The following is a 115343-nucleotide window of genomic DNA, read 5'->3' as shown; positions in this document are numbered from 1 at the left end:
GGCGCGATTCCTCCAGCACCGGCTCGGCGGCTACGGCGCGCTCGCCGGCCACCCGATCGGGAATCTGCTGCTCAGCGGCCTCAACGAGGTCACCGACGACGTCGTCGAGGCCCTCGACGACATGATCGACCTGTTCGACGTCGACGGCCGAGTCCTGCCGATGACCGAGGTGCCGCTGGTCATCGAGGCGGACGTGACCGGGCTGGAATCGGACCCGCGGGTGAGCCGGGTGATCCGCGGACAGGTCGCCGTCGCGACCACGCCGGGCAAGCCGCGCCGGGTCCGCCTCATCCCGGAGGACCCCGACCCGTGCCCGGCCGCCACCGAGGCGATCCTGGCCGCCGACGTCGTCACCCTCGGACCCGGCTCCTGGTTCTCCAGCGTGATTCCGCACGTGCTGGTCCCCGGGCAGCTCGACGCGCTCCGCGAGACCGCGGCGCGCAAGATGCTGTTCGTGAATCTGGCCGCAGAACCGGGGGAGACCACCGGTTTCTCGGTGGAGCGGCACCTGCACGTGCTGCACGCGCACGCGCCGACCCTGCGCGTCGACGACGTCGTCGTCGACGCCGCCTCGGTGCCGGCCGGCCTCGAACGCGAGCATCTGGAACGCGCCGCCGGCCGGTTCGGCGCGCAGCTGCGCGTGGCCGACCTCGCCGTGCCGGGAACGGCCGTTCACGACCCGCTGCGGACGGCGTCGACCGTGGTCGGACTCCTCGGCGGCCGTGACCGCCGGTAAGCTGACACCAGCAAATTTCTGGGGGAAATCCAGGGGACAGGAGGCTTCTCACCGTGGCTATGACAGGGGCGGTCAAGGACGAGTTGAGTCGGTTGGCGGTGACACAGATCAGCTGCCGCAAAGCGGAGGTGTCGGCGCTGCTTCGATTCGCCGGCGGCCTGCAGATCGTCTCGGGCCGCGTCGTTGTGGAAGCCGAAGTCGATCTCGGCAACGTCGCCCGACGGCTCAAGTACGAGATCCACGGGCTCTTCGGCTACCAGGCCGAGGTGCACGTGCTGCGCTCGGGTCCCGGCTCGGGATCGGGCCAGGTGCGCAAGAGCGCGCGGTACATCGTGCGCGTCACCAAGGACGGTGCGGCCCTGGCGCGCCAGACCGGACTGCTCGACCTGCGGGGGCGCCCGGTGCGCGGGCTGCCCACCCAGGTGGTCGGCGGCAGCATCGGCGACGCCGAGGCCGCCTGGCGCGGGGCCTTCCTGGCGCACGGTTCGCTGACCGAACCGGGCCGCTCGTCGTCCCTGGAGGTCAGCTGCCCGGGGCCGGAGGCGGCCCTCGCCCTCGTCGGTGCCGCCCGGCGGCTCGGGATCGCCGCGAAGGCGCGCGACGTGCGCGGCAGCGACCGCGTCGTCATCCGCGACGGGGAGGCGATCGGCGCGCTGCTGACCCGGATGGGTGCGCACGACACCCGCCTGGTGTGGGAGGAGCGCCGGATGCGCCGCGAGGTGCGGGCGACCGCCAACCGGCTCGCGAACTTCGACGACGCCAACCTGCGGCGGTCCGCGCGCGCCGCGGTCGCCGCCGCCGCCCGCGTCGAACGCGCCCTGGAGATCCTCGGCGACGACGTGCCCGACCACCTGATCGCCGCCGGGCGCCTGCGCGTGGAGCATCGGCAGGCCTCGCTGGAGGAGCTCGGCCAGCTGGCCGATCCGCCGATGACCAAGGACGCGGTGGCCGGGCGGATCCGGCGGCTCCTGTCGATGGCCGACAAGCGGGCCCGCGCCGACGGGATGCCCGACACCGAGTCGGCGGTCACGACGGACCTGCTCGACGACGTCTGACACAGGTCACATGCGACCTTCCGGTGACCTCGCGGACCCGGGCCATTAGGCTGGTGGGAGCGGGCCGGTAGCGAACCGCCGGCTCATCACTCACCGCTTAAGGAGCAACTTGTGACTGTTCGGGTAGGCGTCAACGGCTTCGGCCGCATCGGCCGCAACTTCTTCCGCGCCGTCGAGGCGCAGAAGGCGCTCGGAACCACCGACATCGAGATCGTCGCCGTCAACGACCTGACGGACAACGCCACGCTGGCTCACCTGCTGAAGTTCGACAGCATCCTGGGCCGTCTGCCCCAGGACGTTCGCCTGGAGGGCGACGACACCATCGTCGTCGGCGACATCAAGATCAAGGCGCTCGAGGTCAAGGAAGGCCCGGCGGCGCTCCCGTGGGGCGACCTGGGCGTCGACGTCGTCGTCGAGTCCACCGGCATCTTCACCGCTCGCGCCAAGGCCCAGGGCCACCTGGACGCCGGCGCCAAGAAGGTCATCATCTCCGCTCCGGCGTCGGATGAGGACATCACCATCGTGATGGGCGTCAACGACGACAAGTACGACGGCAGCCAGAACATCATCTCGAACGCCTCGTGCACCACCAACTGCCTCGGCCCGATGGCCAAGGTGCTGAACGACGAGTTCGGCATCGAAAAGGGTCTGATGACCACCATCCACGCCTACACCCAGGACCAGAACCTGCAGGACGGCCCGCACAAGGACCTGCGTCGCGCCCGCGCCGCCGCCGTCAACATCGTTCCGACCGGCACCGGTGCGGCCAAGGCCATCGGCCTGGTCCTGCCCGAGCTGCTCGGCAAGCTCGACGGTTACGCCCTGCGTGTGCCGATCCCCACCGGCTCGGTCACCGACCTCACCTCGGAGCTCAAGAAGTCGGCCAGCGCCGCGGACATCAACGCCGCGTTCCAGGCCGCCGCCGAGGGCCCGCTCAAGGGCATCATGAAGTACTACGACGCGCCGATCGTCTCCAGCGACATCGTCACCGATCCGCACTCGTCGCTGATCGACGCCGGCCTGACCAAGGTCATCGGCAACCAGGCCAAGACCATCTCCTGGTACGACAACGAGTGGGGCTACTCGAACCGCCTCGTCGACCTCATCGGCCTCGTCGGGAAGTCGCTGTAGGAACCATGTCAGTTCGCACTCTGGAAGACCTTCTGGCCGAAGGAGTCTCGGGCCGCGGTGTGCTGGTCCGGTCCGATCTCAACGTCCCGCTCGACGGCGGCGAGATCACCGACCCGGGTCGGATCGTCGCTTCGGCGCCGACCATCGCGAAGCTGGTGGACGCCGGTGCCAAGGTCATCGTCACCGCCCATCTGGGTCGTCCCAAGGGCGAGCCGGATCCGGCGCTGTCGTTGGCGCCGGTCGCCGCGCGGCTGTCGGAGGAGCTGGGCCGCAACGTCCAGCTCGCCGGCGACGTCGTCGGGTCCGACGCCCTGGCCCGCGCCGAGGGATTGACCGACGGTGATGTCCTCCTGCTGGAGAACATCCGCTTCGATCCGCGTGAGACCAGCAAGGACGACGCCGAGCGGGCCCAGCTCGCCGCGGCGATCGTCGAGCTGGTCGGCGACGACGGCGCCTTCGTCTCCGACGGCTTCGGCGTCGTCCACCGCAAGCAGGCGTCGGTCTACGACGTCGCCAAGCTGCTCCCGTCGTACGCGGGCGACCTGGTCGCGACCGAGGTGGAGGTGCTGCGCAAGCTCAGCAGCTCCGACGCCGAGCGTCCGTACGCCGTCGTGCTGGGCGGTTCGAAGGTCTCCGACAAGCTCGGTGTCATCGAAGCCCTCGCACCCAAGGTCGACACGCTGGTGATCGGCGGCGGCATGGCGTTCACGTTCATCAAGGCGCAGGGAAGCCCGGTCGGCGATTCGCTGATGCAGGAAGACATGATCGACACCTGCAAGGGTCTGCTCGACAAGTACGGCGACGTGATCCACCTGCCGCACGACATCGTCGTCGCCGACAAGTTCGCGGCCGACGCCGAGACGTCCATCGCCACCACCGCCGACGGCTTCGAGTCGGGCATGGGCCTGGACATCGGTCCGGGCACGGTGGAGCGGTTCGCCACCGTCCTGCGCGGTGCCAAGACGATCTTCTGGAACGGCCCGTCGGGCGTGTTCGAGTTCGAGAAGTTCGCCGAGGGCACCCGCGGCGTGGCCGAGGCGATCGTCGAAGCCACCCGGGGCGGCGCGTACAGCGTCGTCGGCGGCGGCGACTCGGCGGCCGCGGTCCGCGCGCTGGGCATCCCGGACGAGGCGTTCTCGCACATCTCGACCGGCGGCGGCGCCTCGCTGGAGTACCTGGAGGGCAAGCAGCTCCCGGGTCTGACCGTCCTGGAGGTCGTCGAATGAGCCGCAAGCCGCTCATCGCGGGCAACTGGAAGATGAATCTGAACCACTACGAGGCCATCGCGCTGGTTCAGAAGATCGCCTTCGCCCTGCCGGAGAAGTACTTCGACAAGGTCGACGTGACGGTGATTCCGCCGTTCACCGACATCCGCAGCGTGCAGACCATCGTCGACGGCGACAAGCTGCTGCTCACCTACGGTGCGCAGGACCTGTCGCAGCACGACTCGGGCGCATACACGGGCGAGATCAGCGGAGCCTTCCTGGCGAAGCTGGGCTGCACCTACGTCGTCGTCGGGCACTCGGAGCGTCGCACCCTGCACGGGGAGAGCAACGAGACCGTCCTGGCGAAGACGAAGGCGGCACTGCGTCACGAGCTGACGCCGATCGTCTGCATCGGCGAAGGCCTCGAGGTCCGTGAGGCCGGCGAGCACGTGGCCTACAACGTCGAGCAGATCAAGGCGTCCCTGGCGGGCCTGTCGACGGCGGAGATCGCGAAGACCGTCGTCGCCTACGAGCCGGTCTGGGCCATCGGCACCGGCCGCGTCGCCAGTGCCGCCGACGCCCAGGAGGTCTGCGCAGCGGTGCGCGCCGCGGTCGCGGAGCTGTCCGATCAGGCCACCGCCGACGCCGTGCGCGTCCTGTACGGCGGCTCGGTCAACGCCAAGAACGTCGGCGAGATCGTCTCGCAGAACGACGTCGACGGCGCCCTGGTGGGCGGTGCCTCGTTGAAGGCGGACGAGTTCGCTCAGCTGTCGGCCATCGCGGCCGGCGGGCCGCTGCTGTAGGGCCGAACACCCATCGAGTAGACTGTGGCAGGTTGCGTCCGAGAAGGTCGCGACCTGCCACAGCCATCTTCTGCTACGACGAACGGGACCATCGACTCGTGACTATCGCGCTCAACATCGGCTTGATCATCACCAGCGTGCTGCTGATCGTTCTGGTTCTGCTGCATCGCGCCAAGGGTGGTGGCCTGTCCTCGCTGTTCGGCGGCGGCGTCCAGTCCAGCCTCTCCGGCTCGTCGGTCGTCGAGAAGAACCTCGACCGACTGACCGTCTTCGTCGGCATCGTCTGGGTCATCCTCATCGTCGGCGTCGGCCTGGACATCAAGTTCTCCTGATCCCGGGTTCTCCTGAGCCTCGACTTCTGCTGAGCCCCGCGCGTCGGCGGACCCGGACTTCGGGTCCCGTGGATCGACGAGCATCGGTACGTTGGGAGCATGGGTAACCCGCCGCTGACGTCAGAGGCGCTGGCACGCGCCATCGCCACCCCCATGGTCGACCGCATCAGCGTCGACGACACCGGCCGCGCGCTCACCGAGCCGCTGCGCGACGACATCCGATTCCTCGGCGGACTGCTCGGCGACGCCGTCCGCGATCACGCCGGGCAGGACGTCTTCGAGCTCGTCGAGAACTCCCGGCGCGACGCCTTCGGCATCCGTTACAGCGACGTCGGGCGCGACGACCTCGCCGCCCGCTACGTCGACCGACAGACCGGCGAGCTGATGCCGGTGATCCGCGCGTTCACCAACTTCGCATTGCTGGCCAATCTCGCCGAAGACCTGCACCGGGAACGACGACGCCGCATTCATCTGCGCGCCGGCGACCCGCCGCAGGCCTCGTCGCTGACGGCGACCTTCGGCGCGCTGTCGGCCGCTCGGCTCCCGGCGGCGACCGTCGCCGACATGCTGCGCGACGCACAGGTGGTCCCGGTGATCACCGCCCACCCCACCGAGACCCGCCGCCGCAGCGTCTTCGACGCGCAGAATCGGATCACCGAACTGATGCGGACGCGCAGCCGCACCGAGCTGACGCCGGTGGAGGACGCCGCCCTGACCGTCGACATCGCGCGGCAGATCCAGCTGCTGTGGCAGACGGCGCTCATCCGGCTGCGCAAACTCACCATCTCCGACGAGATCAACACCGGCCTGCGCTACTACGACGCCTCCTTCTTCCAGGTGGTGCCCGCGTTGAACAACGATGTGCGACGCGCGCTGACGGCGGCCTACCCGGACGCCGAGTTCGACGAGCTGTCGATGATCTCGATGGGATCGTGGATCGGCGGCGACCGCGACGGCAACCCGTTCGTCACCGGCGAGGTGGTCGCCGAGGCGACCGCGAGCGCGGCGACCGCCGTCGTCGGACATCACCTCGCCGAGTTGGCGGCACTGCATCGCGAACTCAGCCTGTCGGCGCGGCTCATCGGCCCGGTGCCGCCCGAACTGACGGCGCTGGCGGGCGCGCAGGACCTCGATCACACCGGGTTCGACGAGGCGCGCACCGACGAGCCGTTCCGGGCGGCGCTCGACACCGTCCGCTCGCGGGTCGCCGCCCGCGCGGCGGCGACCCTGGGGGAGGACGTGCTGGAGCCGGCCGACCGGCTCCTCGCCGCGGCCGCCGTGCCGTACGCCGACGCCGCCGAGTTCCTCGCCGACCTCGACGTGATCGACGCGAGCCTGCGGGCCGTCGACGACGCCGCGATCGCCGACGACCGGCTGGCCGCGCTGCGAGAAGCGGTGCGCACCTTCGGCTTCCATCTGTCCGGACTCGACCTGCGGCAGAACTCCGAGACCCACGAGCAGGTGGTCGGCGAACTGCTGGCCTGGGCCGGGGTCTGCCCCGACTACCTCGCCCTCGACGAGAACGCCCGCGTCGACCTGCTCGTCGGCGAGCTCACCTCCCGTCGACCGCTCACCTCGCCGGAGGCGCAGCTCAGCGAACTGGCGACCAAGGAGCTCGGCGTCATGCACGCGGCGGCCGCGGCCGTCGAACGCTTCGGTCCCGCGGCGATTCCGAACTACGTGATCAGCATGTGCACGTCGGTCTCCGACATGCTCGAAGCCCTGATCCTGCTCAAGGAGTGCGGCCTCTACGTCATCGACGGCGACGGCCCCCGCTGCCCGGTCCGCGTGGTGCCGCTGTTCGAGACGATCGACGATCTCCGCGGTGGTGCGTCCACGCTGACCGCGACCCTGGCGCTGCCCTTCTACCGGGAGCTGGTCGGTGCCCAGGGCCGATTGCACGAGGTGATGCTCGGCTACTCCGACTCCAACAAGGACGGCGGCTATCTCACCGCCAACTGGGCGCTGTACCGGGCCGAACTCGATCTGGTGGCGGCGGCCCGGGCCGCGGGCGTCCGCCTGCGACTGTTCCACGGTCGCGGCGGCACCGTCGGCCGCGGCGGCGGCCCCAGCTACGACGCGATCCTGGCGCAGCCGCCGGGTGCGGTGCAGGGATCGCTGCGGCTCACCGAGCAGGGGGAGATCATCGCCGCCAAGTACGCGAACCCCGTCAGCGCGCGCCGCAACCTGGAATCGCTGCTCGCGGCGACCATCGAGTCGTCGCTGCTCGACACCGAGGGGCTCGGCGCCGATTCGGAGCGGGCCTACGCGGACTTCGACGAGATCGCCGACCTGGCGCGGGGCGCCTACAGCGAGCTGGTCCACCAGACGCCAGGTTTCGTCGAGTACTTCACCGCGTCGACCCCGCTGTCGGAGATCGGCGCCCTCAACATCGGCAGCCGGCCCACCTCGCGCAAGCAGACCACCGCGATCGCCGACCTGCGGGCGATCCCGTGGGTGCTGTCGTGGACGCAGTGCCGGGTGATGCTGCCCGGCTGGTACGGCGTCGGCAGCGCCTTCGAGCAGTGGATCGGCGACGACGCCGACCGGCTCGCGACCCTGTCGGACTATCACCGCCGCTGGCCCTTCTTCCGGTCGGTGATGTCGAACATGGCGCAGGTCCTCGCCAAATCCGACATGGGGCTGGCGCACCGCTACGCGCAGCTGGTGCCCGACGCCGAGCTGCGCGATCGGGTGTTCTCGATGATCGTCGCCGAGCACGAGCGGACCATCGCGATGCACGCGGCGGTCACCGGCAGCGCCGACCTGCTGGCCGACAACGATGCGCTGAAGCGGTCGGTGCACAACCGCTTCCCATACCTGGAGCCGCTCAACCTGCTGCAGGTGGAACTGCTGCGCCGCTACCGCTCCGGCGACGCCTCGCCGTTGATCAGCCGGGGCATCCAGTTGACGATGAACGGGCTGGCGACCGCACTGCGCAACAGCGGGTAGCGGGCCGAGCCGTCACAGCACGGCCTTGAGGAACTCCTTGGTCCGTTCGTTGCGCGGGTCGCCGAAGATCTGTTCCGGCGGGCCCTCCTCCGCGACGCGGCCGGCGTCGAACATCATCACGCGGTCGGAGACCTCGCGGGCGAACCGCATCTCGTGGGTGACGATCAGCATGGTGATGTCGGCGCTGCTCGCGATCTCGCGGAGCACCGCGAGCACGCCGTCGACGAGCTCCGGATCCAGTGCCGAGGTGACCTCGTCGAGCAGCATCACTCGGGGACTCATCGCGAGGGCGCGAGCGATCGCGACACGCTGCTGCTGACCGCCGGACAACTGGGACGGGTGCGCGGTCTCGCGGTCGGCCAGACCCACCATGTCGAGCAGTTCCCGTGCGCGCTGCACGGCCTCGTCGCGGCTCTGGCCGAGCACGTGGATCGGCGCCTCGGTGACATTGGTCAGCACGTCCATGTTCGGGAACAGGTTGAACTGCTGGAAGACCATCCCGATGCTCTTACGGGCCTGCCGCAGGTGCTTCTCGTTCGCGCGGATCAGCCGATCGCCGCGTCGTCGGTGACTCAACGGCTCACCGTCCACCCAGATCACGCCGTCGGACACCGTCTCCAAGGTCATCAGCAGGCGCAGGATGGTCGTCTTGCCCGAGCCGCTCGGCCCGATCAGTGTCACCTTCTCGCCCCGGTCGACGGTGAAGTCGAGCTCGTCGAGGACCACCTGGTCGCCGAACCTCTTCACCACGTGATCGAAGCGGATCATCTCGGCGGTGCTGCGGTCGGGACTTCCAGTAGGCTCGTGGCTTTCAGCAGGCTCGGGACTTTCAGTAGACAAGGCGTTTCTCCAGTAGGCGGATGAGAACCGAGGTCGGGTAGCTGGCGACGAGGAAGAACGCTCCCGCCAGGGTGAAGGCCTCCAGGTAGGCGAAGTGGGCGGCGCCGTACGTCTGGGCGGCCGTCACCAGCTCGACGACGGTGATCGTGAACAGGTACGGCGTGTCCTTGAACATCGAGACCGCATTGTTGCCGAGCGCGGGCAGCGAGTTGCGCATCACCTGGGGCAGGATCACCGCCCGCCAGATCCGCAGCGGCGGCAGCGAGAGTGCGCGAGCGCCCTCCCACTGTCCCTGCGGGACCTCCTCGATGCCGGCGCGGTACACCTCGGCCATGTAGCTGGAGTAGTGCACGCCGAGGACGGTGACACCGATGGTCAGGGCGGTGAACTGGGGCGCCAGCGCGTACACGAACAGCAGTTGCACGACGATCGGGGTCAGTCGTACGAACTCGGCCGCCGCCTGCACCGGCATCGCCAGCCAGCGCGGCGCCGACCGTCGGATGATCGCGATCAGCAGACCCAGCACCGCGGCGATGAGGAAGCCGATGAACGTGGCCAGCAGGGTGATCTGGAATCCGTCCCACAGGACCGGCAGCGAATCCTGGGCGCGCTGCCAACTCCAATCGATCATCGGAGCGCACCTCCCGCCTCGTTCGGCGTGGCCGGGCGGAAGCTCAAGACCTCGCGCAGGGACGGACCTCGGCCCAGTCGGTGCTTGGCGCGGGCTTCGGCCACATTGATCAGCAGGGTCACCAGATAGGCCAGGACGAGGTAGATCACCAGGCCGATCCCGAACGAGAACAGCGTGTCGCCCGTGGTCTTCTGCAGGTCGACGATGCCCGCCGTGAGGTCCTGCAGGGTGATGAACGAGGCGAACGCGGTGCCCTTGAGCAGGTGGATGAGCAGATTTCCCAGCGACGGGATCATCATCGCCCAGGCCTGCGGGAACACCACGCGGCTCATCCGCTGCCACGGACTGAAGTCGAGGGCGACCGCGGCCTCCACCTGGGCGGCGGGTACCGCGTTCAGCGCCCCTCGCACCACTTCGGCTCCGTAGGCGCCGTAGTTGAGACCGAGGGCGAGGATGCCGCACAGGATCGGGTCGAGCTGGTAGCCGAACAGCGGCAGCACGTAGAACAGCCAGAACAGTTGGACCACCAGCGAGGTGCCGCGGAAGAACTCGATGAGCACCCGCGCGACGAACCGGGCCGGGAGCCATCGGACGCGGACGACGGTGCCGAGCAGCACCGCGAGCGCGAAGGCCAGCAGCCCGCCGCCCGCGGTGAGCTCCAGGGTGACGACGATGCCCCGCCCGAGTGCCGGGAGGGCGTCGACGAAGGCGTTGAAGTTGTGATTCACCTGGCGCGCGGGCCCGTCACTCGGCGTTGCAGAGCTGCTCGGTGGTCAGCGACGGATCGGGGATGTTCTCCTCGGTGAAACCGTACGGACCCAGGATCCTCAGGTACTCGGCCTTGTTGGAGAGGATCTTCTTGACCTCAGCGTTGTACGCGTCGCGCAGGGCGGTGTCCTGCTTGCGGAACACCGTCGCCCCCGCAGGATTCTGCGGTTTGCCGTTGATGACGGCGATGAACGGCTTGGTGACCTCCACGTTCAGTCCGGGCGTGTGGTCCTTGGCGTAGTTCAGCGAGACGGCGGTCAGCGCGAAGACGTCGACGCGCCCGGAGTTGACCGCGTCGATGCCCGACTGCTGGTCCTTGACCAGCACCGGGTTCGGGATGTCGAGCTCGCGGGCGTAGTCGGCCTCGATGGCGCCGGTCATCGCGGCCATCTTGGCGCCGGTGCGCTTGATGGAATCCATGTCGGTCAGCTGCATCGGGTTGCCCGGCTTGACCATCAGCGCGGTCGTGTAATTGATCTCCGGCACGCTGAAGGCGGCCTGTTTGCAGCGTTCGGGCGTGATCGACATGCCTGCGCTGACCAGGTCGTACCGCTTGGCGTTCAGACCCGGGATCAGTCCGCCCCAATCGGTCTTGACACCCTCCAGGTTCGGCACCCCGAGGCGTTTGAAGACCTCCCGGTGCAGGGAGATGGTGCCGCCCGTGACATTGCCGTGATCGTCGAACGAGTAGGGCGCCTCATTCGCGTAGGCGACGGTGACCGTGCCCTTGTCGCGCAACCCCTCGATCGTCGTACTGTCCGCCGAATCAGTCTTGGTGCAGGCGGTCAGCGCGGTCGCGGCCAGTAGGACGGTTGCGGCGGCGGCGACGGCCGCGCGGCCCCGTCGCCGGCGGCGCCGGAGGGGTGTTGCCTGGTGAAAATCGTTCTGTATCAGCATCGTTCCGTATCCATCTCGCCCAAGTTCAATCGTTCAAGTTCTTGACTTTGCAGGGTGGATCGACCGTAACAACGATGGTCGCCGGATCCGTTGGGTTGACGAAGATGGCGCCGAACCCGCTCCTCGGGGCGCCCGCATAGTGGTTCTCGCCTGCGCGTCCGCACTCGTTGCGAGATATCCCATCTGGAATTCGTACATATGAGCGATTCGAATCGTCTCGGTCGGTGACGGCTTCGAGTGCCGATCGTCGGCTCGCGCCGGGACGGCGCCGACGTGGTGACATGATCACCGGTGTGACTGCTGACAAGAACGCGGCCGACCTGCCGCTGTCCGGTGTCCGTGTCGTCGCGGTGGAACAGGCGGTCGCCGCACCGCTGGCCACCCGTCACCTGGCCGACCTCGGTGCCGAGGTGATCAAGGTCGAACGGGTGGGGGAGGGCGACTTCGCCCGGGCCTACGACGACGCCGTCAACGGACTGGGCTCGCACTTCGTCTGGCTCAATCGCGGCAAGAAGTCCGTCGCCGTCGATCTGAAGTCCCCGGAGGGGATCGAGCTGGTGCGCGCCCTGATCGCCGACGCCGACGTCTTCGTCCAGAACCTGGCACCGGGCGCCGCGGAACGTCTCGGACTGTCGGCGCAGGCGCTGCGCGAGCGGGATCCGCGGCTCGTCGTGGTCGACTTGAGCGGCTACGGCACCGCCGGGCCGGGTGCCGAGCGCAAGGCGTACGACATGCTGGTGCAGGCCGAGACAGGCCTGATCTCGCTCACCGGAACGCCCGAGCACGCTGCGAAGACCGGTGTGCCGACCGCCGACATCGCCGCGGGAATGTACGTCGTCACCGCCGTGCTCAGTGCGCTGTTTCGGCGCGAACGCACCGGGGCCGGGGCGTCGATCGACGTGTCGATGTTCGACGCGACGGCCGAGTGGCTCGGGCACCCGATGTACGTCGCCATGTACGCGGGCCGGCAGCTGCCGCGGATGGGTTTGAGCCATGCGGCGATCGTCCCGTACGACGGCTATCGCACCGCCGACGGGCAGATCCTCCTCGGGGTCCAGAACGATCGCGGCTGGGATCTGCTATGCCGCGAGGTGTTCGACGACGCCGACCTGGCCGCAGACCCGCGCTTCGCCACCAATGTGCTGCGAGTGCAGCACCGCGCCGAATGCGACGCCGAGGTCGCGGCTCGTACGGCCGCGGCGACCACCGCCGAACTGGCCGACCGCCTCGCTCGGGTCGGTGTCGCCGCCGCCCAAGTCAACGACATGTTCGGGCTCATCGCGCACCCGCAGCTGACCGAGCGCGACCGCTGGCGCGAGGTCGGCACGCCCGCAGGCCCCATCCGCGCACTGCTCCCGCCGATGACATACGACGACGTCGAACTGGTGATGGGCGAGGTCCCCGCCCTCGGCGCCCACACCGCCGACGTCCTGCGCCGCGTGGGCGTCGACGCCGCCCGCTTCGACGACCTCCGCCGCCGCGGCGTCGTCGAGTAGAGCAGGCCGCGCTCCTCCCAGGGTTGTCGAGCCGTATCGACACGAAGTTGCGGGATCTCGATGCGCGTCCTGCGCTTCGCTTCGGTCGCTTACTCGATCAGCCTGGGGGCGTGGAGTGGGTGAGCGGCGGAGCAGGCTTCTCTTAGGGTTGTCGAGTAGGTGAGGAGTGTTGGCGACGAGCCGTATCGAGACGATGTTGCGGTGGATCTCGATGCGCGTCCTGCGCTTCGCTTCGGTCGCTTACTCGATCAGCCTGGGGGCGGCAGTTGCCCAGGGTTGTCGAGCAGGTGAGCGGCGGAGCAGGCTTCTCTTAGGGTTGTCGAGTAGGTGAGGAGCGCTAGCGACGAGCCGTATCGAGACGATGTTGCGGTGAATCTCGATGCGCGTCCTGCGCTTCGCTTCGGTCGCTTACTCGATCAGCCTGGGGCGTGGAGTGGGTGAGCGGCGGAACAGGCTTCTCTTAGGGTTGTCGAGTAGGTGAGGAGCGCTAGCGACGAGCCGTATCGAGACGACGTCGACCGGATTCGATCAGCCTGGGGGACGACCTCTCCACGGTCGTCGATACAGTCGGAAGATGAGCATCGACGACCGGCCCGCACCCCACTGGTTCACCGAAGCGCTGGCGCAGCCGGGGGCGGAGGGGAGGGTCGAGGTCGACGGCGCGACCATCGTGTACCGGGCCTGGGGTGAACCCGACACGCCGGGCATCGTGCTGATCCACGGTGGCATGGCGCATCTGCACTGGTGGGACCACATCGCTCCGTTCCTGGCGACCGATCGGCGGGTCGTCGCGCTCGACCTGGGCGGGCACGGCGACAGCGACCGTCGCGACGATTACCGCTTCGAGCAGTTCATCGACGAAGTCCTCGCGGTCGCGCGGGCGGGCCGCATCGCCGGACCGCCGGTTCTCGTCGGACACAGCATGGGCGGCATCGTCGCCTACGCCGCCGCGGTCAGATGCCCGGAGGATCTCGACGGCATCGTCGTCTTCGACTCGCCGATCCGCGACCTCACCCCGGAGGAACGCGAACTGCGCGCGAGCCAGACCACCCACACCCCGCGCGTCTACCCGAGCCTCGACGACGCGCTCGCACGCTACCGGCTGGTGCCCGCGCAGGACCACGCCGAGCCCTACATCGTCGAGCACATCGCGCGACTGTCGTTGACCGAAGTCGACGGCGGCTGGGGCTGGAAGTTCGACCACCTGCGGATGGGCCGCTCGGACTCGCGCAGCCTGGACGGCACCACCGCGGGCACCCGCGTCGCCTTCTTCCGCAGCGAGAACGGCATCGTCGACGACGAGCTGATGGCGCGCATGCGACCGATGTTCGGCCCCGACGCGTGGATCGTCGAGCTGCCCGAAGCCGGCCACCATCCGATGTTCGACCAACCCCTCGCCATGATCACCGGCATCCGCACGGTGCTCGCCGCCTGGCGACGCTGATCGGCCCGCGCGGTCAGCTCGGCAGCTGCGAAGCTGCCGCCCGATCCAGGAACCACACGGTGTTCTCCGTGCCGTGAGCTCCGGCGCACGGCCAGTCGTGGCGCGACGCGCCGGCGGCCGCCGCGGCGACGGCTTCGGCCTTCTCCGCGCCGGAGACCAGGAACCACACCTCGCGGGAGGCGTTGATCGCGGGGAAGGTCAGGCTGATGCGACGCGGCGGCGGCTTCGGCGAGTCGGTCACGGCGACGACGCTGCGCGTGTCCTCCGCGGTCGCATCGGTGTGCGGGAACAGCGAGTTGATGTGGCCCTCACCGCCCATGCCGAGCAGGTGGATGTCGAAGACCGTGTCGGGCCCGACCACCGTCGCATACGCTGCTGCGGCGGCGTCGATGTCGTCGCCGAACTCGCCGTCGGACGCCGGGATCATGTGGATGCGCGCCGGGTCGACGTCGATGTGATCGAGGAGGGCCTCCTGCGCCTGCAGCGCGTTGCGCTCCGGGTCGGCGGCGGGGACGAAACGTTCGTCGCCCCAGTACAAGTCGAGGCGCGAGAAGTCGATCGACGCGCTGTCGGCGGCCAACACGCGCAGCAGAGCGATGCCGTTGCTGCCGCCGGTCAGTGCGACGGAGGCGACGCCCCGGGCCTCCTGGGCGGCCGCGACGGTCGCGATGAATCGGGCCGCCGCGGTCGACACCAGGTCGGCCGACGACTCGAAGATCAGATGCTCGTACGGAAAACTCACTGACTACTCCTCGTGGGTGACGCCCGACAGCCCCTGCAGGGCCACCTCGTACACCTCGTCGGCGTCGAGTCGGCGCAATTCTTCGGCGAGACATTCGGCGGTGCTGCGGCGCGCCCACGCCGAGCGACCATCGGGATGCCCGGTGCTGCGCAGCAGGCCGCCCTCGGGGCCGACGCTCATCGACAGCTCACCGTGCTCCCGGATCAGGGTGACGGACATGTCGCCGACCCCGCGGGTGACGGGCACCCCGAGCTCGCCGGCGATCCAGCCGGCGAACAGGTCCAGGCCGGCCAGATCCCGCGGGCCGGTGACGCGGGCCGCGGTGATCGCGGTGTGCGGCGGACGGTCGAGCGCCGAGACCAGCATCCCGCGCCACTGGGTGATCGCCGACCACGCCAGATCGGTGTCGCCGGGCGCATATCCGACGCGGCGCGCACTGAGCAGGGCGCCGGGGTCGTCGCTGCGTCGACTGTCGGTGATCCGGCGCGAGGCGAGCTTCCCCAGCTTGTCGTCGACGGGGCGGGCCGGCGCGCGTCCCGGCCACCAGGTGACCACCGGGGTGTCGGGCAGCAGGAACGGGGTCACGACCGCATGCGGGTGATCGGCGAGCGTCCCGTTCAGATGAAGGACCACCACCTCGGAGGCGCCGGCGTCGCCGCCGACCCGGATCTGCGCATCCAGCCGCGTCTGCGCGGTCCGATCCTGGCGCACCACCATGATGACGCGGCACGGATGTTCGCGGCTGGCCTTGTTCGACGCCTCCACCGCGTCCTCGGCGCCTGCCTCCACGTCGAGGTCGATGATGAGGGTCAGCACGCGGCCGAGCGTCACGGCGCCGCCGGTGCGACGCATCTGCACCAGTTTCTTGCTCACCTCGAGGGTCGAGGTGTCGGGCAGATCGACGATCACGGTCGCCTCCAGGTTCGTCCGGTGCGGGCCAGCATCTCATCGGCGGACGCCGGCCCCCAGGTGCCCGACTCGTACTCGTCGGGGGCGCCGGCGGCGGCCCACTCGTCGAGCACCGGGTCGAGGATCTGCCAGCTCAGTTCCACCTCTTCGTCGACGGGGAACAACGACGGCTCACCCAGCAGGACGTCGAGCAGCAGGCGTTCGTAGGCCTCCGGCGACGACACGGTGAAGGCGCCGCCGTACGAGAAGTCCATGTTGACGTCGCGGACCTCCATGCTGGTGCCGGGCACCTTGGAGCCGAACCGCAGGGTGACGCCCTCGTCGGGCTGCACCCGGATCACCAGCGCGTTCTGCCCCAGCTCGGCGGTCATGGTGTCGTCGAAGGGCAGGTGCGGTGCACGCTTGAAGACGAGCGCGATCTCGGTGACGCGCCGCCCCAGCCGCTTGCCCGACCGCAGGTAGAAGGGCACGCCGGCCCAGCGTCGGGTGTCGACCTCCAGCGCGATGGCCGCGAAGGTCTCGGTGGTCGAGTCGGGGGAGAAACCGTCCTCCTCCTTGAGTCCGACCACCGGCTCGGACCCCTGCCAGCCCGGACCGTACTGGCCCCGCGCGGAGTTCTCCGCGATCGGCAGGATGTTCCGGGTGGACGAGAGGACCTTGATCTTCTCGGTCTGCAGATGCCGCGGCGAGAACGAGACCGGCTCCTCCATCGCCACGAGCGCCAGCAGCTGCAGCAGGTGATTCTGGATCACATCGCGCGCCGCCCCGATGCCGTCGTAGTAGCCGGCGCGACCGCCGAGACCGATGTCCTCGGCCATCGTGATCTGCACGTGGTCGACGTAGTGGGCGCTCCACAGCGGGTCGAACAGCTGGTTCGCGAACCGCAGGGCCAGAATGTTCTGGACCGTCTCCTTGCCGAGGTAGTGGTCGATGCGGAACACCGACTCCTCGGGGAAGACGCTGCCGACGAGCGCGTTGAGCTCGCGGGCACTGTCGAGGTCGTGTCCGAAGGGCTTCTCGATGACCACTCGGCGCCAGCGGTCACCGCCCTGATCGGCCATGCCGGTGCGTCGCAGCTGGCTCAGCACGACGGGGAAGGCCTTCGGCGGGATCGACAGGTAGTAGGCGTGGTTGCCGTCGGTGCCGCGCTCGCGGTCCAGGTCGGCGAGCGTCTGCTGCAGCGTCGCGAACGCCTCGTCGTCCTCGAAGGTGCCTGCGACGAACCGGATCCCTTCGGCCAGCCGGTCCCACACCTCCTGCCGGAAACCGGTGCGCGATCCGGCCTCGACGGCTTCGCGCACCACCGCGGCGAAGTCCTCGTGCTCCCAGTCGCGGCGTGCGAAACCGATGAGCGCGAAGCTCGGCGGCAGCAGGCCGCGATTGGCCAGGTCGTAGATCGCCGGCATCAGCTTGCGACGGGCGAGGTCGCCGGTGACGCCGAAGATCACCAGCACGGACGGGCCGGCGATCCTCGGCAGGCGGGCGTCGTGAGGGTCACGCAGCGGATTGACCCACGACGACCCGCTGTTCACCGTACGTCCCACCGGGTCAGCCGCGTGCCGCGTCGAGCTGCGTCTGGGTGGCCGCCAGCAGGTCGTCCCACGCCTCGTCGAACTTGCTGACGCCCTCGGACTCGAGCACCTCGAAGACGTCGGGCAGGTCGACGCCGACCGCGGTCAGCGCGTCGAAGACCTCGCGCGAGGCCTGCTCCTGACCGATGATCGAGTCGGTGTTCACCCAGCCGTGGTCGGCGAAGGCGGCGAGCGTCTTCACCGGGACGGTGTTGACGGTGTTCGGCGCCACCAGTTCGCTGACGTACAGGGTGTCGGGGTAGTCGGCGTTCTTGGTGCCGGTCGACGCCCACAGCGCACGCTGCGGAAGCGCACCGTGCGCCTGCAGATCGGGGAACCGGACCTGCGTCTCGAAGACCTCGCGGTAGGCGGCGTACGCCAGACGCGCGTTCGCCAGCCCGGCCTTGCCGCGCAGTTCGAGCGCCTCGGGCGTGCCGATGGCCTCGAGCCGCTTGTCGACCTCCGAGTCGACGCGCGAGACGAAGAACGACGCGACCGACTCGATCTTGGCGGCGTCGTGGCCGTTCTGGAGTGCGGCGTCCAGACCGTCCAGGTAGGCGTCCATCACTTCGCGGTACCGCTCCACCGAGAAGATCAGCGTCACGTTGACGCTGATGCCCTCGGCGATGACGCGGGCGATCGCGGGGATCCCGGCCTTGGTGGCGGGGATCTTGATGAACAGGTTCGGGCGGTCGACGATCTTCCACAGCTCGATCGCCTGCGCGACCGTCTCGTCGGTCTTGTGCGCCAGCCGCGGATCGACCTCGATCGACACCCGGCCGTCGTGACCGTCGGTGGCGGCGAAGACCGGCGCCAGCACATCGCACGCCGCGCGGACGTCGTCGGTGGTCAGCGCGGTGAGCGCGGCGTCGACGTCGGCGCCGCGGGCCGCCAGCTCGGTGATCTGCGCGGCGTAGGCGTCGGACTTGGAGATGGCGTTCTGGAAGATCGACGGGTTGGTCGTGACTCCGACGATCGAATGGGTGTCGATCTCCTCCTGCAGTGCGCCCGAGTCGATCAGGTCACGCGAGAGATCGTCGAGCCAGATCGAGACGCCCGCTTCCGACAGTGCGGCGAGGTTCTTGTTCTGCGACATGGGGAACTCCTCTGCTCCGAATGAATGTGTTCAGCATGTGCGGGTCAGCGACCCAGGGTGCGGCGAGCGGCCGCGGCGACGGCGTCGGCGGTGATGCCGAACTCCGCGTAGAGCTTCTGGTACGGGGCCGAGGCGCCGTAGTGCTCGAGGGAGACGATCTCGCCGCCGGCGACGATCGCGTGCCACGGCATCGCGATGCCCGCCTCGACGGCGACACGCGGGACCCCGGTCGGCAGAACCGACTCGCGGTACTCGGCGTCCTGCTCGGCGAACCACTCCAGCGACGGCATCGAGACGACGCGTGCGCGGATGCCGTCGGCGGCCAGCGCCTCGGCGGCGTCGACGGCCAGCGAGACCTCCGACCCGGTGCCGATGAGGACCACGTCGACCTCGCCGTCGCCGGAGAGCACGTAGCCGCCGCGGGAGACGCCCTCGAAGCTGGTGCCGGCCAGCACCGGAACGTTCTGGCGGGTGAGCGCCAGCCCGACCGGGCGGTTGCGGCGGGTCAGCAGGTGACGCCAGGCGTGTGCGGTCTCATTGGCGTCGGCGGGCCGGACCACGTCGAGGTGCGGGATGGCGCGCAGCGCCGCCAGGTGCTCCACCGGCTGGTGGGTGGGGCCGTCTTCGCCGAGGCCGATCGAGTCGTGCGTCCACACGTAGATGGGGTCGATCTCCATCAGCGCCGCCAGCCGAACGGCCGGGCGCATGTAGTCGGCGAACTGCAGGAACGTGCCGCCGTACGCGCGGGTCGGGCCGTGCAGCACGATGCCCGACAGGATCGAGCCCATCGCGTGCTCGCGGATGCCGAAGTGCAGGGTGCGGCCGTACGGGTCGGCGGTCCAGGTGTCGGTGCTGATCGACGCGGGGCCGAACGAGGTGGCGCCGTCCATCGTGGTGTTGTTGGAGCCCGCGAGGTCGGCCGAACCGCCCCACAGCTCCGGCAGCACCGGTGCCAGCGCGGACAGCACCTTGCCCGACGCCGCGCGGGTCGCGACGTCCTTGTCGCCGACCTCCCACGACGGGAGCGCGTCGGTCCAGCCCTCGGGCAGCTCGTGGGCGGTGAGTCGGTCCAGGAGCGCCTTGCGCTCGGGGTTCCCGGCGGCCCAGGCGTCGAAGCTCTGCTGCCACTCGGCGCGGTCGGCGGCGGCGCGGTCGGCGAGGGTGCGGGTGTGCTTGATGACGAGGTCGTCGACGTCGAACTGCTTGGCCGGGTCGAAGCCGAGGAGCTCCTTGGTGGCGGCCACTTCGTCGGCGCCCAGCGCCGAACCGTGCGAGGCGCCGGTGTTCATCTTGGTCGGTGCGGGCCAGGCGATGATGGTGCGCAGGCAGATGATCGACGGCTTGTCGGTGACGGCCTTGGCCTTCTCGATGGCCTCTTCGATCGCGACGATGTCCTCGCCGCCTTCGACGATCTGCACGTGCCAGCCGTAGGCCTCGTACCGCTTGGCGGTGTCCTCGGTGAGCGCGATCTGCGTGTCGTCCTCGATCGAGATGTGGTTCTGGTCGTAGAAGACGATCAGGTTGCCGAGCTGCTGGGTGCCCGCCAGGGAGCTGGCCTCGGAGGTGACGCCCTCTTCGATGTCACCGTCGGAGGCGATCACGTAGACGTGGTGGTCGAACGGGCTCTGGCCGGCCGCGGCCTCGGGGTCGAACAGGCCGCGTTCGCGGCGAGCGGCCATCGCCATGCCGACCGCCGACGCCAGTCCCTGTCCGAGGGGGCCGGTGGTGATCTCGACGCCCTTGGTGTGGCGGAACTCCGGGTGGCCGGGGGTAAGCGAACCCCAGGTGCGGAGTGCTTCGAGGTCGCCGAGCTCGAGGCCAAACCCGCCCAGGTAAAGCTGGATGTACTGGGTGAGGCTCGAGTGACCGCACGAGAGGACGAACCGGTCGCGGCCGAGCCAGCTGGGGTCGGTCGGATCGTGGCGCATCACCCGCTGATAGAGGGTGTAGGCGAGGGGAGCCAGGCTCATCGCCGTGCCAGGATGACCGCTCCCGCAGTGTTGGACCGCGTCGGCGGCCAGAATGCGGGCCGTGTCCACGGCCTTGGTGTCCAGATCGGTCCAGTCGCCGGGGTAGACCTGCTGGGTCAGCTCGCGGATCTCGTCGGTAATCGCCACGGTGGTGGAGTCTCCTGTGCCTTGTTCTCGGTGCTCGTGCAGATTGCGGTTCCAGCCTAGCCGCCGAACAGGTATACGTGCGCGTCCGCCTGTGGATCCAGTGAAGTGTGATCTGGACACCGTCGATTCTGTTATATGCGACCTTCGGGTCTACCATCGTGTGTAGTAGCGGAGTCGGTGCGCCGTAGCGATTCGGACGCCCGCTGAGGTCGCAGGTCAGTGCGATCGGCAGGCCGTGCCATCGGCACCGGCACGTAATGTGAGGAGCATCTGTGAGTATTGGGGAAAGCGCGGACACCGACGCCTCCTCGACCTCGATGGCTACCGAGGGCTCGACGGGATCCGGCAGCGTGGGAACGCGGCTGTGGAACACCGTTCTGGCGTACATCGCGCTGACCAAGCCCCGAGTGATCGAGCTGCTGCTGATCTCGACGATCCCGGTCATGCTGCAGGCCCATCGCGGCACCGTCGACATCGCCCTGATCCTGATCACCGTCGTCGGCGGCTGGCTCGGCGCGGCGAGCGCCAACAGCTTGAACATGGTGGCCGACGCCGACATCGATCAGAAGATGAAGCGAACGCAGCGTCGTCCGCTGGCGCGCCACGCGGTCCCGGTTCGCAATGCGCTGATCTTCGGCATCGTGCTCGCCATCGCGTCGTTCGCCGTCCTCTACTTCGGTACCGGCAACAAGTGGTTGCCGCCGGTCCTGGTGTGGATCACCATCGGCTTCTACGCCGGCGTGTACACCCTGATCCTCAAGCGCCGGACCTGGCAGAACGTGATCTGGGGCGGCGCCGCGGGCTGCACCCCGGCCCTCGTCGGCTGGGCCGCCGTCACCGGTTCGCTGAGCTGGCAGCCCTTCGTGATGTTCATGGTCGTCTTCTTCTGGACGCCGCCGCACACGTGGGCGCTGGCCATGCGCTATCGCGAGGACTACCGCGCCGCAGGCGTCCCGATGTTCCCGGTCATCGCCTCCGACGAGCGCGTCACCACCCACATGCTCGTGTACACGTGGCTGACCGTGCTGACCTCGTTCCTGCTGATCCCGGTGACCAGCTGGATCTATCTGGTGATCGCGGTGGGCGCCGGCGCCTGGTTCATCTACCGGGTCACCAAGCTGTACCTGGAGACCCGTCGCGGCGTCGAGCTGAAGCCGCTGAAGATCTTCCTGACCTCCAACGAGTATCTGGCACTGGTGTTCTGCGGCCTCGCCGTCGACGCCGTCATCAACATGCCGACCATCGCCAGCTACTTCTGATCCGGCCCTGCGCGATGGCTTAGCTCTAAGCCGACTCCATTGCTCAACTCTCCGCGATCGACAGCATCGTCGAACCGGTCGTCGCCCGCGACTCGAGTGCGCGGTGCGCGTCGGCAGCCGCGGCGAGCGGGAACGACTGCCCGACGTTGACGGTGAGCGTGCCGTCGCCGATCGCGGTGAAGAACTCGTCGGCGCGCCACGCGTACTCGGCCGGGTCGGCGACGAAGTGCGCCAGCGTCGGTCGGGTCACCGACAGCGAGCCCGCGGGATTGAGGCGCTGCAGGTCGAACGGCGGTACCGGACCGCTCGCCGCGCCGAACAAGACGATGGTTCCGCGGACCGCGGTCGCGGCGAGGGACTGCTCGAAGGTGCTCGCGCCCACCCCGTCGTAGACGACCGAGACGCCGCGCCCGTCGGTCAGATCACGCACCGCCTGCGCCACGTGGTCGCCGTAGCGGAGCACCTCGGCCGCACCCGCCGCCCGCGACAGTTCCTCCTTCTCGTCGGTGGAGACCGTCGTGATGACCCGGATGCCGCGGGCGGTCGCCCACTGCGTGAGGATCTGACCGACGCCGCCGGCGCCGGCGTGGACCAGCACGGTGTCGCCGGGGCGCGGATGAGCACTCCCGTCGAGCAGGTAGTGCGCGGTGAGCCCGCGCAGCAGCGACGACCCGGCGATCGCGGAGTCGACGCCGGCCGGGACCGCCACCACCAGCTCTGCGCGCAGCGACACCTGCTCGGCGTAACTGGAGTGACCACCGCACCAGGCGACGCGGTCGCCGACCGTCAGGTGCGTGACGCCCTCGCCGACGGCGATCACCTCGCCGCAGCCCTCGATGCCCGGAACGTAGCGCGGGGTGGACGGATACATCCCCGCGCGCAGATAGGTGTCGATGAAGTTGACGCCCGCCGCGTGGACGGCGATGAGGACTTCGCCTTCTGCCGCTTGCGGATTCGGGAGTTCGACGAGTTCGAGGACGTCTGGGCCGCCGTGTTCGGTCACTTCGATCGCGCGCATGAGTCCATTCTGGCACGCCGGTATACTCGTCAGTCATGAGCGAACAGACCGCCGTTTCCACGGCTCCCGAGTCCGCTGTCGGCGCACCCAGCGAGGTCGTGTCCTCGATCCGCAAGTTCGTGGCTGCCGAGGGCGGATCCGCCAAGGCCGTCATCCAGCCCATCGGGGCGGCCGGTGTCCGCATCACCCTCGTCGGCGCCGAGGGCGGGATCCTGGGTGATCGAGTGGTCGACAGCGTCGCGATCGCGAACGCCGTCGTCGATGCCGTCGACGGCCTCGAATCCGCCGAGTGGGACCGGGAGCTGACCTCGGTCGCGAACGTCCGGCCGTCGCACTGGCGCAAGATGGCCGGTTGGGTGGCGCACCAGCGGCGGTTCCCGAAGGCCCGCAACCGCAAGATCGTCGACTGACCGGCAAAATCTCTGCACAGACGAATCACCCCCTGATCGCGGACGCGATCAGGGGGGTGATTCGTTCGTTTCAGCGGCGGGTGGCCAGCACCAGCGTGGTGGCGCCGATCATCAGCAGGGCGCTGCCGAACATGTGCAGGATCACCAGGACCTCGGGGAGACCCGCCGCGTACTGGACGTACCCGATGACGCCCTGAACGACGATCACCGCACCGAACCACCCGGCGGCACGGCGCAGCGACGAGACGGCGGCGATCGTCAGCAGGATCAGTGCGATCGTGAGTCCCACGAGGGTCCAGACCGCGTCCACGTGCAGCTGGGTGGCCTGCGTCGGCTCGAGCCCGTTGCGGTGGGCCTTGATGTCGCCGGCGTGGGGCCCCGAGCCGGTGACGACGGTGCCCAGGTAGATCGTCACCCAGGTCAGGGCGTAGATCGCCCACGCGATGAGCACGGCGAATCGCCGCAGCACCGCGGACTGCTCGGCGTCGACGCCGACCGCCGGCCGGCCCGGGCGTGTGTGGACCACGAGCCAGGTGGCCGCCGAGATGATCACCATCGTCGCCAGGAAGTGGAACGAGACGATCCACGGGTTCAGATTGGTCAGCACGGTGATGCCGCCGATGATCGCCTGCAGCGGTACGCCCATCGCGACGGCGATCGACAGCTTGCGCGCCAGCGGGTCGACCGGCACCCGTCGCCAGGCGGCGACGAAGGTCGCCACGGCGACGGCGACCAGGACCCAGGTGAGCATCCGGTTGCCGAACTCGATGACGCCGTGGATGCCCATCGCGGCGTGCGGGGTCACCGAACCCGACGTGCACTGCGGCCAGGTGGGGCAGCCGAGGCCGGAGTCGGTGACACGGACGGCGCCGCCGGTGACCACCAGTACGACGTTGGCCGTGACGTTCGCGATGGCCCAGTAGTACAGGAACTTCGCGGTGGGTCGTTTGAAGCCGAACCAGGTCGCAATCATTGGAAGCGGAACCACCTAACTGCCAGCGCGCCGCCGACCGCGGCCCACACGATCAGGACGCAGAAGCCGACGACGTCGAAGGATGAATCGAGCGCCCGGGCGAGGGTCTCGGTGAGTGCGCCGGACGGCGAGAGTCGAGCGATGAGGTGCATGGCGCCCGGGACGTGGTCGTCGAAGACGACCAGCCCGGCCAGACCCAGCAGCACGAACCAGATCAGGTTGCCGAGCGCGAGGACGACCTCGGCTTTGAGTGTGCCGCCGAGCAGCAGGCCCAGGCTAGCGAAGGCTACCGTGCCCGCGGCGATGCCGAGTGCGCCGATCGCGAGACCGACGATTCCGGGCCGCCAGCCGAAGGCCATCCCGATGCCGCCGATCAGCAGGCTCTGCAGGACGACGACGATCAGCACGGCCAGGGACTTGCCCGCGATGATGCCCCAACGCGGGATCGGCGTGGCGCCGAGGCGTTTGAGGGCGCCGTAGCGGCGGTCGAAGCCGACGGCGATCGCCTGCCCGGTGAACGCCGTCGACATGATCGCGACCGCGAGGACGGCGGGGACGAAGGTCGCCGCGCGCGCCGCGGGCGTGGCACCCGCTTCGGTCGCCAGGGGCAGGAGGCTCAGGCCGATCAGCATGGTGATCGGAATGAACATGGTCAGGAGCAGTTGCTCGCCGTTGCGCAGCAGCAGCACCAGCTCCATCCGCGTCTGCGCCGCCAGCATGCGCGACAGCGGCGCCGGCCGCGGCCCGGGGGTGAAGGTCCCACTCGGGAACCGGTTGGTCGAGGGCACCTCGGTGCTCACGCGCGGACCTCCCGTCCGGTCAGGTTCAAGAAGACGTCCTGCAAGCTGTTGGACGCCACGTCGAGGGACTCGATGAGCACGCCGCGTTCGGCGCAGGCGGCGGCGATCGCGCTGACCAGCGCCGGGGTGATCTCGCCGGTGACCAGGTGCTCGCCGGTCGGCGTACGCGTCGCCCGGCAGCCGTCGGGCAGTGCGGCCTGCAGGGCCTCGTCGTCGAGTCCGGCGGCGGTGAACCGAAGCTGGCCGTCGGCGTCCTGTCGGACGAGGTCGGCGGGGGCGCCTGCGGCCACGGCTCGTCCCTGATCGATGATCACGATCTGGTCGGCCAGTTCTTCGGCCTCGTCGAGCAGGTGGGTGGTCAGCAGGATCGACACTCCGTCGGCGCGCAGGCGCGAGATCAGCTCCCACACCATGATGCGGGCGTGCGCATCGAGTCCGGCGGTCGGCTCGTCGAGGAAGACCAGTTCGGGGCGGCCCACCAGGGCGCAGGCCAACGACAGTCGCTGCTGCTGACCGCCCGAGAGGCGCCGGAAACCGGTGCGCGCGACCTCGGTGAGACCCAGCGCCTCCATCAGCCAGTCGGGGTCCAGCGGATCGGCGCTATAGGCCGCGCACAGGGCGAGCATCTCTTCGGCCTTGGCGCCGGGGTAGGCCCCGCCGCCCTGCAGCATGACGCCGATGCGGGCGCGGAGCCGATCGTTGTCGGCGACCGGGTCCATGCCCAGGACGCGGACCGAGCCTGCGTCGGGGCGGGTGAAGCCTTCGCAGATCTCGACCGTGGTGGTCTTGCCCGCGCCGTTGGGGCCCAGGAGCGCGAGGATCTCGCCGCGGGGAAGGGTCAGGTCGAGACCGTCGACGGCGGTCTTGTCACCGAAGCGTTTGACCAGACCGCGGACAGCCAACGCCGGTGGCGAGAGGGGATCATGCACGAGCACCAGCCTAGGCTAGCGGCCCAGGTCAACGGCCTGCGGGTGCTCGCCCCGGGCGCGGGCCAGCCGTTGCCGGAGGACCGCGAAAACACCGTCCCTACTGGGCTTTTCGGGCGCGCCGCTGCCGAATCCAGCTTCGGAGCGGGCTGTCGATGAAGAAGAAGGTCGCCGCGACTGCGACCATGATCACACCGGTGGCCAGTCCCTGGACGACCACGAGGGGACTGGTGTCCGAACTGGTCGGCATCACAACCACGGCGATGATGCCGGAGATCACGACGGTGCCGATCCGGAACCAGCGGGTGGTGGCCCACGCGGCGAGCGGGATCACCGCCCACAGCAGGTACCAGGCCTGCACGAACGGGAAGAAGATCACCACGCTGGCCATGGCGATGCCCAGTCCGCCGAGCGGGTGGATCCGTCCGGCGAGGCAGGCCAGCAGCCAGCGGACGACGAGGACGGCGGCGACCAGCTGACCGATCGGGCGGGCGATGTCGAGGATCGCCTGCGTCTGCTCGCCGAGCCCGAGCCACAGACCGACCCGGCCCGAGACCACCGACAGAAGCGTCGGCATCGACATCCACGACCGGACGATGCCGCCGGTGCTGAGCGTCTGCGTCCACCCGAAGCCGAGTCCGGTCCCGACGCAGATCACGCCGACGACCACCGCGGTCACGGCGCCGGACAGGCCGGCCGCCGCGGCCAGCGCCGCGACCGACTTCTTCGACCGTCCCCACCACTGCCGGATCGGCGCGTGCCGCAGGGCGGGCAGCGTCGCGCCCCAGCGCCGGGCCAGGATCACGCCGACGAAGCCCAGGGCCAGCATCGACGTCACCTTGATCATCGAAGAGGCGGCGATCATCGAGATGCCCGCGAGCAGGATCCAGCCGGCGCGCGAGGGGAGCGGTCGGTGGGGGTCGCGGAGGCGGGCGTCGCCGTAGACGGCGCGGAAGCACCACTCGAGGCCGACCAGCATCATGCCGATCATCAGCGCCTCGTTGTGAATGCCGCCGACCAGGTGCAGCACCACGAGCGGGTTGAGGGCGCCGAGCCAGAGGGCGGCCACCGTCGAGACGCCGCACCGTCGTGCCAGCCGGGGCAGCGCCCACACGATCATCAGCACGCCGCCGATCGCGACGAGTCGGTGCAGGAGCACCGCGAGGGTGATGTTCTCGCCGGTGACGGCGGTGATCCGTTCACCGATCCACAGGAACAGCGGCCCGTAGGGCGCCGGCGTGTCCTTCCACAGATTCGGTACCGACAGGGTCAGCGCGTGGTCGACCCCGAGCCCGCGCATGGGGCTGTACTTGTAGGGGTCCATGCCCTGGTAGGCGATGGCGCTCTGCGCCAGGTACGAGTACACGTCCTTGCTGAGCAGCGGTGGTGCCACCACGAGCGGCGCCACCCACATCAGCAGGGTGCGGTCGGCCTGACCGCGCGTCATCCGCCGGTCGGGGCTGCGTCCCTCGGCGACCTCGACGCGATAGCGTCCGATCGCGTATCTCCCGAGCATCACCCAGGCGACGACGAGCATGATCGCCCCGCCGATGGAGATGGTCAGCGCCGTCGAGTACATCCGGGACGGCAGCGACAGGAGTCGGGTGCCGACGATCGGATTCTGCAGCACCGGCAGCATGCCGGTGCCGAGCGAGCCGATCAGGATGAGCATCGATCCGGTGGTCCCGAACAGCCGGATCCGGCGCATGCGCAGCGTCTCGTAGCGGTTGAGGGGGCCGACCTCGTGCTCGTCGTCGTGCATCCGCGCGACCGTGGTTCCGAAGTCACCGATGCGGTCGGCGTCGCGTTCGACGGCGGGCCGGCTCAGCCCGAGGTAGTCGAGCGACCGTCGCATGAGGGGGAGTCCAGACACATCGAAGACTCTAACGGGTGCCGCCGGGAGTGCCCCGCCACCACCGGAACTCGGATTTAGGCGACCCTTGCTAGCTAGGCGGGAAGCATTTAGGTAACAATATTGTTGTGAAAAGCATGAGCGACGACAGTAGGCTGCTGCCTGTGCAGCCCGCGGACGGGACCGGCCCCGACGGCCAGACCCGCGCCGCTGTCGTTGCGATGCTGGTGGAAGAGGGTCCGATGACTGCGGGCGACATCGCCCGACGCCTCGGAATCTCGCCCGCCGGCGTGCGACGCCATCTGGAGAATCTGACGGCCGACGGCGACATCGAAGTCGCGCCGTCCGGATTCGGCAAGGGCGGGCGGGGCAAGTCCTCGCGCGGACGGCCGGCCAAATGGTTCCAACTCACCCCGTCGGGTCGGGGGAAACTCCGGCACGCGTACGACGATCTGGCCGGTGCCGTGCTGCGCAAACTGCGTGACGTGGCGGGCCAGCAGGCCGTCGAAGAGTTCGCCCACGAGCGGATCTCCGGTCTCGTGGCCGACGTCGAGCCGGCCACCGAGTCCGGTTCGGTGATCGCGACGGTCGAACAGATCACCGACGCGCTCACCGCGGGCGGCTACGCCGCCAACACCCGCGAGGTCGGTGCCGGCGTTCAGATCTGCCAGCACCACTGCCCGGTCGCTCACGTGGCGGCCGAGTTCCCGGAGCTCTGCGAGGCCGAGACGGCCATGTTCACCGAGCTCCTCGGTACTCACGTCCAGCGGTTGGCGACCATCGCCAACGGCGACTGCGTGTGTACGACGCACGTTCCCGTGCATGTCACGACCACGGAGACCGCTCAGCCCGCGGACTCCGCCACCCCCGATGGAAAGGTTCTCCGATGACGGTCACCGATCCCGCCGCCACGCAGTTGACGCAGGAAGAGACAATCGCTTCCTTCGATCGCTACGGCTACGGCTGGTCCGACAGCGACGAGGCGGGTGCGTCCGCCAAGCGCGGTCTGTCCGAGGCCGTCGTCCGCGACATCTCCGGCAAGAAGAACGAGCCCGAGTGGATGCTCGAGGCGCGTCTGAAGGCGCTGCGCATCTTCGATCGCAAGCCCATGCCCAGCTGGGGCGGCGACCTCGACGGCATCGACTTCGACAACATCAAGTACTTCGTGCGGTCGACCGAGAAGCAGGCCGAGTCCTGGGAGGACCTGCCCGAGGACATCAAGAACACCTACGACCGCCTCGGCATCCCGGAGGCCGAGAAGCAGCGTCTGGTGGCCGGCGTCGCCGCGCAGTACGAGTCGGAGGTCGTCTACCACCAGATCCGCGAGGACCTGGAGGAGAAGGGCGTCATCTTCCTCGACACCGACTCCGGTCTGCGCGAGCACCCCGAGATCTTCCAGGAGTACTTCGGCAGCGTCATCCCCGCGGGCGACAACAAGTTCTCCGCGCTGAACACCGCCGTCTGGTCGGGCGGGTCGTTCATCTACGTGCCGCCGGGGGTCCACGTCGACATCCCGCTGCAGGCCTACTTCCGCATCAACACCGAGAACATGGGCCAGTTCGAGCGCACGCTCATCATCGTCGACGAGGGCGCCTACGTGCACTACGTCGAGGGCTGCACCGCGCCGATCTACAAGTCCGACTCGCTGCACTCGGCGGTCGTGGAGATCATCGTCAAGAAGGGCGGCCGCTGCCGCTACACGACCATCCAGAACTGGTCGAACAACGTCTACAACCTGGTGACCAAGCGTGCCAAGGCCGAGGCCGGCGCCACCATGGAGTGGGTCGACGGCAACATCGGCTCCAAGGTCACCATGAAGTACCCGGCCGTCTGGCTCACCGGCGAGTACGCCAAGGGCGAGGTCCTCTCGGTCGCCTTCGCCGGCGAGGGACAGCACCAGGACACCGGCTCAAAGATGGTCCACCTGGCGCCGCACACCTCGAGCAACATCGTCAGCAAGTCGGTCGCCCGAGGTGGCGGACGCTCGTCGTACCGCGGCCTGATCAAGATCAACCCGGGCGCCTACGGCAGCCGATCCACCGTGCAGTGCGATGCGCTGCTGGTCGATCAGATCAGCCGCAGCGACACCTACCCGTACGTTGACATCCGCGAGGACGACGTCACGATGGGGCATGAGGCGACGGTCTCGAAGGTCAACGACGATCAGTTGTTCTACCTGATGAGCCGCGGCATGACCGAGGAAGAGGCGATGGCGATGGTCGTGCGCGGCTTCGTCGAGCCGATCGCCAAGGAACTGCCCATGGAGTACGCGCTCGAGCTCAACAGGCTCATTGAACTGCAGATGGAAGGATCGGTCGGCTGATGGCGGACTCCGCAGCGACCACCGCGACGCCGGTGGTCGTCAACAAGGGTGAACTCTTCACCTCCTACGACGTGGCGGCCTTCGAGGTCCCCTCGCAGCGGGAAGAGGCGTGGCGGTTCACCCCGTTCCGCCGTCTGCACGGGCTGCACGACGGCACCGCGGCCGCGACCGGCACGACCACCGTCGAAGTCACCGGCGTCGTGGACGGCGTGACCGCGGAGACCGTCGGTCGCGACGACGAGCGGCTCGGCCGGGCCGGCGTGCCCTTCGACCGCGTGTCGGCGCAGGCGTACTCCACGTTCCCCGAGGCCACCGTCGTGACGATCGCCAAGGACGCCCAGGTCGACGAGCCGGTCACGATCACCGTCGACGGCCCCGGACTCGACCTGGTCGCGTACTCGCACATCCAGATCCGCGCCGAGGCCTTCTCGAAGGCCGTCGTGGTCCTCGACCAGCGCGGCAGCGGCGTGATCGGCGAGAACGTCGAGATCATCGTCGACGACAGCGCCCACCTGACCGTGGTCAACGTGCACGAGTGGAACGACGACGCCACCCACGTCACCACCCACCACGTCTCGCTGGGTCGCGACAGCGTCGTCAAGCACTTCGCGGTGAGCCTGGGCGGGCACACCGTGCGGCTGTCCCCGCACGTGCAGTACACCGGTCCCGGCGGCGACGCCGAACTGTGGGGCCTGTACTTCGCCGACGGCGGACAGCACCTCGAGCAGCGTCTGCTGATCGACCACTCGCAGCCGCACTGCCGGTCGCACGTGGTCTACAAGGGCGCCCTGCAGGGCGATCCGTCGGGCGACAAGCGCAAGGAAGCGCACACCGTCTGGATCGGCGACGTGCTGATCCGTCCGGCGGCCGAGGGCACCGACACCTACGAGCTCAACCGCAACCTGGTGCTCACCGACAATGCGCGGGCCGACTCGGTGCCGAACCTCGAGATCGAGACCGGCGAGATCGTCGGCGCAGGCCATGCCAGCGCCACCGGCCGGTTCGACGACGAGCAGCTGTTCTACCTGCAGGCCCGCGGTATCCCCGAGGATGTGGCCCGCCGCCTGGTGGTCCGCGGATTCTTCGGCGAGGTGCTCGCCAAGATCGCCGTGCCGGAATTGCGCGAGCGGCTCGAAGCGGCCATCGAAGCCGAACTCGAAACCGCCGGCGCCTGATCGCCGCCGCCCCACACACACTTACGAAGGAATCACCACTGATGACCACCCTGGAAATCCGCGACCTGCACGTCGACGTCGCCCAGTCCGATCCCGACGCCGAACCGATCCACATCCTCAAGGGTGTGGACCTGACGGTGAACTCGGGCCAGACCCACGCGATCATGGGTCCCAACGGCTCGGGCAAGTCGACGCTGTCGTACGCGATCGCCGGCCACCCCAAGTACGAGGTGACCTCCGGTTCCATCACCCTCGACGGCGAGGACGTCCTGGCGATGTCGGTCGACGAGCGCGCCCGCGCCGGACTGTTCCTGGCGATGCAGTACCCGGTCGAGGTCCCCGGCGTCTCGATGTCGAACTTCCTGCGCAGCGCGGCGACCGCGGTGCGCGGCGAGGCCCCCAAGCTGCGTCACTGGGTCAAGGAGACCAAGCAGGCGATGGCCGAGCTGGAGATCGACCCCGCGTTCGGTGAGCGCAGCGTCAACGAGGGCTTCTCGGGCGGCGAGAAGAAGCGCCACGAGATCCTGCAGCTGAGCCTGCTCAAGCCGAAGATCGCGATCCTCGACGAGACCGACTCCGGCCTCGACGTCGACGCCCTCCGGATCGTCTCCGAAGGCGTCAACCACTACAAGGAGCGCGAGACCGGCGGTCTGCTGCTGATCACGCACTACACCCGCATCCTGCGCTACATCAAGCCCGACTTCGTGCACGTCTTCGTCGACGGCCGCGTCGTCGAGTCCGCCGGACCCGAATTGGCCGACGAACTCGAGGAGAACGGCTACGAGCGCTTCACCGCGGCACCGGCCAAGTAGTCATGACCACCGCCGCCGCTCTCGACGTCACGGCCCTGCGGGCGGATTTCCCGATCCTGTCCCGCAAGGTCCGCGATGGAAAGCCGTTGGTCTACCTCGACTCGGGTGCCACCTCGCAGCGTCCGCTGCAGGTGCTCGACGCCGAGCGTGACTTCCTGCTGAACCACAACGCCGCCGTCCATCGGGGCGCGCACCAGCTCGCCGAGGAGGCGACCGACGCGTACGAGCACGCGCGCGCCGCGATCGCCGGGTTCGTGGGTGCGGCGGTCGACGAGGTGGTGTTCACCAAGAACGCCACCGAGTCGCTCAACCTGGTCGCCCACACCCTCGGCGACGATCGCTCCGGCGCCGTGTTCGGCGGCAAGCCGCTCGGCCCGGGCGACACCGTGGTCGTCACCGAACTGGAGCACCACGCCAACCTGGTGCCCTGGCAGGAGCTCTGCCGGCGCTCCGGCGCGACGCTGCGCTGGTACGGAGTCACCGCCGACGGCCGCATCGATCTGGACTCGCTCCAGCTCGACGAGACGGTCAAGGTCGTCGCCTTCACGCACCAGTCCAATGTGACCGGCGCCGTGGCGGACGTGCCGGAGATGGTCCGGCGCGCGCGGGAGGTCGGCGCCCTGGTGGTCCTCGACGCCTGCCAGTCGGTGCCGCACATGGCCGTCGACTTCGCCGCTCTCGGCGTCGACTTCGCGGCGTTCTCCGGCCACAAGATGCTCGGGCCCTCCGGGGTCGGCGTCCTGTACGGGCGGGCCGCGCTGCTCGCGCAGCTGCCGCCCTTCCTGACCGGCGGATCGATGATCGAGACCGTCACGATGGAGTCGTCGACGTACGCGCCGCCGCCGCAGCGGTTCGAGGCGGGCGTCCCGATGACCTCGCAGGTCGTCGGACTCGGCGCGGCCGTCGAGTATCTCGAGAGAATCGGGATGGACAACGTCGCCGCGCACGAGCACGAACTCACCGTGCGAGCACTGGCCCGGCTCAGCGCCATCGACGGCCTGCGGCTGGTCGGCCCGGCCGACGCCCACATGCGCGGCGGAGCGGTCTCGTTCGACGTCGACGGTGTCCACGCCCACGACCTCGGGCAGATCCTCGACGACGAGGGCGTCGCGATCCGCGTGGGCCACCACTGCGCCTGGCCGCTGCACCGCACCTTCGGCGTGCAGGCCAGCGCCCGCGCGTCGTTCGCGGTGTACAACACGCTCGAGGAGGTCGACGCGCTCGCCGATGCGATCGGCGTCGCACAGCGCTTCTTCGGCGCGGATCGCTGAGAGGAGGAACGCGATGAGAATGGAACAGATGTACCAGGAAGTGATCCTGGACCACTACAAGCATCCGCACGGGCGGGGACTGCGCGAGGACTACGACGCCGAGGTCCACCACGTGAACCCGACCTGCGGCGACGAGGTCACGCTCCGCGTTCACGTCGAGGACGGTGTCGTCGCCGACATCTCCTACGATGGCCAGGGGTGCTCGATCTCGCAGGCCTCCACGTCGGTCCTATACGACCAGGTGGTCGGGCAGTCGATCGACGAGGCGATGGCCACGCTCGACTCGTTCAACACCATGATGACCTCGCGCGGCGCCGACGCCGGCGACGAGGAGCTGATCGGCGACGGCGTGGCCTTCGCCGGCGTCAGCAAGTACCCGGCGCGCGTGAAGTGCGCGCTGCTCGGGTGGATGGCCTTCAAGGACGCGCTCTCCCAGAGCGTCGCCGACCGGCTCACCCCGATCCTTTCCGATCCCGCATAGGAGAAGTCCCATGAGCGAGACAACCGACACCTCGACAACCGACACCTCGGCGACCAACACCTCGCTGCCGTCCGTCGACGATGTCGAAGAGGCGATGCGCGATGTCGTCGACCCCGAACTGGGCATCAACGTCGTCGACCTCGGCTTGGTCTACGGACTCGAGATCGACGACGACGCCGCCGTCAAGATCGACATGACCCTCACGTCACCGGCCTGCCCCCTGCAGGACGTGATCGAGGATCAGGTCCGCGGCGTGCTGATCAACACCGGCCTGTGCACCGACATGGAGATCAACTGGACGTGGATCCCCGCGTGGGGCCCGGACAAGATCACCGACGACGGGCGCGAACAGCTACGTGCGCTGGGCTTCACCGTCTAGCCCGACCCGCACTCGCGCTCCGCGCGCAGTGTGGACGGGAACCCCCGGAGGACTCGCATCCGCTCAGGCGGTGCGAGTTCTCCGCTGGTACCTGTCCTGCTCGACCCTCCTGTACACGATCGGGGTGGCGCTGACGGTGCTGCCGCCGTTCCTGTCGTCCGACGTCGAGCGGATCACCGCGAACATCACCGGCGGCGTCATCGCCATCGTGCTGGGCGTCCTTGCCCTGGGCTGGCTGGCCGTGTTCCCGACGCGGACGTTCCTCCCCGTCGTGGTCGCGGGCGTCGCCACGCCCGTGGTGATCTCCTTCCACGTGATGTCGACGGCCGAGTTCATCTGTGTCCTGGGGCCGATCTTCCTCGCGGTGTACGTCCGCGGCTTCTACCCGGTCGGGAGGGCGCGTCTGCTCACCGCCGGTCTCACCGTGCTGACCGTGGTCGCGATGCTGATCTCGCCTGCACCGGAATATCCTTCGGCGTACATCATCGTGGCGATCCTGATCCCCGCCGCCGCCGAGAGCTTCGGCGGACTGACCAGCTCGCTCCTGTCGGCGGCGTGCACCGATCCGCTGACCGGACTGCTCAACCGCGCGGGCTGGGAGCTGCAGACCGCCGCGCGCCTGCAGAGCCGCCGTCGGCCGCAGCAGACCGCGCTCGTCGCCCTCGACATCGACGACTTCAAGACCGTCAACGACCGGCTGGGGCACGCCGCGGGCGATCGGCGGCTGGTGGCCGTCGCCCACGCGCTGCGCGAGGTGTTCCCCGAGGCGATCATCGCGCGGTCCGGCGGCGACGAGTTCACCGTGCTGATCGACGCGGCGACGGCCGAGCACACCGCCGAACTGTCGGTATTGCTCGCCGGCCGACTGCCGGATGTCTCGGCGGGTTGGGCCTTCACGGAGGAGCCGGACATCGACATCCGCGCTCTCGGCGAGCGAGCAGACGCCGACCTGCGCGTCGCCAAGGCGCAGCGGATGCGACGGAGCAGCCGACCCGCTCACCCGACCGGCCCGCGGCTGGAATATCGGGCCGAGGCATCGGGTTAGATACACACATGGCAACCATTGATTTGACCGGTACCGACTTCGAACAGACCATCGTCGACAACGAGATCGTCCTCGTGGACTTCTGGGCGAGCTGGTGCGGCCCGTGCCGCCAGTTCGCGCCGACCTTCAAGGCCGCCTCGGACAAGCACGAGGACATCGTCTTCGCCAAGGTCGACACCGAGGCCGAGCAGCAGCTCGCCGCGGCCGCCAGCATCCGATCGATCCCGACCATCATGGCGTTCAAACAGGGCCGCCTGGTCTTCAACGAGTCGGGTGCGCTGCCGCCGCAGGCGCTGGACAATCTGATCGATCAGCTCAAGGCCCTCGACGTCGAGCAGGCGCTCAAGGACAGCGGCCAGGCCTGAGCGCCGCCGCGGTCCGGGTCGCCACCCTCACCTGCAGCCGCACCGGGCAGCGGACGAACACCGCCGCCATCGCGGCCAGCACGCCGCCCGCGTCGTCGCGCGCAGACAGGTAGGCCCGTTGCCGACGGACCGACAGCCGGAAGAAGGCGTCGAAGAAGCGGACGAGATCGTCGGCCGACAGACCGAGCAGCACTGACAGCCCGATCAGCTGCAGACGATAGGTGAGCCGGGCCCGTAGCGGCCACAGCGCCCTGCGGGGGTCGTCGCCGGCGGCTACGGCGGCCACGACGACGTCGACGGCGGCAAGCGATTGCGCCACGCTGTAGCCGGTCGCCGGATTCATCAACCCGCCGGCCGCTCCGAAGCGCAGCGCCTCGTCGGGTCCGGCCTTGCGCCAGGGGCACGGACGATCGAGCAGCGGGAAGTCGACGATCTCCACATCGGCGGTATGTGTGTCGGCGACATCTGTGTCGGCGGTTTCCGCCGCGGGATGTCGGGCCCGTGCTCGGCGTTCGAGTTCGGCGATCGCCAGCGGCGGCCGCGCGGCCAGACAGGTCTCTTCGACGAGCCGCCCGCGCGCGGTCGGCACCCGATAGCTGAACGACGGCGCTCCCGCGGCGTCGCCGACTGCGGGCCGCCAGTCCATGAGGACCGCCTCACCGGCTTCGCCGTCCCGGTCCGGCGACGAGTCGAACACACCGAACGCGGACTGCCGGGGGAGACGGTCGTCGCGGCGTCCGGCGCTGCCTCGCGCGTCCACGACGCAGTCGGCCGTCAGGACGGTCCCGTCGGGGAGCGTCACGGCGGTCGCGGTGATCGAGGCGGCAGCGGCGGCGACGACCGTCACCGAGTCGAGCGACAGCGCCCGCTGAAGGCGGACCGGATCGAAGACCGTGTAGCCGCGGGCGAGGCGCCGACGTGCGGGTGTGTAGACGACGGTCTCGTCGGTGCGCGCGGCCGCCGCAGCGTAGTCGAGCCACGGCGGGACGTCGTCGGAGAACATGCCGTACGTCGCATGCCACGGTCGGTCGGGGGCCGGGTCGACGAGGGTCACCCGCAGCCCGGCGGCCCCGGCCCGGTGCGCGAGCGCGCGACCGGCCGGACCTGCGCCGACCACGATCAACACCGGCGCGTTCACATGCTGCCGGTCGCCAGTTTTCCGCCGTCCACCCGGACCGTCTCGCCGGTGATCCACGACGCGGCATCGCTGACCAGGAAGGCGACCGCGTCGGCGATGTCGGCCGGCGCCCCGACGCGCTGCATCGGGTAGCCGGCGGCGACCGCGTCCTCACCCGCGGACAGCAGCACGTCGGCGAACTTGGTCTTGACCAGGCCGGGAGCGACCGCGTTGACGCGGATCTGCGGACCGAGCTGCCAGGCGAGCTCCTCCGTCAGATGGATCAGTGCCGCCTTGGACGCGCCGTACGCCGCGATGAGCCCGGTGGCGCGAAGGCCGGCGATGGACGCGATGTTGACGATCGCCCCGCCCGAGTCCTTCATGCCCGCCCGGTAGGCCTCCTGAATGAAGCCGAGGGCGGCGACGACGTTGGTGTCGAAGGTCTTGCGGACCGCGCCCAGATCGGCGTCCATCAGCGGTCCGGCGGTCGGATTGATCCCGGTGTTGTTGACCAGGATGTCGATGCCGCCGTTGGCGACAGCGGCGGCGACCGCCGCCGCGCGATGATCTTCGTCACCGGTGTTTCCCGCGACCGGCGTCACGACCGCCCCCGGCACCTCGGTGCGGAGTGCCGCCGCGGCGTCGGCGAGCGGTTCGGCCTTGCGTCCGGTGATGACCACCGCGGCGCCCCGACGGGCCAGTTCCAGGGCGATCGCATACCCGATGCCCCGGCTGGCGCCCGTCACGAGCGCGCTGCGGCCCGCCAGGTCGGCGGGACGGTCGGATTCGGCGGTAGTCGCATCAGTCATGAGTCCACCGTAGTTTCTTCGGATTCGGGTTCGTCGGGCCGGTGTCGGTAGAGTGGTTCGCCGTGATCACCGCGACCGACCTGGAAGTACGAGCGGGCGCGAGGACTCTCCTTTCCGCGCCCGGAGACGCGCTGCGCGTGGCGCCCGGCGACCGGATCGGTCTGGTCGGGCGCAACGGTGCCGGCAAGACCACCACGCTGCGCATCCTGGCCGGTGAGACGCAGCCCTACGGCGGACACGTCCGTTCGTCGGGCCCCATCGGGTACCTCCCGCAGGACCCGAAGGAGGGCGACCTGGACGTCCTGGCGAAGGACCGCGTCCTGGCCGCGCGCGGGCTCGACGAGATCCTCGCGAGCATGGCCAAGCAGCAGGAGATCATGGAGACCGCGCCCGACGCGAAGTTCCGGGACCGCGCCATCGCCAAGTACGCGCGCCTGGAGGAGCGGTTCGGCACCCTCGGCGGCTACCTCGCCGAGTCGGAGGCCGCGCGGATCTGCAACAGCCTCGGTCTGCCCGACCGTGTCCTCGCGCAGCCGCTGCACACCCTGTCGGGCGGTCAGCGTCGTCGAATCGAGTTGGCGCGCATCCTGTTCGCCGCGTCGGACGGTTCCGGGAAGTCCGACACCACGCTGCTCCTCGACGAGCCGACCAACCACCTCGACGCCGACTCGATCACCTGGCTGCGCAGCTTCCTGCAGAACCACGACGGCGGTCTGATCGTGATCAGCCACGACGTCGAGCTGCTGGCCGACGTCGTCAACCGCGTGTGGTTCCTCGACGCCGTGCGCGGGGAGGCCGACGTCTACAACATGGGGTGGAAGCGGTACCTGGACGCGCGCGCGACCGACGAGCAGCGACGCAAGCGCGAACGCGCCAACGCGGAGAAGAAGGCGTCCGCACTCCGGACGCAGGCCGCCAAGCTGGGGGCCAAGGCCACCAAGGCCACCGCGGCGCAGCAGATGCTCAAGCGCGCCGAGAAGATGATCGACAACCTCGACGAGGAGCGGGTGGCCGACAAGACCGCGCACATCCGCTTCCCGGAGCCCGCCGCCTGCGGCCGCACCCCGCTCACCGCCAAGGAGCTGACGAAGGTCTACGGCTCGCTCGAGATCTTCACCGGCGTCGACCTGGCCATCGACAAGGGCTCGCGCGTGGTGGTCCTGGGGCTCAACGGCGCGGGCAAGACGACCCTGCTGCGGTTGCTGGCCGGCACCGAGGAACCCGATCTCGGCGAGGTGGTTCCCGGGCACGGGCTCAAGCTCGGCTACTTCGCCCAGGAGCACGACACCCTCGACGACGAGGCCTCGGTGTGGGAGAACATCCGGCACGCCGCGCCCGACGCCGGCGAGCAGGATCTGCGCGGACTGCTGGGCGCCTTCATGTTCACCGGACCCCAGCTGGAGCAGCCCGCGGGCACCCTGTCCGGCGGTGAGAAGACCCGTCTGGCCCTGGCCGGGCTGGTCTCGTCGGCCGCCAACGTGCTGCTCCTCGACGAGCCGACCAACAACCTCGACCCCATCTCGCGCGAGCAGGTCCTCGAAGCGCTGCGCAGCTACACCGGGGCCGTCGTCCTGGTGACGCACGACCCCGGTGCCGCCGCGGCGCTCGATCCCCAGCGGGTCATCCTGCTTCCCGACGGGACCGAGGACCACTGGTCCGACGAGTACCAGGAGATCATCGAGCTGGCCTGACGGTCGCCGGATCGACGATCCCCGGGTTCGACGATCCCGCCCCTCCTCGCGGTGTCGGTCAGTACATGCGGCCCGACGGCACCGACTTCAGGGGCACCCGCGCGTCGGGATTCCGGGTCACCCGGTAGCCGATCGGGAGGTCGTACACCTTGACCGTCGTGTGCGAGCCTGCGGACACCTCGATGCGATGGACCGACTCATCGGCCAGATACCCCTTTGGCGGGGCGGACTCGACGATGTTCCAGCATCCGACCGGCAACTCGTCGATGCCGAACGTGCCGTCCGCGAGGGTCTGCGTCCGCACGTACAGTCCGCCGTCGCACGGGCGGACCTCGAAGGTGGCGCCCGGAAGGGTGCGCCCGGTCAACCGATCGACCTTGACCACCGTCAGACGACCGACCGCGCCGGGGAGAAGGTGGAAGGAGAACGGCAGGGTCCCGTCGGCGGCCAGGGTGCCGTTCAGGTTTCCGGGTGAGACGAGCCGGTAGCCGTCCGGCACGCCCGTCACGGTCGCCGAGACATGACCGGCGGCGAAGTCGACGCTCGCCGGAGTGACGGCGCTGCGCTGCATGGTCGGGCCGGCCAACTGGACGGTGACCCCGGCCAGTGATTCACCGGTCCTGACGTCCGTCGCCCCGACGGTGACGACTCCGGTCTGCTGGTCGGGCGGCGTGCTCGTCTCGGGCGGCGTGGTCGATGTGGGTGGGGTGCTTGAGTCGGGAGGCGTTTCGGAGGCTGGGGGCTCGGTCGTCTGTGTCGTCTGCGGTGGCTGTGATGTCTGGGGTGGCTGTGACGTCTGCGTGGTCGCGGCCGGGCCGGTGTCGATGGCGTCGGCGAAGGCCGGCGGGGTGGCCACCGTGACGGCCAGCGTCAACGCTGTCGGCACGGTCAGTGCGGCGAGCAGTGCTCGTCGGATGCGGTTCATGGTGAACTCCTTCGGTGTCTTCCCCGACCCCGGTGTGTTCCCGACCCGTTGGTGCTCGGCGGCTGGTTCTCGCCGATGCTGCTGGTCGATGTGGTCGCATCAGGCCGGAGAGGCGAAGACCACGACGTTGTCGCGGTATCCGAGCGGCGGTCCGACGAACGGACCGCCGCAGGTGATCAGCGCGAGCGTCTCCGGTCCGTCACGCCGGTTCAGCTCGCTGACGGGCAGCCCTGCCGACCCGGTCGCCTCCTTGTCACTCGTCACCGTGCGGGTGACGAGGTAGCGGTGTGCCTGCCGGTCCGCCGTGGTGACTGTGATGACGTCCCCGTCACGCAGACGCGCGAACCGGGCCGCGAAGCCGGTGCCCTGCGCGATGTCGTCGACGTGCCCGGTCATCACGATGGTGCCGGCACCCGAACCGGGCAGCGATGAATCGACCCACCAACCGGTCCGGGAGATGTCCTGTGGCGGGAGGAGGACGCCTGCGGTGTCGGTCGCGACGGCATCGGTGGGCGAGGACGCACCGTCGACGGTCAGCTCGGCCGGCGTCGACGGCGCTCCCGAACTCGCGGACACCGGTGCGGGCATGTCTGCCTGCGCATGCCGCGGAGGCGATGCGCACCCGCCGACCAAGACGAGAGCGGCGAGCGTTGCCACCGCGAGAATCGATCGCGGCCGCCAGATACCGGGGTGCTTCATGAGGACTCCTCATCCGCTGTGTGTCTTACCCCGACATGGGATAGATCCACCCGACGACCTCCGGCGTTAACCGCGCAACCCGGGTCCGTCGGTCAGCCGAATGACGGAAGTGCCGGAATCGGCGATCGCTGAGCCGGGGGCGATCCGGTGGTCTGTTCGGGGTGTCGAGGCGGGGCATCTGGATACGCTCGCTCTCTTCCTTCGCGGGTGCGCGGCGGTCTGTTCAGGATTGTCGAGTAGCCACCGAGGGCAGCGAGGCGGCGTATCGAGACTGGGCGATCTCGATACGCTCGCTCTCTTCGTTCGCGGGTGCGCGGCGGTTGGTTCAGGGTTGTCGAGTAGCCACCGAGCGCAGCGAGGCGGCGTATCGAGACTCGGCCATCTCGATACGCTCGCTCACTACGTTCACGGGCTACTCGATGAGCCTGGGAGTGTGCGGCGCGGCAGTCCGTTCTGGTCCTGGGGTCGGTGCGGAGTGTGCGGTGCGGCGGTTGGTTCAGGGTTGTCGAGTAGCCACCGAGCGCAGCGAGGCGGCGTATCGAGACTCGGCCATCTCGATACGCTCGCTCACTACGTTCACGGGCTACTCGATGAGCCTGGGGCGGGGCGGCAGTCCGTTCTGGTCCTGGGGTCGGTGCGGAGTGTGCGGTGCGGCGGTTTGTTCAGGGTTGTCGAGTAGCCACCGAGCGGAGCGAGGCGGCGTATCGAGACTGGGTCATCTCGATACGCTCGCTCACTACGTTCACGGGCTACTCGATGAGCCTGGGGCGGGGCGGCAGTCCGTTCTGGTCCTGGGGTCGGTGCGGAGTGTGCGGTGCGGCGGTTTGTTCAGGGTTGTCGAGTAGCTACCGAGCGGAGCGAGGCGGCGTATCGAGACTGGGTCATCTCGATACGCTCGCTCACTACGTTCACGGGCTACTCGATGAGCCTGGGGCGGGGCGGCAGTCCGTTCTGGTCCTGGGGTCGGTGCGGAGTGTGCGGTGCGGCGGTTTGTTCAGGGTTGTCGAGTAGCCACCGAGCGGAGCGAGGCGGCGTATCGAGACTGGGTCATCTCGATACGCTCGCTCACTACGTTCACGGGCTACTCGATGAGCCTGGGGGCGGCGCCGGGGTATGCACCGGACTCGATGAGCGGGTCAGGCGCCCAGGACCTGCTTGCGCAGCTCGCCCTTGACCAGCTTCCCGGTCGGGGTGCGGGGCAGTTCGGCGACGAAGCGGATCTCCTTCGGAACCTTGAAGGCGGCCAGCTCGACCATCGCGAAATCGACGAGCTCGGCCGCCAAGGCCTCCGACGGGGCCGCCTCGTCCATCAGTTGGACGAAGCCGACCGGGCGCTCGCCCAGATCGTCGTCGGGCAGGCCGATCACCGCGACGTCGTACACCGCCGGATGATTGATGAGGACGTTCTCCGATTCCTGCGGATAGATGTTGACGCCGCCGGAGATGATCGTGAACGCCTTCCGATCGGTGAGGTACAGGAAGCCCTCGTCGTCGAGGTAACCGAGGTCGCCGGTGGTCGCCCAGTTGGGGTGCCGCGGATGCTGCGCCTCCGCGGTCTTGACCGGATCGTTGTGGTAGACGAAGGGCATCTCGTCGCGCTCGAAGTAAACGGTGCCGACCTCGCCGACGGGCAGGTCGTCGCCGTCCGGGCCGCAGATGTGCACGACGCCGAGCACGGCCCGGCCCACCGAACCCGGATGCGTCAGCGCCTCCGCCGACCCGATCAGCGTGACGCCCGCGGCTTCGGTCGCCGCGTAGTACTCGTTGATGACCGGACCCCACCAGTCGATCATCTTCGCCTTGACCTCGGCGGGGCACGGGGCGGCCGCATGGATGGCGACCTTCATGCTCGACACGTCGTACCGCTGCCTGACCTCGGCCGGCAGCTTCAACATCCGAACGAACATCGTCGGCACCCACTGACTGTGGGTGACGCCGTACTCGTCGATGTACTTCAGCGCCGCCTCGGGCTCGAAGTGATCCATCACGATCACGGTTCCGCCGAGGGAGTCGACCATCGCGCAGTACCGCAGCGGCGCGGCGTGGTACAGCGGCGCGGGGGACAGGTACACGGTCTCGGGGCCGAACCCGTAGGCGGGCCCGAACACCTGCGAGACCATGTCGAGCGCCTCGTCGACCTGCACGCCGGGAAGCGCCGGCTTGATCCCCTTGGGCCGACCCGTGGTGCCGGAGGAGTAGAGCATGTCGGTACCGCGCGGCTGGGAGGCGGGAGGTGATGCCTCGGCCCCGGCCAGGATCGCGTCGTAGTCGGTGAAGCCGTCGACCGGACCGGCCCAGGCGATGCGCCGCGCCGGGTCTGCCAACGCTTCGATCTCGTGCACGCGGGCCAGCGCGGGCGCGACCGCCGCCGACCCGAAGACGACCCGCGCCTGGCAGTCCTCCAGGATGTAGTTCACCTCGGCGGGGGTCAGGTGGTGGTTGACCGCGGTCACGTACATGCCGCTGCGGACCGCACCCCAGTACGCGTCGAACACCCGCAGATCGTTGTCGGACACGATCGCGATCGTGTCGCCTTCCCCGATGCCCAACTCTCGCAGGTGATTCGCGATCCGCGCCGAGTTGTCCGCCAACTGGCGGTAGGTGACCGTCTCGCCTGTCGCGGGTCGGATCAGAGCGGGCTTGTCGGGGGTGGTCTCAGCGAATGTTCCTGGGTACACGGGCGCTCCTGAGTGTGATGGGAATCTCAGAAGCAACCGTACCGAGCAATCGCTCGCTCAGCAGGAGTTCGTGTCAGGCGCCCTCGGCGCGGAAGGAGACCGCCTGCAACAGGATTGCGCCGATGTCCTTGGGATCGCGGGCGACGAAGGAACTGCCGTCGGTCGCCTGCGCGATCTTGCGCAGCGCCGCCGCGTCCGCGTCCTCGGAGATGCCGATCGTGATGATCGGAATCCGTCGAGCGGGATTCTTCATGATGTTCAGTTCCGAGACCAGATGCGACAGCGTGATGCTGTCGCGGTCCTCGTTGCGGCCGTCGGTCATGATGATGACGCTGTTCGAGTACGCCGGATCGTACGAGTCGTACACCGTCTTGAAGGCGGCCAGCGTCGTGTCGTAGAGCCCGGTGCCGCCGCCGAGATTGCCGAGCGTCTCACGGATCGCATCGGCCAGCCGACTGCGATGCGTGCGTCCGTCGACCTCCTGCGAGATCGGGGCGAGCGGCATCACCTCGCGGTAGTCCTGCCCCTTTCCGCCGCGGTCGATGCTGAACTCCCAGTACCCGAGCGCAGTGTTCTTCGGGAAGCGCTCCAACCCGAACAGCGAAGCGTCCCGGAGCAATTCGGCTCGGGTCCGACCGCCGGCGTCGCGCGACATCGACCCCGACACGTCCTGTACCACCAGGGCGCGGATCGGTCGGGTCAGCGCCGTCCACTTGCGCAGCATGTTGTCGACCAGTTCTCGTGCCGGCTGAGCCATGGTCGACGCGGTGCCGAGTCCGACGCCGTCGGCGAGCGGATCGCCGTCGACCGACCGGACGCCCTCCTCGGCGCGGATCCGACGGCCGTCGTCGGTCTGCAGGGTCTCGACCAGCGCGCGGATCGCCTCGCCGGCCATCGCCTGGTCGACGGGCTGTGCGACGTTGGCGGCGCGGTAGTCGAGGTCGACGGTCCCGGAGTCGGGCACCCACGCCTCGAGCTGAGCATCGGGGTTGCCGCGCTTGAACTTCGCGTAGGCGCTCTCGGTGGTCAGGGTCGCCATCGGCTCGGAGGCCACGGCGATCTCCGACAGCCGAGTCGAGCCGTCGTTGTCGTTCATCATCAGCGCGCGCTTGGTGAGCACCTCCACCAGGGCGCTGTGGGTCAGCGAGCCGGTCGAGACCTCCGACAGCGCGCCGACGACCGCCGCATTGCTGACGTCACTCTGTGCGGGCGGGTCGACGCGGAGCTCGGGCATCGTCAGCACTTCGGTCCACGACGGGCGGCGCGGCACCTGCGTCCCGACGACCACGACCGGCGACACCCCGAGCGAGGGTCCGATGTCCGACCAGGACCGCCCCAGCGAGGTGCGCACCTGGCGGACGCGGGACTGCGATTCGGCGATCCAGATGTGCGGGGTGGCCGCCTGGGTCAGGCGCTCCGCGGTGTGGCTGGGCGGGACCGCATCGACGGCGAAGTCGAAGCAGGTGTTCGCCTCGGTCCGCTCGGCCAGCCGGTCGACGTACCCGGCGACGCCGCTGTCGGCGATCACCGACACCTTGCGCACCTGCGGGCAGTCGCTGCGATTCATGTCCCAGACCAGGTAGACCCCGCCCGCGAGCAGGACCGCCAACGCCACCGAGAGGCCGACGCGCAGCGGAGTGGCGACGCGGCTGGAATCAGACTGTCCGGCCGAGGAGGAGCCGAGGGAAGGCCGCGGTGCATGTCGATGTTGGCCCATCCGGTGGACCCCTCCTCGTTCAAAAGTCAATAGTGCGAATGAAGGCTATCCCACACGTGAGTTCCGCCACGTGTCGGGTCTCAATTTCTTCTCAGGTAAGTTGTGTTATGCGAAAGGCCCGGGTCTCGGCGTTGTCGAGACCCGGGCCTTTCATCGCGCGTGTCAGTCGCCGGCGGGCACCCGGACCGATGCCTCGACCAGGTCGAGGACGGCGTGCAGATCATCGGTGGACTGCCCGGACGCCAATCGGGTGACGATCCCGTCGAGGATGACGTCGAGGTACGTGACGAGAACCTCGGGTGGCACGTCTTTGCGCAAGCTGCCGGCTCGGCGCTTGCGCTCCAGCCGGGCGAGGGTCGCCGCTTCGCGATCGGCGGACTGCGATTCCCACGCCTCCCGGAACCCGGGATCGGTGCGGATCTTGCGCACGATCTCGAGGCGGGTGCTCAGCCAGTCGAAATCCTTCGGACGCGCCAGGATGTCCCGCATCACCTGAACCAGACCCTCTTGCGAGGCGACGTCGGCCATCCGGTCCGCGTCCTCCCGAGCCAAGGCGAGGAAGAGGGCTTCCTTGTCCTTGAAATGGTGAAAGATCGCACCCCGGGAGAGGCCGGTTTCTTCTTCGAGGCGTTTGACCGTGGCTCCGTCGTAGCCGTATGCGGCGAAGCAATGACGCGCGCCGTCGAGAATCTCTCGACGGCGCGCGGCAAGCCGGTCATCGCTGACCCGTGGCATTCGAAAATCCCGTCGTGCCGCTAGATCAGCTCTTGATCATGTTCCGCAGGACGTACTGCAGAATGCCGCCGTTGCGGTAGTAGTCGGCCTCACCGGGGGTGTCGATGCGGACGACGGCGTCGAACTCGACCTTGTCGCCGTTCGCCTTGGTCGCCGTCACCCGGATGGTCTCCGGCGTGACGCCCTCGTTGAGCTTCTCGATGCCGGTGAAGTCGTAGACCTCGGTGCCGTCCAGACCCAGGGTCTTGGCCGACTCGCCGGCCGGGAACTGCAGCGGGACCACGCCCATGCCGATCAGGTTCGAGCGGTGGATGCGCTCGAACGACTCGGCCAGGACCACCTTGACGCCGAGCAGGACGGTGCCCTTGGCGGCCCAGTCGCGCGACGAGCCGGAGCCGTACTCCTTGCCGCCGATGACGACCAGCGGGATGCCCGCGGCCTGGTAGTTCTGCGACGCGTCGTAGATGAACGCCTGCGGGCCGTCGGCCTGGGTGAAGTCGCGGGTGTAGCCGCCCGAGACGCCGTCGAGCAGCTGGTTCTGCAGACGGATGTTCGCGAACGTGCCGCGGATCATCACCTCGTGGTTGCCGCGACGGCTGCCCAGCGAGTTGTAGTCCTTGCGGGCCACACCGTGGCTGTCCAGGTACTGGGCGGCCGGGGTGCCGGGCTTGATGGGGCCGGCCGGGCTGATGTGGTCGGTGGTGACCGAGTCGCCCAGCAGCGCCAGCACGCGGGCGCCGGTGACGTCGGAGACGGGCTGCGGCTCCAGCGTCATGCCGTCGAAGTACGGCGCCTTGCGGACGTAGGTCGAGTCCTCGCCCCACGAGAAGGTGTCGCCCTCGGGGGTGTCCAGGCCGCGCCAGCGCTCGTCACCGGCGAACACGTCGGCGTAGGACTTGCGGAACATGTCCTGGCTGATCGCGGTCTTGATGGTGTCGTCGATCTCCTGCGCCGACGGCCAGATGTCCTTCAGGAAGACGTCGTTGCCGTCGGTGTCCTTGCCGAGGGCCTCGGTCTCGAAGTCGAAGTCCATGGTGCCGGCGAGGGCGTAGGCGATGACCAGCGGCGGGGAGGCCAGGTAGTTCATCTTGACGTCGGGGGAGATGCGTCCCTCGAAGTTGCGGTTGCCCGAGAGCACCGCGGTGACCGACAGGTCGTTGTCGTTGACGGCCTTGCTGATCTCCTCCGGCAGCGGGCCGGTGTTGCCGATGCAGGTGGTGCAGCCGTATCCGCCCAGGTAGAAGCCGAGCTTCTCCAGGTAGGGCCACAGGCCGGCCTTCTCGTAGTAGTCGGTGACGACCTGCGAGCCGGGAGCCATGTTGGTCTTGACCCACGGCTTGGTGCTCAGGCCCTTCTCGACGGCGTTGCGGGCCAGCAGGGCCGCGCCGATCATGACCGACGGGTTCGAGGTGTTGGTGCACGAGGTGATGCCCGCGACCGCGACCGCGCCGTGATCGAGGACGAACTCGCCGTGCTCGGCGCTGACGACCTTGACCGGCTTGCTCGGGCGGCCCTCGGCTCCGTTGGCCGCCGACTGGACGTTGACGGCGCCGTCGTCGGCGAAGCTCAGCTTGGCCGGATCCGAAGCCGGGAACGACTCCTCGATGGCCTCGTCGAGCTTGGTGTGCGGGGTCGGCAGGTTCTCTTCCACGTAGTTGTGGATGTCCTTGCGGAAGGCGGTCTTGGCCTCCGACAGCAGGATGCGGTCCTGCGGGCGCTTGGGGCCGGCGATCGCCGGGACCACGGTGCTCAGGTCGAGCTCGAGGTACTCGGAGTAGGCCGGCTCGTTCTCCGGGTCGTGCCACATGCCCTGCTCCTTGGCGTAAGCCTCGACCAGAGCGAGCTGCTCGTCGTCGCGGCCGGTCAGGCGCAGGTAGTTGATGGTCTCATCGTCGATCGGGAAGATCGCGCAGGTGGAACCGAACTCGGGGCTCATGTTGCCCAGGGTGGCGCGGTTCGCGAGGGGGACCTCGGCGACGCCCTTGCCGTAGAACTCGACGAACTTGCCGACGACGCCGTGCTGACGCAGCATGTCGGTCACGGTGAGCACCACGTCGGTGGCGGTGACGCCCGGCTTGATCTCACCGGTCAGCTTGAAGCCGACCACGCGCGGGATCAGCATGGAGACCGGCTGGCCGAGCATCGCGGCCTCGGCCTCGATGCCGCCGACGCCCCAGCCCAGGACGCCCAGACCGTTCTGCATGGTGGTGTGCGAGTCGGTGCCGACGCAGGTGTCGGGGTAGGCCTTGCCGTCGCGGACCATGACGCTGCGGGCCAGGTACTCGATGTTGACCTGGTGCACGATGCCGGTGCCCGGCGGGACGACCTTGAAGTCGTCGAAGGCGCCCTGGCCCCAACGCAGGAAGCGGTAGCGCTCGCTGTTGCGCTGGTATTCGAGCTCCACATTGCGCTCGAAGGCGTCGGCGCGGCCGAACACGTCGAGGATGACCGAGTGGTCGATGACCATCTCGGCGGGTGAGAGCGGGTTGACCTTGTTGGGGTCGCCGCCCAGCGCGGTGATCGCCTCGCGCATGGTGGCGAGGTCGACCACGCAGGGAACACCGGTGAAGTCCTGCATCAGCACGCGAGCGGGGGTGAACTGGATCTCGACGCTCGGCTCGGCCGAGGGATCCCAGTTCGCCAGGGCGTTGATGTGATCGGTGGTGATATTGGCGCCGTCTTCGGTGCGCAGCAGGTTCTCGGCGAGAACCTTCAGCGCGTACGGCAGCTTCTCGGTGCCGGGCACGGCCTTGAGGCGGAAGATCTCGTAGGAGTTCTCGCCGACCTCAAGGGTGCCACGGGAATCAAAGGAATTGATGCTCACGTGTGCTCCACTCGTTTCGTGCAGTTTCCGCCGACGGGCTGCGCCGACGGGAGTTCGTCAGAAGCGTCGCAGCACAGCGACGGGCTGCAGCCGCGGTGCTACGCCACCATCGTAGCAGTACGGGCGTACTGGTTTGTCGAATACCCCGAGCAGACGCGGTGAGTTCATCTCCGACGGGGTGGCGGGCAGGCAGGGACCGCCCGCTGCCGTAGTCTTGGCGCCGAGTTCACCCCCGCCGATATAGGGAGCCCCATCCGATGAATCCGGGTCCAGCCGACGTCGTTCTCGCCTCGCCGACCGCGCAGCCGCCGACGGATGTCTGGTCGAATCTGGACATGGCGGCCATCGAGTCCTCGCTGAACCAGACCGGCGTCTGGGCCCCGGCCGATCAGCAGCCGGCCCTCAAGAAGCTGGTGCAGCAGGCGCACGCGGATGGACACGAGCTGCACGTGGTGATCCTCGACCAGGCCTATCCCAAGTTCACCGCCTACCGCGACATCGCGACACAGCTGCAGTCGTCGGTGGGCGGCACCGTCCTGGTCTTCGGCCCCTCGGGCAGCGGCACCGCCTCCAGCGAGTTCAGCCGCGTGCAGCTCGAAGACGCGTCCAGCGATGTGACGAAGGGGTCGACGGCCACGGAGGCCGCGACGCAGATCTACCACCACGCGATCGATCCGAACGTCGACTGGACCGGGGTGACGATCGGCCTCGTCGTGGTGGTCGTCCTCGGGGCCGTGGTCGCCCGCCTCCGGATGAAGCGGCGTGCGGCCGTCACGACACCGGTCGACGCCGCGCCCGCAGTCGCCGACGACGGCCAGACGCCGCTCGGCTGACCGGTGGTCGCCCCGAACGGGGCCGCTCCGAGCGGGATCTCTCCACGGAAGCTCTCCGACCGCAGAACCGGAGATCTTCGACGAAACGTGAATGACGGTGATACCGGTCATGGCGTTACTCAACTGTAACTGGATTCTAAGGTTCGCCCGTTCCCGCGCGTGACCTGCATATCCGCAGGTAATCACCGCTTTGTAATTCGGTCCTTCCGGTTTCAAGAGTTGTTGTTGTGACGTACGGTGCAGAAGACGCTTAATGGTGTCCCGGGGGTTCAGAGTTTCGAGGGAGTACTGGAGTTGAAGCCAGCTATGAACGGTGCACGCCTGGCGCGGCGCGGCACGACTGTGGGTGCGGTGATGATCGTCAGCGTCCTCGGAGCCGGTCCGGCGCTCGGTGAACCGACGCAGGCGAACTCGGTCGCCTCCCTCATCAACCAGATCGCTGACGTCGACCAGAACCTGTCGGACCTCAGCGGCGCGGTCGCCGCCAAGCAGGAGAACGTCAACCGCACGCTCGTCGACTTCCAGAACGCCATGGCGGCGCAGCAGGTCGCCGCCGCCGCCAGTCGCAGCGCCAAGGACTCGCTCACTGCGGTGAGCGGCAAGGTCGACGCGGCGCAGAAGGAGTTCAACGACTTCGTCCGCACGGTGTATCGGCAGGGCGACAACCGCGGCGCGATGACCAAGTACGTCGCCTCCGACGACCCCGACACCGTCCTGAACCAGATGTCGGACATCGATCGCGTGACCCGCCAGCAGCAGACGACGATCCGCAAGCTGCAGGTCGCCCGCAACCAGCAGGCCAACCGCGTGGCGGCGACCGAAGCGACCCGACAGCAGACCGCGATGGCCGCGCAGGACGCGGCCGCGCGCCGCAACGATGCGATCGTCGCCGTCCAGCAGGCTCAGGAAGCAGTCCGCACCCAGCAGGCCAAGCGCACCGCACTCGTCTCCCAACGCAACACGCTCGCCGCCAAGCTCGACGAACTGCGCAAGTCCGCGCCCAAGCGAAACGTCGACGCCCCGGCGACGCCGGCGCCGGGATCCCCGCTCGACCAGGTCGGCAAGGTGCTCGAGGCGATCCCGGCCAAACCCGTCGCCGGCGACGACCTCGTCGCGCAGGCCGCCGAAGCCGCCGCCAAGCTCGCCCTCGACGCGGGCCAGGCGCTCCTGGCGAGCCTCATCGGGCAACAGCAGATCCCGCACTCGCAGCTGTTCGACGAACTGGGCATCGGCGGCTCGAGTCCGTTCGTCGAAGGCCCCGACAACACGTTCACCCGGTTGGGCAACGGCTCCCTGGGCACGCTGTTCTCCGGAACCGGGCAGGGCGGCGGCGGCGTCCAACGCCCCGGTCTGCGCGGACCCGAGGCCATCGAGCTCGTCGTCAACCGGATGAAGTCGCAGTTGGGCATCACCTACGCGTGGGGCGGCGGTGACGCGAACGGTCCGACGCTCGGCATCCGCGACGGCGGCGTCGCCGACAGCTACGGCGACTACCAGAAGGTCGGCTTCGACTGCTCGGGCCTGATGATCTACGGCTTCGCCGGCGTCGGCATCGACCTGCCGCACTACACCGGCTACCAGTACACGTCCGGCCCACAGGTGCCGCTGTCGGAGATGAAGCGCGGCGACATGATCTTCTACGGTCCCAACGCCAGCGCGCACGTGGCGCTCATCCTCGGCGACGGCACCATGATCGAGGCGCCTCAGTCCGGCGACGTCGTCAAGATCTCGCCGGTCCGGACCGCCGGCGCCATGCCGTATGTCGTCCGGCTCCTCTGACGTCTCGCCGATCCCGCTACTGTGGGCTACGGCAGAACGCACGCCTCAATCGGCAGGAGCAACGGCTTGACTTCCACAGGCAGCAGCGGACCGGACCGCAGCGGCACCGACACCCTCACCTTCACACCCGATGACGCCAAACTCATCGAGCGGGCCATGTTCGAGGTCAAGCGGGTCATCGTCGGACAGGACAAGCTCGTCGAACGGATCCTCACCGGACTGCTCGCCCGCGGCCACATCCTCCTGGAAGGCGTTCCCGGCGTCGCCAAGACGCTCGCGGTGGAGACCTTCGCGACGGTGATCGGCGGCAGCTTCTCGCGCGTCCAGTTCACCCCGGACCTGGTCCCGTCCGACCTCATCGGCACGCGCATCTACCGACAGGGCCGCGAAGAGTTCGACACCGAGCTCGGCCCGGTCGAAGCCAACTTCCTCCTCGCCGACGAGATCAACCGCGCCCCGGCCAAGGTCCAGTCGGCGCTGCTGGAGGTGATGGCCGAACGCCACGTGTCGATCGGCGGCACCACCTTCCCGATGCCCGACCCGTTCCTGGTCATGGCCACCCAGAACCCCATCGAGAACGAGGGCGTGTACCCGCTGCCGGAGGCGCAGCGCGACCGCTTCCTGTTCAAGGTGCTCGTCGACTACCCGTCGGTGGAGGAGGAGCGCGAGATCGTCTACCGGATGGGCAACGTCCCGCCGACCGCCTCGCAGATCCTCGACCCCGAAGCCACCCTGCGGCTGCAGAAGCTGGCCGCCAACGTCTTCGTCCACCACGCCCTCGTCGACTACGTGGTGCGGGTCATCAACGCCACTCGGCGCCCGGCCGAGGTCGGACTGACGGAGGTGGGGCAGTGGCTGTCGTACGGTGCGTCGCCGCGCGCCACGCTCGGCATCGTCGCCGCCGCGCGCGCCCTGGCCCTCATCAACGGCCGCGACTACGTGATCCCGCAGGACGTCGTCGAGGTGATCCCCGACGTGCTGCGCCACCGGCTGGTGCTCTCGTACGACGCGCTCGCCGACGAGGTGACGCCCGACACGATCATCACCCGGATCCTGCAGACCGTAGGACTGCCGCAGGTGGCGGCGTCGACGACGCCGGCCCCGGCCGCGCCGCAGGCCGCTGCCCCGCAGGCGGCTGCCCCGCAGGCGGCTGCCCCGCAGGCGGCTGCACCGCAGGCGGCGCCCGTGCCGGCGCAGGCGCCGATCCCGCAGCAGGGCAATGTCGGCCAGTAGCACGCTGCCCTCGTTCGCCGGGGGAGAGCTCGACGAACCCGAACTGACCGCTGCGCTCAAGACACTGGAGCTGACCGTCCGACGCAAGCTCGACGGGGTCCTGCAAGGCGAGCACCTGGGCTTGATCCCAGGCCCGGGCTCCGAACCGGGGGAAGCGCGCGAATACCAGCCGGGCGACGACATCCGCCGCATGGAGTGGTCGGTCACCGCCCGCACCGGCACCCCGCACGTGCGGCAGATGATCGCCGACCGCGAGCTCGAGACGTGGTTCGTCGTCGACGCGTCGGCCAGCCTCGACTTCGGCACGGTCGGGCACAGCAAGCGTGATCTGGCGCTGGCCGCCGTGTCGGCCGTCGTGCATCTGACCGCGGGCGGCGGCAACCGCCACGGCGCGATCATCGTCACCGGCGACGACGTCGTCAGGGTGCCGGCCCGCGCCGGTCGTGCACACGACCAGGCGCTCCTCAAGACCATCGCCACCACCCGGCGCAGTTCGCCGGGGGTGCGCGGCGACCTCGACGCGGGCCTCGAGGCGCTGCGCCGTCCGCAGCGTCGACGCGGCCTGGCCGTCGTGGTCAGCGACTTCCTCGGGGAGATCGACTGGGCGCGCTCCCTGCGAGCGATCGGCGCGCACCACGAGCTGCTGGGCGTGGAGGTGCTCGATCCGCGCGATGTGGAGCTGCCCCCGGTGGGGCCGGTGACCCTGCGCGACGCCGAATCGGGCGACGTCGTCGACATCGATGTGACGCCGCAGGTGCGCGCCGACTACGCGCGCGCGTCGGCCGACCACCGCGCCGAGGTGCTGCGGACCTTCCGCACCGCGGGCGGACCGGTGCTGTCCCTGCGCAGCGACCGCGACTGGCTCGCCGACACCGTCCGGTTCGTCGGCAGGCGACGGCGCATCGCAGGGGCGCGATGATGAGCGATCTGTTCGCCCACCCGTGGTGGTTGCTGTCCACACTTCTGGTCGCCGCGCTGATCGCGACCTACGTCTACGTGATGCGGCGGCGCCGCGCGCGGGCATTGGCCTTCGCCAACCTCGACCTGCTCCGGTCGGTGACCCCGCGCAACCAGGACCGCTTCAAGCACATTCCGGTCGGCATCCTGCTGACCGGGCTTCTGCTGCTGACGATCGCGATGGCCGGACCGATGGCCGAGCGTGACGTCCCGCGCAACCGCGCCACGGTGATGCTGGTGGTCGACGTGTCGAACTCGATGAAGTCGACCGACGTCGCGCCGAGCAGGCTCAAGGCCGCCCAGGCCGCGGGCAAGCGCTTCGCCGACGACCTCACCGACGGCATCAATCTGGGTCTCATCTCGTTCGCCGGGACCGCGTCGACCCTCGTCTCGCCGACGCCCGACCACAATGCGACCAAGAACGCTCTCGACCGGCTCAAACTGGCCGACAAGACGGCCACCGGCGAAGGCATCTTCGCCGCGCTGCAGCAGATCCAGACGCTCAATGCGGTGCTCGGCGGCCCGGAAGGCGCACCGCCGGCCCGCATCGTCCTGCTCTCGGACGGCAAGCAGACGGTCCCGGACAGCCCGGACGATCCGCGGGGCGGATTCACCGCGGCGCGCAAGGCCAAGGAGAAGGGCATCCCGGTTTCGACGATCTCCTTCGGCACGCTCACCGGAACCGTCGACCTGGAGACGCCCAGCGGCGGCGTCGAGCGGGTGAACGTCCCGGTCGACGACGAGTCGCTGCACAAGATCGCCAATCTCTCCGGCGGCGACTTCTTCACCGCCTCGAGTCTGGACGAGTTGAACAAGGTGTATTCGACACTGCAGAAGCAGATCGGCTACGAGCGTCAGCGCGGCGACAATTCGCGGCCGTGGCTGATCGCGGGCACCCTGCTCGCGGTGGCGGGCGCTTTCGCCGCCCTGTTCCTGAACCGGCGACTGCCCTGAGATAGGTTGTATGGCCATGGCAGACTATTCCCCCATCCCCGCACAGACTCCGCGTTCGGTCCTGGTGACCGGCGGCAACCGCGGCATCGGCCTGGCCGTCGCGCAGCGGCTGGCCGCCGACGGTCACAAGGTGGCCGTGACCCATCGCGGGTCCGGTGCTCCCGAGGGCCTGTTCGGTGTGCAGTGCGATGTCACCGACAACGCCTCGGTGGAGCGGGCCTTCGCCGAGGTCGCCGAGCACCAGGGGCCGGTGGAGGTGCTGGTCGCCAATGCGGGCATCACCGACAACATGCTGCTGATGCGGCTCAGTGAGGAGAGCTTCGAGAAGGTCGTCGACGCGAACCTCACCGGTGCCTTCCGCTGCGCGAAGGCCGCGACCAAGGGCATGCAGCGCGCCCGCTTCGGCCGGATGATCTTCCTCGGCTCGGTGGTCGCCACCTCCGGCATCCCCGGACAGGCGAACTACGCGGCGTCGAAGGCCGGCCTGATCGGTCTGGCGCGTTCCATCGCCCGCGAGGTCGGTTCCCGCAACATCACCGCCAACGTCGTCGCACCCGGGTTCATCGAGACCGACATGACCGCGGCGATGGAGGATCGGTACATCGACATGGCCAAGCAGGCCATCCCGCTGGGCCGGACCGGTCAGCCCGAGGACGTCGCGGCCGCCATCAGTTTCCTCGCCTCCGACCAGGGCGGCTACATCACCGGTGCCGTGCTGCCGGTGGACGGCGGCATGGGCATGGGTCACTGAGCCCTCCGCTCCGACCCGCGCTGCGCGCATCAGACGAACCCTCCCTCCGATCCCAGAGGAGAATTCCGTGAGCGGAATCCTTGCAGGCAAGACCATTCTCGTCACCGGCATCATCACCGACGCCTCGATCGCCTTCCACACCGCCAAGGTGGCGCAGGAACAGGGCGCCACGGTGATCATCACCGGCATCCCCGAGCGGCTGCGGCTCATCGACCGCATCGCCAAGCGACTGCCCCAGGAGGTGCCGCCGGCGATCCCCCTCGACGTGACCGACGAGGAGAGCCTCGGCGCCCTGGCCGACCGGGTCCGCGATCTCGCACCGCAGGGCGTCGACGGCCTCGTGCACTCGATCGCCTTCGCCCCCAAGACGCTGATGGGCCCGGACGCGCTGCCCTTCCTGGAGGGGCCCGGTCCGGATGTCGCGCGCTCGTTCGAGATCTCCGCGTGGAGCTACGCTTCGCTGGCCCGCGCCGCGCTGCCGGTCATGAACGAGGGCGGGTCCATCGTCGGCATGGACTTCGATCCGCGCACCGCGCTGCCGGACTACAACTGGATGGGTGTGGCGAAGGCCGCCCTGGAGTCGGTGAACCGCTACGTGGCGCGCGAGGTCGGCGAAGCCAAGCGCATCCGGTCCAACCTCGTTGCCGCAGGCCCGATCAAAACCCTTGCCGCCAAGGCGATCTCGGGTACCGCGACCGACGACGCCCGCAAGCTCAACATGCTCAACGAGTACTGGGACGGCGCCTCGCCCATCGGCTGGAACGTCGACGATCCGGGCGTGGTCGGCACCAGCGTGTGCACGGTCCTCTCGGACTTCCTGCCCGGCACCACCGGTTCGATCATCTACGTCGACGGCGGCGCCAGCCACAACACCTGGTTCCCCGAGAACTTCCTGGGATAGCGGTGAGCGCTGATTCCGTCGGCTCCGGCGGCCCCGTCGACTCGGGCGGGGCCTTCGACGCGCTGCTGTTCCTGTCGTTCGGCGGTCCGGAGAAGCCCGCGGACGTGCGCCCGTTCCTGGAGAATGTGACGCGCGGGCGCGGCGTGCCGCCCGAACGGCTCGACGAGGTCGTCGAGCACTACCTGCATTTCGGGGGAGTCTCGCCGATCAACCAGCTCAACCTGGAGATGATCGACGAGATCCGCGCCGAACTGGCCCGCCGGGGCCGCGATCTGCCGGTGTACTTCGGGAACCGCAACTGGCATCCGTACGTCGGCGAGGTGACCGAGGCGATGCATCGGGACGGGCATCGGCGGATCCTGGTGTTCCCGACGTCGGCGTGGGGCGGATACTCCGGCTGCCGGCAGTACCACGAGGACATCGCGGGGGCGGTCGCCGGTGTCGACGATCCGACCCTGGTGCTGCGGAAGCTGCCGCAGTTCGCGGTCGAGGCGGGGTTCCGGGCGAGCGTCGCCGACGTGCTTCGCGCGGCGATGGACGATCTGGGCTTCATCGACTCCGAGCGGGTCGTGTTCACCGCTCACTCGATTCCGGAGTCCGCCGATCGGGCGGCGGGTCCGGCCGCCGACGGCGGTCACCTGTACTCCCGGCAGGTCAACGAGGCTGCGGCGGAGGTCGCGCGCCTGGCCGACGTCGACGAGTTCGACGTCGTCTGGCAGTCGCGGTCGGGTCCGCCGCAGGTGCCGTGGTTGGAGCCGGACATCTGTGATCATCTGCGCACGCTGGCGGCGCGGGGTGTCTCGCGCGTGGTGGTGTGCCCGATCGGCTTCATCTCCGACCACCTGGAGGTGGTGTGGGATCTGGATTCGGAGGCCGCCGACCTCGCCGCCGAACTCGGGCTGGAGTATGTCCGGGTGCCGACCGTCGGAACCGATCCGCTGTTCATCGACCTGATCGCCGACCTGGTCGAGCGCTACGCCGACGGCGGCGGTGACCTCACGGCGATGGGCTGCGGCGACAACGGAACGGTCTGCCGCCCCGACTGCTGCGTCCCGGTGAGACGCCCCACCCGCGGGTAGTGCGCGACCGGCCTGGGTGTGTGCGTGCCTGTATTCAGGTTGGTCGAGTAGCCCGCGAACGCAGTGAGCGAGCGTATCGAGACCCGGCGCCACGAGGCCTCGATACGCGTCCTGCGCTTCGCTCCGGTCGCTACTCGACCAGCTGGGGGGTGCTGTTCGCAGGCTTGTCGGCTCGTGCGCGTGCCGTTTACAGGCTGGTCGAGTAGCCCGCGAACGCAGTGAGCGAGCGTATCGAGACCCGGCGCCACGGGGCCTCGATACGCGTCCTGCGCTTCGCTCCGGTCGCTACTCGACCAGCTGGGGGGTGCTGTTCGCAGGCTTGTCGGCTCGTGCGCGTGCCGTTTACAGGCTGGCCGAGTAGCCCGCGAACGCAGTGAGCGAGTGTATCGAGACCCGGCGCCACGGGGCCTCGATACGCGTCCTGCGCTTCGCTCCGGTCGCTACTCGACCAGCTGGGGGGTGCTGTTCGCAGGCTTGTCGGCTCGTGCGCGTGCCGTTTACAGGCTGGCCGAGTAGCCCGCGAACGAAGTGAGCGAGCGTATCGAGACCCGGAGCGCCGAGGCCTCGATACGCGTCTTGCGCTTCGCTTCGGTCGCTGCTCGACCACCCTGGGCGTGTGCGTGCCTGCATCTAGGCTGGTCGAGTAGCCCGCGAACGAAGTGAGCGAGCGTATCGAGACCCGGAGCGCCGAGGCCTCGATACGCGTCTTGCGCTTCGCTTCGGTCGCTGCTCGACCACCCTGGGCGTGTGCGTGCCTGCATCTAGGCTGGTCGAGTAGCCCGCGAACGGAGTGAGCGAGTGTATCGAGATCCGGCGTGACGGGGTCTCGATACACTCGACCAGCCTGGGGGTGCGCCGTTCGCAGGGTGGTCGACGAGTGACCCGGGGCCTCGACTACTCCACCCCGACGGTGACGAAGTCGATCAACTCCTCCACGCTGCGCAGCAGGGGGACCTCCAGATCGCGGAAGCTCGACACGCCGGCGAGCACGCGGCGCCAGCCGTCTTGCGGTGTGCCCCAACCGAGTTCGTTGCAGATGCCGGTCTTCCAGTCAATGCCCATCGGGATGGTCGGCCAGGCGTCGATCTTCACCGACGCCGGCTTCACCGCCTGCCACACGTCGACGTAGGGGTGACCGCACACCAGAACGTTCGGTCCGACGCTCGCGGTCAGCTTCTCCTCCTTGGAACCGGACACCAGATGGTCGACCAGCACGCCCGCCTTGCGGTGCGGTGCGGGCTCGAATTCGGCGAGCGCCTCGTCGAGGTTGTCGAGGCCGTCGAGACTGATCACGACGACGCCCTCGGCGCGCAGGTCGTCGCCCCACACCCGTTCCAGGAGAGTCGCGTCGTGCACTCCTTCGACGAAGATCCGGCTGGCCCGAGCCGTGCGGGCCCGCTGCTTGGGCGCCACGCGCGAACCGGACGCGGTGTGAGCGGGGGCGGCCGGACCGCGGCCGCGCGGGCGGACGAGGGTGACGGGTTTGCCGTCGATCAAGAACGCGGCCGGATACATGTGGAAGACGCGCGTCTGGCCGCGCCTGTCCTCGAGCCGAACCATGTCGCCGGCGTAGCTCTTCTCCATCCCGACCACGGCTCCACAGAAGCCGGTGGCGGCGTCTTCGACCACCAGGTCGCGTTCGGCCGCCACCTCGGGGGCCTTGGGCTTGCTCTTGCGGGGCGAGGCCAGCACATCGCGGCCGTAACGGTCATCGAACACGAGTCCCAAGGGTAGGGGAGTGCTGCCGCGGACACGGCGCGACGCACCGGTCGACACCGATTCGACGGGTACCCTGGCGAGGGCGATGACCAGTTCCTCCCTTGCCCTGATGCGGCCCTGGCTGGCGAGCGCGTTCGCCGCCTGGGCCGCCGCTCGCGACGCCGGTGCGTGCAGCGCCGACGACGTGCTGCACACCCTGCACGACTACGCCCAGGCGCACGAGCTCGATCCCGGCGGCGGAGGTCCGCTGGATCTGCTCGCGGCGGTGTCGGGCGCGGCTCACCTGTGCGTGCGACTGCCCGCGCCGGGCGATGCGCAGGGGCTGGGTCCGGGCACGCTCACCGATGCGGCGATGGCCGCGGGCGAGGTGATCCTCGTCGATGATCGCCCCCGGCCCGCCGCCGGACCATCGCGACCGCTGGCACTGGTACCGCTCGGGACCAGCGAGCGCTGCCGCTGGCAGGTGTTTCGGTACCCGTCGGAGATCGCCGTCGACGTGCTCGGCTCAGACGTCTCACTGGGGGAGGTCGAGTACGACCTGAAGTCGGCGGTCACCGGCGCGGCGTCGATCATCGCCGGCCTGAGTGGCGCGCGGCGCGGCTCGCCCGCCGACCTGCGCGATGCTCTCGCCGCCCGCACCGAGGCCGGTCGCATCGACCTGCCGCCGCACGACTATCCGCGCGTGGACCGCGTGCTGGCATCCACCGCGCAGATCGACGCGATCATCTCCCTCGTCGGCAGCGGCACGCTGGGCGACTCGGGTTCGCAGCTCGCCACCGCCGACGACGAGCTCCGCCGACTGTCGGCGCTGTCGCGGCGCGCGCGGGCGGCCGCGATCAACACGCTGATCGGGGAGTACCGGTACCGGTAGAGCGGTGCACTGCCCGAGGGTGTCGACGATCCGTGTCGTCTCGACTGCCACCGTTGTGACGCGTTTGATGAGGTCGACGACGTGGGTCGGCTGGTCTTGCTCGTCGCACCCGGGTCGGCGCCCTTTTCCGCTGTACGTCCAGCTCGTACATCCCTGAATTTCGGGGGGACCTCAACTGTTGAGCGCGATGGGGTCGCGGCGATGGCGCCGACGTGGTCGGCCCTTGTTCCAGTCGATGTCAGACCCCCGATCTAGTATCGAACACAAGTTCGGAATGTCTGGGGAGGGGTGTTCATGATGATGACGGATGGTTCGGCGGTGGCGGTGGGCTCGTCGGTGTCGGTCACGGAGGAGGCGATCGTGATTCGGATCGTACGGCCTGCGGAGGCCGGGAGGGCGCGGTCGGATCGTGCGGCGAGGCTGGCGTTCGCAGCGCGCGGGGACGCGTATGCAGGCCTGATCATGTGGCATCGGTTCGAGGCTGTGTACGCGGTGCTGGCCGACCGGGTCGCGGCGGTCGACCCGGCAGAGCAGGACGTGTACACGCGGGTGTACGACCCGCTGTGCCAGGTGGCCGCCTCCTATGCGGTGGCCGCCGGGGTCCGGCAGCACTCCGCCGAGCTGTTCGTCGAGGACTCGGTGGCCTGCTTCGAACGTATTCCGGCGGTGGGCAGGCTGATGCGCGACGGGGTGATCGCACCGTCGTGGTTTCGCCGCGCGGTCGAGCAGACCTCGTTGGTCGAAGACGCCGATCTGCTGGAGTTCATCGACGACGAGATCGCCCATCGGCTGACGGTGATCGGCGGTCTGACGGCCAAGCGGGTCGAGCATGCGGTGGCCGAGATCGTCGCCGAGCACGACCCTGATGCGGCCGTGCTCACGCGTGAGCAGGTGAAGGCCCACAAGCAGGTCGTGGTCAACCCGCTGACTGACGGGATGTCGGAGCTGATCGTCACCGCGTCGGCGGAGGACGCCGCGGTCTGCAAGGACGCGGTGGATGCGGTGATCGCCGGTGTCTGCCGTCACGACCGCCGAACCAAGGGGCAGTTGCGTTCGGACGCTGCGGTGGCCCGCCTGACCGGGGCCGCGTTCGAGTGTGCGTGCGGGCGGCACGACTGCGACGCCGAACTCTCGGAGGCGGCCGTCGCCGCCCGCTGTGCCCGGATCGTGCTGCACGTGGTGGTCCGCAAGGAGACCCTGGACGGTACGGCACAGACTCCGGCACTGTTGGACGGGTACGGGCCGATCTCGGCGGCGCACGCTCGCGAGCTGGCCAGCCGCGCCGAGTCCGTGCGGCGGGAGTTGAACCTCGACGACCTCGTCGCGCACCCGGCGCAGGAAGGGAACGCCTACCGACCGTCGACGGCGCTCGACACGGCGGTGCGCGGTCTGTTCGGGACGTGCTCGTGGATCGGCTGCGATCGTCCAGCATGGAAGTGCGATCTGGATCATGTGACCGAGTTCAACCATGCCGACCCGGCCGCCGGCGGCCCCACCTGCCATTGCAACCTGAACCCGAAATGCAAGTTCCATCACGGGTTGAAGACCCACGCCGGCGGTTGGCTCGACGATCAGGTCGTGGATGCCAACGGGGTGATCTGGACCGAGGTCACCACACCGGAGGGGCTGACGGTGCGGCGGCAGGCGGCGAACCAGTGGCTGCTGCCCGAGCTCGGATCGATTCCGTGCCGCCACGGCGGGTCGGCACAATCAGGGTCGACACGCCCGGAGAACGGACACGCCGAACTCGACCCGAAACGCGCACGGACCCGGCTGGAGGCCAAGCATGCTTACCGCCGCCGGCAACGTGCGGCGAACCGCCGGGCTCACGAGGCCGCGCGGGCGGAGTTCGAAGCCGCAGACGACCTGCCGCCGTTCTGAACCGGCGGTGCCGCTGTCGGTTCTCGTCCGACCTCGGCGTGTCGGGTTCGTGGGCGCGTCGGGTCACTCCGGATGCGCCCGGTCGCCGACCGCGGCGTCGAGGAAGGCGATGAACGCATCGGCCGCGGGCACCGAGACGAACTCGGCGATGTCGCGGGGTTCGCCGTCGGGGTTCAGCAGCCCGAGGACCTCGCCGTCGGTGCTCGGCAGCGCCCACAGTCGGCGGGTGCCGGCGCCGGTGAGTCGGACAGCGGGGTCGGGATCGTCGACGATCTCGGCGGGCGCGACCCACTCCACTCCGGGGTGATCGGTGTCAGCGCCGGCCAGGATGTGCTTGCCGCCGATCCGCAGGTGCTCGGGCATCCGGACCAGGTGCCCGAGGAGGTCGGCGGTGCGTCGCGCCGCCTCCTCGTCGTAGGCGAAAGCGAGGGCGTCCCACTGCTGATCGTCGTCGGTGTAGATCAGCGCGTACGTGCCGTCCTGGGCGGCGACGGCCAAGTGGGCGGTGACGGCACCGGGCAGGGTCGCGGTCCACCGGCCGAGGATTTCGATCTGGTTGCTCACGTTCGTCGAGGGTACGGGCTCGCCGCGGCGGCTCGCCGATCAGTGGCCGGCCAGATGCCCGACCCCGGCGAACGCCGCCGCCCACAGCACCGACGCGAACGTGCCGAGAATGAACTGTTCACTGGCGCGAGGTGCGCGCAGTTCGGAGAAGCGCGCCAGGCTCTTGACGGCGAGGATCACGCCGATGCCCGCGGGCCAGGCCAGCAGCAGGGACACGGTCACGGCGGTGCGCTCGAGCATGCCGATGACTCGGCCGCCGCGCAGCGGGGTCTCCGGTTCGTCGTCGTGGTTGTCGGCGCGAGTCGGGATGCCGCCCGAGGCGAGGACGATGCGGACCGCGCTCGAGCCGGTCGCGGCGGCTCCGACCACCGCGACCGTCTGGATCGCCACCAGGGCGGCCCCGCTGTACGGCGATGCCACCGCCGCGAGCCAGGCCGCGGCGACGAGGAGAACGGCGATGACCGCCGCAGCGATGAGGTCCGTGCGCAGCACCGCGGCGTCGGCGACCGCCGGATCGTCGACGAGTCGCCGGCGCAGCAGCGACGTCGCGACCGACACGACGACGGCGAGGACAAGGAGAACGGCGATGAACATTCAGACGCTCCGATCGGCGGCGTCGAGAAGTCGGGAGAACAGTGCCCGCGCGCCGGGCTCGACGTCCCAGCGCGCATGTTGCAGGCGCAACGACATCGCCTGCGGGGTGATGCCGACGTGACGGGCCGCCGCGGCTTGGCTCCGGCCGCCGGAGACGAGAGCGACCGCCTCGCGACCGGCGTCGGAGCGGTCCGCGAGGACGTCGACCAGCAGCCGGCCGGCGGACTGGGCGTGCGGACACCACGACGACGGTCCGGCGACGCACAGGTGCCAGCGGTTCCTCTTCGCCGCCTCCACCGCGTCGCGGGCGGCGAGGAAGGCCGGCCCGCGGCCGGCGCGGGTCTGGGTCGGGAGCGGCTGATCGACGGCGCCGACACCGATGCCGACACTCCAGTGACCGGACGCCGCGAGGTCCACGGCCAGCCGGGACAACGTCTCTGGGGAGTCGAACACGGCTTGCACTTCGTCGCCCGCGGTGCGTTCGAACGCTCGAATCATGCCGTTGGGGGCCGGCAAGGCCAGCACTTGCGGTACCCGGTCCGGCCCCGACCGGCTGCCCCGTTGATCAACGGTTAACACGAACATCGTGGCCTCCTCGACCGTTCCCACCTCAGACAAGCGTAAATGCTTGATATGGGTTAGATCAAGCAATTATGCTTGCTGATTGGCGACGGGCAGCCTGGTGTCGACGATCAACCCGACCACTCCGACGGCGAACAGCCCGGCAGACAGCAGCAAGCTCACCGGACTGCCGGAGCCGGCCAGGGCGTCGCCGAGGAAGATCACCGCGGCGTTGCCCGGTGTCATGCCGACGACCGTCGCGAGCAGGTAGGGCGTCGCCCGGATGCTCGACAGTCCCGCGAGGTAGTTCACGAGTGAGAACGGACACACCGCGATCAGCCGCAGCGAGCCGACGGCGAGCCAGCCGCGCTGTTGCAGGCGGTACTCCACCGCGGCGACCGCCGGATGCCGGAGGTAGGGACGCACGCGTTCCCTGCCGAGTCTGCGCGCCAGCCAGAACGCCAGCGCCGCCGCGATCGTGGAGGAGATCGTCGCGCCGACGAAGGCGACCGCGGGCGGAAACAGCACCCCCGCGGCAAGGGTGAAGGCGGTCCGCGGGATCGGTGCCACCGGAATCACGGCGTAGGCCAGGAAGAACAGCACGCCGAACCACGGCCCGAGCGACTCCGACCAGGTCCGGGCGGTCGTCACCGACGGGAGCGGGACCAGGTACGCACCGGCCAGCAGCGCGATCACCACGACCATCACGACGATGCCGCGGATCACCGCGGCGCGCGTCGGGCTGCGGCGCGGACCGACGCCGTCGGGCGGCGGCGCCGTCGGACCGCCGCTGAGATCGACCGACTCCTCGACCGGCTCCGCCGACCTCGGTGAAATGATGCGCACGGGAGGTCATTTTACGGGTCAGATCACATCCCGCAGGACGGGCCGAGCGTTCGATCGGTTATCGTTTCTACGACGACTACAGATGGCCTAGCTATGGAGGTAAGCGAGCCGATGACGGCAAGTGACGACCCCGTGCAGCCGCTCAGTGCCCAGGCTCTGCAGCAGGCGTACGACGATTGGTCCGACGCGGCCGCCGGTGTCCTGGCGAAATCGCGCAAGGTGACCGTCGACGAACTGCCCGGCACCGCCGAAGCACTCCTGTCGACCCGCACCGGCGACGGAACCGTGGTGCGCCCGCTGTACACCCGCAAGGACGAGACCGCCGAGCAGGGCGTGCCCGGGCAGTTCCCGTTCGTGCGCGGCGCCGATCCGGTGCGCGACGTCAACGTCGGCTGGCGGGTCACCGAACGCTTCGGCGACGAACCCGTCGCCGACGCTGCGGCCCTCAACGAGCAGATCCTCGACGCGGCCGGCAACGGCACCAGCGGCCTGTGGCTCAAGCTTGGCGGCGCCGTCGGCGTGGCCGACCTCGCCTCGGTGCTGGCCGGGGTCTACCTCGATCTGATGCCGGTCACCCTCGACGCGGGCGCCGACGGCATCGCCGCCGCCCGCGCCTATCTGGCCTTGCGTGCAGCCGCCCCCGCGGCGCCGCAGGCCGCACCGCCGAGTGCGGCTACGGTGCAGAGCCTCGGCCTGTCGCCGTACACCGCCGCGTTCTCCGGTCGCGCCACCGTTCCGGCGGCCGAGGCCACCGCGGTGGCCGCCGACGTCCCCGCAGGCGTGCGCACCTTCCGCGTCGACGGCACGGACTTCAGCCAGGCCGGGGCCAACAACCCGCAGGAACTCGGCTTCGCCGTCGCCGCGGCGGTCGCGCACGTGCGCGACCTGGTCGGTGCGGGCATGAGCCGCGCCGACGCCCTGCGCCAGCTCACCTTCGCCGTCTCGGTCGACGACGATCAGTTCGCGGGCATCGCGAAGCTGCGCGCGCTGCGCTCGGTGTGGGCGCGGGTGGCCGACGTCCTCGGCGAGCCCGATGCCGGTGCCGCGATCACGCACGCGGTCACCGACCTGGCGATGCTCACCCAGCGCGATCCGTGGGTCAACATGCTCCGCTCGACCGTCGCCGCGTTCGGCGCGGGTGTCGGCGGCGCCGATCAGGTCACCGTGCTCGGCTACGACGCCGCACTGCCCGCCGAGCAGCGCTCGTCGAGCGTGTCGTTCTCGCACCGCATGGCCCGCAACACCCAGCTGATCCTGCTCGAGGAATCGAATCTCGGCCGCGTGCTCGACCCCGCGGGCGGCTCCTGGTTCGTCGAATCGCTGACCGCGGATCTGGCCGCCGCCGCATGGGAGGTCTTCACCGAGGTCGAGCGTCGCGGCGGATTCCACGCGGCACTCGAGGCGGGGTGGATCGGCGAGCAGGTGGCCGAGTCGCTCGCCGCGCGCGACGCCGCCGTCGCCCACCGCAAGGCCCCGCTCACCGGCGTCAGCGAGTTCCCGAACATCGACGAGGCCGCGCGCCCGGCGGGCACCGCGCAGACCGTCGACGTCGCGACCGCGACGCCGAAGCTGGCCCGCGTCGCCAGGCAGTTCGAGTCGCTGCGCGACCGCGCCGACGCGGCCGCCGAGTCGGGCTCCCGCCCGACCGTGCTGCTGCTGCCGCTGGGCAGCGTCGCCGAGCACAACGGCCGCACGACCTTCGTCGCCAACCTGCTGGCTGCGGGTGGTATCGCCGTGATCAACCCGGGCCCGGTGGAGCCCGAGCAGATCGCCTCGCTGGTGGCCGACAACGGTGCCACGATCGCCGTCGTGTGCGGCACCGCCAAGCGGTACGCCTCGGACGGTCCGGCGGCCCTGGCCGCCGCCCGCGCCGCGGGCCTGGACCGCGTGCTGCTCGCCGGTCCCGACCGCGAATGGCCGCAGGACGCGGCCCCCGTCGACGGTTCGCTGCGGGTCGGCATCGATGCCGTCGCGACCCTGACCGACCTTCTCGACAACCTGACCGCCGGGAGTGCATCCGCATGAGTGACACCGTTTCCCAGAACGTCGTTCCCAGCTTCGCCGACGTCCCGCTGAGCGGCGAGCGTTCGGCGCCGTCGGCCGGTGCGGGCGCCGAGCAGACCGCGTCGCTGGCGCAGGCGCACGGCTACACCGCCGAGCAGGTCACCTGGAACACCCCCGAACAGATCGCCGTGCAGCCGGTGTTCACCCGCACCGACCGTGACGAGGCCGCGGCCGACGGCGGCTATCCGCTCGACTCGATCCCGGGCACCGCACCGTTCATCCGCGGTCCGTACCCGACGATGTACGTCAACCAGCCGTGGACCATCCGCCAGTACGCGGGCTTCTCCACCGCCGCCGAGTCGAACGCCTTCTACCGCCGCAACCTCGCGTCGGGCCAGAAGGGCCTGTCGGTGGCCTTCGACCTCGCCACCCACCGCGGCTACGACTCCGACCATCCGCGCGTGGCCGGCGACGTCGGCATGGCCGGGGTGGCGATCGACTCGATCCTGGACATGCGCCAGCTGTTCGACGGCATCGACCTGGGCAGCGTCTCGGTGTCGATGACCATGAACGGCGCCGTGCTGCCGATCCTCGCGCTCTACGTGGTGGCCGCCGAAGAGCAGGGCGTGCCGCCGGAGAAGCTGGCCGGAACCATTCAGAACGACATTCTGAAGGAGTTCATGGTCCGCAACACATACATCTATCCGCCGACCCCGTCGATGCGGATCATCTCCGACATCTTCGCGTACACCTCGCAGAAGATGCCGAAGTTCAACTCCATCTCGATCTCCGGCTACCACATCCAGGAAGCCGGCGCGACCGCCGACCTGGAGCTGGCCTACACCCTGGCCGACGGCGTCGAGTACATCCGCGCCGGCCTCGAAGCCGGGCTGGACATCGACAAGTTCGCCCCGCGCCTGTCGTTCTTCTGGGGCATCGGGATGAACTTCTTCATGGAGGTCGCCAAGCTCCGTGCCGCACGCCTCATCTGGAGCGAACTGGTCGCGAAGTTCGAGCCGCGCAATCCCAAGAGCCTGTCGCTGCGGACGCACTCGCAGACCTCGGGCTGGTCGCTGACCGCGCAGGACGTGTTCAACAATGTCGCGCGCACCTGCGTGGAGGCGATGGCCGCCACCCAGGGGCACACCCAGTCGCTGCACACCAACGCGCTCGACGAGGCGATCGCCCTGCCGACGGACTTCTCGGCGCGCATCGCACGAAACACCCAGCTGCTGCTGCAGCAGGAGTCCGGCACCACGCGCCCGATCGATCCGTGGGCGGGGTCCAACTACGTCGAGTGGCTCACCCACGAGCTCGCCGAGAAGGCCCGCGCGCACATCGCCGAGGTCGAGGAGGCCGGCGGCATGACGCAGGCCATCAACGAGGGCCTGCCGAAGCTGCGCATCGAGGAGGCCGCCGCCCGCACGCAGGCCCGCATCGACTCCGGCCAGCAGCCGCTGATCGGTGTCAACAAGTACCGGGTCGACGAGGACGAGGAGATCGAGGTCCTCAAGGTCGACAACTCGAAGGTGCGCGCCGAGCAGCTGGCGAAGCTGGAGAAGCTGCGTGCCGAGCGCGACTCGGCCGCCGTCGAGGCCGCCCTGGCGAACCTGACGCGCGCCGCGGCCGAGCCGGGCGGTTCGAATCTGGACAACAACTTGATGGCCCTGGCCATCGAAGCCGCCCGCCACGGCGCGACCGGCGGCGAGATCTCGGACGCGATGGAGAAGGTCTACGGCCGTCACCAGGCCGAGATCCGCACCATCAGCGGCGTCTACCGCAACGAGGCAGGTGAATCCGTGAGCAACATCGACGACGCCATGGCGGTGGTCGACGCCTTCGCCGACGCGGAGGGACGTCGTCCGCGCGTCCTGGTCGCCAAGATGGGACAGGACGGCCACGACCGAGGCCAGAAGGTGATCGCCACGGCGTTCGCCGACCTCGGCTTCGACGTCGACGTGGGCCCCCTGTTCGCCACCCCCGAGGAGGTGGCCGCCCAGGCCGCGGACAACGACGTGCACGTCGTCGGTGTCTCGTCGCTGGCGGCCGGTCATCTCACGCTGGTGCCCGCGCTCAAGCAGGCACTGGCCGACGTCGGCCGCGAGGACATCATGATCGTGGTCGGCGGCGTCATCCCGCCGGGCGACTTCGACGAACTGTATGAGGCCGGCGCCGCGGCGATCTTCCCCCCGGGAACGGTCATCGCCGACAGCGCCGTCGACCTGATCACCAAGCTCGCCGACCAGCTCGGGCTGGAACTGGCCGTCGGGCAGGAGTGAGGTCGCACCGATGAGAACGGTCGACGTCGACGCGCTGACCGAAGGGGTGCTGTCGGGGAACCGGTCCCAACTCGCGCGGGCGATCACGCTCGTCGAGTCGGTCCGCCCCGACCACCGCGCCGCCGCCCAGCAGCTGCTGCTGAACCTGACCCCGCACGCGGGACGGTCGTTCCGCGTCGGGATCACCGGCGTCCCCGGGGTCGGCAAGTCGACGACCATCGAGACGCTCGGCATGCACCTGATCGATCTCGGTCACCGGGTGGCGGTGCTGGCCGTGGACCCGTCGTCGACGCGCACCAAGGGCTCGATCCTCGGCGACAAGACGCGGATGGGCCGACTGTCGGCGGCGCCGCAGGCCTATGTGCGGCCCTCGCCGAGCTCGGGCACGCTGGGCGGGGTCACCAAGGCGACCCGCGAGACGATCGTGCTGGTGGAGGCCGCGGGCTACGACGTCGTGCTCGTCGAGACGGTCGGCGTCGGGCAGTCGGAGGTGAGCGTCGCGAACATGGTCGACGTCTTCACCTTCCTCACCCTGGCCCGCACCGGCGACTCGCTGCAGGGCATCAAGAAGGGAGTCCTGGAACTCGCCGAGATCGTCGTGGTGAACAAGGCCGACGGCAAGCACGTCAACGAGGCCAGGGGAGCGGCGCGCGAGTTGCGCAATGCGCTGAACCTGATCTACCCGCACGATGCGCCGTGGCATCCGCCGGTGCTCACCATGAGCGCGATCGAGAACACCGGCGTCGACGAGTACTGGCGGGCGATTCTCAAACACCGCGAGACCTTCGCCGCCGCAGGGCAGTTCGAGAAGCGCCGGGCGCAGCAGCAGGTGGACTGGATGTGGAGCATGGTCCGCGAGGCGATGCTCAACCGCCTGGAAGAGGATCCGGAGGTGCGTCGCGTCCGGCGCGCCGCCGAGGCCGGCGTCATGGCGGGCACCCTGACGCCGGCGCTGGGCGCCGAGCAGATCGCCGACGCCGCCGGCTTCTGACGCACCACTTCACGCGCTATCGCACCGCTTTCGTTCTACGCCCCCAGTCGCGACCGGGTGCGCAGAACGAAAGCGGTGCGATAGCCGTCTTCGGGGTCAGCGCACCTGCGCTCGCGACCGGATCCGGCTGAGCAGACCCAGGATCGCGACGCTCACCAGCACCAGCAGCAGGGTGTTGGCGGCGGCGGAGAACAGGTCGCCGCGGTCGGACTGGGTGAAGATCGTCACCGGCAGCGTCCGCCACGAGGCCGGATACACCATGATCGTCGCCCCCAGCTCACCCATGCACAGCGCCACCGACAGGCCGGCCGCGGCGGCGATCGACGGGGCCAGCAGCGGAAGCGTCACCGTGAACAGGGTGCGCGAGGGCCGTGCGCCGAGCGAGTCGGCGACCTGATCCAGGGCCGGGTCCAGGGACTTCGCGGCCGCCGAGACCATCGAGAAGGCGAACGACAGGACCAGCAGGGACTGCACCAGGATGACGATGGTCGGGGTGCCGTTGAGCACCAGCGGCGGCTTGGAGAAGGCGATGAGCACCGCCAGGCCGACGACGACCGACGGGACGGCCACCGGGATGTGGTAGGCGGCGTCGATCAGACCGCGCAGACGCGGCGGCGCCTTCCGCGCGGCGAGTGCGGCCCACGTGCCGATCGCCACCGCGACCGCCGAGGCCATCAGTGCGGTCTGCACCGACACGATGACGCTCTGCAGGTTCTCGGCGGAGAGGGCGTCGCCCATGTGCGCAGTCGTCAGGTCCGACGGGAGCACCGAGTTCCACGACGAGGCGAAGGCCGTCAGCGCGGTCACCGCGATCGGCGTGATGATCAGGACCGTCACGATCACCGCGCACACCAGCCACACGCCCCATCGGGCGCTGCGATTGCGAATCAACATCTCTCAGGCTCCGGTCTGCGAGTCGAACCGCGCGACGATGGCGCGGTATCCGAGGTAGACGGCCACCGACAGCACCAGCTGCATGGTCGCCAGGACGGCGGCGGTCGCGAAGTCCGACGACACCATCGAACGCGTGTAGATCATCATCGGCAGGGTCATCACGTCCTTGGCGCCGGTGAACAGCACGATCCCGAACTCGTTGAGGGTCAGCAGGAAGGTGAGGGCCGCGGCGGCGGCCAGGGCCGGCCACACCCGCGGCAGGATCACCCGGCCGGCGATGCGCAGCGGACCGGCTCCCAGCGAGGAGGCGACGTCGATGTGCGCGGTGGGGAACTGGGTGAAGGCGGCCAGCAGCGGCCGGACCACGAACGGGGTGTAGAAGGCGATCTCGGCCAGGACCACTCCGGTCACCGAGCTCATGAAGGTGAACTGGTGGCCGGTCGACGCCGACACCACCCCGACCGGACCGAACAGGACGCCCAGTGCCAGCGGGATCAGGAAGGACGGCAACGAGACGACGGCCTCGATGATCCGGGCCACGCCGCCGGCTCCGGGGAAGGGCACGAAGGCCAGGACGAAGGCCAGGAAGGTGCCGACCGCCACGCAGCCGAGGGTCGAGTACGCGGCGATCTCGAGGGTCCGCCACACCGCCTTGTGCACGGCGGGGTCGGAGAGGGTGGCCGACCAGGTGGCTCCGCCGACGAAGACGTCGTCGCGGTCGGTCATCGAGCGGGACACGACCCACGCGAGCGGATAGCCGAGTCCGACGGCCAGCACGACCAGCGGACCGACGATCAGCGCGATCCGCGGGGCCTGCGACCAGCGGCTGCTCGTCGGCGTCGGCGGAGCGACCGCCGGCGGGGCGGTCGGCGTGGCGATGCTCATGCGCTCTTCTCCGCCGGGACCACGTGCACGTCGTCGGGGTCGACGCCGACCCACAGGCGATCGCCGGGGGCGGGAGCGGCGTGCAGCACCGGGACGTCGACGCCGATCGGCTGATCGGTCTGCACCACACGTGCCCGCACGTGCCGGGTCGCGCCCCGCCACTGGAGGTCGACGACGTCGACCTCGAAACCGTTGCGCGGCACCGTGTCGCTGAACTGCCACGCCCACGGCCGGACGGCGAGCGCCACGTGCTTGCCCGACATCACGGCCTGCGCCGAGCGGGCCTGCAGCGGGACCCCGCCGTGATCGACGACGCCGACCGCGCCGGCGCCGATCGTCTCGAGCGCCTGCACCGGCAGGATGTCGGCGCCGCCGAGGAAGGTGGCGGCGAATTCGCTCGGGGGCGCGTGGAACAGGCGCTCGGCGGTGTCGATGGCCTCGAGGCGGGCGTTGCGCATCAGTCCGATCCGGTCGGCCAGGGCCAGGGCCTCGGCCTGGTCGTGGGTGACGTGGACGATGGCGATGTCGGGCAGGTCGGTGCGCAGCTGCTGCAGTTCGACGATCATGTCCTGCCGCAGGCGGGTGTCGAGGGCGGAGAGGGGCTCGTCGAGCAGGAGCAGGTCGGGCCGACCGGCCAGGGCGCGGGCGATCGCCACGCGCTGCTGCTGGCCGCCCGACAGTTCGCGGGGCAGCCGGTCGGCGTACGCCAGCATCCCGACCATCCGCAGCACCTCGTTGACGCGGGGCGCGATCTCGGCCCGCGCGACCCGATGCGCCTTGAGACCGAAGGCCACGTTGGCCCGGACGGTCAGGTGGGGGAACAGTGCGTACTGCTGGACGACGAAGCCGACGCCGCGCCGCCGAGGCGCGAGTTCGGTCACGTCGCGACCGTCGATCTCGACACGTCCGGCGACCACGTTCTCGAATCCGGCGATGGCCTTGAGGGCGGTCGACTTCCCGGACCCGGACGGCCCGAGCAGGGCGACGGTCTCGCCGCGGGCGACGTCGAAGGAGCAGTCGGCCAGCGCGACGGTCTGCCCGTAGGCGACCGTCACCTCGCGGAGACTGACGGCGTGCTGCTCGCCCGTCGGAGCGGCCGCGGCCAGCGATCGCTGCCGGGACGAGGTCTTGCGGGTGCGAAGGTTCACTGGCCGGTCGCCTTGTTGTAGGCGTCGATGAGCGCCTGGAAGTTGGCGTTGACGTCGGTCCAGTCCGGCTGCCACACCTCGGCGCCGGCGATGGCCTTGGTGATCGCGTCGTAGTTGGGGCCGCTGGCCTGCACGTCGGCGCGCGCCGACATGCCGAAGGCCTTGTCGGCGAGGGTCTTCTGGACGTCGGCCGACATCAGGAAGTCGATCAGCTTCTGGGCGTTCTCCGCGTGCGGCGCGTCGGCGGCCTTCCCCATGAAGTAGGGAAGCGCCAGCGTGGCGCGCTTGCCGTCGGCGGCGGCGGGCAGGAAGGTCTCGAACGCCGCCTTGTCGCTCGAGATCGAGGCGAGCGCCATCTGCACATCGCTGTTGGCGACGGCCAGTTCGCCCTTGGAGACCTTGGGGCCGAGCTTGCCGGTGGACGCCGACGGTCCGACGTTGTTGGCCTGCAGCTTGCCGAGGTAGTCCAGGGCCTGCTGGTCGCCCATCACATGGCGCAGCAGCAGGAGCAGTGCGGTGCCGTCGCCGGCCTGTCCGGGCGTGGAGTACTGCACCTTGTGCTTGAAGCGGGGGTCGAGCAGGTCGGCCCAGGTGTCGGCCTTCGGGGTCACCGAGGTGCCGCGGATCATCGTGAAGTAGTTGTTGGCGAGGGCCACGTAGTGTCCGTTGGGGGCCTTGGCGCTCGCCGGGAGGGCGGCGTCGTCGGCGATCTTCGTCTCCCCGAGCGTGCCCTGCTTGTCGGCCTGCTGGATGAACGGCGGGAGCGTGACGATGACGTCGACCTGCGGGTTCGACTTCTCCTTCTCGGCGCGGGAGACCACCTCGCCGGACCCGCCCTCGACGTATTCGACCTTGATGCCGGTCTTCTCCTGGAACGCCTTGAACTGCACGTTGTACCAGTCGGCGAGACCATCGGCGCTGTACAGGGTCACCGTGGCGGAGTCGGTCGAGCCGCCGGTGCCGCCGCAGGCGGCCACACCGGTCAGGGACACTGCGGCCACCGCGACGGCGGCCATGCGGAAGTACTTCTTCATCAGATTCTCTTCTCTGTTCAGGAAGCGGAGACGGGGTGGGGCAGGTTGCCTGCGAGGCTGCGGGCGGCCAGCTCGAGGCCGACGGTCATGCCGACCCCCGTGGTGACCGAGCAGGCGTGGACGTTGGGAGCGAGGCTGGTGTGCAGGTAGGGGGCGTCGGGGCTGCTGGCGTAGACGCCCTGCCACCGCTGCCGGATCGTCAGGTCGGCGCCGAGGACGTCTTCGATCTCGCGGCGGATGAGGTCGGAGACGTCTTCGGTGAGGAACGGTGCGGTCGAGGTCTCGATCCGGTGCGAGTCACCGATCAGGATCCCGCCGTCGGGGCGCTGGGTGAACATGATGTTGGTGTCGGCGGCGATCAGGGCCGGCCGCTCATCGGTGATGCGGGTCCGCAGCGCACCGACGGCCTCGGTGTCGGCGAACGCCCCGTAGCGCAGCAACGAGGTTCCGGTCAGGACGGCCGGGCGCACCCGGAATCCCGGATCGTCGGTCAGCATCATCTGCAGTGCGCAGCGCTTCATTCCGGCGGCATCGGCGGCTTCGGGCGCGACGTAGTCCAGATCGTGTCCGACGCAGACGAAGACGCGGGCGGCGCGGACGGTGCCGCGCGAGGTCCGGACTCGGACGCCCGACTCGGTCGCCTCGTCGATCCCGAGATAGGAGGTGCGCCAGCCGAACTGCACGCCGGTCCGGTCCGCGAGCCACGCGGCCAGTCGGGGCACCGCGGTGCGGGGATCCACCCGCAGGTCGTCGCCCAGCCGGGCGCCGCCGACGATGCTGTCGCCGCCGGTGCCGCCCAACTGGTCGCGGACCTGCGCCGCGGTCAGCATGGTCACCGAGTCGCGGGTGCTCGCGAGTTCGTCGATCACCGCGAGCTCATCGGTATGCCGGGCGACGGCGGCGCCGGCCTGCTCGGCGACCTCGAGTCCGGCGCGCGACGCCGCCGACAGCCAGCGCTCGCGGGCGCCCAGTGCGAGGTCGCGGAGCACACCGCTCTGTCCGGTGGCGCACACGTGGCCGAAGTTGCGGACCGACGCGCCCACGGGACGGTCGTCGCGATCGATCACGATGACGGAGAGTCCTTGGTCGGCTGCGGCGAGGGCGTGGCCGAGCCCCACCACGCCGGCACCGACCACCAGGACGTCACATTCGGAGTTGTTCACGCCGTTGACAGTTGTCGGCGGCGGGTCACTTCGCAACCCGAGAACGACTGTTGTCTGTACAAGTTGGCCAACGCTTCACATGGGCAACGAAGCGTTCACCGTTCGTTCACGGAGGGAGATGGAACCGGTGATCGTGCAGATTCGGCGACATAGGAAGCGAATGATTGCCCGAATCGGCCGGTAATTATCAAGGAAAATAACTTGATTTAAGTCTGATCAAGCATTCATGCATGATGAACGGCGTCGAATGTCGGCCGACTCGTCGGTCATCGACATGCGGAACTTCTCCGAGTCGACAGGAGTTCATCTGCCGGTTCCCGAGCAGACAGGCACGGTTACGATCTACTTGTATTATCAAGTTGTGTCGTCCCCTCTGCATCAACAGCTCAGTCGAGAGTTCAGGTCGCGGATCGCCTCGGGACAGTGGCCCGAAGGCGTCCGTGCCCCGAGCGAAGCAGCACTGTGCGCCGAGTTCGGCGTCTCCCGCGGGCCGATCCGCCAGGCGATGGCCTCCCTGCGGGCCGACGGCCTGCTGGTCGGCGGCCAGGGTCGCCCACCGCTGGTCCGCCGGAACGTACCCGAGCACTCGGCCACCGTGCTGGGGTCGTTCACCGCGTGGGCCGACAGCGAAGGGCACCGGCCCGGGCAGCGCACCCTGCTGCAGTCGCGGCACGCCGCCGACGCCCACCTCGCCGAATCGTTGGGGGTCGAGGTCGCAGATCCGGTCCTGACCATCGTCCGGGTGCGGACTCTCGACGACGAGCCCGCGCTGATCGAACGCGCCACGTTCATCTGGGAGATCGGTCGCCGGCTCATGGAGTTCGATCCCGACTCCGGGTCGATCAACCGCTTCCTGCTCGACAACGACGTCGACCTCTACAGTTCGGATCACCTGCTCGACGCCGTCGCGGCAGACGCCGAGGACGCCGAAGCCCTCGGCGTGGACGTCGGATCACCGCTGATGCGCGTCCGTCGGCGGACCCAGGACTCGGCCGGACGCATCATCGAGTGCGCCGACGACCGCTATGTGCCCGGGCACTGCAGCATTCGCATCACCAACCACCTGACCGCGGCGGCCGGCGGCATGGGCAAGATCCGCCTCGCCTGACACCCCCGCTGCATCCTCATTTCCACCTCATCCAGCACACCCGTCTGACAGGACCCCTCATGATCAGCCTCGCAGCCTTCGACATCGCAGGCACCACCGTCGACGACGGCGGCGCCGTCTACGTCGCACTCCGCACCGCAGTCGAAGAGACCGGAGCCACCGTCGCCGATGCCGACCTCTCGCACTGGATGGGCACCGACAAGGTGACCGCGATCGCGAACCTGGCGCGCATCGGCGGTGTCGAGCTCGACGCCGACCGGGTGCAGCAGACCTTCGTCCGCTTCGGCGAGGTGCTGGCCGACTCGTACCGCAACGATCCGCCCAAGCCCGTCGCCGGGGGAGAGGCGGCCATCGCCCGCCTCCAGGAGGCGGGCGTCAAGGTCGCGCTCACCACCGGTTTCGACCGCGCGGTGGTCGAGCCGCTGCTCGCGTCGCTCAACTGGGGTGTCCGCGGTGAAGGCGAGGGCTTCGCCCTGACCCTCGACGCGGTGGTCACCACCGACGACGTCGAGGCGGGCAGGCCCGCCCCCTACATGATCTTCCGGGCGATGGAGCGCTGCGGGGTCGCCGCGGTGTCGGAGGTGCTCGCCGCGGGCGACACGGCCGTCGACGTCCAGGCCGCCAACAACGCCGGAGCGGTCTCGGTGGGCGTGCTCACCGGGCAGACCCCGCGCGCGACCCTGGAGGCCAACTCGGCCGACCACGTGCTCGCCTCGATCGTCGACATCGTCGACCTCGACGGCGTCTTGAACTGATCGCCCGGGGCCGTCATCGGCGCCGGTGCAACGGATCCTCCAGATAGCTGTGCAGCATTCGGGTGCGCAGGGAGTCGTACACCGGCGCCGAGCCGGCCAATGACGCGGTGACCACGCTCGCCGTCACCGCGACGATCATCGGAATGGTCAGCGCGGTGACGGCGGTCATCTCGATCACCAGGACGACCGCGGTCAGCGGCACCCGGACCACTGCGGCGAACAGCGTGCTCATCCCGACGATGATCAACGCGGGCGTCAGCTCGGCGTACAGGGACTCGTCGAACACCTCCAGCAGCCGACCGAAGATGACGCCCGACAGCGCGCCGAGCGCGAGCATGGGCGCGAACAGTCCGCCGGGGGCGCCGGTCCCGTACGACAGGGGACCGGTGAGCATTCGCAGCGCGAGGAATCCGATCAGCGTCCAGAGGGCGAGCCGCTGGCCGTCGAGCATGCGTTGCGCGAGAGCGTCTCCGCCGCCGACCGCTTCGGGGACGGTCAGCGCCAGCACGCCGATGACGGCGCCGACGCCCGCGCCGATCGGCACCGGGGACAGGCGGATGCGACCGAACAGGTCGACGGCCCACATCACCGCCCTGCTGTAGAGCACCCCCAGTCCGCCGACCAGGACGCCGAAGACCAGGAAGATCCACAGCCGGCTCGGCGACGGATTGTCGATGCCGCCGGCCCGGAAGTCCGGGTGGTCGCCGAGGATCATCCGACTGAACACCACGGCCGTGGCCACCGCGGCGAGCGTCCAGACCGCGTACCGCAGGCGGATCTTCTTGGCGACCTCCTCGAACGTGAACAGCGCTCCGCCGATCGGGGCGTTGAAGGCCACCGCCAGGCCCGCACCGGCCATCGCCGTCTGCATCACCCGGATCTCATCGGCACTCGCCCGAACCAGGCGGCCGGCGGCCGCGCCGATCGCCGCACCCATGTGCACCGTGGGCCCCTCGCGGCCCAGCACCATGCCACCGGCGCCCATGCTGAGCAGACCGCCGAAGAACCGTGCGGGCACCACCGTCCACGGCGCCGCCGCGGACTGCTTGTCTTCGACCGCCTCCACCTGCTGGATGCCGCTTCCGCCCGCCAACGGCACCCACTGCACGATCCACACGGCCGCACCCGCGCACACCGCCGACAGCCCGATCACTGCGGCCACGCCGAGCGCTCCGTGCGAATGCGACCAGTCGAGCACCGTGGAGCGCCAGTCCTCGGCACGGACCAGCAACCAGCGGAAGGCGCCGCCGACCACACCGGTCAACGCGCCGGCCACCGCGGCGACGACGGCGAGGGCGATCAGGACCCGAGGTCCCGGGAACTCCGAATCGGGGCCGGGCTCGGGGGCCTCGTGCGGCCGGTCGCACTGGTCACCACTCACGCGAGACACCGTAACCCGACGAGAATCGCGACACCGGTATCGGTGTCGCGATTCTCGTTTGCGGTGTCCGAGGGGGGACTTGAACCCCCACGTCCGTTAATAGGACACTAGCACCTCAAGCTAGCGCGTCTGCCATTCCGCCACTCGGACTCATTCAGTTGTGCGCTCGCTTTTCGCTCGCGCCGCATAACAATAACCACTGTTGCCCCCGGATCCCAAATCCCCTACGAATGAAGAGGTGACAGGCTTACGCGCGACCGATGAAGTTGTCGATCTGGTCAGTCGGCTCATCCGCTTCGACACGTCGAACACGGGGGTGCCCGAGACCACCAAGGGAGAGGCCGACTGTGCCAAATGGGTTGCGGCGCAACTCGAAGAGGTCGGCTACACGACCGAGTACGTCGAATCGGGCAGGCCCGGCCGAGGGAACGTCTTCGCCCGGCTCGCCGGCGCCGATCCGGGCCGCGGTGCCCTGCTGATCCACGTCCACCTCGACGTGGTGCCCGCCGAGGCGGGCGACTGGAGCGTCCATCCGTTCTCCGGGTCGGTCCAGGACGGCTACATCTGGGGTCGGGGCGCGGTCGACATGAAGGACATGGCCGGCATGGTGCTGGCCCTGGCTCGGCAGTTCAAACGCGAGGGCACGGTCCCGCCGCGTGATCTCGTCTTCGCCTTCCTCGCCGACGAGGAGGCCGGCGGCACCTGGGGCTCGCACTGGCTGATCGAGCACCGCCCCGACCTGTTCGACGGGGTGACCGAGGCGGTCGGCGAGGTCGGCGGCTTCTCGCTCACCGTTGACCGACCCGACGGCACCGTGCGCAGGCTGTATCTGGTCGAGACGGCGGAGAAGGGGCTGTCGTGGATGAAGCTCACCTGCGACGCCCAGGCCGGCCACGGCTCGTTCCTGGCCGCCGAGAACGCCGTCACCGAGATCGCCGCAGCGGTCGCCCGCATCGGCGCCCACCGGTTCCCACTGGTGATGACCGAGTCGGTCAGCGAGTTCCTCACCGCGCTGTCGGAGGAGACCGGGCTCGACTTCAGCCCCGAGACCCCCGACCTGGAATCGGCGCTGTTCAAGATCGGCAACCTGGCCCGGATCATCGGCGCGACCCTGCGCGACACGGCGAATCCGACCATGCTCTCGGCCGGCTACAAGGCCAACGTGATCCCGCAGCACGCCGAGGCCGTCATCGACTGCCGAGTGCTGCCCGGGCGGCAGGAGGAGTTCGAGCGGACGATCGACGAGCTCATCGGACCGAACGTCAAGCGCGAGTGGATCACCCATCTGGACGCCTACGAGACCACCTTCGACGGCGACCTGGTGACGGCGATGAGCGATGCGCTGCTGGCCCACGACGAGAACGCGCGCGCGGTGCCCTACATGCTCTCGGGCGGCACCGACGCCAAGGCCTTCGCCAAGCTCGGAATCCGCTGCTTCGGCTTCGCGCCGCTGCAGCTGCCGCCGGACCTCGACTTCGCGGCCCTGTTCCACGGTGTCGACGAACGGGTGCCCGTAGACTCGGTTCTGTTCGGTACCAAGGTTTTCGAGCATTTCCTCCGCAACTGCTGACTGCTGTCGGCAGAGTGTGATTCGTCGAAAGGATCCGATTGTGACGACTTACCACCCGTATGAGGCGCTACCGCCGCTGCCGGAGATCACGGTGACCTCGTCCGACTTCACCGAGGGACAGACGCTGCCGATGCCGCAGGTGTCGGCGATCTTCGGGGCCGGCGGGGAGGACGTCTCCCCGCAGCTGAGCTGGTCGGGCTTCCCGGCAGAGACCAAGAGCTTCGTGGTCACCTGCTTCGATCCGGATGCGCCGACGGCGTCGGGCTTCTGGCACTGGGCCGTCGCCGACATCCCGGCCTCGGTCACCTCGCTCGCGACCGGCGCGGGCAGCCCCGGCTCGGCGGACCTGCCGGCCGGGGCCGTCACGCTGGGCAACGATGCGAGCCTCAAGCAGTTCGTCGGCGCCGGACCGCCTCCCGGCCACGGTCCGCACCGCTACATGTTCGCCGTCCACGCGGTGGACGTGGAGTCCCTGGACCTGCCGGAGTCGGCGACCCCGGGATTCCTCGGCTTCAACCTCTACTCGAGGGCGATCGCCCGAGGTGTCCTCACCGGCATCTACGAGCAGCCCTCCGAGTAGCCGGCCGAGCGCCGCACTCGTTGGAGCCTCAGTCTTTTGGAGCCGCAGTCTTGCACCCCGCGGGGGGCTCAGGTCATGGGGCTCGGGTCATGGCGGGTCAGGCCATCGAGCCGACCGCCTGGCGGATCGACCGGAAGCCCGCGGCATGGACGCGGGCGGCGAGGCCCTCGTTCAACTCACGCAGCCACACCGGACCGCCGTAGATGAAGCCGGTGTAGACCTGGAGCAGGTCGGCGCCCGCGCAGATCCGCTCCCAGGCCTGCTCGACGGTCTCGATCCCGCCGACGCTGATCAACGCCATCCGGCCCCCGACGCGCGCATGGAGCCGACGCAGCACCTCCAGGGATCGATCGGCGACGGGCGCACCCGACAGGCCTCCCGCCCCGCAGTCGGCGACGACCGCCGCCGGGGTGACCAGCCCGTCGCGTCGGATGGTGGTGTTGGTCGCGACGATCCCCGCCAGGCCCAGCTCGAGTGCCAGATCGGCGACCGCGTCGACGTCCTCGTCGGACAGGTCGGGGGCGATCTTCACCAGAACCGGCTTGTCGACCGCCTCCAGAACGGCGGCCAGGATCGGGCGCAGGGAGTCGACGGCCTGCAGGTCGCGCAAACCCGGGGTGTTGGGGGAACTGACGTTCACCACCACGAAGTCGGCGAGCGGGCCGAGCAGACGCGCGCTGTGCCGGTAGTCGTCGACCGCCGACTCGACCGGCACCACCTTCGTCTTGCCGATGTTGGCGCCGATGGGTACCCGGACCGGTCCCGGTCGCGGCCGCGCCAGCTTCACCGCGGCGGCGTCGGCGCCGGGATTGTTGAAGCCCATCCGGTTGATCAGCGCCCGATCGGCGGGGAGGCGGAACAGTCGCGGCGCCGGATTGCCGGGCTGCCCCTGCCCGGTGATCGTGCCGATCTCGGCGAAACCGAAGCCCAGCTGCCCCCACGCGTTGACGCTCGAGGCGCTCTTGTCGAAGCCGGCGGCCAGCCCGACGGGGGCCGGGAAGTCGACACCGAAGACCTCGTTGCGCAGAACTGGGTCGTGTCGGGCGAACAGCCGGGCCATCACGGTGCGCAGACCGGGCGCATGTCCTGCGCTCCGGATCACCGCGGCGACGATCCGGTGGATTCGCTCCGGGTCGACCAGGAACATGAGCTTGAGCAGCGGCGGATAGAGGAACCGGTTCAGGATGTTCAGCATGGGGTCTCTGCCTTCGTCGATCGGGGAGTGCGGCTACTTGACGGCATCGGGGGCGACGACCTGCAGCGCACCGTCGCGCCCGGACAGGACCAGCAGCGCGCCGCTGACCGGATCGACGTCCATCGAGGTGACCTGCGGGACGCTCGGGATCCGATGCTTCTCGACCGCCTCACCCGTGTCGAGCGCGTAGGCGGTGATCTCGTTGGTCGCCGTGCTCGAGACCCACAGCAGCTTGCGCTGATCGTCGAAGGCCAGCGCGTACGGGCTGTCGGCGACGGGGGCGCGCAGGCGCATCATGATCGGCTGGCCGTAGAACGCGTACACCTCGTTGTTCCGAGTGCCCGCGACCAGGACGCGCCCGTACTCGTCGACGATGGCGGTCGTCGCGCCGTCGCCGGCACGCAGCGCCGCCTTCAGTTCGCCGGAGTCGATGTCGACCGGCGTCACCGCCGACTGCGCTCGATCCAGCACCATCACCTGGCCGGCGAACTCGCCGGCCGTGCTCGGGGCGACCGTGATGTCCTCGATGCCGACGAACCCGCCGATGTCGCGCTGGAGCCGCCCGTCGCGCTCCAAGACCAGCAGGTGCCCGCGGTCGGTGCCGACCAGGATCCGCCCGTCGGCGGCGACGGCGATCGCCTGCGCGCCCCGCAGATCGGCCGGCTGCTCGGTGACGGCGCCGGCGGCGTCGATGCGGACCAGACCGCCCTCGCCCGCGCACAGGAAGCCGTCGCCCTCGGCGGTCAGCGCGGTCACCGTCGGCACCTTCACCCGCAGCGGCGCCGGCGCATCGGCGGCACCGGGCGCGGTGAAGATCTCGACGGTCTGCCCGCCGTCGGCGAGGACCGCGGCCCGCGACGCGCCGCCGCGGGCCGCCACCACCGTGGTCCCCGCGGACGCTGCGATCACCGTGCCCGCGGGCGCCGCCGAGCCGGCGGGGGACTGCGCCGCACTCGCCGGTGTGACAGTGGGCACATTCTGCTTCGGGCCCTCGTCGGATTGGCCGCAGGCGGTGAGTGCGGAGGCGGTGGCCACAGCCATGAGCAGGGCAGAGATTCTGGTTCGCACGCGCATGACACCATCTTGCGCGATGGCCTTGCCCGGCCGCGTGCATGGGTAGCATCAGCGCTCGTGATTGAGACGATGACGTGGCTCCAGGCGATCGTGCTGGGGGCCGTACAAGGCTTGACCGAGTTCCTGCCGATCTCCTCCTCCGGACACCTGCGGATCGTGTCGCAGATCTGGTTCGGACAGGACGCCGGCGCCTCGTTCACCGCGGTCACCCAGTTGGGAACCGAACTGGCGGTGCTCATCTACTTCGCCAAGGACATCTGGCGGATCGTCTGCGCCTGGTTCGCCGGTCTGCGCGACCAGACCAAGCGCGGGCTCGACTACCGCGTCGGGTGGTACGTGATTCTCGCCACCATCCCGATCGGCGTGCTCGGTTTCGCCTTCAAGGACCAGATCCGCACCGCGGGCCGCAACCTCTGGCTCGTCGCGATCATGCTGATCGCCTTCTCGTTCGTCTTCATCGCCGCCGAGCGGTTCGCGTCGCGGGCCCGGCCGCTGGAGAAGATCACCGGTCGTGACGCGCTCATCATGGGCGCCGCCCAGTGCCTGGCGCTGATCCCCGGGGTCTCCCGCTCCGGCGCCACGGCCAGCGCCGGCCTGTTCGTGGGTCTGCAACGCGAGGCGGCCTTCCGGTTCTCGTTCCTGATCGCCATCCCCGCCGTCCTCGCCTCCGGACTGTTCAGCCTCAAAGACGTCTTCGAGCCCGCGGGCGAAGGCGTCGCGGCCAGCGGTCCCCAGATCCTCGTCGCGACCGTGGTCGCCTTCGTCCTCGGCTACATCTCGATCGCCTGGCTGCTCAAGTTCGTCTCGCATCATTCGATGAGCTGGTTCGCGGGGTACCGGATCGCGCTCGGCCTGCTGGTGATCGTGCTGCTCTCGACCGGCGTCATCGTCCAGTAGCAGTAGCCTGTCCCCATGACGGTGATCCTCATCCGGCACGGGCGGTCGACGGCCAACACCTCCGGGCTGCTCGCCGGCCGCACCCCGGGCATCGGCCTCGACGACCGCGGTCGATCGCAGGCGGCCGATCTGCCCGCCCGCCTCGGCCCGCTGGTGTCCGAGCTGACCGCGGTGGTCCGCTCGCCCCTGCAGCGCTGCGCCGAAACCGTCGAACCGCTGGTGTCGGCGTGCGGCGACGTGCCCTACCTCGCCGAACCCGGTCTCGCCGAGGTGGATTACGGCGAGTGGAGCAACCGCAAGATCGCCGATCTGCTGACCGAGCCGCTGTGGAAGGTGGTGCAGCAGCAGCCCTCGGCCGCGGTGTTTCCCGGCGGGGAGGGGCTCCTCGACGTGTCCCGGCGCGCGACCGCCACGGTCCGCGACCTCGACCGCCGCCACGGCGGTCCCGACGGCCGCGGACTGTGGGTGGCGTGCTCGCACGGCGACGTCATCAAGTCGATCCTCGCCGACGCGCTGGGCATGCACCTGGACCAGTTCCAGCGGATCATCGTCGACCCCGGCTCCATCAGCGTCATCCACTACGGTCCGGCCCGCCCGTACGTCCACACGGTGAACAACAGCGGCGTGCTCGACCTGCCGCGACCGCCGATGGCCGCGGGCGCCACGGTGGGCGGCTCCACCGGCGCATGAGGCGCCGCAGCGGAAGGTAACGTTGGTCTCATGGCCCGTACGATCTACGAATTCCGGAGCCCGCGCCGTTTCGTCGCAGGCACCGTCGGCCAGCCGGGCGACCGCACCTTCTACATCCAGGTGTCGCAGGACTCGCGGCTGATGAGCGTCGAACTCGAGAAGCAGCAGGTCCTCATCCTCGCCGATCGGCTCGGCTATCTGCTCGACGAGGTCCGTCGCCGGTTCGGCACGCCGATCCCGCCCGAGGTCACCGACGTCGACGACGTCTCCCCGCTGGAGAGCCCGATCGACGCCGAGTTCCGTGTCGGGTCGATGGGACTGGGATGGGACGCCGACGCCGGCTCGGTCGTGGTCGAACTGCTCGCCGCCACCGAGCAGCCGCTCGACGAGTCCGTCATCCTCGACGACACCGAGGAGGGACCGGACACCGTCCGCGTCTTCCTGAAAGCCGATGCGGCCCGCGAGTTCAGTGCCCGCTCGCTGCGCGTCATCGCCGCCGGCCGCGCCCTGTGCCCGCTGTGCAACCAGCCGCTCGATCCGGGCGGGCACATCTGCGCGCGCAGCAACGGCTACAAGCGTGATGCCGAGTTCAGCCGTTCCCTCGAATTCGTCGACCCCGAGGTGCTGGCGAGCCTGAGCCGACTGGTGCCGGGCTTCGACGCCTCGTTCACCGTCGACGAGGAGGGCGACGACGATGAGGCCGACGACGATGACATGAACGACGACGATCTCAGCGACGACGACATCAACGACGACGGGCAGGCGACCGGCGAGGACGGGGACGACACCGAGCGGTGAACGCAGACTGCCTCGACCTGCTCGCCACCGGTGAACTGACGGTCCTCGGCGCGATCGGCTCGGCCAGCAATCTGACGGTGGCGTGCGAGGTGAGCGACGGCGCCGTCACCATGCGCTGCGTGTACAAGCCGGTCCGCGGCGAGGAACCGCTGTGGGACTTCCCGGACGGCACCCTCGCCGGCCGCGAGGTCGCCTCCTATCTGATCAGCGACGCCCTCGGCTGGGACCTCATACCGGACACCGTGCTGCGCGCGGACGGACCCGCCGACGTCGACCTCGGACCCGGAATGGTCCAGCGGTGGATCACAGCGCACCCCGACGACGGGGACGGAGACGACGGCCCGGGGGACGACGGCACCGGGGACGAACGCATCGAGGCCGTCGACATCGTGCCGGCCGGCGCCGTCCCGCCGGGTTACTGCCGCGTCCTGAACGCCTACGACCAGCGCGGCAACCACGTGGTGCTGGTCCACGAGAACAGCGATCGCCTGCGCCGACTCGCGGTCCTCGACGTGATCCTCAACAACGCCGACCGCAAGGGCGGGCACATCCTGGTCGACCGGGACCGGCGGCTGTACGGGATCGACCACGGCATCTGCCTGCACCGCGAACGCAAACTCCGCACCGTCCTGTGGGGATGGGCCCGCACCCCGGTCCCGGAGTCGGACATCGCCGATCTGCGTCGCCTCGGCACCGCCCTCGACGATCCGCGCGGACCACTGGTCACCCGACTGTCCGCATTGATCACCGAAGCGGAGATCGACGCCCTCGCGCGCCGCGTGGCGACGCTGGTCGGCGACCCGATCATGCCGGCCCCGCCCGCCGACCGGGCGATCCCGTGGCCGCCCTTCTGAGCCCGGCCGGCGGCAGGCACCACCCGGTCATCCCCGCGTCCACGCGCGGCACATACAGTTGACGGCATGCATTCGTGGCCGTCGCCCCCGATCCCGTCCGTGCCGGGCCCCGCTGTCCCGCTGCGCCTCTACGACACCTCCGACGCGCAGGTGAAGCCGGTCAGCCCCGGCGAGGTCGCGACCATGTACGTCTGCGGCATCACGCCGTACGACGCCACCCATCTCGGGCACGCGGCCACCTACGTCACCTTCGACGTCATCAACCGGGTGCTGCGCGACGGCGGCCACGACGTGCACTACGTGCAGAACATCACCGACGTCGACGATCCGCTGTTCGAGCGCGCGCAGCGTGACGGCATCGACTGGCGCGATCTCGGGTCGCGCGAGATCGACCTGTTCCGCGACGACATGGCGGCCCTGCGGGTGCTCGCGCCGCGCGACTACATCGGCGCCGTCGAATCCATCGACGAGGTCGTCGTGGCGGTCGGCGCCCTGCTCGAATCGGGTGCCGCCTACGTCGTCGACGACCCGGACCACCCCGACGTGTACTTCAGCGTCGACGCGACGCCCCAGTTCGGTTACGAGTCCGGCTACGACGACGCGACCATGGCGACCTTCTTCGCTGAGCGCGGCGGCGACCCCGACCGCCCCGGCAAGCGCAACCCGCTCGACGCCCTGCTGTGGCGTGCGGCCCGCGACGGCGAGCCGTCGTGGGAGTCGCCGATGGGGCCGGGGCGACCGGGCTGGCACATCGAGTGCTCGGCGATCGCCCTCAACCGACTCGGGATGGCGTTCGACATCCAGGGCGGCGGCAGCGATCTGATCTTCCCGCACCACGAGTTCTCGGCGGCCCACGCCGAGGCGCTGACCGGCGGGCGGCGGTTCGCCCGCCACTACGTGCACACCGGCATGATCGGGCTCGACGGCGAGAAGATGTCCAAGAGTCTCGGCAACCTGGTGCTGGTGTCGAAGCTGCGCGCCGCCGGCGTCGACCCGGGCGCGGTCCGTCTCGGTCTGCTGTCCGCGCACTACCGCGCCGACCGCATGTGGACCGACGACATCCTCGCGCAGGGGGAGCGTCGCCTGGCGAACTGGCGTCGCGCCGCCAAGCGGGAGACCGCACCCGACGCCACCGACACTCTGGCCCGGCTCCGACAGCACCTGGCCGACGACCTCGACACGCCGAAGGCGCTCGCCGCCGTCGACGCCTGGGCCGCCGACACGATCCTCGGGATCGGGTCGTCGACGACCGCCGGGCCGCTGATGATCGACGCCGTCGACGCACTCCTCGGTGTCGACATCGCCCCGGTCGGCTAGGCTTCGGCCGTGGCACGAGTTCAGGAGATCCCCGACGGCACCGCTGAAGGCGTCTGGACGGTCCTCACCCGCACCTCGACGTACCTCATCGACCTCGACGCGATGACCCTGCTGCGGGCGCCCGGCGTCGGCCGCACCGACGACCACCGCTGGGAGGTCAGCGAACTGCGGCGCGACTCGCAGGACATCCCGCTGCTGAGCATGAAGAGCTGCCGCGTCGGCGAACCCGCGCAGTTCTGGGTCCGCGCCGCCGACGACCCCGAGGTGCGAACGTGGCGGGTCACGACGCCGGTCGTGGAGATCGAACGGATCGGCTGACCGAGTCGGCCCCGCCGGGGACACGACGAGCCGGGGTCAGTCGGTGCCGTCGCCCCGACGGCGCAGATACTTCTCGAACTCGGCGGCGATCTCGTCGCCGTCGATCCGGAGCATCGCATCGCTCAGATCCTCGTCGGAGGCCTGTTCGAGTTCATGGACGTAGGCGGCCATGTCCTCGTCGTCCATCGTCATCTCGCTGATGGTGTCCTCCCACTCCTGAGCCTGCTGGGGGAAGGCACCGAGGGGGATCGGCAGCCCGGTCACCGACGCGAGATTGCGCAGCAGCGCCAGCGTCGCCTTCGGGTTCGGGGTGTGCGCGACGTAGTGGGGGACCGCGGCCCACAGCGACACCGACGGGATCCCGTCCTGCACGAACGCATCGGCCAGCACCCCGGTGATCCCGGTGGGGCCCTCGTAACGACTGAGCTCGAGCCCGAGCCGCTTGGCCGAGTCCGGGGACTCGGCGGTCCCCGAGACCGGCACCGGACGGGTGTGCGGGGTGTCGGCCAGCAGCGCGCCCAACAGGACCGCGGTCTCCACGCCCCGCGCCTGCGCCAGATCCACCAGCCGGGAACAGAAGGCCCGCCACCGATAGTTCGGCTCCGGGCCGAGGACGAGGATCACGTCGCGATCGTGGTCGGGCAGGACGCACGCCGAAACGCTGGTCACCGGCCACTCGATCCGCCGGGTGACACCGTCCTTCTGCCGGATCGTCGGGCGGGTGGCCTGGTAGTCGTAGAACTCGTCCGGGTCGATCTCCCAGATCGACGCCGCATCCCATGCCAGCGCCAGGTGCTCGACGGCCGCCGTGGCGGCGTCGGCGCCGTCGTTCCAACCCGAGAACGCCGCAATTAGAATCGGCCTGCGTAAAACTGGAAGGTCCGGTCGACGCCGTGGATCTGCCTGCTCAGCAGGACTTTCGTCCGGATTCGAATACATTCCACAGAGCCTACGGCGATGCCGAATCCGGCGCGAACTAACCTGCTAGGTATGGCATCGCATTCTTCGACAATCACCGGCTACGACTCGACCTTCCTACAGGCGATGTCGCGGCGCGTATTGATCGGTGACGGCGCGATGGGGACGATGCTGCAGGCGGCCGACCTCACACTCGAGGACTTCCGCGATCTCGAGGGCTGCAACGAGATCCTCAACGACACCCGACAGGACGTGCTGGCCGACATCCACCGCGCCTACTTCGAAGCGGGCGCCGACGCCGTCGAGACCAACACCTTCGGCTGCAACCTGTCGAACCTCGGCGACTACGACATCGCCGACCGGATCCGCGAGCTCGCCTACAAGGGCACCTCCATCGCTCGCGGCGTCGCCGACGAGTTCGGCCCGTCGGCCGACGGCACCGATCGCTTCGTCCTCGGCTCGATCGGTCCGGGCACCAAGCTCCCGAGCCTGGGCCACACCACCTTCCAGGTGATCCGGGACGCCTACGTCGAGTGCGTCCTCGGCATGTTGGAGGGCGGCGCCGACGGCATCCTCATCGAGACCTCGCAGGACCTGCTGCAGCTCAAGGCCGCCGTCATCGCCGCTCGCCGCGCCATGGCCCAGTACGGCCGTCACCTGCCGATCATCACGCACGTCACCGTCGAGACCACCGGCACCATGCTCGTCGGGTCGGAGATCGGCGCGGCACTGGCCGCCATCGAACCGCTCGGCGTCGACGTCGTCGGCCTCAACTGCGCCACCGGGCCCGCGGAGATGAGCGAGCACCTGCGCTACCTGTCGAAGCATTCGCGGATCCCGGTGTCGGTGATGCCCAATGCCGGCCTGCCGGTCCTCGGCAAGAACGGCGCGGAGTACCCGCTGACCCCCGAGGAGATGGCCGCGGCGCTGTCCGGGTTCGTCGCCGACTACGGACTGCAGTTCGTCGGCGGCTGTTGCGGCAGCACGCCCGAGCACATCCGCCAGGTCGCCGAGGCGGTCGCGAAGGTCACGCCCGCCGTCCGCGCGCCCCAGCACGAGTCCGAGACCTCCTCGCTCTACACCGCGGTGCCCTTCGACCAGGACGCGAGCTTCCTGGTGATCGCCGAACGCACCAACTCCAACGGTTCCAAGGCCTTCCGCGAGGCGATGATCGGCGGCGACTACCAGAAGTGTCTGGAGATCGCGAAGGACCAGACCCGCGACGGCGCGCACATGCTCGACCTCAACGTCGACTACGTGGGCCGCGACGGTGCCGCCGACATGACCGAGCTCGCCTCCCGGTTCGCGACCGCCTCGACGCTGCCGATCATGATCGACTCCACCGAGCCGGAGGTCATCCGGGCCGGCCTGGAGCACCTCGGCGGACGCTGCGCCGTCAACTCGGTCAACTACGAGGACGGTGACGCGCCGGATTCGCGGTTCGCGCGGATCATGGCGCACGTCGTCGAGCACGGCGCGGCCGTGGTCGCGCTGACCATCGACGAGCAGGGGCAGGCGCGCACCGCCGACCACAAGGTCGCCATCGCCGAACGGCTGATCACCGATCTGACGACCAACTGGGGTCTGGAGGAGGAGGACATCATCATCGACGCCCTCACCTTCCCGATCTCCACCGGCCAGGAGGAGGTGCGCCGCGACGGGATCGAGACCATCGAGGCCATCCGACGGCTCAAGCAGGCCCATCCGACGATCCACTTCACCCTGGGCATCTCGAACATCTCGTTCGGTCTCAACCCGGCCGCCCGCCAGGTGCTGAACTCCGTCTTCCTCCACGAGTGCGTGAAGGCCGGACTCGACACCGCGATCGTGCACGCGTCGAAGATCCTGCCGATGGCGCGGATTCCGGACGAGCACCGGCAGACCGCCCTCGACCTGGTGTACAACAACCGCCGCGAGAGCGGCACCGACGGTCCGGACGACCCCGGCTACGATCCGCTGCAGAAGCTGATGGAACTGTTCGAGGGCGTCTCGGCGGCCTCGGCGCGCGAATCACGCGCGGCCGAACTGGCGGCGCTGCCGCTGTTCGAGCGGCTGGAACGACGGATCGTCGACGGCGACCGCAACGGGCTGATCGAAGACCTCGACGAGGCCCGCAAGACGGTGCCGCCGCTGTCGATCGTCAACGACACCCTGCTCTCGGGCATGAAGACGGTCGGTGAGCTCTTCGGCTCCGGCCAGATGCAGCTCCCGTTCGTGCTGCAGTCCGCGGAGGTCATGAAGGCCTCGGTCGCGCACCTGGAGCAGTTCATGGAGGCCACCGACGAAGCGGGCAAGGGCAAGATCGTCCTCGCCACCGTCAAGGGCGACGTCCACGACATCGGCAAGAACCTCGTCGACATCATCCTGAGCAACAACGGCTACGACGTGGTCAACATCGGCATCAAGCAGCCGATCGCCACCATCCTGTCGGCGGCCGAGGAGAGCGGCGCCGACGTCATCGGCATGTCCGGGCTGCTGGTCAAGTCGACCGTGGTGATGAAGGAGAACCTGGAGGCGCTCAACTCGCAGGGCAAGAGCTCGTTCCCGGTCCTGCTCGGCGGCGCGGCACTGACCCGCACCTACGTGGAGGGCGATCTCGCCGACGTGTACGACGGGGACGTCCGCTATGCGCGCGACGCCTTCGAAGGGCTGAGCCTGATGGACGAGATCATGGCCATCAAGCGCGGCGAGGGCCCCGACCCCGACAGCGAGGAGGCCAAGGCCGCCGCGGCGAAGGTCGCCGAACGCAAGGCCCGCCGCGAGCGGTCCAAGCGCATCGCCGAGAAGCGCAAGGCCGCCGAGGTCCCGGTCGAGGTGCCTGCACGCTCCGACGTGGCCGCCGACAACGAGGTCCCGACCCCGCCCTTCTGGGGAACCCGCATCGTGAAGGGCATCCCGGTCAGCGACTACCTGGCGATGCTCGACGAGCGCGCGCTGTTCCTGGGCCAGTGGGGGCTGCGCGGCACGCGCGGCGACGGGGGACCGGACTACGACGAGCTCGTCGAGACCGAGGGCCGTCCGCGACTGCGGGAGTGGATCGATCGGCTGTCGACCGAAGGGATCCTGCAGCACGCCGCCGTCGTCTACGGGTACTTCCCGGCGGTCAGCGAGGGCGACGTGGTGCACGTGCTCGAGTCGCCCGATCCGTCGTCGCAGATCCGGCACAGCTTCGCCTTCCCGCGCCAGCAGCGGTCGCGGTTCCTGTGCATCGCCGACTTCATCCGCTCCAAGGAACAGGCGCTCGCCGACGGCAAGGTCGACGTCCTGCCGTTCCAGCTGGTGACGATGGGGGCGCCGATCGCCGACTTCGCCAACGAGCTGTTCGCCGCGAACTCGTACCGCGACTACCTGGAGGTGCACGGGATCGGCGTGCAGCTGACCGAGGCGCTCGCCGAGTACTGGCACCAGCGCGTCCGCAGCGAGCTGGCGTTCGTCGGCGGTGCGATGGCCGACGAGGATCCCGATCAGCCGCAGGGCTTCTTCGATCTCGAATACCGCGGCGCGCGCTACAGTTTCGGTTACGGCGCGTGTCCGGATCTGGAAGATCGTGCCAAAATGATCGATTTGCTCGAACCGGGGCGGATCGGTGTGGAACTGTCGGAGGAGCTGCAGCTGCACCCGGAGCAGTCGACCGACGCGTTCGTGCTGCACCACCCCGAAGCCAAGTACTTCAACACCTAGAAGCCGACTACCAGTCGGCCGGGCAGCGCGCGGAGCCGCCCAGTTGCTTGAGGAGAACAGTTGACCGCACTCGCCGTGGCCCTCGCCCTCGTGGCGGCCCTGCTGTTCGCGGTCGCCGCGGTCCTGCAGGAGAAGGGCACGCAGGGACTGCCCGACGACGGGGCGACCGGCGTCGGCTTCCTGACCACGCTCGCCCGCCGGAAGGTCTGGGTCCTCGGGATCATCGCCGACATCGGCGGATTCGCGGTTCAGGCGGCGGCGCTGGCGGTCGGCAGCCTGCTGATGGTGCAGCCGCTGCTGGTCTCGACGCTGCTGTTCGCGCTGCCCCTGGCCGCGTGGTCGCAGAAGCGGCGCCTGGTGCCGCGGGAGTGGTTCTGGGCGGCGGTCCTGACCGCGTCGCTGATCGTCTTCATCGTGGTCGGCGAACCCGGTCCCGGCATCAGCGCACCGTCCGGTCAGTCGTGGATCGTGCCGATCGCGCTGATGATCCCGGTCGTCGCAGGCTGCGTGATCTGGGCCGGCCGGATGCCGCACGGCACTCGGCGGTCGCTGGTGCTGGCGCTGGCGGCCGGGCTGCTGCTCGGCTACTCGGCGCCCTTCACCAAGACCGGTGTCGACGCCTTCGGCGGCGGCCTGCTCGCGGGCCTGTCGAGCTGGGAGTTCTGGATGATGGCGGTCACCGCCACCCTGGGCACGCTGTGGCAGCAGTCCAGCTACCAGGCGGGCGACGTGCAGACCAGCCTCCCGACGGTGACCGTCCTCAAACCGATCGTCGCGATGGCGCTCGGGCTGACCATCTATCAGGAGCACCTGAAGGTGGGGCACCTCGGCGACGGAATCGTCATCGCCGCCCTGATCGTCATGTGCATCGCGACGATCGCGCTCGGACGGCTCGGCGCCCCGGCCGACGACGGCGCCTCGGCGCCTGCCGGGTCCGTCGCCTGACGTCGCCTACGCTGGATGTCATGCCGCACCGCGCGGTGGACGACTGCAGAAGGACGATTGTCAGTGGCCGACGACCTGGTGCTCCCGCGAGCCGTGTTCTGGGACATGGATGGAACCCTCCTCGACACCGAACCCCTGTGGGGCCGGGCGATGGACCGCTTCGCCGCCAAGATCGGCGCGCAGATGACCCCCGAGCTGCGCGCCGCCACCATGGGCAATAGCTCGGTCGACGCGCTCACCAAGGTCTACGACGCCGCGCTCGTTCCCGACTCCGGTCGGGACTTCGACGGCGACGAGGCGTGGATGGTCGAATGCGTGCTGGCGATGTTCGCCGAGGACCTGCAGTGGCGGCCCGGCGCGCTCGACGCCCTGGCGATGATCGCCGACGCGGGCATCCCGATGGTGTTGGTCACCAACACCATCCGCGAGGTCACCGACGTCATGCTCGAAACGCTCGACCGGTCGCGGTTCGTCGCCACCGTCTGCGGCGACGAGGTGGAGGCGGGCAAGCCGGAACCGCACATCTACCGCCGGGCGGCCGAACTGGTCGGCGCCGCGCCCCGTGAGTGCCTGGCGTTCGAGGACTCGCCGGTCGGCGCGGCCGCGACCCACGCGGCCGGCGTGCCCGCGATCATCATCCCGTCGGCGCTGCCGGTGCCGCCGAAGCCGACGTACACCTATCGCGAGTCGCTGACGGGCCTGACGCTCGCCGACCTGGCGGCCGCAACCGGCTGAGGCGGGGCCGACCGGGCGGCCCCGGTCGCGACGTGCAAAAATACCTATCGTGAAAACCTTCGACGAACTCTTCTCTGAGCTGGCCGACAAGGCGCAGACCCGCCCCGAAGGCAGCGGCACCGTCGCCGCACTCGACAAGGGGATCCATACGCTCGGGAAGAAGATCATCGAAGAAGCCGGCGAAGTGTGGTTGGCGGCCGAGCACGAGTCCGACGAGTCGTTGTCCGAGGAGATCTCGCAGCTCATCTACTGGCTGCAGGTGATGATGATCAAGCGCGGCCTGAGCCCGGCCGACGTCTACCGCTACCTCTGACCGCCGCCCCACTTTCAATAGGAGTCTGCCAGCATGCTGCGCGTCGCCGTCCCCAACAAGGGCGCCCTGTCCGAAGCCGCCGCCGCGATCTTGTCCGAAGCCGGATATCGGAAGCGGTCGGACCCCAAGGACCTCAACGTCATCGACGTCGCCAACGACGTCGAGTTCTACTTCCTGCGCCCCAAGGACGTGGCGATCTACGTCAGCGCGGGCACCCTCGACCTCGGCATCACCGGCCGTGACCTGGCCGCCGACTCGGGCTCGGAGGTGATCGAGGAGGTGGCGCTCGGATTCGGCGCGTCGACCTTCCGGTACGCCGCCCCCAGCGACGAGGAGTGGACCGTCGCCGACCTCGCGGGCAAGCGCATCGCGACGTCGTACCCGAACCTGGTCCGCCGCGACCTCGCCGCGCGCGGCATGGAGGCCGAGATCATCCGCCTCGACGGCGCCGTCGAGATCTCGATCCACCTCGGCGTCGCCGACGCGATCGCCGACGTCGTCGGTTCGGGCCGCACGCTGCGCCTGCACGACCTCAAGGCCTTCGGCGAGTCCCTGTGCGACTCCGAGGCGGTCCTGGTCCGCAATCCGGCGAACCCGGAGCCGTCGAAGGCCGCGCACCAGTTCATCAAGCGCGTCCAGGGCGTCGTCTTCGGTCAGCAGTACGTGATGATCGACTACGACTGCCCGAAGGAACTGCTCGATCAGGCCGTCGAGATGACCCCTGGCCTGGAATCGCCGACCATCTCGGCGATGGCCGACCCGGACTGGATCGCGGTGCGCGCCATGGTGCCGCGCAAGACGCACCAGTCGCTGATGGACGATCTGTCGGAGATCGGCGTCCGCGCCATCCTCGCCTCCGACATCCGCTCCTGCCGCTTCTGACCCCGCAGACCGCTATCGCACCTCTTCCGTTCACCGCACCGTGTCGCGACCGAGTGCGGAGAACAGAAGAGGTGCGATAGCTGCGTCAGCGCTGAGCGGCGATGAGGTCGGTCTGCGCCGACCGCCCCAGGAATCCGGTGACGTCGTAGAGGTCGGCGAAGGTCGCACCGTAGCCGCGCGGGCCGATCGCCAGTTCGGCGTCGATGCCGAGCCACGGCGTGCTCGGCTGACCGGTCAGATGGACGGTGGTGTCCATGTTCATCCACGACCAGTCACGCGGATCCAGCCGCGTGCCGATGCCGTTGGCGACGTCGAGCACGGTGAAGATCGACTCCAGGTGCGACGTCGCCTCGCCCAGGACCAGCGGGATCGCCGGCCGCAGCCACAGGGACGGGGTGTGCCCCTTGCGCCCGGGCTGACGCGCGGTGACGGTGGTGCCGATGAATCCGACCTTCCCCCACGGCACCGCGTCCTCGTCTTCGACCGGAAAGCCGACGATCTGCGCCAGTTCGTCGGGGGAGGCCGTCAACGGCTCGTGCGGGGTGTTCTCGACGGCCGTCGTGTCGGAGGCCAGCAGCCGCCACGCGACCGACCGGGCGACGAGGCGGAACTCGCCGCCGGGCTGCTGCGCCTCCAGATCGGCCTGCACCATGCTGATCCGTCGGCCCGGCCGCGGAATGGACGTCCGCACCCGGTTCACGCCCAACCCGACCGAACCGATGATCTCGGTGGTGACCCGGGTGAACTCCTGACCGTCGCCGGGCACCGCGCGCATCATCGCCCGCATCAGCAGCCCGGACGGCGGGCCGCCGTGCTGCATGTCCGACGACCAGACGCTCGCCGTGGCGAGCGTCGGCTGGAAGTACTCGTAGTCGGGATCGGCGTCGTGCGGAGCTGCCAGGGGTTCGTAGTAGCACCGGTAGGGCACTTCACTGATGTCCATAACGGCACTCTATGACAGCCCCGGCGGCACGCTGTGACAAGGTTGGCGGGGCGCATTTCGGGTGGCGGACCAGCCGTGCCCGCGTCCAGACGCAGGCACGAGAACCGGCCGACGACGCCGGTTCGATTGGAGGACCAGAACACGATGGCCAACACCGGACCCTTCGCGGTAGGCGACCGCGTGCAGCTCACCGACTCGAAGGGACGCAAGTTCACCGTCCTGCTCGAGGAGGGCAAGCAGTTCCACACCCACCGCGGCGGTATCCTGCACGACGACCTGATCGGCAGCCCGGAGGGCTCGATCGTCGAGGCGACGTCGGGCACCCAGTACCTGGCGCTGCGACCGCTGCTGACCGACTACGTGGTCTCGATGCCGCGCGGAGCCCAGGTGATCTACCCCAAGGACTCGGCGCAGATCGTCGCCGAGGGCGACATCTTCCCCGGCGCTCGCGTGCTGGAGGCGGGCGCAGGCTCCGGCGCCCTGACCCTGTCGCTGCTGCGCGCCGTCGGCAGCACGGGTTCGGTCCTGTCGTACGAGGTGCGTGAGGACCACGCCGAACACGCCGTCCGCAATGTCAAGACCTTCCTCGGCGAGCGACCGGACAACTGGACGCTGCGGATCGGCGATCTCGCCGACCACGATCCGGCCGAGCAGGTCGACCGGATCGTGCTCGACATGCTGGCCCCGTGGGACTGCCTCGACGTGGTCGCCAAGACCCTGCGCCCCGGCGGCGTCCTCATCGTGTACGTCGCCACCGTCACCCAGCTGTCGAAGGTGATCGAGGGCCTGCGCGAGCAGCAGTGCTGGACCGAACCGCGCGCCTGGGAGTCGCTGGTGCGCGACTGGAGCGCGGTGGGACTGGCCGTGCGACCGGAGCACCGCATGCAGGGACACACGGCATTCCTGATCACCGCCCGCCGACTCGCCGACGGCACCGAAACCCTTCGCGTCCAACGTCGCCCCACACGCGGGTAGCGTGGAGTGCATACCGCAGACGCGGAGTACGCCCCGCAGAACTGAGGAGGCACGATGACCGAGTCCGAGCGTTCACCCAGCAGCAGCGTCGAGTTCTCGTCCATGCAGCAGCGCGTCGAGAGTCTCACGGTGCGCAACAGCAAGCTCACCGAGATGCTGAAGGAGGCGCGACTCCAGCTGATCGCACTGCGCGAGGAGGTCGACAACCTCGGTCAGCCGCCCAGCGGCTACGGCGTGCTCCTGGCCGTCTGCGACGACGACACCGTCGACGTCTTCACCTCCGGGCGCAAGATGCGGCTGACCATGTCGCCCAACATCGACCCGACCACCCTGCGGCGCGGCCAGTCGTTGCGGCTCAACGAGGCGCTGACCGTCGTCGAAGCCCTCGATTACGATCCGGTCGGCGAGATCAGCACCCTCCGCGAGGTGCTGGCCGACGGCCACCGTGCACTGGTGGTCGGGCACAGCGACGAGGAGCGGATCGTCCAACTGGCGAACTCGCTGATCCAGGTCGCCGACGGCGGCGAGTCGACGCGGAAGCTGCGTCCGGGCGACTCGCTGATGATCGACAGCAAGGCGGGCTTCGCGCTCGAGCGGATCCCGAAGGCCGAAGTCGAAGACCTCGTCCTGGAAGAGGTCCCCGATGTCGACTACGAGGACATCGGCGGTCTGCGCAGGCAGATCGAGCAGATCCGCGACGCCGTCGAACTGCCCTTCCTGCACAAGGACCTGTTCCGCGAGTACGCGCTGCGGCCGCCCAAGGGCGTCCTCCTGTACGGTCCGCCCGGATGCGGCAAGACCCTGATCGCCAAGGCCGTCGCCAACTCGCTCGCGCGCAAGATCGCCGAGTCCCGCGGCGACGACGCGCAGGAGGCCAAGAGCTACTTCCTCAACATCAAGGGCCCGGAGCTGCTCAACAAGTTCGTCGGCGAGACCGAGCGGCACATCCGGCTGATCTTCCAGCGCGCCCGCGAGAAGGCCTCCGAGGGCACCCCGGTCATCGTCTTCTTCGACGAGATGGATTCGATCTTCCGCACCCGCGGCTCGGGCGTGTCGTCGGACGTCGAGACCACCGTCGTCCCGCAGCTGCTCAGTGAGATCGACGGCGTCGAAGGCCTGGAGAACGTCATCGTCATCGGCGCCTCCAACCGCGAGGACATGATCGATCCGGCGATCCTGCGGCCGGGCCGGTTGGATGTGAAGATCAAGATCGAGCGGCCCGACGCGGAGTCTGCGGTCGACATCTTCTCCAAGTACCTGACCCCCGATCTGCCCCTGCATCCGGACGACCTCGCCGAGTTCGGCGGCGACGGGCAGCGGTGCGTCGACGGCATGATCCAGCGCGTCGTGGAGCGGATGTACGCCGAGTCCGACGACAACCGGTTCCTCGAGGTCACCTACGCCAACGGCGACAAGGAGATCATGTACTTCAAGGACTTCAACTCGGGCGCGATGATCCAGAACGTCGTCGACCGGGCCAAGAAGTACGCGATCAAGGCCTTCCTCGACACCGGTCAGAGCGGCCTGCGGATCACGCATCTGCTCGACTCGATCCTCGACGAGTTCTCCGAGAACGAGGACCTGCCGAACACCACCAATCCCGACGACTGGGCTCGGATCTCGGGCAAGAAGGGCGAACGGATCGTCTACATCCGCACGCTGGTCACCGGCAAGTCCGGCGGGGCCAGCCGCGCGATCGACACCGAGTCGAACACCGGGCAGTACCTGTAGCCCCCGGCCGCGGGCATCGCGTCCCGCTCCGGCGGCGGCCGGGGCGGGCGGGGCGACTCGCTACAGTTACCGGCGATGAACACGACAGCAATCACACCGCTGCGCGTCCGGGTCGCTTCGGCCCGGCCGCAGGTGGTGCGAACCACACCTGTGACCCTGGGTCGCACGCCGGACAACGACGTGGTGGTCAACCACCCGTTGGTCTCGCGCACGCACCTGGCGATCGAGTGGTCCGATGGCTGGCATGTCGTCGACCGGGGGAGCACGAACGGGTTCTTCGTCGACGGCGCGCGGCAGTCTCGGATCCGCCTCGACCGAACCCTTCACATCCGGCTCGGTGACGCGATGACCGGCCCCGTCGTCGAACTGGCGCCGCAACCGCCGGCGGGCCCGACGATCGTGCCGCCGTCGCAGCCGGTGCCGGCGCAGGGGCCGCCTGCCCGGATGCCGGCGCCAGGGCCGCCGAGCGGGATGCCGCCGCGATTCGGCGCACTGCCCGACGCCCCGCACCTGGCGGCCCTGCACCAGAACGCCTCGGCGGTGTACGAGGTGCCGGGGCATCTGCGCGGCCGCGAGACCATCTCGCTGCGCGGGGTGCAGACGATCGGCCGCACCCCCGACAACGACATCGTCGTCAGCGACGTGCTGGCGTCCCGCAGACACGCGCGGCTCTCGAGCACCCCGCAGGGGCTGTTGCTGGAGGATCTGGACAGCGTCAACGGCACCTTCGTCAACGGCCGACGCGTCATGTCTCATCGCCTGAGCGAGAACGACGTCGTCACCATCGGAAACTCCGATTTCGTCGTCTCCGGCGGCACCCTGATGCGCGGACGGGCCCGGTCGCAGGTCGCCGGCGGGCTCCGCGTGCACGGCGTCGGCCTCACCATCGACGGCAAGGCCCTGCTCAACGACATCTCGTTCTCGGCGGCGCCGGGCACCCTGACCGCGGTCATCGGACCGTCGGGCGCAGGCAAGTCGACCGTCTCGAAGATCGTCGCGGGTCTGAACGATCCGACCGTCGGCGCGGTGACCTTCGAGGGCCGCGGCGTGCACCGCGAGTACGAGGCGCTGCGCTCGCGCATCGGCATGGTTCCCCAGGACGACGTCCTGCACCAGAAGCTGACCCTGCGCCAGGCCCTGCGGTACGCCGCCGAACTCCGCCTGCCCGCCGACCTGTCGACCGCCGACCGCGACCGGGTGATCGACGGGGTGCTGTCGGAGCTGCAGCTGAGCGAACACGTGGACACCCGGGTCGACAAGCTGTCGGGCGGACAGCGCAAACGCGCGTCGGTCGCGATGGAACTGCTCACCGGCCCGTCGCTGCTGATCTTGGACGAGCCGACCTCCGGGCTCGACCCGGCGCTGGATCAGCAGGTGATGCGGACCCTGCGCCGACTCGCCGACGCGGGCCGCGTGGTCCTCGTCGTCACGCACTCGCTGACCCACCTCGACCTGTGCGATCAGGTCCTGCTGTTGGCGCCGGGCGGCAAGACCTCGTTCTGCGGGGCACCCGGCGCGGTCGCCGCGGAGATGGGCACCGGGGACTGGGCCGAGATCTTCTCCTTCGTCGCCGCCCGACCCGACCAGGCGTGGGCCCAGTACCGGCATCGGCATCCGCACACCGCTGCGCTGCCGGTCGCGCATCCGCCGGGTCCGGCGCCGACGCCGATCAAGGCGGGTCTGCTCCGACAGACCGGCACCGTCGCCCGACGGCAGGTCCGACTGGTGTGGGCCGACACCGGCTACCTGGTGGTCCTGCTCCTGATGCCGATCGTGCTGGGACTGCTGACTCTCGTCATCCCCGGCGACAAGGGCTTCCGCCGGGCGCCGACCCCGGCCCGCGACGCGCTCGTCCCGCCGAAGGATCCCGGTGAGGCCCTGCAGATCCTCACCGTCCTGGTGATCGGCGCCGCCTTCATGGGGACCGCGCTGGCGGTGCGCGACCTGGTCGGCGAACGCGGCATCTTCGAGCGCGAACGCGCCGTGGGACTGCGGCCGGGCGCCTACCTGACCGCCAAGGTGCTCGTCTTCTCGCTGATGAGCATCGTGCAGGTCGCCATCATGGTGGCGATCACCTACGGCCTGCGGGCGATGCCGAAGGCCGCGGACATCGTCGCGCCGGGCGACCGGCTGCCGCTGATCCCGCCCGCGGTCACCCTGTTCATCGCCGTCGCGACGCTGGCGTGCGTCAGCGTGCTGGTGGGGTTGGCGATCTCGGCGGCCGTCCGGTCCACCGAGCAGACCATGCCGCCGCTGGTGATCGCCGTCATGGTGCAGTTGGTGCTCTCGGGCGGTCTGTTCGCCATCGGGTCGGCCTTCGTCAAACCGATCACCTGGCTCTTTCCCACCTACTGGGGCTACACCAATGCCGCGCAGGCGGTGAACCTGCCGTGGATCGCCGACCGGGTGCCGCAGGTCGCGATCGAGGCGCCGGGTGAGGAGATGATGTACCCGCTGTGGGAGCCGTCGGCCCTGCACGCGGTGATCAGCTATGCGGCCTTGGCGGCGATCGCGGCCGCGCTCACCCTTTTCATCTTCTCCCGCCTCCGGTTGCGCAGACGCTGACCCGTGCCGCGCCGGGCGTCCCCGGGCGCGGCGGGGGTCGATACTTGTTTAGGGTGGAATGCATGGAGCGCATCATCGGCACCGAAGTCGAGTACGGGATCTCGGCCCCGGGGTCCCCGTCCGCCAACCCGATCATGACCTCGACGCAGGCGGTGCTGGCGTATGCCGCGGCGGCGAAGGTGCCGCGACGGGATCGTCGGACCCGATGGGACTACGAGGTCGAGTCCCCGATGCGCGACGCGCGCGGCTTCGACCTCGGGCGCAGCGGGGGACCGGCGCCGATCATCGACGCCGACGAGATCGGCGCGGCCAACATGATCCTGACCAACGGGGCGCGCCTCTACGTCGATCACGCCCACCCGGAGTACTCGGCACCCGAGGTGACCGATCCGCTCGACGCGGTGATCTGGGACAAGGCGGGCGAGCGGGTGATGGATCAGGCCGCACGGCATGTGGCCAGCGTCCCCGGCGCACCGCGGCTGCAGCTGTACAAGAACAACATCGACGGCAAGGGCGCCTCGTACGGCACGCACGAGAACTACCTGATGCGGCGCGACACCCCGTTCGAGTCCATCGTCGCGGGCCTGATGCCCTTCTTCGCCTCCCGTCAGGTGATCTGCGGCTCGGGCCGGGTGGGGATCGGTCAGCGGGGGGAGGAGTCGGGCTTCCAGCTGTCTCAGCGCGCCGACTACATCGAGGTCGAGGTGGGGCTGGAGACCACGCTCAAGCGCGGCATCATCAACACTCGCGACGAGCCGCACGCCGATCCCGACAAGTACCGACGCCTGCACGTGATCATCGGCGACGCCAACCTCGCAGAGACCGCCACCTACCTGAAGGTCGGCACCACCGCGCTCGTCCTGGACCTGATCGAGGCGCGGGTCGACCTCTCTGATCTGGCCCTGGCCCGACCGGTGGACGCCGTGCACACGATCAGCCACGACCCGACCCTGCGCGCGACCGTCGCGCTCGACGACGGGCGCGAGCTGACCGGGCTGGCGCTGCAGCGGGAGTACCTGGCCCGCGCCCAGGCCCTCCACGACGACCGTCATCCCGACGACACCCGTGCCGCGCACGTCCTCGCGACCTGGGCCGACGTCCTCGACAAGCTCGAACGCGACCCGATGGAGTGCGCCGACCTGCTCGACTGGCCGGCCAAGCTGCGCCTGCTGGAGGGCTTCCGCAGCCGGGAGGGACTGTCGTGGTCCGCCTCCCGTCTGCACCTGATCGATCTGCAGTACTCCGACGTCCGTCTCGACAAGGGCCTGTACAACCGGCTCGTGGCCCGCGGCTCCATGAAGCGGATGGTCACCGAGGAGCAGGTGATGCATGCGGTCGAGAACCCGCCGCTGAGCACCCGCGCCTACTTCCGCGGCGAGGCGGTCCGCCGGTTCGGCGCCGACATCGCCGCCGCCAGCTGGGACTCGGTGATCTTCGATCTCGGCGGCGATTCGCTGGTCCGGATCCCGATGCTCGAACCGCTGCGCGGCACCGCCGCGCACGTGTCCGATCTGCTCGACGAGGCGCGTTCGGCGACCGAGCTCGTCGAACGGCTCACCGCGTCCTGATCTCGGCGCCGACCGAGCCGCACTGCTGACCAGGTCGGATCGACTCGGGCACAACACGTTCGCGAGCCAACACCGTCGCGTCCGCCCGCACGGGCGGTCGACACCGGTAGGGTTGAAGTCACAACGATTGTCTTCCCAGGAGGCGAACATGGCGCAGGAGCAGACCAAGCGTGGCGGCGGCAACGACGACGACGATGCCATCGGCGGCGGCGCGGCCGGCCAGGAGCGGCGGGAGAAGCTGACCGGGGAGACCGACGACCTGCTCGACGAGATCGACGACGTGCTGGAGGAGAACGCCGAGGACTTCGTCCGGGCGTACGTCCAGAAGGGCGGGCAGTGACCTCGGTGCCGGGCGCGGCGGGTGCCGGCGGAATCTCGTCGTTCACCGAGTACCTCCGCGTGCACGCACCGGACCGGTTGCCGCACAACATGATCGCCCCGGGTACCGACTCGGCGGCGACCGGTCTCGTGCCGCACGGCACGACGATCGTCGCCGTCAGCCATCCGGGCGGAGTCGTCCTGGCGGGCGATCGTCGCGCGACGATGGGCAACCTCATCGCCACCCGCGACGTCGACAAGGTGTACGTCACCGACGAGTTCACCGCGGCGGGCATCGCGGGCACGGCGGGCATCGCGATCGAGATGATCCGACTGTTCGCCGTCGAACTAGAGCACTACGAGAAGATCGAGGGCGTCCCGCTGACCCTCGACGGGAAGGCCTCGCGCCTGGCGACCATGGTCCGCAGCAACCTCGGTGCGGCGCTGCAGGGCCTGGCGGCGGTGCCGCTGCTCGTGGGCTTCGACGCCGAGGGCGACGCCGACGGCCGCGGCCGGATCTTCTCCTTCGACGTGGCGGGCTCGCGGCACGAGGAGCGCGGCGGCTACGCGGCGATCGGATCCGGCTCGGCGTTCGCGCGGTCGTCGCTGAAGAAGCTGTATCAGCCCGACCTGTCGGCGGCCCAGGCGCTCGACGTCGCAGTCGAGGCCCTGTACGACGCCGCCGACGACGATTCGGCGACCGGCGGCCCCGACCTGGTCCGACGGATCTTCCCGACCGCGGCCCGCGTGACCGCCGAGGGCGCCGACCTGGTCGCCGAGACCGAGATCGAGAACGCTGCGGAGGCCGTCGTCGCCCGGCGTCGCGCCGACCAGGAGGGGGAGCGGGCATGACCTTCCCGTACTACGCCAGTGCCGAACAGATCATGCGCGACCGGTCCGAGCTGGCGCGCAAGGGGATCGCTCGCGGTCGCAGCGTGCTGGCGCTGACCTACGCGGACGGGGTGCTGTTCGTGGCGCACAATCCCTCGAACACTCTGCGGAAGGTCAGCGAGATCTACGACCGGCTCGGCTTCGCCGCGGTCGGCAAGTACAACGAGTTCGAGAGCCTGCGCAAGGCGGGCATCCAGATGGCCGACCTGCGCGGCTACAGCTACGACCGCGCCGACGTGACGGGTCTGTCGCTGGCCAGCGCCTACGCGAACACGCTCGGCGCCGTGTTCACCGAGCAGGCCAAACCCTTCGAGGTCGAGTTGTGCGTCGGCGAGGTCGCCCGGCCCGGAAGCAGCACCCCGTCGCAGCTGTACCGGATCGGCTACGACGGGGCGATCTTCGATGAGACCTCGTTCATCGTGATGGGCGGTGCCACCGAGCCCATCAACGCCGCGATGAAGGACGCCTACGAGGCCGACCTGCCGCTTGCCGACGCGCTGTCGCTGGCGGTCCGCGCCCTGTCGACACCGGCCGAGAAGGCGGAGAAGGCAGCCGCCGACAAGGCGAACGGCGATGGCGCCGCAGCCGGTGACGCGTCGCTCACCGCGCACGACGTCGAGGTCGCGATCCTCGACCGGAACCGCCCCCGCCGGGCGTTCAAGCGCCTGCGCCGCGCCGACATCGCGAACCTTCTCGGACAGGAGTGAACGCCATGGAACGACGGATCATGGGTATCGAAACCGAGTACGGCGTCACGTGCACCTTCAAGGGGCAGCGCAGGCTGAGCCCCGACGAGGTGGCCCGCTACCTGTTTCGGCGGGTCGTCGCCTGGGGCCGATCGTCGAACGTCTTCCTCACCAACGGCGCGCGCCTGTACCTCGACGTGGGTTCGCACCCCGAGTACGCGACCGCCGAATGCGATTCGGTGGCCCAACTGGTCACCCACGACCGGGCCGGTGAACGGATCCTGGAGGAGCTGCTCGTCGACGCCGAGGAGCGCCTCGCGGCCGAGGGCATCGGCGGCGACATCTATCTGTTCAAGAACAACACCGACTCCGCGGGCAACTCGTACGGATGCCACGAGAACTACCTGGTCAGCCGGGTCGGCGAGTTCGGTCGGGTCTCCGATGTGCTGCTGCCCTTCCTGGTCACCCGGCAGCTGATCTGCGGCGCGGGCAAGGTGCTCACCGTGGGACACGAGGCCAAGTTCTGCCTGTCGCAGCGCGCCGACCACATCTGGGAGGGCGTCTCCTCGGCCACCACCCGGTCGCGGCCGATCATCAACACCCGCGACGAGCCGCACGCCGACGCCGAGAAGTACCGCAGACTGCACGTCATCGTCGGCGACTCCAACATGGCCGAGACCACCACCATGCTCAAGGTCGGGTCGGCGCTGCTGGTGCTGGAGATGATCGAGTCGGGCATCTCGTTCCACGACTTCGCGCTCGACAATCCGATCCGCGCGATCCGCGACATCAGCCACGACCCGTCGGGGCGACGCGAGATCCGGCTGGCCGGCGGTCGGACGACGACCGCGCTGGCCGTCCAGCGCGAGTACCACGCCCGCGCAGTCCGACATCTGGCCACCCGGACACCGGATCCGACGATGGACCGCGTGGTCGACCTGTGGGGCCGAGTGCTGGACGCGGTGGAGGCCGACGACTTCAGCGGCGTCGACACCGAGATCGACTGGGTGATCAAGCGCAAGCTGATGCAGCGGTACCAGGACCGCTACTCGATGGAGCTGACCGACCCGAAGATCGCCCAACTCGATCTCGCCTACCACGACATCCGCCGCGGCCGCGGCGTCTTCGACGTGCTGACCCGCAAGGGCTTGGCGGCCCGGGTCAGCACCGACGAGGCGATCGACGAGGCCACCACCACGCCGCCGCAGACCACGCGGGCCAAACTGCGGGGCGACTTCATCACCGCGGCGCAGCAGGCCGGCCGCGACTTCACCGTCGACTGGGTGCATTTGAAGATCAACGATCAAGCGCAGCGAAACGTCCTGTGCAAGGACCCCTTCCGCAGCGTCGACGAGCGCGTCGATCGGCTCATCGCCTCCATGTAGCGCTTAAGGTGAGTCCGTGGCCTCGAAGAACGAACGGATCGTCAACCTCGTCGTCTGCCTGATGTCGGCTCGCCAGTACGTCACGGCCGCCTACCTGCGAGCGAACGTGCAGGGCTACGGCGCCGACGGACAGAGTGACGAGTCGTTCAAGCGGATGCTCGAACGCGACAAGGCCGAGTTGCGCGAGATGGGCATCCCGGTGGAGACCGGCCGCAACCCGACCGGCGACGAGGGCTATCGAATCGACCCCGAGCAGTACGCCCTGCCCGACATCACGCTCGACCGCGCCGAGGCCGCCGCGGTGGCTGCGGCCGCCGCCGTCTGGCACGAACCGTCGGTGGCCGCCGTCTTCCAGACCGCCGTGCTCAAACTGCAGGCCGCCGGAATCGAGGTGGTCCCGGACGACGAGATCGGCGTGACGCACGGCGGGACGACGCGCTCGCTCGGCGACGAGCGGGTCATCACCGCGCTGCTCTCGGCCATCGACGACGGCCGGCCGGTGCGCTTCACCCACCGGTCCGGCCGCGGACGGCGGACCCGGACCCTGGAGCCGTGGGGCATCGCCTCCAACGGCGGCCGCTGGTACGTCGCGGGCCACGACCGCGACCGCGACGCGGTGCGCACCTTCCGCATCTCCCGGGTCTCCGAGGTCGAACCCTTCGGCGAGGCCGGCTCGGTCCAGGTGCCCGCGGGCATCAATCTCAGCGCGATCGTCGCCGCCTCGGTCGAGAACGCGTCCGACGGCGGGACCAGCGCACAGGTGTGGGTGGCGCGCGGCCGGGCGCACGGCCTGCGTCGGATGGCGACCTCGAGCAGGCCGCAGCCCGTCCCCGGCGGCACCGAGGCCGGCGACCTGCTGACCATCGACATCTCGTCCCGCTCGGCGCTGCGCCGGGCGATCCTCGGCGCCGGGGCAGACGCCGTGGTGGTGTCCCCGCCCGACCTGCGAGCGTCGGTGATCGCCGACCTCGACCGGCTGATCGCACAGGAGGCGAGCGCATGAACACGGTGGCGAAGGCGGCCGATCCGAGCCCGTCACGCCTGTCGCGGCTGCTGGCGATGGTCCCGTACTTCCTGGCCCGTCCCGGCATCAAGCTGACCACCGCGGCCGCCGACCTCGGCGTCACCGTCAAGATGCTGACCGCCGACCTGGAGCAGCTCTACGTCTGCGGTCTGCCCGGTTACGGTCCCGAACACCTCATCGACATCCAGTTCTGGGACGACTACGTCAGCGTGGTCTTCACCGCGGGCATGGACCGGCCGCTACGGCTGACCGGACCGGAGGCGAACCTGCTGCTGATGGCGCTCAACATGCTCTCGGAGACCCGCGGCGCGACCGATGTCGACGCGGTCCGCAATGCGATCGCGAAGATCGAGGAGGCGATGGGCCTCACCTACCGGGCGGTCAGCAGCAAGGCCGCACCCGGGCGGGCACCACGCACCGTCGACGGAGTCATCCGGCAGGCGCTGGCCGACGGCGAGGCACTGACCATCACCTATTATTCGGCGAGCCGGGATGCGGTGACGCAGCGGACCGTCGACCCGATCCGGATCCGCGCGATCGACCAGAACAGCTATCTGGAGGCGTGGTGTCGCTCCTCGGAGGGCGTCCGGATGTTCCGGTTCGACCGCGTCGAGTCGGCGGCGTCGACCGGCGAGCCCGCACAGCCGCCCGCCGAGGCGGTCGCCGCGACCGAACCGGCGGGCGTTCACCTGCTGACCGGGCAACTGCCGTCGGCGCACATCGAGATCGACCCCGAAGCACTGTGGATCCTCGAGTACTACGACGCCGAACCCGATGAACCGCTCGACGAGGAGCCCACCGGTCCGGTCGCGGCGACCCTGCGCTACGGCTCGCCCGAATGGCTCGCGCGATTCATCCTCGGCTTCGGCGGGCGAGTCCGGCTGCTGAGCGACGTGCCCGCGGTCCCGGACCTCGTCGCCGGATCGGCGGTCGCGGCCCGCGACCGATACCGCGACGCGAGCGCGTGAATCTCGGTGCGCCGGCGGCCGCGGTCTTCGCTAGACTGAGGTATTGACACCGGTGGCCTCGGCGCCGGTTCGTGTCGACACTGACTTCGTCTGAAGGGTTTTTGATTATGGGTGCGATGTCGCCGTGGCACTGGGCAATCGTTCTGCTCGTGCTGGTGCTGCTGTTCGGCTCGGCGAAGCTCCCCGCGGCAGCACGCGGCCTCGGCCGGTCGCTGCGCATCTTCAAGTCGGAGATGCAGGAGATGCAGAACGAGGGCAAGGCGCCGGAGGCGGGCGAGGCCGCACGTGAGCTGCCGAGCGCAGACAAGTCCGTCTCGAACGGCGACCGGTCGGCCGATCCGTCGCAGCCGACCGATAAGAAGACCGCTTAGCGCGGCATCGTCGACGAGTGAGCAGGAAGTTCTCTCTCGGCCGACTCGACCCCCGGAACCGTCGCAGCAAGGTCAATCCCGACGGGTCGATGCCGTTGGCCGAACATCTCTACGAGCTGCGCAACCGGCTCGTCATCTCGATGCTGGCGATCGTGGTGACCACGATCGTCGGCTTCTTCTGGTACAGCCACGGGGTGTGGCGCATCGAATCACTGGGCGAGCTGCTGCGGCAGCCCTACTGTGATCTGCCTGCGTCCACGCGTGCCTCGCTGACCCCCGACGGCGAATGCCGACTCCTGGCGACCGGGCCCTTCGACCAGTTCATGCTGCGACTGCAGGTGGCGCTGACCGCAGGCGTCGTGCTGGCGTGCCCGGTCTGGCTGCTGCAGATCTGGCGTTTCATCACTCCCGGCCTGCGCAAGAACGAACGCCGCTACGGCTTCACCTTCGCGGTGGCGGCCAGCACCCTGTTCGTCGGCGGCGCCGTCCTGGCCTACCTGGTGATCTCGAAGGCCTTCGAGTTCCTGTTGACGATCGGCAACGACGTCCAGGTCACCGCCCTGTCCGGCGACCAGTACTTCAGCTTCCTGCTGCACCTGCTGATCCTGTTCGGGATCAGCTTCGAGCTCCCGCTGCTGATCGTCGCGCTCAACCTCGTCGGCGTCCTCACCTACGAGCGGCTCACCCGCTGGCGTCGCGGCCTCATCTTCACGATGTTCGTCTTCGCTGCGATCGTCACCCCCGGCCAGGACCCGTTCACGATGCTGGCGCTGGCACTGGCGCTGACCGTCCTGTTGGAGATCGCGATTCAGGTCGCCCGCATCCATGACCGGCGCAAGGCCCGTCGCAACCCCGACTGGCTGGACCTGCCCGACGAGCAGGCGTCGCCGCTGACCGGTCCGACGGCCGCCGACACCGTGCGGGGAGTCGGCTCGACGAGCCCGATCCAACCCGCGGGCCCCCTCGGTGCGAGCATCGACCGCCGAGCCATTCGGACGTCGGACGCTTTCGATGACATCCTGTAAGGGATGACCACCCACGACCTTCCCGAATCCGGCCCGCAGCTGACCGCGTTCAGCGCCCGGCTCGGTTTCGCCCTCGATCCCTTCCAGCGGCAGGCCTGCGTCGAACTCGAATCCGGGCGCGGTGTCCTGGTCTGTGCACCCACCGGCGCGGGCAAGACCATCGTCGGCGAGTTCGCGGTGCATCTCGCACTCGCGAACGGCACCAAGTGCTTCTACACCACACCGATCAAGGCGCTGAGCAACCAGAAGTTCCACGATCTGGCCGCCGTCCACGGCGACGAGAACGTGGGCCTGCTGACCGGCGACAACTCGATCAACTCCGCCGCACCGGTGGTGGTGATGACCACCGAGGTCCTGCGCAACATGCTGTACGCGGAATCGTCGGCGCTCGCGGGACTCTCGCATGTGGTGATGGACGAGGTGCACTTCCTGGCCGACCGGTTCCGCGGCGCGGTGTGGGAGGAGGTCATCCTCGGACTCGACCCGTCGGTGTCGGTGGTCAGCCTGTCGGCCACGGTGAGCAATGCCGAGGAGTTCGGCGACTGGATCACCACGGTCCGCGGCGACACCGCGGTCATCGTCGACGAGCACCGTCCCGTCCCGCTGCACCAGCACATGCTGGTGGGGAACCGGCTCTTCGGCCTGTTCGACCGCAAGCACACCCGGCAGGTCAATCCCGAACTCACCCGGCACATCAAGCACAAGCTGCTCGCCGACGACGCCGTCGGCGGTTACCGCGAACGCGTCGCCCGCGAACGTCGCCGGGGCGGTACCGGGGTCTCCCGGCCGCATCTGATCCGACTCCTCGAAGAGGACGGGCTGCTGCCTGCGATCACGTTCATCTTCTCCCGGAAGGGTTGCGACGCCGCGCTCGTGCAGTGCCTGCGGTCCGACCTGAACCTGTTGGAGCCGGGGCAGGTGGCGCGCGTCGACGAGATCGTCGACCGGCACCTGACGGCACTGGCACCGGGCGACGCGGCGGTCCTGGGCGTCGACGACTGGCGTGACGGACTGCGACGCGGCTTCGCGGCCCACCACGCGGGTCTGCTGCCGACCTTCCGCCAGGCGGTCGAGGAGTTGTTCGTCGCCGGGCTCGTGAAAGTGGTCTTCGCCACCGAGACCCTGGCCCTCGGCATCAACATGCCCGCCCGCAGCGTCGTCCTGGAACGGTTGATCAAGTACAACGGCGAGGCGCACGTCGACCTGACACCGGGGGAGTACACGCAGCTGACCGGGCGCGCCGGCCGGCGCGGCATCGACGTGGAGGGCCACGCCGTCGTGGTCTGGACACCCGAGGTGATCCCCGACCGGGTGGCCGGGCTCGCCGGCGCGCGGACCTTCCCGCTGCGCAGTTCGTTCTCGCCCGAGTACAACATGGCGATGAACCTGATCGACCGGCTCGGCGTCGAAGGGTCCCGCGATCTGCTGCGCCGATCGTTCGCGCAGTTCCAGACCGACCGATCGGTGGTCGGGCAGGCGCGCCAGCTCGACCGCGCCCGGATGACCGTGCGCAAGGTCGAGGTGGAGCTGGATCAGTCGAGCGACCGCAAGGGCGTCGCCGCCGACGCCTTCCTGGAGTACATGGCCCTGCGCGAAGACATCCGCAGGCAGGAGCGCGCCGCCAAGTTCATGCGGCGGATGCAGACGACCGAGGCCGTCTCCGACGATCTGCTGGCGCTCAAGCCCGGTCACGTCATCGCGCTCAACACCGGCAGGCACCGCGGTCTGGCGGTGGTCCTGGAGCCGGCCGCGATCGACCTCGACCCCAAACCGCTGGTGCTGTGCGAAGACGGCTGGACCGGCCGGGTGGGGGTGCGCGACTTCGTCAACCCGCCCGAGGTGCTCGGCCACCTGCGCATTCCGAAGTCGGCCAACCGGCGCAGCGCGCACGGTCGGCGCGAGCTGGTGGCGATGCTGCGCACCAGCGGGATCGAGCGACCGCGCGGGCGCAACACCAAACGGAAGAAGGAGACCCCGAGCGACGCCCGGCTGGTCGAGTTGCGCAATAGGCTGCGCAAGCATCCGGTGCACAAGCTGACCGGCATCGACGACCTCCATCGACTCGCCGAACGCCGGAGCCGACTCCTGCGCGACATCGCGAGTCTGGAGAAGGCGGTCGACGAGCGGACGGCCGCCCTGGAGACGGAGTTCGACGCGATCACCGGCGTCCTGACCGAGCTGTCCTACCTGGAGACCGATGACACCGGTGAGCTGGTGGTCACCCCGACCGGCACGGTGTTGCGCCGCATCTACTCGGAGAGCGATCTGCTCGTCGCCGAGTGCATCCGCGCCGGGATCTGGGATCGGCTCGGCGCCGCCGATCTGGCGGCGGTGGTCTCGACGATGGTGTACGAGTCGCGACGCGATTCGTATGCGGGCGGCATCGACTCCATGCCGGGCAACCGGGCACTGCGCGACGCGTTGATCGCCACGGTGCAGGTCTGGGAGGCGACCAACGAGATCCAGGAGCGCCACGGCGTCGCCCCGACCCGCGAGCCGGACACCGGTTTCTGCGTCGCGGTCGGCGCCTGGGCGTCCGGCCGCTCGTTACGCGAGTCGCTGATCGCGGCGTCCGAACGCGGGCAGATGCTCTCGCCGGGCGATTTCGTCCGCTGGAATCGGCAGGTCGTCGATCTGCTCGAACAGATCCGCGGGAGCGTCGACCCCGACACGAGTCTGGCGGCCGCGGCCCGCCGGGCGATCAAGGGAGTGCGACGCGGCGTCGTGGCGTCGGAGCTGGACGCCGGTCCTGCGGTAACGTGAGCGCCGCCGACGCGGATCGGGCCGCTGACTGAGGAGGTAGTCGCACCATGACCTACGGAAGCGGGCCCACCGGTCCGAGCGATCGCGACGGATCCGGCCGCAATCCGTGGCAGGCTCCCGGCTCCGGTCCCGCGCCTGCCCCGCAGTACGGTCAGGCGCAGTACGGTCAGGCGCAGTACGGTCAGGCTCAGTACGGTCAGCCGCAGTACGCGCCGCCGCCTCACGCCCAGCCCGGTCAGTTCGGTCAACCCGGTCAGTTCGGTCAACCCGGTCAGTTCGGGCCGCCGCCGGTGACGCCTCCCGAGGGCAGGCGTGCGGGGAAGATCGTCGCGGCGGGCGCAGGTGTGGTCGTCGTGCTCGCCGGAGTCATCGCGCTGACCGCGTTCGTGTGGCCTGGATGGGCACCGAAGACTCTGAATCAGACAGCGGTGCAGGACGGTGTCACCGAGATCCTGACCGGCGCCGCGCCGGAGGGCTACGGCATCCGGGACGTCAGCTCGGTCGAGTGCCCGAGCGGCGAGTCGGTCGAGGTGGGCCACGTCTTCACCTGCTCGGTGAAGGTGAACGGCGAGAACAAGTCGGTGACGATCACCGTGCAGGACAGGACGGGCACCTACGAGGTGTCGCGCCCGACGAACTGATCCTCCCGGGCTCGCTCCAGGATTTCCACTCGGGCCAGGATTCCCGACCGGCCTAGGCCTCCCAGCCGAGCGCGGTGCTCAACCGCCCGATGCTCGCCGCGATGCCGAGGTCTTCGACGAGGGCGTCGAGGCCGGAGCGGTCGGCGGGTGCGGCCGGCAGCGCGGACGACTCGGTGCTGTCGATGGTGTCGGCGTCGGTGCGGACGGCGACCACGGTACGTGCGGCCGCCAGGTAGTCGCGCGAGTCGCGGATCGAGTTGCGGGCACGGGTCGGGACGGCCGATGCGTCGTCGTACGCCGCCGCTTCGAGGGCGTCGAGGCTCCCGAACTGGTTGAGCAGTTTGGCCGCGGTCTTCTCGCCGATGCCGGGAACGCCGGGCAGACCGTCCGACGGGTCACCGCGCAGAATCGACATCTCGGCGTAGGCGACGCCTGCGCGCTCGGGCGTCAGCCCGTACTTCGCCGACACCTCCTCCGGGCCCATGAGCTCGGCCTTCGCCAGACCGCGACCGACGTAGAGCACGCGGACCGGCACCGGATCGTCGGCGACCACTTGGAGGAGGTCGCGGTCGCCGCTGACGACGAGGACGTCGTCGTCGGCCTCATGGAAGGCCAGGGTGCCGATCACGTCGTCGGCTTCGCAGCCGAGGGCGCCGGACGTCGCGATGCCCGCGCAGCGCAGGACGTCGAGGATCATGTCGACCTGAGGGGTGAGCGTCGCGGGCACCTCCTCGGCGCCGTCTCCGTCTGCGGCGACCCGATGCGCCTTGTAGGTGGGGATGAGGTCGGTGCGGAACGCCGGACGCCAGTCCAGATCCAGGCAGACCACCAATCGGGTCGGCTCATGGGTGGTCACCAGAGCGGCGATGGTGTCGACGAAGCCGCGGACGGCGTTCACCGGGCGGCCGTCGGGCGCCGTCATCTTCTCGGGCAGGGCGTAGAACGAACGAAACCACAGACTCGCGCCGTCGAGGAGCATCACCGATCCGGTCATGGTGAACACCTTTTCACATCCGGGGTGAAATACCCTGGACGCATGCCCACCAGATTCGATTCCGACGTGTACGCCCGCCGCCTAGCCCGCGCCGCCGACCTGACCTGCGAGGCCGGATTCGACGCCGTCATCGTCGGTACCGGGCCCGACTTCCGCTATCTGACCGGCTCGGAGGCGGAGACCTTCGAGCGGCTCACCGCGCTGGTGATCCCGGCGCGGGGACCGGTGCGGGTGGTGACGGCGCGTCTGGAGCTGGCGTCGCTGCGTGAATCGGCCATCGGCGACCTCGACCTGCCGATCAGCGACTGGGTCGACGGACAGGATCCCTACGCGCTGGCTTTGGACGGCTTGGGCCCGGATGCGCGGATCGCCGTCTCCGATGCGCTGCCCGCGCTGCACGTGGTTCCGCTGAGCACCCGAACGTCGGTGCCGCCGGAGTTGGCGACGCCCGTCCTGCGCGAGCTGCGGATGATCAAGGACGAGGCGGAGGCGGCGGCGTTGCGTCGGGCCGGCGCGGCGATCGATCGGGTGCACGCGCGGATGGCCGAGTTCCTGAGGCCCGGCCGCACCGAGGCCGCGGTGGCCGCCGACATCGATGCCGCGATCCGCGCGGAGGGGCACACGCACGCGGAGTTCATCATCGTCGGATCCGGACCCAACGGCGCCGACCCGCACCACGAGAAGTCCGACCGCGTGATCGGCGCCGACGACATCGTCGTCATCGACATCGGCGGCCCGGTGGCGCCCGGCTACAACTCCGACTCCACCCGCACCTACTGCTTCGGTGCGCCGCGGCCCGACATCGCCGCGGCCTATGACGCGCTGCAGCGCGCCCAGGCGGCGGCGGTCGCTGCGGTGCGCCCGGGCGTCACCGCGCAGAGCATCGACGCCGCCGCCCGCGACGTCCTCGTCGAGGCAGGCCTGGGCGAGCAGTTCATTCACCGCACCGGCCACGGGATCGGGCTGTCGGTGCACGAGGAGCCGTACATCGTCGCGGGCAACGACGACGTCCTGCGCGAGGGCATGGCCTTCAGCATCGAACCGGGCGTGTACTTCAGCGGCGACTGGGGCGCCCGCATCGAGGACATCGTCGTCGTCACCGCCGACGGCTGCGAGCCCCTCAACAACCGCCCCCACGAGTTGGTCGTCCTCCCCGCCGAATAGCGGCAGCCCGACGCTCCGCCTGCCGTCCGCCTTCCCCTAGCCCTAGGTTGGTCGAGTAGCCACCGAGCGCAGCGAGGCGGCGTATCGAGACCCTGCGTATCGTGCGAGGTCTCGATACGCCCTCGGCTAGCTGTACTCCCCGAACACGTTGTGAACGTCTGATGTAGGCGAAGACCTCCGGGCAGGATGTGGGTTACCACACTCACCATCTAGCCACGGAGGTCTTCGTGACTCACGCTAACGCACCTTTGACTCCGGAGGGCCGTCGCCGCCTCGCCGTCCTCGTCGTGGACCAGGGATGGCCGATCCGACGGGCCGCCGAACGATTCCAATGCGCTCACGCAACAGCGAAGAAGTGGTCGGACCGATATCGTGCCGGCGAGCCGATGA

Annotated in this window: 103 protein-coding genes, 1 tRNA gene and 1 pseudogene (1 of these 105 running past the window's edge); 65 read left to right on the top strand and 40 right to left on the bottom strand. The window is 69.4% G+C overall.

All coding sequences use genetic code 11. From position 1 onward, the window contains the following. The 7 genes from AAFO60_RS00520 to ppc all read left to right on the top strand — a co-directional run. A protein-coding gene (locus AAFO60_RS00520) for a gluconeogenesis factor YvcK family protein (protein ID WP_347954205.1) crosses the window boundary here: on the top strand, positions 1-736 show its 3' portion. 272 nt of this gene lie to the left of the window's left edge; only the last 736 of its 1008 coding nucleotides appear in the window; its start codon lies off the left edge, out of view; the stop codon is at positions 734-736. A gap of 53 nt (positions 737-789) precedes the next feature. After that, entirely contained in the window at positions 790-1791 is a 1002-nt protein-coding gene (gene whiA / locus AAFO60_RS00515) for a DNA-binding protein WhiA (protein ID WP_347954204.1), read from the top strand. Between the two features lie 111 nt (positions 1792-1902). Further along, positions 1903-2922 carry a type I glyceraldehyde-3-phosphate dehydrogenase gene (gene gap / locus AAFO60_RS00510; protein WP_347954203.1) on the top strand — a complete coding sequence of 340 codons (1020 nt, stop codon included), beginning with the start codon at positions 1903-1905 and terminating at the stop codon, positions 2920-2922. 5 nt (positions 2923-2927) lie between these two features. Continuing rightward, a complete protein-coding gene (locus tag AAFO60_RS00505) occupies positions 2928-4148 on the top strand; it encodes a phosphoglycerate kinase (RefSeq protein ID WP_347954202.1) in 1221 nt (406 codons plus the stop codon). Continuing rightward, positions 4145-4930, top strand: coding sequence for a triose-phosphate isomerase (gene tpiA, locus AAFO60_RS00500; protein WP_347954201.1), 786 nt, complete (start codon positions 4145-4147; stop codon positions 4928-4930). The genes AAFO60_RS00505 and tpiA overlap by 4 nt, the downstream gene beginning before the upstream one ends. 98 nt (positions 4931-5028) lie before the next feature. Further along, entirely contained in the window at positions 5029-5262 is a 234-nt protein-coding gene (gene secG / locus AAFO60_RS00495; RefSeq protein ID WP_347954200.1) for a preprotein translocase subunit SecG, read from the top strand. Between the two features lie 99 nt (positions 5263-5361). After that, complete coding sequence (gene ppc, locus AAFO60_RS00490; RefSeq protein WP_347954199.1) at positions 5362-8214, top strand: phosphoenolpyruvate carboxylase; 2853 nt, start codon at positions 5362-5364, stop codon at positions 8212-8214. A 12-nt stretch (positions 8215-8226) separates the two neighbouring features. On the opposite strand, the gene ehuA is transcribed toward ppc, so the two are convergent. From ehuA to ehuB, 4 genes are all read right to left on the bottom strand, one after another. Beyond that, on the bottom strand, positions 8227-8982 hold the full coding sequence (gene ehuA, locus AAFO60_RS00485) for an ectoine/hydroxyectoine ABC transporter ATP-binding protein EhuA (RefSeq protein ID WP_347954198.1): 756 nt from the start codon (positions 8980-8982) through the stop codon (positions 8227-8229). A gap of 61 nt (positions 8983-9043) precedes the next feature. Next, positions 9044-9685 carry an ectoine/hydroxyectoine ABC transporter permease subunit EhuD gene (ehuD, locus tag AAFO60_RS00480; protein WP_347954197.1) on the bottom strand — a complete coding sequence of 214 codons (642 nt, stop codon included), beginning with the start codon at positions 9683-9685 and terminating at the stop codon, positions 9044-9046. Next, entirely contained in the window at positions 9682-10413 is a 732-nt protein-coding gene (gene ehuC, locus AAFO60_RS00475) for an ectoine/hydroxyectoine ABC transporter permease subunit EhuC (RefSeq protein WP_347954196.1), read from the bottom strand. The genes ehuD and ehuC overlap by 4 nt, the downstream gene beginning before the upstream one ends. Positions 10414-10429: 16 nt before the next feature. After that, positions 10430-11350, bottom strand: a complete 921-nt coding sequence (ehuB, locus tag AAFO60_RS00470) for an ectoine/hydroxyectoine ABC transporter substrate-binding protein EhuB (RefSeq protein WP_347954195.1) — start codon at positions 11348-11350, stop codon at positions 10430-10432. 293 nt (positions 11351-11643) lie between these two features. Here ehuB and AAFO60_RS00465 point away from each other — a divergent pair, with 293 nt between their 5' ends. Together AAFO60_RS00465 and AAFO60_RS00460 are read left to right on the top strand one after the other, a co-directional pair. Then, positions 11644-12846, top strand: a complete 1203-nt coding sequence (locus AAFO60_RS00465) for a CaiB/BaiF CoA transferase family protein (RefSeq protein ID WP_347954194.1) — start codon at positions 11644-11646, stop codon at positions 12844-12846. Positions 12847-13420: 574 nt separating this feature from the next. Continuing rightward, the gene (locus AAFO60_RS00460; RefSeq protein ID WP_347954193.1) at positions 13421-14290 is read left to right on the top strand and encodes an alpha/beta fold hydrolase; all 870 of its coding nucleotides are present in this window, start codon (positions 13421-13423) and stop codon (positions 14288-14290) included. A gap of 13 nt (positions 14291-14303) precedes the next feature. Here AAFO60_RS00460 and pgl read toward each other — a convergent pair whose 3' ends face one another. From pgl to tkt, 5 genes are read right to left on the bottom strand one after another with little or no spacing between them, the layout of a single operon-like run. After that, positions 14304-15032 carry a 6-phosphogluconolactonase gene (pgl, locus tag AAFO60_RS00455; protein WP_347954192.1) on the bottom strand — a complete coding sequence of 243 codons (729 nt, stop codon included), beginning with the start codon at positions 15030-15032 and terminating at the stop codon, positions 14304-14306. Between the two features lie 3 nt (positions 15033-15035). After that, positions 15036-15941 (bottom strand): glucose-6-phosphate dehydrogenase assembly protein OpcA, encoded by a 906-nt coding sequence (locus tag AAFO60_RS00450; RefSeq protein ID WP_347954191.1) that lies wholly within the window; start codon positions 15939-15941, stop codon positions 15036-15038. Next, positions 15938-17473 (bottom strand): glucose-6-phosphate dehydrogenase, encoded by a 1536-nt coding sequence (gene zwf, locus AAFO60_RS00445; protein WP_432211680.1) that lies wholly within the window; start codon positions 17471-17473, stop codon positions 15938-15940. Before zwf ends, AAFO60_RS00450 begins: the two co-directional genes overlap by 4 nt. A 16-nt stretch (positions 17474-17489) precedes the next feature. Continuing rightward, positions 17490-18608: a transaldolase gene (tal, locus tag AAFO60_RS00440; RefSeq protein WP_347954189.1), complete on the bottom strand. Its 1119-nt coding sequence runs from the start codon at positions 18606-18608 to the stop codon at positions 17490-17492. A gap of 44 nt (positions 18609-18652) precedes the next feature. Further along, positions 18653-20725, bottom strand: coding sequence for a transketolase (gene tkt, locus AAFO60_RS00435; RefSeq protein WP_347954188.1), 2073 nt, complete (start codon positions 20723-20725; stop codon positions 18653-18655). A 317-nt stretch (positions 20726-21042) separates the two neighbouring features. Between tkt and AAFO60_RS00430 the strand changes: the two genes are divergently transcribed. Continuing rightward, positions 21043-21984 carry a heme o synthase gene (locus AAFO60_RS00430; protein WP_347954628.1) on the top strand — a complete coding sequence of 314 codons (942 nt, stop codon included), beginning with the start codon at positions 21043-21045 and terminating at the stop codon, positions 21982-21984. Between the two features lie 43 nt (positions 21985-22027). Here the strand turns inward: AAFO60_RS00430 and AAFO60_RS00425 are convergent, their stop codons facing one another. Beyond that, the gene (locus AAFO60_RS00425) at positions 22028-23002 is read right to left on the bottom strand and encodes a quinone oxidoreductase family protein (RefSeq protein ID WP_347954187.1); all 975 of its coding nucleotides are present in this window, start codon (positions 23000-23002) and stop codon (positions 22028-22030) included. A 35-nt stretch (positions 23003-23037) separates the two neighbouring features. Between AAFO60_RS00425 and AAFO60_RS00420 the strand changes: the two genes are divergently transcribed. Further along, entirely contained in the window at positions 23038-23412 is a 375-nt protein-coding gene (locus tag AAFO60_RS00420) for a hypothetical protein (protein WP_347954186.1), read from the top strand. A gap of 70 nt (positions 23413-23482) precedes the next feature. On the opposite strand, the gene AAFO60_RS00415 is transcribed toward AAFO60_RS00420, so the two are convergent. The 4 genes from AAFO60_RS00415 to mptB form a co-directional block, all read right to left on the bottom strand. After that, entirely contained in the window at positions 23483-24385 is a 903-nt protein-coding gene (locus AAFO60_RS00415) for a COX15/CtaA family protein (RefSeq protein ID WP_347954185.1), read from the bottom strand. Continuing rightward, positions 24382-25185 (bottom strand): ABC transporter permease, encoded by an 804-nt coding sequence (locus tag AAFO60_RS00410; RefSeq protein WP_347954184.1) that lies wholly within the window; start codon positions 25183-25185, stop codon positions 24382-24384. The genes AAFO60_RS00415 and AAFO60_RS00410 overlap by 4 nt, the downstream gene beginning before the upstream one ends. Continuing rightward, a complete protein-coding gene (locus tag AAFO60_RS00405; RefSeq protein ID WP_347954183.1) occupies positions 25182-26114 on the bottom strand; it encodes an ABC transporter ATP-binding protein in 933 nt (310 codons plus the stop codon). Before AAFO60_RS00405 ends, AAFO60_RS00410 begins: the two co-directional genes overlap by 4 nt. A gap of 97 nt (positions 26115-26211) precedes the next feature. Continuing rightward, a complete protein-coding gene (gene mptB / locus AAFO60_RS00400) occupies positions 26212-27966 on the bottom strand; it encodes a polyprenol phosphomannose-dependent alpha 1,6 mannosyltransferase MptB (protein WP_347954627.1) in 1755 nt (584 codons plus the stop codon). A 134-nt stretch (positions 27967-28100) separates the two neighbouring features. Here mptB and AAFO60_RS00395 point away from each other — a divergent pair, with 134 nt between their 5' ends. From AAFO60_RS00395 to trxA, 9 genes are all read left to right on the top strand, one after another. Then, on the top strand, positions 28101-28853 hold the full coding sequence (locus AAFO60_RS00395; protein ID WP_347954182.1) for a helix-turn-helix transcriptional regulator: 753 nt from the start codon (positions 28101-28103) through the stop codon (positions 28851-28853). Beyond that, positions 28850-30286 carry a Fe-S cluster assembly protein SufB gene (gene sufB / locus AAFO60_RS00390; protein WP_347954181.1) on the top strand — a complete coding sequence of 479 codons (1437 nt, stop codon included), beginning with the start codon at positions 28850-28852 and terminating at the stop codon, positions 30284-30286. Before AAFO60_RS00395 ends, sufB begins: the two co-directional genes overlap by 4 nt. Further along, the gene (gene sufD / locus AAFO60_RS00385) at positions 30286-31461 is read left to right on the top strand and encodes a Fe-S cluster assembly protein SufD (RefSeq protein ID WP_347954180.1); all 1176 of its coding nucleotides are present in this window, start codon (positions 30286-30288) and stop codon (positions 31459-31461) included. The genes sufB and sufD overlap by 1 nt, the downstream gene beginning before the upstream one ends. Before the next feature lie 41 nt (positions 31462-31502). Then, a complete protein-coding gene (gene sufC, locus AAFO60_RS00380; protein ID WP_347954179.1) occupies positions 31503-32273 on the top strand; it encodes a Fe-S cluster assembly ATPase SufC in 771 nt (256 codons plus the stop codon). Positions 32274-32275: 2 nt separating this feature from the next. Beyond that, entirely contained in the window at positions 32276-33544 is a 1269-nt protein-coding gene (locus AAFO60_RS00375; RefSeq protein ID WP_347954178.1) for a cysteine desulfurase, read from the top strand. 13 nt (positions 33545-33557) lie between these two features. Further along, positions 33558-34025, top strand: coding sequence for a Fe-S cluster assembly sulfur transfer protein SufU (sufU, locus tag AAFO60_RS00370; protein ID WP_347954177.1), 468 nt, complete (start codon positions 33558-33560; stop codon positions 34023-34025). Between the two features lie 10 nt (positions 34026-34035). Further along, positions 34036-34404, top strand: a complete 369-nt coding sequence (locus tag AAFO60_RS00365) for a metal-sulfur cluster assembly factor (protein WP_347954176.1) — start codon at positions 34036-34038, stop codon at positions 34402-34404. A gap of 70 nt (positions 34405-34474) precedes the next feature. Further along, positions 34475-35449 carry a GGDEF domain-containing protein gene (locus tag AAFO60_RS00360; RefSeq protein ID WP_347954175.1) on the top strand — a complete coding sequence of 325 codons (975 nt, stop codon included), beginning with the start codon at positions 34475-34477 and terminating at the stop codon, positions 35447-35449. An 8-nt stretch (positions 35450-35457) separates the two neighbouring features. Beyond that, a complete protein-coding gene (gene trxA / locus AAFO60_RS00355) occupies positions 35458-35814 on the top strand; it encodes a thioredoxin (protein ID WP_347954174.1) in 357 nt (118 codons plus the stop codon). On the opposite strand, the gene AAFO60_RS00350 is transcribed toward trxA, so the two are convergent. Continuing rightward, on the bottom strand, positions 35792-36952 hold the full coding sequence (locus tag AAFO60_RS00350) for a lycopene cyclase family protein (protein WP_347954173.1): 1161 nt from the start codon (positions 36950-36952) through the stop codon (positions 35792-35794). The two genes, trxA and AAFO60_RS00350, sit on opposite strands and share 23 nt — an antisense overlap. Next, a complete protein-coding gene (locus tag AAFO60_RS00345; RefSeq protein ID WP_347954172.1) occupies positions 36949-37740 on the bottom strand; it encodes an SDR family oxidoreductase in 792 nt (263 codons plus the stop codon). Before AAFO60_RS00345 ends, AAFO60_RS00350 begins: the two co-directional genes overlap by 4 nt. Before the next feature lie 62 nt (positions 37741-37802). Here AAFO60_RS00345 and AAFO60_RS00340 point away from each other — a divergent pair, with 62 nt between their 5' ends. Continuing rightward, positions 37803-39431, top strand: a complete 1629-nt coding sequence (locus tag AAFO60_RS00340; protein ID WP_347954171.1) for an ABC-F family ATP-binding cassette domain-containing protein — start codon at positions 37803-37805, stop codon at positions 39429-39431. 58 nt (positions 39432-39489) lie between these two features. On the opposite strand, the gene AAFO60_RS00335 is transcribed toward AAFO60_RS00340, so the two are convergent. From AAFO60_RS00335 to acnA, 6 genes are all read right to left on the bottom strand, one after another. Further along, positions 39490-40356: an MSCRAMM family protein gene (locus AAFO60_RS00335; protein ID WP_347954170.1), complete on the bottom strand. Its 867-nt coding sequence runs from the start codon at positions 40354-40356 to the stop codon at positions 39490-39492. 99 nt (positions 40357-40455) lie between these two features. Further along, a complete protein-coding gene (locus AAFO60_RS00330) occupies positions 40456-41055 on the bottom strand; it encodes a class F sortase (RefSeq protein ID WP_347954169.1) in 600 nt (199 codons plus the stop codon). 1136 nt (positions 41056-42191) lie between these two features. Then, positions 42192-43733 (bottom strand): acyl-CoA synthetase, encoded by a 1542-nt coding sequence (locus AAFO60_RS00325; protein WP_347954168.1) that lies wholly within the window; start codon positions 43731-43733, stop codon positions 42192-42194. A gap of 73 nt (positions 43734-43806) precedes the next feature. Next, complete coding sequence (locus AAFO60_RS00320) at positions 43807-45450, bottom strand: VWA domain-containing protein (RefSeq protein WP_347954167.1); 1644 nt, start codon at positions 45448-45450, stop codon at positions 43807-43809. A gap of 162 nt (positions 45451-45612) precedes the next feature. Then, positions 45613-46185 (bottom strand): TetR/AcrR family transcriptional regulator, encoded by a 573-nt coding sequence (locus tag AAFO60_RS00315; RefSeq protein WP_347954166.1) that lies wholly within the window; start codon positions 46183-46185, stop codon positions 45613-45615. Between the two features lie 25 nt (positions 46186-46210). Beyond that, the gene (gene acnA, locus AAFO60_RS00310; protein ID WP_347954165.1) at positions 46211-49009 is read right to left on the bottom strand and encodes an aconitate hydratase AcnA; all 2799 of its coding nucleotides are present in this window, start codon (positions 49007-49009) and stop codon (positions 46211-46213) included. Between the two features lie 257 nt (positions 49010-49266). Between acnA and AAFO60_RS00305 the strand changes: the two genes are divergently transcribed. The 8 genes from AAFO60_RS00305 to AAFO60_RS00270 all read left to right on the top strand — a co-directional run bounded on the left by AAFO60_RS00305 (position 49267) and on the right by AAFO60_RS00270 (position 57496). Further along, the gene (locus AAFO60_RS00305; protein WP_347954164.1) at positions 49267-49842 is read left to right on the top strand and encodes a DUF6676 family protein; all 576 of its coding nucleotides are present in this window, start codon (positions 49267-49269) and stop codon (positions 49840-49842) included. Between the two features lie 306 nt (positions 49843-50148). Continuing rightward, positions 50149-51621, top strand: coding sequence for an NlpC/P60 family protein (locus AAFO60_RS00300; protein WP_347954163.1), 1473 nt, complete (start codon positions 50149-50151; stop codon positions 51619-51621). 66 nt (positions 51622-51687) lie between these two features. Next, entirely contained in the window at positions 51688-52854 is a 1167-nt protein-coding gene (locus AAFO60_RS00295; RefSeq protein WP_347954162.1) for an AAA family ATPase, read from the top strand. Next, positions 52841-53773, top strand: coding sequence for a DUF58 domain-containing protein (locus tag AAFO60_RS00290; RefSeq protein WP_347954161.1), 933 nt, complete (start codon positions 52841-52843; stop codon positions 53771-53773). The genes AAFO60_RS00295 and AAFO60_RS00290 overlap by 14 nt, the downstream gene beginning before the upstream one ends. Then, complete coding sequence (locus tag AAFO60_RS00285) at positions 53773-54765, top strand: VWA domain-containing protein (protein ID WP_347954160.1); 993 nt, start codon at positions 53773-53775, stop codon at positions 54763-54765. Before AAFO60_RS00290 ends, AAFO60_RS00285 begins: the two co-directional genes overlap by 1 nt. 16 nt (positions 54766-54781) lie before the next feature. Next, on the top strand, positions 54782-55516 hold the full coding sequence (fabG1, locus tag AAFO60_RS00280) for a 3-oxoacyl-ACP reductase FabG1 (protein WP_347954159.1): 735 nt from the start codon (positions 54782-54784) through the stop codon (positions 55514-55516). A 67-nt stretch (positions 55517-55583) separates the two neighbouring features. Continuing rightward, positions 55584-56417: an NADH-dependent enoyl-ACP reductase InhA gene (gene inhA, locus AAFO60_RS00275; RefSeq protein ID WP_347954158.1), complete on the top strand. Its 834-nt coding sequence runs from the start codon at positions 55584-55586 to the stop codon at positions 56415-56417. A gap of 2 nt (positions 56418-56419) precedes the next feature. Then, a complete protein-coding gene (locus AAFO60_RS00270; RefSeq protein ID WP_347954157.1) occupies positions 56420-57496 on the top strand; it encodes a ferrochelatase in 1077 nt (358 codons plus the stop codon). Between the two features lie 894 nt (positions 57497-58390). On the opposite strand, the gene AAFO60_RS00265 is transcribed toward AAFO60_RS00270, so the two are convergent. After that, positions 58391-59215: a DUF3097 domain-containing protein gene (locus tag AAFO60_RS00265; RefSeq protein ID WP_347954156.1), complete on the bottom strand. Its 825-nt coding sequence runs from the start codon at positions 59213-59215 to the stop codon at positions 58391-58393. 85 nt (positions 59216-59300) lie between these two features. Here AAFO60_RS00265 and AAFO60_RS00260 point away from each other — a divergent pair, with 85 nt between their 5' ends. Next, positions 59301-60086: a serine/threonine protein kinase gene (locus AAFO60_RS00260; RefSeq protein WP_347954155.1), complete on the top strand. Its 786-nt coding sequence runs from the start codon at positions 59301-59303 to the stop codon at positions 60084-60086. 15 nt (positions 60087-60101) lie between these two features. On the opposite strand, the pseudogene AAFO60_RS20965 reads toward AAFO60_RS00260, so the two are convergent. Next, positions 60102-60194 (bottom strand): annotated as a pseudogene (locus AAFO60_RS20965) (type ISP restriction/modification enzyme); the annotation flags it as partial. A 186-nt stretch (positions 60195-60380) separates the two neighbouring features. Here AAFO60_RS20965 and AAFO60_RS00255 point away from each other — a divergent pair. Then, complete coding sequence (locus AAFO60_RS00255; protein ID WP_347954154.1) at positions 60381-61967, top strand: DUF222 domain-containing protein; 1587 nt, start codon at positions 60381-60383, stop codon at positions 61965-61967. Positions 61968-62030: 63 nt separating this feature from the next. Here the strand turns inward: AAFO60_RS00255 and AAFO60_RS00250 are convergent, their stop codons facing one another. The 4 genes from AAFO60_RS00250 to AAFO60_RS00235 form a co-directional block, all read right to left on the bottom strand. After that, positions 62031-62531: a hypothetical protein gene (locus AAFO60_RS00250; RefSeq protein WP_347954153.1), complete on the bottom strand. Its 501-nt coding sequence runs from the start codon at positions 62529-62531 to the stop codon at positions 62031-62033. 39 nt (positions 62532-62570) lie between these two features. Next, positions 62571-63125, bottom strand: a complete 555-nt coding sequence (locus AAFO60_RS00245; protein WP_347954152.1) for a hypothetical protein — start codon at positions 63123-63125, stop codon at positions 62571-62573. Beyond that, positions 63126-63578, bottom strand: coding sequence for a hypothetical protein (locus tag AAFO60_RS00240; protein WP_424310448.1), 453 nt, complete (start codon positions 63576-63578; stop codon positions 63126-63128). 198 nt (positions 63579-63776) lie between these two features. Next, entirely contained in the window at positions 63777-64532 is a 756-nt protein-coding gene (locus AAFO60_RS00235) for a TVP38/TMEM64 family protein (RefSeq protein ID WP_347954150.1), read from the bottom strand. A gap of 111 nt (positions 64533-64643) precedes the next feature. On the opposite strand from AAFO60_RS00235, the gene AAFO60_RS00230 reads away from it, so the two are divergent. From AAFO60_RS00230 to meaB, 3 genes are read left to right on the top strand one after another with little or no spacing between them, the layout of a single operon-like run. Continuing rightward, the gene (locus AAFO60_RS00230; RefSeq protein WP_347954149.1) at positions 64644-66557 is read left to right on the top strand and encodes a methylmalonyl-CoA mutase family protein; all 1914 of its coding nucleotides are present in this window, start codon (positions 64644-64646) and stop codon (positions 66555-66557) included. Then, on the top strand, positions 66554-68815 hold the full coding sequence (scpA, locus tag AAFO60_RS00225) for a methylmalonyl-CoA mutase (RefSeq protein ID WP_347954148.1): 2262 nt from the start codon (positions 66554-66556) through the stop codon (positions 68813-68815). The genes AAFO60_RS00230 and scpA overlap by 4 nt, the downstream gene beginning before the upstream one ends. Before the next feature lie 10 nt (positions 68816-68825). Further along, the gene (gene meaB / locus AAFO60_RS00220; RefSeq protein ID WP_347954147.1) at positions 68826-69806 is read left to right on the top strand and encodes a methylmalonyl Co-A mutase-associated GTPase MeaB; all 981 of its coding nucleotides are present in this window, start codon (positions 68826-68828) and stop codon (positions 69804-69806) included. Positions 69807-69902: 96 nt separating this feature from the next. Here meaB and AAFO60_RS00215 read toward each other — a convergent pair whose 3' ends face one another. Genes AAFO60_RS00215 through AAFO60_RS00195 form a run of 5 tightly spaced genes read right to left on the bottom strand, consistent with a single transcriptional unit; the run spans position 69903 to position 74930 of the window. Then, positions 69903-70700, bottom strand: a complete 798-nt coding sequence (locus AAFO60_RS00215; protein WP_347954146.1) for an ABC transporter permease — start codon at positions 70698-70700, stop codon at positions 69903-69905. A 3-nt stretch (positions 70701-70703) separates the two neighbouring features. Further along, positions 70704-71585, bottom strand: coding sequence for a 2-aminoethylphosphonate ABC transporter permease subunit (locus AAFO60_RS00210; RefSeq protein ID WP_347954145.1), 882 nt, complete (start codon positions 71583-71585; stop codon positions 70704-70706). Continuing rightward, the gene (locus AAFO60_RS00205) at positions 71582-72733 is read right to left on the bottom strand and encodes an ABC transporter ATP-binding protein (protein WP_424310459.1); all 1152 of its coding nucleotides are present in this window, start codon (positions 72731-72733) and stop codon (positions 71582-71584) included. The genes AAFO60_RS00210 and AAFO60_RS00205 overlap by 4 nt, the downstream gene beginning before the upstream one ends. Continuing rightward, on the bottom strand, positions 72730-73767 hold the full coding sequence (locus AAFO60_RS00200) for a 2-aminoethylphosphonate ABC transporter substrate-binding protein (protein ID WP_347954144.1): 1038 nt from the start codon (positions 73765-73767) through the stop codon (positions 72730-72732). Before AAFO60_RS00200 ends, AAFO60_RS00205 begins: the two co-directional genes overlap by 4 nt. A 17-nt stretch (positions 73768-73784) precedes the next feature. Beyond that, the gene (locus tag AAFO60_RS00195) at positions 73785-74930 is read right to left on the bottom strand and encodes a TIGR03364 family FAD-dependent oxidoreductase (RefSeq protein WP_347954143.1); all 1146 of its coding nucleotides are present in this window, start codon (positions 74928-74930) and stop codon (positions 73785-73787) included. A gap of 361 nt (positions 74931-75291) precedes the next feature. Between AAFO60_RS00195 and AAFO60_RS00190 the strand changes: the two genes are divergently transcribed. Together AAFO60_RS00190 and AAFO60_RS00185 are read left to right on the top strand one after the other, a co-directional pair. Further along, positions 75292-76038, top strand: coding sequence for a GntR family transcriptional regulator (locus tag AAFO60_RS00190; RefSeq protein ID WP_347954142.1), 747 nt, complete (start codon positions 75292-75294; stop codon positions 76036-76038). Positions 76039-76097: 59 nt separating this feature from the next. Beyond that, positions 76098-76793: a phosphonatase-like hydrolase gene (locus AAFO60_RS00185; RefSeq protein ID WP_347954141.1), complete on the top strand. Its 696-nt coding sequence runs from the start codon at positions 76098-76100 to the stop codon at positions 76791-76793. Positions 76794-76806: 13 nt separating this feature from the next. On the opposite strand, the gene AAFO60_RS00180 is transcribed toward AAFO60_RS00185, so the two are convergent. Together AAFO60_RS00180 and AAFO60_RS00175 are read right to left on the bottom strand one after the other, a co-directional pair. Beyond that, the gene (locus AAFO60_RS00180; protein WP_347954140.1) at positions 76807-78174 is read right to left on the bottom strand and encodes a ClC family H(+)/Cl(-) exchange transporter; all 1368 of its coding nucleotides are present in this window, start codon (positions 78172-78174) and stop codon (positions 76807-76809) included. Between the two features lie 64 nt (positions 78175-78238). Further along, positions 78239-78324, bottom strand: a tRNA-Leu gene (locus AAFO60_RS00175). A gap of 88 nt (positions 78325-78412) precedes the next feature. On the opposite strand from AAFO60_RS00175, the gene AAFO60_RS00170 reads away from it, so the two are divergent. Both AAFO60_RS00170 and AAFO60_RS00165 read left to right on the top strand, forming a co-directional pair. Then, positions 78413-79744 carry a M20/M25/M40 family metallo-hydrolase gene (locus AAFO60_RS00170; protein WP_347954139.1) on the top strand — a complete coding sequence of 444 codons (1332 nt, stop codon included), beginning with the start codon at positions 78413-78415 and terminating at the stop codon, positions 79742-79744. A gap of 40 nt (positions 79745-79784) precedes the next feature. Further along, positions 79785-80324, top strand: a complete 540-nt coding sequence (locus AAFO60_RS00165; protein ID WP_347954138.1) for a YbhB/YbcL family Raf kinase inhibitor-like protein — start codon at positions 79785-79787, stop codon at positions 80322-80324. Between the two features lie 97 nt (positions 80325-80421). Here AAFO60_RS00165 and AAFO60_RS00160 read toward each other — a convergent pair whose 3' ends face one another. Both AAFO60_RS00160 and AAFO60_RS00155 read right to left on the bottom strand, forming a co-directional pair. Next, a complete protein-coding gene (locus tag AAFO60_RS00160) occupies positions 80422-81519 on the bottom strand; it encodes a quinone-dependent dihydroorotate dehydrogenase (protein ID WP_347954137.1) in 1098 nt (365 codons plus the stop codon). Between the two features lie 33 nt (positions 81520-81552). Next, positions 81553-82560, bottom strand: coding sequence for a hypothetical protein (locus AAFO60_RS00155; RefSeq protein ID WP_347954136.1), 1008 nt, complete (start codon positions 82558-82560; stop codon positions 81553-81555). Positions 82561-82650: 90 nt separating this feature from the next. On the opposite strand from AAFO60_RS00155, the gene AAFO60_RS00150 reads away from it, so the two are divergent. From AAFO60_RS00150 to AAFO60_RS00125, 6 genes are all read left to right on the top strand, one after another. Continuing rightward, entirely contained in the window at positions 82651-83490 is an 840-nt protein-coding gene (locus AAFO60_RS00150; protein WP_347954135.1) for an undecaprenyl-diphosphate phosphatase, read from the top strand. 15 nt (positions 83491-83505) lie between these two features. Further along, on the top strand, positions 83506-84180 hold the full coding sequence (locus AAFO60_RS00145) for an MSMEG_4193 family putative phosphomutase (protein WP_347954134.1): 675 nt from the start codon (positions 83506-83508) through the stop codon (positions 84178-84180). Positions 84181-84210: 30 nt separating this feature from the next. Then, positions 84211-84978 carry a DUF3090 domain-containing protein gene (locus AAFO60_RS00140; RefSeq protein ID WP_347954133.1) on the top strand — a complete coding sequence of 256 codons (768 nt, stop codon included), beginning with the start codon at positions 84211-84213 and terminating at the stop codon, positions 84976-84978. After that, a complete protein-coding gene (locus AAFO60_RS00135) occupies positions 84975-85832 on the top strand; it encodes an SCO1664 family protein (protein WP_347954132.1) in 858 nt (285 codons plus the stop codon). Before AAFO60_RS00140 ends, AAFO60_RS00135 begins: the two co-directional genes overlap by 4 nt. Before the next feature lie 66 nt (positions 85833-85898). After that, a complete protein-coding gene (mshC, locus tag AAFO60_RS00130) occupies positions 85899-87149 on the top strand; it encodes a cysteine--1-D-myo-inosityl 2-amino-2-deoxy-alpha-D-glucopyranoside ligase (RefSeq protein ID WP_347954131.1) in 1251 nt (416 codons plus the stop codon). Positions 87150-87158: 9 nt separating this feature from the next. Continuing rightward, positions 87159-87467 (top strand): hypothetical protein, encoded by a 309-nt coding sequence (locus tag AAFO60_RS00125; RefSeq protein WP_347954130.1) that lies wholly within the window; start codon positions 87159-87161, stop codon positions 87465-87467. A 36-nt stretch (positions 87468-87503) separates the two neighbouring features. On the opposite strand, the gene AAFO60_RS00120 is transcribed toward AAFO60_RS00125, so the two are convergent. Continuing rightward, complete coding sequence (locus tag AAFO60_RS00120; protein WP_347954129.1) at positions 87504-88406, bottom strand: PAC2 family protein; 903 nt, start codon at positions 88404-88406, stop codon at positions 87504-87506. 51 nt (positions 88407-88457) lie between these two features. Here AAFO60_RS00120 and metH point away from each other — a divergent pair, with 51 nt between their 5' ends. The 5 genes from metH to hisG all read left to right on the top strand — a co-directional run bounded on the left by metH (position 88458) and on the right by hisG (position 94941). Further along, complete coding sequence (gene metH, locus AAFO60_RS00115) at positions 88458-92066, top strand: methionine synthase (RefSeq protein WP_347954128.1); 3609 nt, start codon at positions 88458-88460, stop codon at positions 92064-92066. 60 nt (positions 92067-92126) lie between these two features. Beyond that, positions 92127-93011: a DMT family transporter gene (locus AAFO60_RS00110; RefSeq protein ID WP_347954127.1), complete on the top strand. Its 885-nt coding sequence runs from the start codon at positions 92127-92129 to the stop codon at positions 93009-93011. Between the two features lie 63 nt (positions 93012-93074). Then, positions 93075-93746, top strand: a complete 672-nt coding sequence (locus AAFO60_RS00105; protein ID WP_347954126.1) for an HAD family hydrolase — start codon at positions 93075-93077, stop codon at positions 93744-93746. 49 nt (positions 93747-93795) lie between these two features. Then, positions 93796-94059, top strand: a complete 264-nt coding sequence (locus AAFO60_RS00100; RefSeq protein WP_347954125.1) for a phosphoribosyl-ATP diphosphatase — start codon at positions 93796-93798, stop codon at positions 94057-94059. Between the two features lie 33 nt (positions 94060-94092). Continuing rightward, positions 94093-94941: an ATP phosphoribosyltransferase gene (gene hisG, locus AAFO60_RS00095; protein WP_347954124.1), complete on the top strand. Its 849-nt coding sequence runs from the start codon at positions 94093-94095 to the stop codon at positions 94939-94941. A gap of 85 nt (positions 94942-95026) precedes the next feature. Here the strand turns inward: hisG and AAFO60_RS00090 are convergent, their stop codons facing one another. After that, positions 95027-95884, bottom strand: coding sequence for a thioesterase family protein (locus AAFO60_RS00090; RefSeq protein WP_347954123.1), 858 nt, complete (start codon positions 95882-95884; stop codon positions 95027-95029). A gap of 144 nt (positions 95885-96028) precedes the next feature. Here AAFO60_RS00090 and AAFO60_RS00085 point away from each other — a divergent pair, with 144 nt between their 5' ends. The 14 genes from AAFO60_RS00085 (at position 96029) to AAFO60_RS00020 (ending at position 112795) form a co-directional block, all read left to right on the top strand. Further along, the gene (locus tag AAFO60_RS00085) at positions 96029-96859 is read left to right on the top strand and encodes a tRNA (adenine-N1)-methyltransferase (RefSeq protein ID WP_347954122.1); all 831 of its coding nucleotides are present in this window, start codon (positions 96029-96031) and stop codon (positions 96857-96859) included. A 54-nt stretch (positions 96860-96913) separates the two neighbouring features. Next, the gene (gene arc, locus AAFO60_RS00080) at positions 96914-98590 is read left to right on the top strand and encodes a proteasome ATPase (RefSeq protein WP_347954121.1); all 1677 of its coding nucleotides are present in this window, start codon (positions 96914-96916) and stop codon (positions 98588-98590) included. 75 nt (positions 98591-98665) lie between these two features. After that, the gene (locus tag AAFO60_RS00075) at positions 98666-101155 is read left to right on the top strand and encodes an FHA domain-containing protein (RefSeq protein WP_347954120.1); all 2490 of its coding nucleotides are present in this window, start codon (positions 98666-98668) and stop codon (positions 101153-101155) included. Positions 101156-101217: 62 nt separating this feature from the next. After that, entirely contained in the window at positions 101218-102723 is a 1506-nt protein-coding gene (dop, locus tag AAFO60_RS00070; protein ID WP_347954119.1) for a depupylase/deamidase Dop, read from the top strand. A gap of 148 nt (positions 102724-102871) precedes the next feature. Continuing rightward, the gene (locus AAFO60_RS00065) at positions 102872-103063 is read left to right on the top strand and encodes a ubiquitin-like protein Pup (RefSeq protein WP_347954118.1); all 192 of its coding nucleotides are present in this window, start codon (positions 102872-102874) and stop codon (positions 103061-103063) included. Next, positions 103060-103893 carry a proteasome subunit beta gene (prcB, locus tag AAFO60_RS00060; RefSeq protein ID WP_347954117.1) on the top strand — a complete coding sequence of 278 codons (834 nt, stop codon included), beginning with the start codon at positions 103060-103062 and terminating at the stop codon, positions 103891-103893. Before AAFO60_RS00065 ends, prcB begins: the two co-directional genes overlap by 4 nt. After that, the gene (prcA, locus tag AAFO60_RS00055; protein ID WP_347954116.1) at positions 103890-104639 is read left to right on the top strand and encodes a proteasome subunit alpha; all 750 of its coding nucleotides are present in this window, start codon (positions 103890-103892) and stop codon (positions 104637-104639) included. The genes prcB and prcA overlap by 4 nt, the downstream gene beginning before the upstream one ends. Positions 104640-104644: 5 nt before the next feature. Then, on the top strand, positions 104645-106003 hold the full coding sequence (gene pafA, locus AAFO60_RS00050; RefSeq protein ID WP_347954115.1) for a Pup--protein ligase: 1359 nt from the start codon (positions 104645-104647) through the stop codon (positions 106001-106003). A gap of 16 nt (positions 106004-106019) precedes the next feature. Continuing rightward, positions 106020-107006: a helix-turn-helix transcriptional regulator gene (locus AAFO60_RS00045; protein ID WP_347954114.1), complete on the top strand. Its 987-nt coding sequence runs from the start codon at positions 106020-106022 to the stop codon at positions 107004-107006. After that, positions 107003-107995, top strand: coding sequence for a helix-turn-helix transcriptional regulator (locus AAFO60_RS00040; protein WP_347954113.1), 993 nt, complete (start codon positions 107003-107005; stop codon positions 107993-107995). The genes AAFO60_RS00045 and AAFO60_RS00040 overlap by 4 nt, the downstream gene beginning before the upstream one ends. A gap of 107 nt (positions 107996-108102) precedes the next feature. After that, positions 108103-108366 (top strand): Sec-independent protein translocase subunit TatA, encoded by a 264-nt coding sequence (gene tatA, locus AAFO60_RS00035; RefSeq protein ID WP_347954112.1) that lies wholly within the window; start codon positions 108103-108105, stop codon positions 108364-108366. Positions 108367-108455: 89 nt separating this feature from the next. Next, positions 108456-109391: a twin-arginine translocase subunit TatC gene (tatC, locus tag AAFO60_RS00030; protein ID WP_347954625.1), complete on the top strand. Its 936-nt coding sequence runs from the start codon at positions 108456-108458 to the stop codon at positions 109389-109391. Positions 109392-109394: 3 nt separating this feature from the next. Continuing rightward, the gene (locus AAFO60_RS00025; RefSeq protein ID WP_347954111.1) at positions 109395-112154 is read left to right on the top strand and encodes a DEAD/DEAH box helicase; all 2760 of its coding nucleotides are present in this window, start codon (positions 109395-109397) and stop codon (positions 112152-112154) included. A 47-nt stretch (positions 112155-112201) separates the two neighbouring features. Continuing rightward, complete coding sequence (locus tag AAFO60_RS00020) at positions 112202-112795, top strand: DUF4333 domain-containing protein (RefSeq protein ID WP_347954110.1); 594 nt, start codon at positions 112202-112204, stop codon at positions 112793-112795. 52 nt (positions 112796-112847) lie between these two features. On the opposite strand, the gene AAFO60_RS00015 is transcribed toward AAFO60_RS00020, so the two are convergent. After that, the gene (locus AAFO60_RS00015; protein WP_347954624.1) at positions 112848-113774 is read right to left on the bottom strand and encodes a 5'-3' exonuclease; all 927 of its coding nucleotides are present in this window, start codon (positions 113772-113774) and stop codon (positions 112848-112850) included. A gap of 57 nt (positions 113775-113831) precedes the next feature. Between AAFO60_RS00015 and AAFO60_RS00010 the strand changes: the two genes are divergently transcribed. After that, on the top strand, positions 113832-114953 hold the full coding sequence (locus AAFO60_RS00010) for a M24 family metallopeptidase (protein ID WP_347954109.1): 1122 nt from the start codon (positions 113832-113834) through the stop codon (positions 114951-114953). A 227-nt stretch (positions 114954-115180) separates the two neighbouring features. Beyond that, the coding region (locus AAFO60_RS00005) for a helix-turn-helix domain-containing protein (RefSeq protein ID WP_347954623.1) at positions 115181-115343 on the top strand (163 nt) is incomplete at its 3' end.

The organism is Gordonia aichiensis (genome assembly GCF_039946255.1).
GTDB lineage: Bacteria > Actinomycetota > Actinomycetes > Mycobacteriales > Mycobacteriaceae > Gordonia > Gordonia aichiensis_A.
This window is presented reverse-complemented; position numbering and strand designations above follow the sequence as displayed.

Excerpts from the sequence above, each read along its gene's own strand:
- AAFO60_RS00505 (WP_347954202.1), top strand. The coding sequence starts at position 2,928 with ATGTCAGTTCGCACTCTGGAAGACCTTCTGGCCGAAGGAGTCTCGGGC.
- tpiA (WP_347954201.1), top strand. The coding sequence starts at position 4,145 with ATGAGCCGCAAGCCGCTCATCGCGGGCAACTGGAAGATGAATCTGAAC.
- ppc (WP_347954199.1), top strand. The coding sequence starts at position 5,362 with ATGGGTAACCCGCCGCTGACGTCAGAGGCGCTGGCACGCGCCATCGCC.
- ehuA (WP_347954198.1), bottom strand. The coding sequence starts at position 8,982 with ATGATCCGCTTCGATCACGTGGTGAAGAGGTTCGGCGACCAGGTGGTC.
- ehuD (WP_347954197.1), bottom strand. The coding sequence starts at position 9,685 with ATGATCGATTGGAGTTGGCAGCGCGCCCAGGATTCGCTGCCGGTCCTG.
- ehuB (WP_347954195.1), bottom strand. The coding sequence starts at position 11,350 with ATGCTGATACAGAACGATTTTCACCAGGCAACACCCCTCCGGCGCCGC.
- AAFO60_RS00460 (WP_347954193.1), top strand. The coding sequence starts at position 13,421 with ATGAGCATCGACGACCGGCCCGCACCCCACTGGTTCACCGAAGCGCTG.
- tal (WP_347954189.1), bottom strand. The coding sequence starts at position 18,608 with ATGTCGCAGAACAAGAACCTCGCCGCACTGTCGGAAGCGGGCGTCTCG.
- AAFO60_RS00430 (WP_347954628.1), top strand. The coding sequence starts at position 21,043 with ATGGCTACCGAGGGCTCGACGGGATCCGGCAGCGTGGGAACGCGGCTG.
- AAFO60_RS00425 (WP_347954187.1), bottom strand. The coding sequence starts at position 23,002 with ATGCGCGCGATCGAAGTGACCGAACACGGCGGCCCAGACGTCCTCGAA.
- AAFO60_RS00420 (WP_347954186.1), top strand. The coding sequence starts at position 23,038 with ATGAGCGAACAGACCGCCGTTTCCACGGCTCCCGAGTCCGCTGTCGGC.
- AAFO60_RS00415 (WP_347954185.1), bottom strand. The coding sequence starts at position 24,385 with ATGATTGCGACCTGGTTCGGCTTCAAACGACCCACCGCGAAGTTCCTG.
- mptB (WP_347954627.1), bottom strand. The coding sequence starts at position 27,966 with ATGCGACGGTCGCTCGACTACCTCGGGCTGAGCCGGCCCGCCGTCGAA.
- AAFO60_RS00395 (WP_347954182.1), top strand. The coding sequence starts at position 28,101 with ATGAGCGACGACAGTAGGCTGCTGCCTGTGCAGCCCGCGGACGGGACC.
- sufB (WP_347954181.1), top strand. The coding sequence starts at position 28,850 with ATGACGGTCACCGATCCCGCCGCCACGCAGTTGACGCAGGAAGAGACA.
- sufD (WP_347954180.1), top strand. The coding sequence starts at position 30,286 with ATGGCGGACTCCGCAGCGACCACCGCGACGCCGGTGGTCGTCAACAAG.
- sufC (WP_347954179.1), top strand. The coding sequence starts at position 31,503 with ATGACCACCCTGGAAATCCGCGACCTGCACGTCGACGTCGCCCAGTCC.
- AAFO60_RS00375 (WP_347954178.1), top strand. The coding sequence starts at position 32,276 with ATGACCACCGCCGCCGCTCTCGACGTCACGGCCCTGCGGGCGGATTTC.
- sufU (WP_347954177.1), top strand. The coding sequence starts at position 33,558 with ATGAGAATGGAACAGATGTACCAGGAAGTGATCCTGGACCACTACAAG.
- AAFO60_RS00365 (WP_347954176.1), top strand. The coding sequence starts at position 34,036 with ATGAGCGAGACAACCGACACCTCGACAACCGACACCTCGGCGACCAAC.
- trxA (WP_347954174.1), top strand. The coding sequence starts at position 35,458 with ATGGCAACCATTGATTTGACCGGTACCGACTTCGAACAGACCATCGTC.
- AAFO60_RS00345 (WP_347954172.1), bottom strand. The coding sequence starts at position 37,740 with ATGACTGATGCGACTACCGCCGAATCCGACCGTCCCGCCGACCTGGCG.
- AAFO60_RS00335 (WP_347954170.1), bottom strand. The coding sequence starts at position 40,356 with ATGAACCGCATCCGACGAGCACTGCTCGCCGCACTGACCGTGCCGACA.
- AAFO60_RS00330 (WP_347954169.1), bottom strand. The coding sequence starts at position 41,055 with ATGAAGCACCCCGGTATCTGGCGGCCGCGATCGATTCTCGCGGTGGCA.
- AAFO60_RS00320 (WP_347954167.1), bottom strand. The coding sequence starts at position 45,450 with ATGGGCCAACATCGACATGCACCGCGGCCTTCCCTCGGCTCCTCCTCG.
- AAFO60_RS00315 (WP_347954166.1), bottom strand. The coding sequence starts at position 46,185 with ATGCCACGGGTCAGCGATGACCGGCTTGCCGCGCGCCGTCGAGAGATT.
- AAFO60_RS00305 (WP_347954164.1), top strand. The coding sequence starts at position 49,267 with ATGAATCCGGGTCCAGCCGACGTCGTTCTCGCCTCGCCGACCGCGCAG.
- AAFO60_RS00300 (WP_347954163.1), top strand. The coding sequence starts at position 50,149 with ATGAACGGTGCACGCCTGGCGCGGCGCGGCACGACTGTGGGTGCGGTG.
- AAFO60_RS00290 (WP_347954161.1), top strand. The coding sequence starts at position 52,841 with ATGTCGGCCAGTAGCACGCTGCCCTCGTTCGCCGGGGGAGAGCTCGAC.
- AAFO60_RS00285 (WP_347954160.1), top strand. The coding sequence starts at position 53,773 with ATGAGCGATCTGTTCGCCCACCCGTGGTGGTTGCTGTCCACACTTCTG.
- fabG1 (WP_347954159.1), top strand. The coding sequence starts at position 54,782 with ATGGCAGACTATTCCCCCATCCCCGCACAGACTCCGCGTTCGGTCCTG.
- AAFO60_RS00260 (WP_347954155.1), top strand. The coding sequence starts at position 59,301 with ATGACCAGTTCCTCCCTTGCCCTGATGCGGCCCTGGCTGGCGAGCGCG.
- AAFO60_RS00255 (WP_347954154.1), top strand. The coding sequence starts at position 60,381 with ATGATGATGACGGATGGTTCGGCGGTGGCGGTGGGCTCGTCGGTGTCG.
- AAFO60_RS00245 (WP_347954152.1), bottom strand. The coding sequence starts at position 63,125 with ATGTTCATCGCCGTTCTCCTTGTCCTCGCCGTCGTCGTGTCGGTCGCG.
- AAFO60_RS00230 (WP_347954149.1), top strand. The coding sequence starts at position 64,644 with ATGACGGCAAGTGACGACCCCGTGCAGCCGCTCAGTGCCCAGGCTCTG.
- scpA (WP_347954148.1), top strand. The coding sequence starts at position 66,554 with ATGAGTGACACCGTTTCCCAGAACGTCGTTCCCAGCTTCGCCGACGTC.
- meaB (WP_347954147.1), top strand. The coding sequence starts at position 68,826 with ATGAGAACGGTCGACGTCGACGCGCTGACCGAAGGGGTGCTGTCGGGG.
- AAFO60_RS00215 (WP_347954146.1), bottom strand. The coding sequence starts at position 70,700 with ATGTTGATTCGCAATCGCAGCGCCCGATGGGGCGTGTGGCTGGTGTGC.
- AAFO60_RS00210 (WP_347954145.1), bottom strand. The coding sequence starts at position 71,585 with ATGAGCATCGCCACGCCGACCGCCCCGCCGGCGGTCGCTCCGCCGACG.
- AAFO60_RS00200 (WP_347954144.1), bottom strand. The coding sequence starts at position 73,767 with ATGAAGAAGTACTTCCGCATGGCCGCCGTCGCGGTGGCCGCAGTGTCC.
- AAFO60_RS00185 (WP_347954141.1), top strand. The coding sequence starts at position 76,098 with ATGATCAGCCTCGCAGCCTTCGACATCGCAGGCACCACCGTCGACGAC.
- AAFO60_RS00160 (WP_347954137.1), bottom strand. The coding sequence starts at position 81,519 with ATGCTGAACATCCTGAACCGGTTCCTCTATCCGCCGCTGCTCAAGCTC.
- AAFO60_RS00155 (WP_347954136.1), bottom strand. The coding sequence starts at position 82,560 with ATGGCTGTGGCCACCGCCTCCGCACTCACCGCCTGCGGCCAATCCGAC.
- AAFO60_RS00145 (WP_347954134.1), top strand. The coding sequence starts at position 83,506 with ATGACGGTGATCCTCATCCGGCACGGGCGGTCGACGGCCAACACCTCC.
- AAFO60_RS00140 (WP_347954133.1), top strand. The coding sequence starts at position 84,211 with ATGGCCCGTACGATCTACGAATTCCGGAGCCCGCGCCGTTTCGTCGCA.
- mshC (WP_347954131.1), top strand. The coding sequence starts at position 85,899 with ATGCATTCGTGGCCGTCGCCCCCGATCCCGTCCGTGCCGGGCCCCGCT.
- AAFO60_RS00120 (WP_347954129.1), bottom strand. The coding sequence starts at position 88,406 with ATGTATTCGAATCCGGACGAAAGTCCTGCTGAGCAGGCAGATCCACGG.
- metH (WP_347954128.1), top strand. The coding sequence starts at position 88,458 with ATGGCATCGCATTCTTCGACAATCACCGGCTACGACTCGACCTTCCTA.
- hisG (WP_347954124.1), top strand. The coding sequence starts at position 94,093 with ATGCTGCGCGTCGCCGTCCCCAACAAGGGCGCCCTGTCCGAAGCCGCC.
- AAFO60_RS00090 (WP_347954123.1), bottom strand. The coding sequence starts at position 95,884 with ATGGACATCAGTGAAGTGCCCTACCGGTGCTACTACGAACCCCTGGCA.
- AAFO60_RS00085 (WP_347954122.1), top strand. The coding sequence starts at position 96,029 with ATGGCCAACACCGGACCCTTCGCGGTAGGCGACCGCGTGCAGCTCACC.
- arc (WP_347954121.1), top strand. The coding sequence starts at position 96,914 with ATGACCGAGTCCGAGCGTTCACCCAGCAGCAGCGTCGAGTTCTCGTCC.
- AAFO60_RS00075 (WP_347954120.1), top strand. The coding sequence starts at position 98,666 with ATGAACACGACAGCAATCACACCGCTGCGCGTCCGGGTCGCTTCGGCC.
- dop (WP_347954119.1), top strand. The coding sequence starts at position 101,218 with ATGGAGCGCATCATCGGCACCGAAGTCGAGTACGGGATCTCGGCCCCG.
- AAFO60_RS00065 (WP_347954118.1), top strand. The coding sequence starts at position 102,872 with ATGGCGCAGGAGCAGACCAAGCGTGGCGGCGGCAACGACGACGACGAT.
- prcA (WP_347954116.1), top strand. The coding sequence starts at position 103,890 with ATGACCTTCCCGTACTACGCCAGTGCCGAACAGATCATGCGCGACCGG.
- pafA (WP_347954115.1), top strand. The coding sequence starts at position 104,645 with ATGGAACGACGGATCATGGGTATCGAAACCGAGTACGGCGTCACGTGC.
- AAFO60_RS00040 (WP_347954113.1), top strand. The coding sequence starts at position 107,003 with ATGAACACGGTGGCGAAGGCGGCCGATCCGAGCCCGTCACGCCTGTCG.
- tatA (WP_347954112.1), top strand. The coding sequence starts at position 108,103 with ATGGGTGCGATGTCGCCGTGGCACTGGGCAATCGTTCTGCTCGTGCTG.
- tatC (WP_347954625.1), top strand. The coding sequence starts at position 108,456 with ATGCCGTTGGCCGAACATCTCTACGAGCTGCGCAACCGGCTCGTCATC.
- AAFO60_RS00025 (WP_347954111.1), top strand. The coding sequence starts at position 109,395 with ATGACCACCCACGACCTTCCCGAATCCGGCCCGCAGCTGACCGCGTTC.
- AAFO60_RS00020 (WP_347954110.1), top strand. The coding sequence starts at position 112,202 with ATGACCTACGGAAGCGGGCCCACCGGTCCGAGCGATCGCGACGGATCC.
- AAFO60_RS00015 (WP_347954624.1), bottom strand. The coding sequence starts at position 113,774 with ATGCTCCTCGACGGCGCGAGTCTGTGGTTTCGTTCGTTCTACGCCCTG.
- AAFO60_RS00010 (WP_347954109.1), top strand. The coding sequence starts at position 113,832 with ATGCCCACCAGATTCGATTCCGACGTGTACGCCCGCCGCCTAGCCCGC.